This is a genomic window from Dickeya dadantii NCPPB 898, assembly GCF_000406145.1.
In the GTDB taxonomy this organism is placed as follows: Bacteria; Pseudomonadota; Gammaproteobacteria; order Enterobacterales; family Enterobacteriaceae; genus Dickeya; species Dickeya dadantii.
Genome location: NZ_CM001976.1, coordinates 4,519,545 through 4,633,517, shown reverse-complemented (window position 1 = coordinate 4,633,517; position 113,973 = coordinate 4,519,545). Strand labels below are relative to the sequence as shown.

Genomic DNA, 113,973 nt, shown 5'->3' with positions numbered 1-113,973 from the left:
GAGCGCGGAACGGGCGACGCCGAGCGCAATCGCGCCGACGCAAGGGCGCAGCGAGTCGAAGGTGACCATCGCCGAGCGGGCAAAACGCTCGGTCGGCCTCAGGTGCTGACCCAGCAGCGCGCTGTCCGGCACGAACAGATCCCGGAACGTCAGATGCGATACATTGCAGCCTGGCACGCCGTTGATCGGGATACGTTCGGCGAACACGCCATCCTGATGGCGCGGCGCAAAGGTGAAGACATTGATGCCGAGCGGGCCGGACGTGGTGCGGGCAAACAGCACGCCGGTGTCGGCAATGACGCCATTGCCGATCAGATATTTCTCGCCGTTGATCAGCCAGCCGCCGTCCACCTTGATGGCGCTGGTCTGGATTTGCTGTGCATCGCTGCCCACCTCCGGCTCGGTCATGGCAAAACAGCTCCAGGTCAGCTCGCGGCTAAACTGGGAGAAGAACGCATCCCGTTGTTCCAGACTGCCCATGTTTTCCACCACCAGCGCCGCCATGCCTGGCCCCGGCGCGGCGAACAGCAGGTTGGGGTCAATGTAGCCAAACGATTCGTAGGCTTCGCAGCGCAGGGCCAAAGGCAGCGAGCGCAGGGCGACGCCCTCCTCCTCCAGCCAACAAGTCGGCCGGTAGTCGGTCGGCACGCCCAGCGTATTGAGCATCGGCGCCAGTGAATACTGCGCGGTAAGGCGCGCTTTCTCCGGAGCGATATCTATTTGCCCGCCAAGATGGCGCCCTTCGGACAGGGTGTCTTCAATCAGGTGTTTCAGGGGCGCAAGGAAAAGGGCGTAATCATTCACGCGGTTTCTCCTTGTGCGATCAGACTGGTGCTGCCGGACATGATCTCCATGATGCCTGCCTCCGGTTTATACAGGTGGCTGGCCAGCGGCCCCTGCGGGTAGGCATGAAACGGGCGCGTCAGCGCCAGCCAGCCGTCGTCGCGCAGCTGTTGATATCTTTTATTGAAATCATCCACTTCAAAGCAGATGTGGTAGGGCAGGCAATCCTTATTCTCTTTGTCCAGCATGCCGCTCAGCAGCCGGTTTTCCGGCAGCGGCTCCACCAGTTCAATCTGCATGTCGTGGTGGGTCGTGTTCATGAAGGTGACGTAAATCTGCTGCGCGCTGACTTTTTTGCGGTGCACGGTGATCTGCGGGAAAAAGGTCGCCATGGCTGCAATAGTGGCATCGCTATTCCTGACGATGTATCCGAGATGGCTGAATTTCATGACTTTTCCCCCGTCAATACCGTTTGTACCAGACTACCGGCGACAGCGGTTTTTTTTTATGCCTGCTTGCAGGTCGTACCGCTATTTTGGGGAAGTGTTACTTCGACACGGCTCCCACGTCGGTTTCGCCTTGCCGCATCAGCGCCTGGCGGTCGGTTTTGCCGTGCAGCGTCAGCGGAAACGGGCCGGTGAAGCGGATCACGCGCGGCACCATGTAAGCGGGCAGCCGCTGCGCCAGCGAGCGCCGCAGGCCGTCGCGATGGGCAGGGGTGTCGATGTTCAAATGGACGCATAACACTAGTTCAGTTACGACGTTATTGTTTTTTTCTATGAAAACCGCTGATTGTTTTACCTGATCGCATTGGCCGGCGGCTTTCTCGATTTCGGCCAGATCGATTCGATTACCGTGCCATTTAATTTGACTATCCTTGCGCCCCTGAATGAACAGTTGCCCCTGCTCGTCCAGATAGCCGATATCGCCGGTACGGTAATAACGTTCATTGTCCTGATAACCAAAGGCCTGATTGGCGGGCAGATCATGTGGTAAATAACCCGCACCGACCTGGGGACCCAGAAGGACAATTTCGCCGTGGCAACCAGCCGGAAGTGGTTTTTTCCATTCATCCCAGACCACAATGCGGTTTGTGCCTTGCGGTCGTCCTAATGGCAAAGCGCATATTGTTTTGGCGTCAAGAATGGGGGGTAAACATAAGGAGTGGGTGACACAGGTCGTTTCGGTGGGACCATATGCGTGCCGAATCTCCGCCTGGGGAAAACGGGTTTGCAATGTTTGCACCAATGAAGGTGAAACCGGTTCTCCAGCAACGAAAATTACGCGTAGTTCAGGTAGACTTTTGGCGTTGAATTGGCGATCCATACACATAATGTCCAAAAAGCTGGGTGTAGAAAACCAACTGCTTGCTTTTACTGCGGATTCGGTGAGCAACTGCAGGTTCTTGCGGGGGAGGATATTATGAGCATGATTGAGCATCAGGACCGGTTTGCCTGCAGCCAGTGAGGGGAAAAGGTCCATAATACCCATATCGAAAGACAGACAGGCATGATTAACGTGGCCGCCGGGGAAGCGTTCCGACTGAAGACTGGGGATATACCAGTCAGAAAATGCAGCAAAGTTCCCATAACTGATCTTTACCCCTTTCGGTTCGCCAGTGCTGCCGGAGGTGGTCAGGATATAAAAGAGTTGTTCTGGTGAAGGGATAACCGCCGGGAGTAGGTGGCTACTGTCTGCCAGACTGGTAGTGATGATGGTCGGTGCCGGCAATGAGGGAAATGAGGTTCGCGGTTCACATGTCAGCAGTACCAGATCTATCTGAACTATTGCGGCGATCCGTTCAATACGGGCGGCCGGGTTGGCGATATCGGCAAAGGTGAACGGAATGGCTTCAAACGCGCAGGCCAGCATGGCGGCGGCGGCGTCCAACTGCTTGTGGCCGTAAATCATCACGCAGCGCGGCGTGTGTCGGCGCAGCGCCTGGCGTATGCCTTCTACCCGACGTCCTAGCTGCGCAAAGGTATAGCTGCCGCTGTCGTTGACGAGGGCGAGATGCTGCGGGTTTTCCCGCATTTGTGTCTGAATCGGATTAAGAACTGACGAAAACATAGCGTTTGCCTTTGTCGAGCGCCTGCTGGACGACACGCTGTCGGTCCAGCTTGCTGTTGTGGTTGAGCGCGGCATCGCCCACTGGATACCAGAATTTGGGCACCATATACAGCGGGAAGTAGCGGCGCAGATAAGCCGCCAGCGCCGGGAAAATATCCGTCTGGCCGGACAGGATAAACGCCTGCAATCCCTGCGGCGTGCCGTGCAGCAGCCATGGGGTGACGATGGCGTCCTGTACCTGCGGGTGTTCCCGCAGCGTGTTTTCGATGTCGCTGAGGACGATACGGTAGCCCTGGATTTTCAGTTCGCTGTCTTCCCGGCCATGAAAATAAAGCAGGTTGTTGCGTAGCGAACCGATGTCGCCGGTGCGGTAGCTGCGGGTACCGTCTGGCTCAATGACGAAACGCGCCTGCTGGGCGGGCGGCGCGTTCAGGTAGCCTTCGCTAACCGCCGGGCCGACGATAACGATTTCCCCGCGTTCGCTGTCTGCCGGGGCGTTGATGCGCAGTTCGACGCCGGGGCGCACATAACCCAGCGGCAGCGGCGCGTCGTCATCCAGCATGGCGGGGGTGACGTCGCAGGCGGTGACGGCGACCGTGCACTCCGTCGGGCCGTACGTATTAACGATGCGGCAGCCGGGAAAGGCTCGCCACAGGGTGCTGACGATCTCTTTCGTCAACACTTCACCGCAAGAGATGAACGTGCTCAGCCACGGCAGGTTTTGCTGACTAAATTCTCTATCTTTCAGATAGCAACGGAGCAATGATGGTGTGCTGACCCAGGTTTGTAGCCGGGCGTCGGCATGGCGGGCGATCATCTTGCGGGTATTGATGATGTCGCGGTAATCCAGTATCGAGAGTGGCTGGCAGTAATACCAGGCCAACCACAGTTCATACTGTGATGCGTCAAAGGAGTATCGATTATTACTGGTTATTGTACCTTGTATGGGGAATATTTCGGTAAGCCAGCGTACAAAGTGTGCCAGATTGGCGTAGCTCACCTGGATGCCTTTAGGCGCGCCGGTGGTGCCGGAGGAAAACAGGATGTAGGCTATGCCGCTGATTGTGTCCCGGCCGAACGCCAGCCCCATCTGGTGGCAATGGTCTGCCAGCCGGGGAGCGGGCATATCACATAATGCCGTTGAAACCGTCAGCGCGGGTATGCCGATATCCGGCGCCGCCTGCCCGGTGGCGTTGAGTAGCAGCCCGGCCTGAATACCGCCGGCGATAAAGCGCAGGCGCTCGTCGCTGTTGTCGGTTTCCACCGGCGCTACCGGATGGCCGGTCAGCAGGCAGGCCCACCAGGCGATCAGGCAGGCAGGATGTTTATGGCCGTACAGCAGCACCGGCGCGCGCTGGCGATGCCCGCTGGCTTCATGCTGCGCCTGCAACCGCTCCGCCAGCGCCAGCGCCCCCTGATAAAGCTGGTGATAGGTCAGGTCACCTTCGGTGTGATGACAGGCGGGAGTGTGTACGCCGTCAAACCGGGCGAACACGGTGATCAGATACTGCCACGACGCGATCATGCACAAGGGACGTCATGCTCCAACTGTGAGTGAATGAAACGGCCGAGCGAGTCGATGGTGCTGATCTGCTGGCTGTCCAGCGTCACCGGGTTGATGGAAAACCCTTCGATCATCTCTTCCAGATACATCATCAGCTCGATGAAAATGCCGCTCTTGAACCCTAAATCCCGCTCCAGATCGGTATGCGGGTGCAGTTCCGACAGGTCGTCGGTTTCCAGCACCATGCCGATCGCCGTGGCGATCTTCTGGTAGTAAAAATCCGGGCGATAGCCGGCGTTGGACGCGTAATCGGTATTGAATGACATCGACGTTACTCCATTAGACCGTGCTGCGGGCAAACCTGAGCCGTTGCGCCCGCCGTCAGTTGTTCTCGCAACAGCGAGCGGTTGATCTTGCCGTTATGGTTCAGCGGCAGCTGCGATATGAGCCGGAAGCGGTGCGGCACCATGTGCGACTCCATCTGGGTTTTGCTCCAGCGCGACAGCGCCTTTTCGTTGAGATCGCCGCGGGTAACCACGCAGGCGATGATTTCGTCGCCGTAAATCGGGTGCGGCACGCCGAGCACCACCGCCTGCGCGACCTGCGGATGGCGGTTGAGCACCGCTTCCACCTCTTTCGGCGCCACTTTTTCGCCGCAGTTTTTCAGCATTTCGTCCCGGCGGCCGACGAAATAGAGCAATCCTTGTTCATCCAACCGGCAGATGTCGCCGGTGTACAGCACCCGTTCGCCCGGCAGCAGACCGGGGCGCAGCTTTTCGGCGCTCTTCTCTTCATTGCGCCAGTAGCCGCACATGACGGTCGCGCCGCGGATCACCAGTTCGCCGGTGGCGTTGCGGGTATGGCGCTGGCCGTTGTCGTCCACCACCCACAGTTCGGTGTTGGGAATGGCGATGCCGACGCTCTGCGGGTGGGTGGCGAGGTATTCCGGCGGCAGGTAAGTGCAGCGGTGGCACTCGGTCAGCCCGTACATCGAGTAGATGCGCGCCTGCGGAAAGATGGTACGCAACTGATCGATATCGCCGGCATGCAGCGCGGCGGCGGTGTTGGTCACGGTACGGATGGTGCCGAAGTTATAGCGGGACGCCAGCGGCGCGATCAGGCGCAGCATGGTCGGCACGATCGGCAATACGGTGGCGCGCAGGGTGACCATGCGCTGCAACGACAGCAGCGGACGCCGGAAATCCGGCTCTACGATCAGCGTACACTGCGCCAGCGCCGACATGATCACCTGATACAGGCCGTAATCGAAGCTCATCGGGATCATCGACATGATGCGGTCGTCGCCGCGCAGTTGCAGGTAACCGGCCACCGAGCCAGCGGCGGTAATCATATTGCGTCGGCTAAGCATCACCCCTTTGGGATGGCCGGTCGAGCCGGAGGTGTAGATAATGCAGGCCAGATCGAGGTCGATGCCCGTTGCCTGCCGGTCGCGCTCGACGGAGATGCGATACGGTTCTCCCGCCAGCACGGCCGCCACATCATTGCTGAAACAGACGCGGGTATGACGATTGTATTGCTGCCAGTGCTCGCTTGCCTGAGCGATGCCGATTTCGTCTTTCAGGATGCGATTGGCAATCAGTAACCGGCAGCCGGCGTTGTCCACCAGCCAGCTCAGCTTGCTGGCTTTGGTGTCCGGGCTCAGTGGAATAAAGATCGCCCCCAGATACTGCAACGCCCAGAAATAGAGCACGAACGTCAGTGAGTTCGGCATACAGACGATCACCCGGTCGCCTTTTTCCACCCCGTTTTCTCGCAGGTAGTCCGCCAGTTGCCGGGCCTGCAGACGCAGCATAAACCAGCTGACCTCGCGGTCGGTGTCGATGATCGCGGTTTTGTTGGCGGCTTCTTTGGCTGCTCGGTCAAGCCAGGCGGTCAGGTGGGTAATGTTCGTCATGGAGCATCCTTCTCAGGTACGGGGAGGGCAAGTGAAAGGCCCGTCGTGGCAAGGCTGGTAGCGCAACACACAGGCGGTAAGGTGACGCGATTCCGGCACCGTCAGCAGATAACGCCGGCCCGGCTGCGCATGGTGTTTCAGGTATACGAACGGGGCGGCGCACAGTAACGACTCCGCCACGGCCGCAGTCTGGTGTTCGGGGAACGCGCCCTGTAGTTCCGCCGCCAGCGACGGGGTGCTCAGCAGCGTCAGCGTGTCCGCCGCGGGCAGGCGCGAGAGCAATTGCCGCATGGCTCCGATCGGGTCGCCGCTTTCGGCGTAAGGTTGGCGATAATACCCTTCAAATATCAGCCCGCTGGCCTGCTGGGGCGGGCGTTTTTCTATCCGCATCAGGCAACAGTTCTTTTGGGGACGCAACTGCGCCAGCCGTTCGCTGGGGTAAGGCGCCACGTCCTGATCGGCAATCATCAGCAACGCCTCGCGCCGGTTTTCATCGCTGGCCAGATAGTCGTCGATGGCGTGCAGCGCAAACAGCGGCGCCGCCAGCCCGCGCTCCGACACCGACAGCCCGAACGCCTGTCGGGCGTCGCAGGCATGGATCAGCGCGTTGGATACCGCGCAACCGAGGGTGCTGTCGGGCGTCCAATGAGCGAACATCACCAGATCAAGCTGCTGCAGCGTATGACGCGCCTGCAATTCGGGCAGCAGCGCCTGCATCATCGCGGTAAACGTATGGCGGCCGCTGTTGAGCCAGCGGGTCAGCAGGGCGTCGTCCGGTTCCTGGGGGTCGTCGTGAGAACGGAAAAAAGCGCGCAGGTAATCCGCCATCAAAGCCTGACTGGGATGTGGGGCCAGCAACGCGGCCTCGCTTTCGGGCGCAAAAGCGCGCCATACCAGGTCATCCGGCTGGATACACAACGTCATGGCGTATCCCCGCAGAGGTCGACCGGCTGTTGCCGGGCCAGCAGTTGTTCCGTGGTTTCCGGCTGGCGTATCAGCGTGAGGCGTCGACCGTCCACCATCACTTCCACCGGGTAACCGAAACTGAGGAACGAACCCGGCGACGCGGTTAGCCCGTAAGCGCCGGAGTGGGTGATGCCGATCAGGTCGTCGACCTCCAGCGTTGGTAGCAGCACATTGTCGCCCAGCAGATCGGTGGGCGTGCAAAGCGGTCCGCTGACCTGATAAGGCTGCAACGGCCGCCCCTGGTTGTCGCCCAGCCGCAACAACGGAAAGTTTTTGCGCAGCATGCTGTTCAGGCCGGCCGCCGCACTGTGGCAATTGGCGCCGCCGTCACAGACGGCGAACGTTTTCCCGCCGGCGGTTTTCAGGGTGTTGACCCGGGTGACGAACAGGCCGGCTTCCGCCACCAGATAACGTCCCAGTTCGATGATGATTTGCGTGTCGGCGGCCCGGCGGCGGAAATCCGCCACGATCGACGCGATGGCCGCGCCTAACGCCGGCAGATCCAACGGCGTTTCCTTCGGAAAATAGGGTACGCCGAAACCGCCGCCGACATCGACGAAATCCAGCGTTAACCGGTGCGTGTTGCGGAGATCCAGCGCCAGTTGCAGAATATTACGGGTGTTGTCGGCGATGGCCTGCGCATTGAGGATTCGGGTACCCAGATAAACATGAAAACCGCGCAGGGAAATGGAAGGCCAGCGGTGCAGGCTGACCAGCACGGTATGCAGGGTATCCCGCGTCATGCCGAACTGGGTAGGTTTGCCGCTCATCACCAGCCGGGCGTGCGCGCTGCTGAAATCCGGATTGATGCGCAGCGCCACCGTCTGCACGGTATTGGCCCGTGCGGCCAGCCGGTTGAGGTTATCCAGCTCTGTTACCGACTCCACCACAATTGCCTGGATGCCGCAGTCAATGGCGAGTTTCAGCGCCGGCAGAGATTTGCCCGGCCCGACATACAGGATGTGCTGCGGTGAGACGCCTGCCGCCAACGCGGTTTTCAGCTCGGCTGGCGAGCAGACCTCACACCCCGCCCCCTGTTCCGCCAACGCTCTAACCACCGAAAGATTAGGATTGGCTTTCAAAGAATAATAAATTGCGGTTCCGGTTGGCAGTTGCTGGCGGAGCTGCTGAAGCTGGCGGCGTAGCTGACGGGCGCTGTAAACATAGAAAGGCGTGCCGATGCGGTCGGCAATATTGGCAACAGGAATCTCTTCTACATAGCCGTTGGCGAACAGCGAACCCGCCTCAGCAGCAACGGGAGGGGTGGGGTCAGCCATGGCGAAGCCGCTCGCGCAGGAAGCGCGTCAGACTGGTCAGATTCTGGAACGCATCAAAAACGCGGTCGTCCGTCAGGTCGAACAAATCGCCGCTCAGGTTATAGGCCGCTTCGCAGTGGTCGCTGAGCATGGCGATCAGGGTGACGATATTGATGGAGTCCAGCCGCCCCTCTTCACCGAACAAGGGGGCTCCCTGAAAGATCTCGGCGATACGGCCGTTATCGACGCCAATCGCGCTGAGTTTGTCGCGCAGGAGGGTATGCAAGGTGTCATCATCATGATGAATAATTACCGAATAATCCATTCTACTCCCCTTATCTGTCTCTTTGACGGGAGTATAACCAGCGTTATTCAGGCGTTTTGTTTGAAATTGCACGCCAGCCGATGTGGGAGGAGTAATACCGTCAGATCGGCGGTAAAATCGGTGTAGTTTATTCTGATAGCGGCGTTATCACGTTTTTTATCCGAATGTTTCCATCATCAACATTCTGCGGGGAGCGCGTGCGCGATATAACAGGATGTGATCCGGGTATTCCGTCAGATACAGAACAGACAAAAGGGATATTTGAGGGAATGGCAAGGTGCCGGGCGAAAATAAGCAGAGGAAGAAAATGACCTTTCTCTCTCCTGCGAATCGTGGAGGATAACACAAGAGAGAGAAGGGCTAACAATACAGCGTTATTGCCCGCCATACTTAGGATGACAGATAGGTTGGCCGCCTGCATTCATCCCCGTCGCTGACTTATGCCAGCTTTCGGTGATTCACTGGGGGGCCGCGTTACCTGGCTCATAATGAGCCTTGTCCTGCTACCCGAATTATTTAAGGCATAGAAATAATAAACTAACGGATATTTCCCTGGTGTGCGCCAATTTGGCTTTCCGATCTTTAAAGCGGATCAGATGTTTTTATTTTTGTGTTGATGTTATTTTTTGAAAATTCTAAGGATTTTGTATCGGGAAAGATAGTTAGACTTAGGTATAGGTTGATACTATACTTTCGTGCCGTTATGGTCAGGCTGGGCTGTCGCACGCGATTTTGGGAGAGTTGGATGTCTATATCATTCTCTAACGTTGACTTCATCAATAGCACAATACAAAGCTATCTTAACAGAAAGTTAAAAAGCTATGGCGACCCCAAGTACGCCTATTTGATCATGAACAAGAAGAAACCGACGGACGTTGTGATCATCTCCAACTATCCGACGGAGTGGGTTGATATTTACAGAAATAATAACTATCAGCATATTGACCCGGTAATTCTGACCGCTATCAACAAAATTTCCCCTTTCTCCTGGGATGATGATCTGGTCATCAGTTCAAAATTGAAGTTTTCCAGAATATTCAATCTCTCCAAAGATTACGACATTGTTAATGGTTATACCTTTGTATTGCACGATCCGGGTAACAACCTGGCCGCCTTGTCTTTTATGATTGAAGAGCACCGCAGCGAAGAACTGGAAGAAATTATTCAGAATAATAAAGATAAATTGCAAATGCTGTTGATTTCAGCGCATGAAAAACTCACCTCTCTGTACCGAGAGATGAGCAGAAACAGAAACAACAGCAAGTCGCAGGAAGCCGATCTTTTCTCACAAAGAGAAAACGAAATTCTCTACTGGGCGAGTATGGGAAAAACCTATCAGGAGATTGCGCTTATTCTCGGTATCACCACCAGTACAGTAAAATTTCATATCGGCAACGTTGTGAAAAAACTGGGCGTGCTGAATGCCAAGCATGCTATCCGGCTCGGCGTTGAAATGAACCTGATCAAGCCAGTGGGACCAGCAAAGGCAAGGTCGTAAGCTGCTCGGATTCGGCGTTGGTTATCCGTGTAATGCGCTCGATCAGCGCGTATCGGCTTTCATCGTCAGTGGGCAGATGCAGCAGATAAATTTTCTCCTGTTTTTCTGATAACCCCTGCTGAATGATGGAAATGCGCCAGCCTGAACGTTTTAACAAGGTCAGCATCGGGTGGCTGACAATCGTGAATATCCCATCATAATGATATTTTCTGGCGTAATTGATCATGGCAAGAAATAATGTCAGGCAAGCTGGATTACGGGTGCCAATCAAATTTCTCACCCGATCGCGGTCGACGAAAAATCGGCTGGATTCAATATAATTCCCTTCGGGAATGTTGAGGCCGTCGAAATAAGAGAAAAATGTGCCAGTAATCATGTTGGGATATTTCATTTCTATAAATCTGACACTACAAATGATTTTTCCTTCCTTGACACCTAACAAGTAGGTGGTATGTTCATTATCGTACTCGTCAAATTCCATCCCGTTAATACAGTTGACGGTCCAGTCCAGACGGTCCTTAAATGTCCCTTTGCGTAGTGCAAACACCTCATCTAGCTTGTTATTTGACATTAAGCTAAAACTCACATCAAATATTTCTAACATATTTCCCCCTGTCATCACTTTTATGTCTTTTTACGCAAAACTCACCTGGTGGGGATATATGTTAACGTTTTTACCGCTTGCTTTTCCAGCGTGATTATTTGCATTCATTTAAGGAAAGTTTATTTTCATTAGTTGACATATTATTTCCTTTTCTATCCTCATTATGGCCGCTGCCAGCAGAGCAATCCCCTCTGTTGTCGTGATAAAACCCATCAGGAGGTCTGATGTGATTAACGGTCACGCGCCGTCTGGTCGGTGTTTTTCGGGCATAAAGCGCCGGTATGATTAATTGGCGGACAGGGTTGTTGCCATAAATACTGACGCCGATCCGACAGAGGAGCGCGATGTGTTGTAATCCCGACTTTTCTACATGCTGTTTCCACCTGACGACGTCGGCTTAGGGTATGTAGACGACGCGTGGGAAGGTGATACTAAAAAAGTATCAATAGCGTCGAGAAACTATGGTTAATTGATGGAAGTATTAGTGTGGTAATGATGTATTCGTTTTGTCATTGTCATCTGATAGGACTGCACGGATGATAAAAAACTGGAAAAAGGGACTGACCTATGCAGAAAAACACGGTGTTCAGACCGGCGTGGCTGGTTGCGCTGGCGCTGGCGGCTACAACGGCAAATCATGCGGCCATTGCCGCCGAGAGTTCGGGTTCAGGAGCCACGTCGTCATCAGCCGCGGCTACGGCGGTTGGGACGATTGATCAGGTTTCGTTTGGCGACAGCGCGTCGGAGAAAAGCCATAGTCTGATCGAAAATAATAGCCAGACGCTCTCCGGTGGGCTGGGCGAATCCGCCCGTAAATTACTGCCGCTCAGCCCGGCAGGCGTGTATGGCGGCAGCCTGACGGTTACCCTGCGGGTGGATCCGCTGCGCCGTAACTACGTTTCCGTCAAGCTGTGGGGTGAAGATGACGGTAACTACGATACTGGTCGCCTTTACTTGTATATCGTCAGGGATGGCGTTGATTATCAGGTCGGCTACCGTCACGAAGGCGACTATGCGCCGCTCAGCGTCACCCACTGGAATAAGCCGTTGCCAGGGCGCTTCTTCTACTCAACCACCTTGCTGCCTTACGCGATGACCAAAGGCAGCAGTAGCGTTACCCTGAAAATTGTGTCCACCGGCCGTCTCTATCCGTTCGGCAACGGCGGCCCGGATGCCAGCAATCCGTATCAGTACGCGATGAACGTGCCGAGCCGCGGGATTTACCGGGCTTACACCCATGTTGAGCCATTCCTTGATGTTTCGGGCGAAAGGCAGGGCAGTGCGCCGGCGGTCAGCACCCGTCCTTCCCCGGGCGATGAGATGCTGGGCGCGAACGGTTCGTTCCGCGTTGCCATCAATAACCGTATCACCAGCCTGCTTGGCAAGGAGCCGACAACCGCGAATCTTTCCGGCGGAGATTTGCGGTATCTCGCTCATGCGTACGCCATTCCGGAACTGAAAAGCTACCAAAATCCGGCGGTGGTGAGCCAGGTCGTCGCCACACTGGATGCTTACGCCGCGCAATACTATGCCGACAACAACACCGTGAAAAATTGGGGGGGAAATTTTGGCTCGCAGGGGCAGGCGATCTATTACCTGCGCGAGATGCTGACTGCCGATATCCTCAATGCCTCAGTCAGCTATGGTGCCGCCGGTACTAAAAAACGCCGTATCGCCTGGGCCGACATGCTGTTTGCCAGCCGTGAATACGGCCGGTTGCAAAATCGCCTGAGGTTGAGCAACCAGAACCTGATAGCCAATACCAACATCTACTTCGCCAACAAAGGCATGCTGGTACTGAAAGATTCGCGCGCTTTTCCGGAGGAAACCGCGCAGCGCTATATCAAGGAAGCTGTCGGGCTTTTACCGTGGAGCGGTGATGATAAGGCGGACAGTAATGGCAATGGCCTGCCGGATGATGGCGGTTGGAAACCGTTTGGCAGCAACTACTATCAGGTCACCGACAAAGGCCAGACCCGCGAGTGGGGCTATGTCGGCGCGGGGTATGGGGAAGTGCAGTCGTATCTGGCGGAATATTATCGTGTCACCGGTAATGAGGATTTCCGCACGCAGATGGTGAAAATGACCAAAGCGCGCGCGCCGTTCCGCCGTCCGGCGATTGAAATCAGTAATGGCGCCACCTACCGTTCGATGGAAGCGATTGGCCTGCTGGCCTGGCGCGGCGCGCATGAAAGCGACGGCAATTTCGCCGGTTACATCGCTTATGCCGACGCGGTGAATACCAACGAACGCGCTAAGGCGTTGCGTGTCGCCGCCGCCAGCAAAGATGCGACGCTCATGGGTTACGCCAGACAAATGCTGGACGATAATCAGTTTTTCGCCAATCTGGCCGGGTCGGAGTCCGCGTTTGAAGCGCTGGACGTATTCGCCGATTATCAGACGATCAAAGCGGCGAGCGACAGCGGTGTGCGTCTGCCGATGACGGACGGGCAGCCTGACTTTGCCTGGGTGGATGAAGAGAACGCTATCGCCGCGATCAAAAAAGGAGATGAACGCCTGTGGCTGAGCGCTTACTGGGAGGCGAAAGCGGGGACGGGCATCAACGGTCTGGCGCGCTTCCACTTTAGTACGTCCGGCTATGACCAATACGGCGTACTGGAAACCACGCCAATCTTCCGAGCGACCTCGGTGTATGCGCGCCCCAACATCATCGATATGCCGGAGAAAACCCCTTACACGCCGCCTAATCCGCCGGATAACGCCTATGCCGGCGAGCTGCTGCCGCTGGGGTCGACGCCGACCGATGCGTCCAGCGACGATCCGTTCCGCGGTAAGGCCGATTTTTACGCTTTGCGTTTCGGCCACTATCTGATGGGGATTAACGCCAACGCCAGCAATAGCTACGTGCTGAAAACACCGGTCGGTTTCAACGCGGCGGAAGATCTGGTTTCGCAGCGAACGCAATCGGGCGATGTGACCGTGGGGCCGCGTGCCAGCGTGGTGCTCTATCTGGATGGCACCCGTGATGCCAAACCGGTGCCCGGCACGCCGCTGTACCTGAAAGCGCACAGCAGCAACGGCGTCACCGGGCTATCCTGGACGGCGGCATCCGGCGCCGAGCGCTACAAAATATTACGTGCCACCGGTGAAAACGGTGATTACCGGACGATCGCCACCGTTAGCGCTAACGCCTACAGCGACAGTTCAAAAGTACCGGCTGGCGGCTACTACTACCGGGTTGTTGCCGTGAACGGCAATGGTGAAAGCTACCCATCAATGTGGAGTCATCCCTGATAAAACAGCGCCGGCGACGGTTGCCTGACAGGGCGTGATCTCCCGCCACACGTGTCTGGTCTGACGGCTGGCGCGTGTGGCGTTTTACTCTTGCTGCCTTTCCGCATGTTCATGCGTATACCCGCTGATTTCCCGCTCTTCCCGGTGCGTTCCATAAATTGCATGTTTTTCCGGGGCGTTTTCCTGAGCCGACTGGCTTTTGATAACGCCAGAATGCGTTTGCCGGCCCATCCGAAAAAATTCGCGAGAGTGGATATCGGTAATCTATTGAATACCTTATTTTTTCATATTACTGACATAAGAGTGTGATATGGATCGCACTTTTTGTGAAGTGGGGTATAGTTACTGTGGTGATAATTGACTTGTCATTTACAAACGCCCTCAACAACGAAAACGTAAAAAAGGAAGCTATCATGAACATGAAAACTGTCTTTACCGCCATCGCACTGAGCACACTGTCTGTCGGCGCTTTTGCTGCAACGGAAATCCAGTACCCGCAGGGTCAGGAAGTCGGCAGCATCTCCGCCAGCGCCAGCACGCTCGATAGTCTGCAGGCTCAACTGGCCGCTAAAGCCGATGCCGCCGGCGCCAAATCGTTCCAGATCACGTCCGTTCAGGGTGACGACACGCTGCACGGCAACGCGGTTCTGTATAAATAACGTGTTTGATGAGGTTGGGGACCGTACCCCTCGCCCACCCTCAATCATCATGAATAATCCCCCTCCTTGTGTCTGTCTTATGCTGTTGTTAACCGGGTTTCGACCCGGTTTTTTTATGTCGATAAACCGCCAGAAATATTATTCAATCCGGAATATCTGGGGATATTTATCGCTGGCTGCTTCGTGGAAGATATCATCCAGCCAGACAGGAATTTCCTCTTCCGCCACATCATCTGGTATCACCACCTCGTGCAGCGGCGAATACTTTCTTTCATTCAGGTTGACGCGAAATACCAGCCATTGCTGCTGGTGTCGCTTGACTCCAATAATCCGACCAAACACGTTATAAATCAGCATGGGTATTCCTTCTGGATATGATGGGCGTGATGTCGTCAAGATTTAGTGTTTTTATCTCGTTTTAACAAGGGAAATTACGTAGCGAAAAAACGAGCGCTGCATTGATACCGGAGAGCCGGGCGCTTTAACGTATTTGAACGACAGCGATGGTCTTGAAAACCGGTGATTGGGGTGACCGACATCAATGATGGGTTGCGACGTGGGGTGTAGGGTTATCACGGCATAATGATCGTCAAAAGGTAGTGTACAGGTTGTCATATCATCACCGCAGCGTAGTAGATCTGTATGTCAGGTTAAACAATATCAATCAAGTAAAGGAAGGAGCGTAACATGCCAGGAGCGGCTCGCTTAAATGACATCGGAAGTGGACATGATTGCTTTCCCGATACTCCGGTAACAGAAGGCAGCGCTGACGTATTGATTAACGGTCTCCCGGCCGCACGCGTTGGTGATACGGTAAAAATGCACGGATGTCCCTGCCCTCAGGGGCCTCATGGTGTGCATGGCAGAAAAATAGCATCAGGATCTTCTACGGTATCGATTAATGGGAAATCTGCCGCGCGAATAGGTGACGACATTGATTGCGGCGGCCTCATTGTTTCCGGTAGCAGCAACGTGATTATCGGCGATACACCTTATAAATCTCCGGTGCAACACTGTGTAGAGGCGGCGGTAAAAAGGCGTGATCCTTTGATCTCTTTTTCAGATATCGTGGAGAATATCGCTCCTCCCCGGTGGAGCCGGTAATCAGTAATACAACGTCTCTGGTGCCAGTGGGTTCTGGCGGTTTTAATATTGCATGTTGATTCGGACCTGTGCACAGAATTAGCACTGCCTGCGCATAAGGTCCACGTTATGTAGATGTGTTATACCTTGATATCATCCATCATTTTGGGTGATTTATTATATCCGAATTTATTTATATTTTAGTCAGCTTAAACGATATCATTACTATAGTTTCAATGTTGAACAGAGCATATTACCATCTGTATTTTTGTTCTTTTCTGAAACATACCTGACTCGACACCATTTATCATCATCCTTAATTGACAGTAAGGTAATATCATCCCCTTTTATTAGGTAAGAGTTTTTGGGGTTTTTGTTTTCATCATAGAAAAAAGATTTATCTGATTTTACCTTAAATGTTGGGTATTTTTCACAATCATTAGATTTTTTTTCATCTTCTACCACGATAGGTATCAATGATATTTGATCATCCTTATTTTTTTCTGCTTTGATATGGGCATTGTCCGCAGCTTTTGAGTTATATTCTAGCCACGTATTTTTATTGTATGACTGGCATTGCCCATGTTTATCAGTGAATAATATTTGGTATTCATCGTTTAGCATGGCACTTTTATTTTTATATATTTTATAAATTAAACTATCTTTCCCACGAAAGAGAGTTAATGGAATGTAAGTTGTTTTTCCATTTAAAAAATAGGATGTATCTACCGTGTCAATATTATTTGATACATCATTAATTTGTTTTTCAACAAGTTCAATATAATCATCTGAAACCGGTGTGTTTAACCCGCACAAGCCTTCTTTCGAAGCAACACCGTTTTGTTTGCTTTTTATATCGACATATAGACAGTCTGCATAAAAATTACCGTTTTTAAATTGCAATGTCATATAAGCGGTATAGTCATGCAAAGAACGGGCTGAAACAATAATTGATGGTTGATTATTAAAGAATCCAAACGAAACAGCAGGATTACCGGTATAACTCTCTTCAAAACTTAAAACTCCTTTTTCCTTCCCACTTACTGCATAGATTTCTCCTTTATTTTTATCGTAGCCGTAAGTAATGTTCGATTCGTCAGCTATTGTTGCATTATTGATTAGTAAGCATAATAAGCATGCTGCTTTTATTTTCATGATTGGTATCCTCAATACTTAAATGCGTTTATACTGGTGCTGACTAATTTTTATTATTTTGTTAATCTTAAATTAGGGAAGTATACTGTCAAAGTACTTTATTTCATCCAGGTAATTTTCGACGAGGCAATTGTTCATCTTAGTGGTTTCTGCATCTGTTCCTTTAGATTCAGAAATTTCAAACTGGCATTTTTTTTCTATTGTTAAATCCCAAGATTTTCTCAGCTCCAAAATTAATCTTTTCTTTTCTGGGTTATCTTCAATGGCTTTTTTGATAGCCTGATCCAAGTTTTTTATGGTGGTTATTTTATCGTTTTGGGATTCAGTGTTTATTCTTCCCAATTCATTGCTTTCCTTTTCAGAAAAGGCTGCAAAGCACTGAGTTGCGAAAATAACTGATAAGAAATATGTTAAATGTTTAACTTTCATAATATTTTACCCTCTTTTTGAATCTATCATCTGGTACGTTTAGCCAATATGCTCTATTAGATAAAATTCGACCAAAAGTATTAATGTCACCAGAGTATGCGGCATGCTGTAAGTGAACGCGGGTACTGGGAGTATAATCTCCACGGTAGCGTAGATCTACAAGTAATTCTTTTATTTTTTCTGGTATATCGTTCCATGCTTGCTCTGGTGTGGCATTAGAGTTTGGATGATATCTACGAATGGCTTCTTCCTTCTGACATATTTTCTTTACATCATTCTCCAATCGTTGATATGAGATCATAAATATTTCATATTGTTGTTTTCTTGTGATTTGAAATGTACGAATATTTCTGCTGGCTGACATTAATCTATTCTGCGCATTTGACGAAGACAATCCTTGAGATTCAATTAACCATGTCTTTAGAGGCTCACCAATTCTTGTCTGAGTTAAATCGGTATTAGCAGTAATCTGTTGACCTAAATCATATCCTCGACCAATAGTCACACCCGATGCGCTTCCTGGCCAATGAGCGATTCTGCTAAACCAAGGGCTTTTTTCGTCATCATTACCCTCAACATCAAATGTTAACTGTCCTTTCGGAACTTTTAGCCATTTCAGAGACATGTCATCATCGTTTAACATGTCAATGAACTCCACCGGATGGAAATGCCAAACAGGCTTACCCGATTTAAACTCAGGTACTTCACTCATCCATGCCATATCATCTCGCCATTTTTTCAGATACGGCATCATTTTCGGGTAGCTATCGTTATTAAGAAAAGACTGCCAGTGTTTATGCTTGCTGTCGCCAAACCATTCACTATCATGTTTGACTATCAGCCGACGTACCAGCTCAGGTGCATTATTCTCTCCCGAATGCAGCCCTTCGAAGATACGTCTCTCAAACGCAGCCAGTTCGTATTGTGATAAATTACCGTCATTGTTCTGGTCGATGACTTTCACCAGCTTTTTATACGTCTCGGATCCCTGTTGGCATTCAAACTCGGTATCTCCCCGAATGGATTGTGATACCCAGTCAAAGATGCCTTTTAGAAAGTTTTCTTTTAGCAGGGAACCGAAATCGTCCGTCGATGCTTCTTCCAGCGCAGTAAATCCCAGCTTAGATAAGTCATGTTGGCTTAACTCGTCCACATCTTCGCATTTAATCCAGTTATCAGCTGTGATTTGAAACCACGTTGTACCCTGCGCTTCTATCTGGTTGGTCTTATCGCGAGGTAGAATTCTTCCGGCATTCATGCCTTTGGTCATATCATTTGTTGGTGTGAATGTTGTTTCGGCACCTTCACCGGATCTCTGATATAACGGCTTTCCTTCTTTTATCTTCACAAAAGCCCGACCGGTTTTAATCCCCTTGGGATTAGAGAGAAAACCGGGCATATTGGTATCAACGCTGATGACTTCAATGTGCGAATAAAAGTCTACCTCCACACGATTGGAATCAGATTTGTCGGGAGCGTTATCTTCTGCTAAAAAGCCGATCGCGTCTCCGGCGTTGATCGCAAATGTCTCTTCGGGGATGATCACCGTGTCATATTTCCCCTGCTCAACGGCTTTGGTCATCCATTCCGGCATACGGTGATAGCGAGGGGCAGTTTGTTCGACAAATTTATCTTGCAGAGAAACCCAGAATTTTTCTTCGCTCACTTTCCCGTCTTTCAGGCGCTGTGCCAGCCCGAAAACATCATTACTAGTTTCACGTTCTACTTTGAATGTTTCCTGCTTTGACACCACCAGTAAATCATTTTCTTTGAGTGTGATATTTCCCGCTTTAGGCAATTTTTGCCCGCTGATTTCCCGGCCGTTGTATTCGTTTGTCGGTAAGCTATTTACATTGGGCTTGACACGATAACAATTCATCAGCACCGGGTAGGCAGAAACAGGAGCGAGGTGCATATACAGCGTGTAAAACGTCAACCACGTGCTCTGGTCGTCCGGATTAGGCTTATGTTCCGAACGCACCAGCAGAAATGTGCTGGAATAGCGCAGTTGATATTTGTCATACGGCGCGGTGCAGTAGTTTTTATTGATGCGCCATGCCACCACGTTTCCGCTGGCGATACACTGAAGTGGAACCGCCTTGTCGGCGTTGATTGAAGTCAGTACTGATTCCGGGGCACTCCGGCGGCTGATGTGGATGCCGCCATGCCACTGTCGGTTACTGCTGGCCAGCCACCAGCCATCGGGTTCGTGCCGCAAAACGTTCAGTAACGTCTCCAGGCTGTCGTAATCCTTTCCATCCGCTTTTCGTATCGGATAACACGTATCCATTTTTTCTCCCTTGCACCGCCAATGCGATCGGCCTGATCGCTAACGGTTTCTTCCTGAATGCAAGCGGCTAACATACCCCTTATCTATGGATCATGCCAGATGATTGCCGCGCGGGCTGAGGTTCCTGAATAGCTGGTGATAAGTGTGATCCTATCTCTGTCAGTGTAGAAAAAATGAGCACTGATTTACTACCCAACCGTTTTCACTAATGTCAAAATCTCTGCCCGTTTCTCTGGTGACAGCCTCAAAAACGCTAGCATCAATTCGGCCAGTTCATCATCAGCGGTGTAAAAGAATGCCAGCGGGACGTCGAGCGCGTTCGCGAGTTGTTGAGCAGTATCAATACTGGCTTCGTGCACGCCCTTTTCATATCGGTTAATGCGGGTGCTTGCCACAAATTCATCGATTCCGGCGGCGATGCCGAGTTTTTTCTGTGACAGGCCTTTCGCAAGCCGGGCTTGCTTAAGTCGTTGACAGAAAACGTCATGGTAGTTTGGTCTTGATTTCATGACTACGAGAATCGTAGTTTTTTCTTGAGTGAGATACTACGAATAACGTAGTATTTGCTGTGTCTGTTCCTTTAACAGTGACGAGTTAGGAGGCTGGATGAAAAAGGATTGGCATCAGGCGGACATTATTGCTGCTTTACACAAGCAACGTACCTCAATGGCAGCGCTTTCCCGTTCTGCCGGTTTGAGTGCATCAACATTGGCGAATGCATTGGTCAGGCCCTGGCCCAAAGGTGAATGGCTGATTGCGGAAGCATTGGGGATTCATCCGGCCGAAATATGGCCGAGTCGATATTACGATCGGAGTGGTGAATTGATTGATCGTAAAATCAGGATAAGAGCGAAGTCGCGTTAAGCGAGTTTTACTTTGTCTCGGGTTGGTTATTGTCTAACGATGCAAGCAACCTGGCTTGCTGTTCTCTGGGCAAGTCGGCGAACAGTAGGATCATTTTTGCCAGATTGTCATCGTCAGCGTAGAAATAAGCCAGAGGGACATTGAGCGCTTCTGCGAGGCGCTTCGCCGTCACGATATTCGCTTCATGCACACCCTTTTCGTAGCGATTAATGCGTGCACTGGCAACAAACTCATCTATTCCGGCAGCGATACCCAGCCCTTTCTGGGACAGCCCACGCAGTAAGCGAGCATCCTTGAGGCGTTGACTGAAAATATCATGGCGTTTCTGACGGGTGTTCATAGCTACGATATTCGTAGTCATGATGGGTTTTAGATACTACGATTATCGTAGTTATGGTCGGAGTTGCTGTTTAGTGCCGATGCGATCAGGCGGAAAACGGAGCGTAATAAGCAACAAAAACGCCCTGAAAGCAGGGCGTTGTGGCAGTCTGTGGAACAGGGTGGAAATTACTCGATTGAATCTGTTTATTGAGTAGGTGGCTCTATAACGCGTGGTTGCTGGATTCTTGTTAATGCGTTTTTTCTACGGGTACACCCATGTGTACACGATAATTTAAGGTATCGTCTGAGTGTGGTCGTTTTTTGATCTTCCCCTGTTGTTTCAGTAGGGGAGAATCTGGATCAACAAAGCCACCATGAAAAACGACTACATGTGGCGGTGCTAAGAGAGACAATACAGACCAGATTGCCTGCACGATAATAGAATTATTCAGCCAATCCCAAACAGGGACCGAGGAAATCCTTCATTGTCAGGGAATCCCATCGCTGTCAGATTACACCCAGGCAAGGGTGGTTTCGTATCTATCAAATCAGCAATGTCCCTAATCCAATTTGAGCCCGGGCCTATTTCTTTCACTAACAACCACAGTATAGCGATCATTCCGTACATCCTTTCATAAGCGTCATTACTCAAATGCAAATGTTTAAAATAAGGATGATTTGGCAATGGCATGATCTTTGGCTCATTAACTTTGTTCCAAATTCGAGAATGATGAGCGCAACGATTTCTAAGGACGTTCATGGCACTAAGCCAATTTTGGAATATAGCACCATTCCCAGAAGGGATGCCTAGCCTAGATAGTATTTTATTACGATAGCTATCTTTTAGCATTGCATAATATTTCGACATTAAGCCAAAATCCCAAACCTCAATAACCACCCAGAATGGAAATCCTTCATATCTCCCTTCGTGCCACTTGATAAAATCTTCTCTACTTTCAGAGATTTTATTTGAATGTTTAGTAAGCCACTTAGAGCGCCTATCAGAACTTGGACTCAAGTGCTTTGGATTGATTAGGGAATCATCCAAGTAACTGAGAGGTGATATCTTCCCAATTTCATGTGCGATCACCGAACGAACATAAACCTCGATCCGCTCCAAAGCATCCATTATTAGAAGACGTAATTTTTTATCGAACAAATAGAGGTCGTATACAGCCCGGAAATTTGTCCCAGGACGAACCTGATCAAGCCGGGTTCTAATATTTTCAGGAGTTATGTGAGGGATTCTGCATGGATACCAAAAACCAGAGAGCCGGTAATAACCAACCTGTGAGATTTTCTTTATTGCATGATAACGGTCAGGTATATCCATACCTCGAGAAAGTAGCAAATCGATTAGTTCGTCATATTCCTTATGAACTTTCACCGGATCAGCCATTCAAAAGTTTCCTTACCTCCTGATACAAGAAGGCCCGGCCATAACTCTCACCTACCTAGATAGGATCAAGCCAGGGGACCGGGCTCAGTTGATAGTAAATCTACACTAAGTGGGTTTTATGTCAACGTGACCCGTCACGGTTTTTTTGTATAGCCACCTATACATCGAAGAAAAACACTATATGTGGTTGTTAAGTCAGTTCGACGCTACTAAAAGTTGGCATAAATGTTTTTATCTATTGATTTTCGTTTTTTTTACGATAATGCTGATTTTTCATCCAAAAACACATTCTGACCTGCTCCCAGGATTAGATACAAACGTCAGTTAGTAATGTCGGTTTGTTTACTTCCAAATTCGCTGTTTCGCCACCTTGCTGCAAACTCTGATGGCGTCTGATAATTCAGTGCCGAATGGGGCTTGCACTCGTTATAGTCTTGCCGCCAGTCATTAATGGTTTTCCTGGCGTGAATGGTGTCGCTGAACCAGTGCTCATTCAGACATTCATCACGAAAGCGGCCGTTAAAGCTCTCTATCAACCCGTTCTGTGTTGGTTTGCCCGGCTGGATTAGCCTCAGTTTCACTCCGTGTTCAAAGGCCCACTGATCCAGTGCCCGGCAGGTAAATTCAGGTACCTGATCGGTTCTTATCGTCCCAGGATATCCACGAAACAACGCAATACTGCCCAGAATACGCGTTACCTGAAGGCCGGAAACCCCAAAGGCAACGGTCATCACCGTCAGACACTCTTTCGTAAAGTCGTCCACGCAGGTCAGACACTTGATTCTGCGACCGATGGCCAATGCGTCCATGACAAAATCCATCGACCAGGTCAGATTGGGGGCCGCCGGGCGGAGCAGCGGCAGACGTTCTGTTGCCAGCCCTTTACGACGTCGTCTGCGTTTTACGCCCAGTCCGTTGAGATGATAAAGGCGGTACACGCGCTTGTGATTAACGTGAAGTCCTTCTCGGCGCAGCCGCTGCCATATCCGGCGGTAGCCAAAACGCCTGCGCTCCAGTGCCAGCTCAGTGATACGTCCTGATAAATGCGCACCAGCGGCCGCGCGTTGCGCCTCATAGCGGCAGGTCGACAGGTACAAACCTGTAAGCCCGTATGCACGACGTTGCGACAGACCGGTCGCATCACACATCAACACCACGGCTTCCCGCTTCAGGTCTATCGTCAGTACTTTCGACCAAAGGCTACCTGAAGGGCTTCCTTATCCAGCATGGCTTCTGCAAGCAACTTCTTGAGTCGAGCGTTCTCTTCCTTAAGCGACTTCAGGCGCTTAACCTCGGGCACCTCCATACTTCTTACGCCAGTTGTAAAACGTGGCGTCGGATATGGCGTGCTTACGGCAGAGTTCACAGAAACCCCGGCTTCCGCTTCGCGGAGGGTACTGATGATCTGTGCGTCGGAAAAACGCTTCTTCATGGGGATGTCCTCATGTGGCTTATGAAGACATTACTAACATCGGGGAGCAGGTCAGACTATATAAAACAAAGAAGGCCATGATTTACAATGGCCCTTTTATCCTGTCGAGACTTAGTGAGACAACGCGAGATCGCGTGAATCGTTACTCGATGTTTTGAATCTGTTCCCGCATCTGCTCAATCAGCACTTTCAGTTCGATGGCGGAGGCGGTGACGTCGGCGTTGATGGATTTGGAACCCAGCGTGTTCGATTCGCGGTTGAATTCCTGCATCATAAAGTCCAGACGGCGGCCGACGGCTTCCTGCTTGTTGAGGATTTTGTAGGTTTCCCGCACGTGGGCTTCCAGCCGGTCAAGCTCTTCTGCTACGTCGATGCGCTGCGCCAGCAGCACCAGTTCTTGCTCCAGCCGGTTGCCGTCGAGCTGCACCTGCGCCTCGTCCAGCTTGCTTTGCAGTTTTTCACGCTGCCATTGCAGAATGTTCGGCATGTGGGCGCGAACCTTGGCGACTTCGGCGCTAACACCCACCAGACGCTGTTCAATCAGCGCCTTGAGCGCGTTTCCTTCGCTTTCGCGGGCGATAATAAAGTCGTCCAGCGCGGCTTCCAGCGCCTTCATCAGTTCGGCGCTGATGGCGTCCAGATCCTGCTCCTGCGCCGACATCACCCCCGGCCAGCGCAGGATGTCGAGCGGGTTGACCTCGCCTTCGTCGCTTTGCATTTTCACCCAGTTCGCCGCGGTTACCAGCTGTTTGGCCAGTTGCTCGTTGAGGATGAGTTGCCCCTGCGCGCGCGGGTCCAGCTCAAAACGCAGGCCGCACTCGATTTTGCCGCGGGTCAGGCGGTTGCGGATGCGTTCGCGGATTACCGGCTCTAAGCTGCGGAACTGTTCGGGTAAACGGATATAGGTTTCCAGATAACGCTGGTTTACGGAGCGAAGCTCCCAGGCGGCGCTACCCCAGTCACCCTTGATTTCTCGCCGGGCGTAAGCGGTCATGCTACGAATCATCGGTGCATACCTGTTAAGAAGTGATGGGGTAATTATAACGGGCGGTTTGCCAAAAGCGACAGCGGTAACGGACTGACAAATCACGGCTTCCGGCCGAACCGCGCGGCGGCCGGAAAACTGTGGCGACGTTTACGCCGCTTCCAGCAACGGCAGACACTGGCTGGCGAGTTCGCGGCACTTGCTTTTCAGCACCTGTTTGAGTTGCAGGATCTCGCGGGATTGCGGGATGTCGCGTCGGCTGATCAGCATCACCTCAAACGGCAGCGGCTGGCTGATGGGCACGATTTTGAGCTGATCGGCATAGCGGCGGGCGGTAAACAGGTCGACGATGCCGGTGCCGCCGCCTGCCAGCACCATATCGGCGATCACCGAATAGGTCTTGATGTACAGCGAGGCCGCCGGTTTGAGGCGACGGTCGCGCAGGGCGCGGTGGACGACCTGGCCCAGCGGGTCCTGTTGCTGCATCATTAGCAGGTTGTTGTGGCACAGCCATTCCAGCGATACCGGCCCCCGCTGCGGGCTGTCTTTCGGCAGAATCGCCACCATACGTGACTGACACAACGGTTCGGCCAGCAAATCCGGCGGCACCTGCTGGCCGAACACCAGCGCCAGGTCGAGCTGATGCTGTTGAATGTTCTGGCACAGGGTGCTGAAGTGCTCGGTGACCAGTTCCATGTTCACCAGTGGCGCCTGTTGCTGAAACTCCACCATCGCCGGGGCGACAATCATCTGACCAAACGCGTGCGCGGCACCGAGCCGCACCGTTTCGCGCTGGCCTTTGCGGATCTGTTCGGTCAGGCGGGAAATCGTCTGCAATTGGCTGTAGAGCCGTTCAATCTCCGGCATCAGTTGCTGCCCTTCCACCGTTGGCACCAACCCTTGTGAGCGGCGTTCGAACAGCGCGAAGCCCAGTTGCTGTTCGGCGTGATTCAGCACCCGGCTGACGTTGGGCTGGGAAACGTTGAGTAACCGCGCCGCGCCGCTGATGGTGCCGGCCTGAACAATCGCCTGAAAGACTTCGATGTGGCGTAAACGCATAACCTGAGTCCTGTTGTGTGATGTGTGCCCGACCGGCCCGACGGAGCACGATCCAACATATAAACAAGCAAGATTCACGCCATGTTATTGAAAAACGCTGCCGAATGGCGGCAGGCCGCGTCCGCCGGCTATTCGCCCCAGGTGGCTTCCAATACCCGCAGCCAGTTGCCGTAACAGATTTTCTCCAACAGAGTGCGAGAGTAGCCGCGATCGGCCAGCGCCTGCACCAAAATGGGGAAACCCGCCACGTCTTTCAGGTCGCCAGGGATGGTGGTGCCGTCCAGATCGGAACCGAAGCCGACGCCGTTTTCACCCAGTTTTTCCAGCAGATACTCTACATGGCGCACGATCTCCTGCACCGTGGCGGACGGGTCTTTCTGGCCGTCGGCGCGCAGGAAGGAGGTGCCGAAATTGACGCCGACAAAGCCGTCGCGCTCGCGGATCGCCGCCAGCTGGCGGTCGGTGAGGTTGCGCGACTGGGCGCACAGCGCGTGGGCGTTGGAGTGGCTGGCCACCAGCGGCGCGTCGGAAACCTCCGCTGTCTGCCAGAAGCCTTTTTCATCCATGTGGGAGAGATCCACCAGAATGCGTTTGGCGTTGCAGGCGCGCACCAGCCGCAGCCCGGCCTCGGTCAGGCCATCGCCGGTGTCAGGCGAGGACGGGAAGCGAAACGGCACCCCGTGGCCGAAGATATTCGGCCGGCTCCACAGCGGCCCCAGGCTGCGCAACCCGGCGGCGTAGAGAATATCCAGCAAGTCCAGGGAGGCATCCAGCATCTCGGCGCCTTCAATGTGCATCACCGCCGCCACCACGCCGTCCGCCATGCAGCGACGGATATCCGCCGCACTGCGGCAGACCCGCAATTGCCCGGCGGACTCCGCTTCAAGGCGCAGCAGGGTGGAGAGCATCCAGAAGCTGATGTCGCGCGCCTGCGCCATTGACGGGGTGGTTAATAAAACGTTGCCATCTGGTATGGATGTTGCATCGCTTCGGGGCGAGGGAACGTAGGTGGCGAACAGGCCGCCGGCGAATCCGCCCTGCCGAATCCGGGGCAGGTCAATGTGACCCTGCGCCGGCCCGTTCAGAAAGGCATCGGTCGGGTTATCGCGATGAAGTCGCCACAGGCGTGACAGCACGTCGTTGTGGCCATCAAAGACAGGGATAGAAACATGATGTGCAAGCGGCTTGTCGGACACGGGCGAATTTGACATGGACGAAGTACCGATCTGGATTGAAAGAAAATGATTTTCTGAAATGGAAACTGATTTGCACCTTATTGGTGCAGGTCATTCAGGCGGAGAAATTTTGTTCACCGCGCCACCATTTAAGCCAGTGCCTGTGATGTCTGTCAAGCCGCAGACAGAAAAAATATATTCTATTTTATTTTAAAATCAGACACTTGGGGGATTAATGGTCACCAGAAGACGTTTTCTTGCCGGTTGCGCTACCGTGCCTTTACTGTCCTGGCTTAACCTGAACACCGCGTTCGCCGATACGCCGCCGTCCATGCTGGTGATGGCGATGCAGCTTGATAACATGACCAGTCTCGACCCGCAGGAAGGGTTCGAGGCGGTGGGCACCGAAATCATCGGTAACCTGTACCAGCGCCTGGTGATGCCGAACCCGGCCAACCCGCAAGAGGTGATCGGCGATCTGGCCGCCAGTTGGGAAGTGGGCAACGACAGCAAAACCTTCACCTTCCACCTCAATCCGAAAGCCAAATTCTCCGATGGTTCGCCGGTGACCGCCGACGACGCCGCCTTCTCGTTACAACGCGCGGTCAAGCTGGATAAAAGCCCGGCGTTCATTATCAACCAGTTCGGTTTTACCAAAGACAACGTGGAGCAGCACATCACCGCGCCGGATGAAAAAACGCTGGTGATCAGTCTCGACAAACCGGCGGCGGAAACCTTCCTGCTGTATTGCCTGTCGGCGCCGGTGGGTAGCATCGTGCAGAAAAAGGCGGCGCTGGCTAATCAGCAAAACAACGATCTGGGTAACCAGTGGCTGAAGCAGAACAGCGCCGGTTCCGGCCCGTTCTCGCTGGTGAGCTGGAAAGCCAGCGAAAGCATCATCCTGCAGAAAAACGATCACTTCCCGGCGGATAACGCCTTTAAGCGCGTGTTGATCAAGCACATTGTCGACCCGTCGGCCCAGTTGCTGATGCTGCAAAAAGGGGACGTGGATATCGCCCGCAACCTGACCACCGAGCAGATCCGCCCGCTGGTGAACGACAGCAACTACCATCTGGTGCGCCAGAGCATCGCCAGCGTGATGCTGCTGTCCTGCAATACCGCCAACGAATTCCTGAAAAAACCGCAGGTGTGGCAGGCTATCAAGTGGGCGCTGGACTACGACAGCATCCAGAAAAACATTCTGCCGCTGACGCACAAGGTGCATCAGAGTTTCCTGCCGGGCGGCTTCCCGGCGGCGCTGGACGACACCCCGTTCCATCTGGATGTCGCCAAAGCCAAAGCATTGTTGAAAGACGCCGGTTATCCGGACGGCTTCGACATTACGCTGGATCACTACTCCGCCCAGCCGTACCCGGATATCGCGCAGGCAGTCCAGACCCAGCTCGGCGCCATCGGCATCAGAGTGAAGCTGATCGCGGCGGAAAACCGTCAGGTGCTGACCAAAATGCGCGCCCGCCAGCAGCAACTGGCGCTGACGGCGTGGGGCGCGGACTACTTCGACCCGAACTCCAACGCCGAAGCCTTCTGCATCAACACCGACAACAGCGACGGCGCCCGCAACCGCACGCTGGCCTGGCGTTGCAACTGGTCGGATGAAAAGTTCAATCAGTTGACCGAACAGGCGCTGCACGAGCAGGACTCAGCTAAACGCATCGCGCTGTACGAAACCCTGCAACGCAACCACCGCGAGCAAAGCCCGTTCACGCTGATGATGCAGGACGAGAAAACGCTGGCCTGTCGTAAGAACCTCAGCGGCGTCACCATGACGGTATTGAGCAAAGTGCCTTATCAGCAGGTGAAGAAAGCCTGATGCAGATACTGATCCGTTTTTGCAGTACGCTCGGCAGCCTGTTGTTGACCCTGTTGGGGTTATCGGTACTGACTTTCTTCATCGGCCGTATTATGCCGACCGACCCGGTACTCGCCGCCGTCGGGGACAACGCGCCCCAGGCGGTGGTGGAGCGGGTACGTCAGGAAATGGGGCTGGATCAGCCCCTGTGGATGCAGTACGGCCACTACCTGAATCAACTGCTGCACGGCGATTTGGGGCGCTCGGTGTTGACCTCCAATCCGGTGACCACCGACATCGCCCGCTACTTCCCCGCCACGCTGGAACTGGCGACCGCCGCGATCGTCGTCGCGGCGCTGGTCGGCATTCCGCTCGGGGTATGGGCGGCGGTGCGGCAAGGGCGCTGGGTGGATCAGGTGATTCGCGTCATCTGTCTGGCGGGTCATTCGCTGCCGGTGTTTGTGCTGGCGCTGCTCAGCCTGCTGATTTTTTACGCGGTGCTGGGCATCGCGCCGGGGCCGGGGCGACAGGACATCATCTTTCAGGACATGGTGCCGCACGTCACCGGGTTGTTGACGGTGGACTCGCTGCTGGCCGGCGACTATGACGCCCTGCGCGACGCGCTGGCGCACATGGTGCAGCCGGTGCTGATTCTGGCGTATTTCAGCATGGCCTACATCACCCGTATGACCCGCACCTTCATGCTCAACGCACTCAGCGGCGAGTTCGTGATCACCGCCCGCGCCAAGGGGTTATCGTCGCGCCGGGTGATCTGGCGGCACGCGTTTCCCACGGTGGCGGTGCAACTGGTCACCGTGCTGGCGCTGACCTACGCCGGGCTGCTGGAAGGAGCGGTGGTGACGGAAAACGTCTTCTCCTGGCCGGGGCTGGGTCAGTACCTCACCACCGCGCTGCTCAACGCGGACATGAACCCGGTGGTGGGCGCCACGTTGCTGGTGGGTGCGGTCTATGTGCTGCTGAACCTGCTGGCTGATATTTTCTATCGACTTTTGGATCCCCGCGTAACATGAGTTTTTATGTCTCACGAGCCTGGTTGCTCGACGAAACGCCTACCACGCGCCGTCAAGCGGTGTGGGGGCAGCGCTACCGCCTGTGGCTGGGGTTTCGCACTAATCCGCTGGCGATGCTGGGGCTGTTTATCATCGTGGCCGTGTTGCTGTTATCGCTGGCCGCGCCCTGGCTGACGTCGTACGACCCCGGTTTTCAGAATCTATCCAACCGGCTGGCGGCGCCGTCCGCCGGGCACTGGCTAGGCACGGATGAACTGGGGCGCGATGTGTTCAGCCGTATTTTGTACGGCGGCCGCACCACGTTGGGCATGGTTATCGCGGTGGTGGCGCTGACCGCGCCGCTCGGCCTGCTGGTCGGCTGCATCGCCGGTTACGCCGGCGGCATTCTCGACAAAGTCCTGATGCGGCTGACCGATATCTTTCTGGCGTTTCCGCGGCTGGTGCTGGCGCTGGCGTTTGTCGCGGCGCTGAAACCGGGGGTGGAAAGCGCCATTTTGGCGATCGCGCTGACCGCCTGGCCGCCGTATGCGCGGCTGGCGCGGGCGGAGACGTTACAGTTTCGCCACACCGATTTCATCGCCGCCTGCCGCCTGACCGGCGCCGCGCCGCTGCGCATCATTCTGCGCCACATCATGCCACTGTGCGTGCCGAGCCTGATTGTGCGGGTGACGCTGGATATGAGCTCCATCATCATCACCGCCGCCAGCCTTGGCTTTCTCGGCATGGGCGCGCAGCCGCCGTCGCCGGAATGGGGCACCATGATCGCCACCGCGCGTCGTTTCCTGTTCAACGCCTGGTGGGTGCCGCTGGTGCCCTGCATCGCCATTTTCCTCACCTCGCTGGCCTTCAACTTTCTTGGTGACGGCCTGCGCGATTTGCTGGACCCGAAGGAGCGTTAAATGTTGGTGGAAATTGAAAACCTCCGTATCGCGTTCGCCAGCCGGACGGAAACGTTTGAGGCGGTGCGCGGCGTCAGCTTCAGCGTCGGCAAAGAGAAGTTTGCCATTGTCGGCGAAAGCGGCTCCGGCAAGTCTCTGACCGCCCGCAGCCTGATGCAACTGCTGCCGGGCAGCGCCCGCGTTCAGGCCGACAAACTGAGTTTTGACGGCATCGACCTGCGCGGCGCCAGTGAAAAGACGCTGCGGCAGATTCGCGGCAAGCGGGTCGGCTTTATCCTGCAGGACCCGAAATATTCGCTGAACCCGGTGATGACCATCGGCCAGCAGGTGGCGGAAGCCTGGCGCGAGCACAAAAGCGGCAGCCGCCGTGCGGCGATGGACGCCGCCATCGATCTGCTGAATCAGGTACGCATTCGCGACCCGCAGCGGGTGGCGAAATGTTATCCGCATGAAGTGTCGGGCGGCATGGGGCAGCGGGTGATGATCGCCATGATGCTGGCGCCCGACCCGGAACTGCTGATTGCCGATGAGCCGACCTCGGCGCTGGACGCCACCGTGCAGGCGGAGATCCTGTGCCTGATCGACGATCTGGTATCGCAGCGCGGCATGGGGTTGATCCTGATCAGTCACGATCTGCCGCTGGTGTCGCATTTCTGCGATCGGGTGGCGGTGATGTACGCCGGGCGCATCGTCGAAATGCTGCAGGCTAGCGAGCTGCTACAGGCGCAACATCCGTATACGCAAGGGCTGCTGGCCTGCCTGCCGTCGCTGAGACACCCGCGCGATCGGCTGCCGGTGTTGCAGCGCGATCCATCCTGGAGAACCTGATGATTAACGTTGAAAACCTGCGCATCGCCTTTGGCGGCGTCGAGGTGGTGAAAGGGGTGTCCTTCGCGCTGGAGAGCGGCGACAGCTTCGGCATGGTGGGCGAAAGCGGCTCCGGCAAGTCCACCATTTTGCGCGCGCTGGCCGGGTTGAATACCCAGTGGCGGGGTCGAATCGAGTTTGGCGGCATGGCACAGCTGCCGCGGCGGGATCGCAGTTTTTTCCGCCAGGTGCAGATGGTGTTTCAGGACCCGTACGGATCGCTGCATCCGCGCCAGACCATCGATCGTATTTTGCATGAACCGCTGCTGGTGCACCGCTTCGATCGCGCCGAACAGCGCATTACCCGTGCGCTGGAGGAAGTCGGCTTGCCCGCCGCGGCGCGCTTTCGTTTTCCCCATCAGCTCTCCGGCGGCCAGCGCCAGCGGGTGGCGATTGCCCGCGCGCTGATCGCCGAGCCGGAAGTGCTGCTGCTGGATGAACCGACCTCGGCGCTGGATGTGTCGGTGCAGGCGGAAATCCTCAACCTGCTGACAGATCTGCGCCAGGAGCGTAGGCTCACCTATATCATGGTCAGCCACAATCTGGCGGTGGTATCCCATCTGTGCCAGCGCGTCGGCGTGATGCAGCATGGCGAAATGGTGGAGCAGCTCAGCGTGGAGCATTTGCGCGCGCGTAATCTGCATCATCCACACACCGCGGAACTGTACGATTTAAGTATGACGCTGGAGGAACCGGCATGACATTGCACTGGCAGCGCGCCATTGATGAGGCGCGCGCGATCGCGCAATCCTGGAATCAGCCCGGCGAGCCGGGTGGCGCCATTACATTGTTCGACGGCGAACAGATCCGTGCCGCCTGCTGCGGCGGGCTGGCGGATTTGGCGCAGAATACCCCATTCACCACCCAGAGCGTGGTGCGTTTCGCCTCGGTGACCAAACATCTGTTCGCTTCACAGGTAACGGGAGCCGCCAGCCATGCGCTGGCGTTGACCGACCGTCTCGATCAACACCTGCCGCAGTTGACCGGTGAAAACGGCAAGGTGACGGTCGGGCAGGCGCTGGACATGACTTCCGGCCTGCCGGACGTGCGCGAAAGTCTGTCGCTGCTGGGGTTGTCGGTGTACAACGCCACCTCGGCCGACAGCCTGCTGGCGTTTCTGGCGGACAACGGCGACCTGAACTACCCGGCGGGCAGCGAGATCTCCTACACCAATACCGGTTACCGGCTGGTGGAAGAAGCGCTGAAAGCCAAAGGTATCTATTTCGCCGACCTGCTGCGCCAGCACGTCAACCAACCGCTGGGGATCGCGCTCAGCGCGCCGGAAACCTGGTTTGATATCGTGCCCGGACTGGTGCCGGGCTATTGGCCATCGCCGCAGGGCTGGCAGTTGTCCTGCGCCGGGCTGCATCTGTCCACCTCCGGCTGCGTCACCGGCAGCGTGCGCGATCTGACGGTCTGGCTGCAATCGCTGCTGATCAATCAGGGGCCGGGCGAAGGCGTGCTGGCGCGTCTGTCCCAGCCGCGTTACCTGCGCGACGGTCGCGTCACCGGTTACGGGCTGGGCGTGGCGCACAGCCGCCTCGGCGACGCGCTGCTGGTGGGGCACGGCGGTTCGCACGCGGGTTATAAGAGCTACTTCCTGCTTGATCCGGTATTGCAGGTCGGGGTGGCGCTGGTCGCCAACCGGGAAGATGTCGCCACTTACGACAGCGCGCTGCGGGTGATGTCCGCCTTGCTGGACCAGCCGCTGCCGGCGCGCGGGCATGATCTGACGCCGGGGCTGTACGCGGCGGAGCACGGCGGCCACTGGCTGGAGGTGAAAGGTCTGGGTGCCTGCTGGCTGGGCGCGACCGAAACCCTGTACCGCAGCGATGAGCCGGGCGTGGCGGTGTCGTTATCCAGTCATCTGCCGATGAAGCTTAGGCAGAACGGTATGGCGATCGAAGGGGAAATCGGTCACGCGCCATGCCGGTTCCTACCGGTGGAGGCTGACAACAGCGTGATGCAGTTGCAAGGCCGCTGGCACTGGCCGGACACCCGCAGCGAACTGGTGATTGACGGCGATCGTATCGTGATGGGGCTTGGCCCGGCGGCGATCGCCGGCTCTCTGCAATCGCTCGGCAACGGCCGCGCGCTCGCCACGGTGCAGGACGGCCCGTGGGAGAAACGCTTCTCGCTGCGGGTGCAAGACGGCTATCTGACGCTGCTGCTGAACCGCAGCCGGGTAGTGCGCTATCAGCGCGGGTGAGGTGCGTTTTTATCGCTACTTAGCCATCGCCGGGTCTTCCTGTTGCGACCACCCCTAAATCAGCAAAGGCTATGGCTAACTTAATACCTATGTACGCGGCAGAGGAGAAGTTATCTCTCCTCTGCCATGATCATGAGTGAAAGTGTTATTACATCAATCGTTCCTGCTGGATGAAACTCCCAGCAGGCCCAGCGCGGTCGCCGGGGTGCCGGGTGACTGGAGTATGAAGGCATCCGATGGGCCGACTTCAATCTCACAGATCTCAAGGCCGAGCTGACGACCATCGCCTGGGGCGGTCATGGTAATCGTTTCGGCACAATCGATCGTCAACCGCAGAATGTCATTAGTGTGGTCTAGTTCTTGCTGCGGTATGACCGCATCAAAAACCACGACGAACGTGCTTTCTGACCACCGATGCAGGGGTGCGGTGTAATCATCAACTTTCAATATGAGCTCATCAACCTGGCGTGTAGACAGGATATTTGTGACCCTAAATCGCACCAGAATATCCCGGTCTTTCGTGAATGGAATATCGATGGTTGCCGTCGGCGTCGGGCCAATCCAGCGGCTGAACTTGCCTTCATTCTGCTCACGGCAATGCCACCCTGTGCCGTTCAATGGTTGCGACATGTCCACAACGGTCCAGCCTGCCGGGCGGATCAAAGCCTTGCGGTAGTTATCTTCAGCCGCGCTCGCAAAATCCACACCATAGGTCGCCTCGAAGCGCTCCATTTGCTCGTCGTAAAGTTCGCGGGCAATCGCAACGATTTCCTGGTCGAGATCAACCAGCTGATTGGCCGCTGCTATCGCCTCTTCGCTTAAGCTCGGCTTTTGCTGTTTACTGGCGTGGATATTCATCGGCTGCGGCTGGTCGGGAGGGAGCGACAGCCATAATTGCAGCGCGGATAACGAACGCTTAAAATCTTCCTGAAAGCCGATAAAAGACAGTGAACGTAGCGTTTCCTCAGCACGTTTTCGGATGAAGGCTCGAAAATCCTTACTATTGAGGGAGTCTGTTCGCCGGGCTTCCCGGTATTCTCTGGGTGCACAGGCCAGGTGGCAGGTAATTTGGTTCCAGTTAATGTACAGGGATTGTGGGTGGCTGAAAAATGCTACCTGATCATTGCGGGCTAAATCACGAATAAGCTCGCCATCAGGTATAACGGCAACTTCCTCGTCAGTCCAACGATGCACCATCCACCAGTTAGACACCACCCTGTCTAACGGGTCTCGTAAAAAGCATATGGTCGCGACGTTCGCTACTTTCTCAGGCCAGTACCAACTGCCGAATGGATCGTGAATAAACCGCGCCCGTGCCAGCCGATTCGGATCAAATTCAACATCGCCGGAATTCATCCCACTGTAGTGTTCTTCTAAGTAAATACACTCATCGGACGGAAAAAGGTTTTGTAGATACTTGAGCAGCGATGTGCCTGCACATTTATTAATATGATGAAAAACAATACGAGGCATGTCTGACCTTTACTTACCGTAATAACATACATTAGAAGGAATTGTATTTTAATTATTCATTTAATCATAGTAACAACATGTTACATATTGTGGACTTAATCATTTGTTGCGAGCTGGATCGCTGCTATCGTCTGCTGCCCGGTTGGTTATCGTTATTACAAAACGTGAGTGGCTGGTGCCTGGAGTAAAACTGAGGTACTGACGGATAAAAATGGCGAATCCGGTGCAAGGTCCGGGTTCGCCATTTTGACCACTATCCACCAGTAAAGATGAATCGTGTGGAATATAACCTGACTAACGTGCAGGTACAGCGGGGATCATTTTACCGATAAATCCCCACGACCGCGTCTTCGCCGACGTAACCATAGCCGCGGTACATGCCTTCGCTGTTGAACGGCAGTGCGATATTGCCCTGATGGTCAACGGCGATTAGCCCGCCGCTGCCGCCCAGCGCCAGCACTTTTTCCATGACGACGTTATCGGCGGCTTGCGACAGCGGCAGGTTACCGTATTCCATCAACGCCGAAACGTCGTACGCCGCGACGGTGCGCATGAACACCTCGCCGGTGCCGGTGCAGGAGACGGCGACGGTGCGGTTGTTGGCGTAACAGCCTGCGCCGATGATCGGCGAGTCGCCGACGCGTCCGGCGCGTTTGTTGGTCATGCCGCCGGTGGAGGTCGCCGCCGCCAGATTACCGGCTGCGTCCAGCGCTACTGCGCCAACGGTACCGAACTTGCGATCCGGATCGAGCGGATCGGCGCCTTGCGCCTGACGTTCGCCATCGTGATCCAGCAGGATCTTGCCGTCGCCCGTCTGCGCTTTCAGCAACTGCTGGTAGCGCTCGTCGGTGGAGAAAAAGTCCGGTTCGACCATCTCCAGCCCCTGCTCGCGGGCGAACGTTTCAGCGCCTTCCGCCGTAAACATCACGTGTGGGCTGCGCTCCAGTACCGCGCGGGCCGCCAGAATCGGGTTGCGGATGTGGTTAACACCGGCGATGGCGCCCGCTTCCAGCGAACGGCCGTCCATGATGCTGGCGTCCAGTTCGTGGGTGCCGCGGTGGGTAAACACCGCCCCTTTGCCCGCATTGAACAGCGGGCACTCTTCCAGCAGGCGCACCGCCTCGGTGACCGCATCCAGCGCGCTGCCGTTGGCGGCCAGGATTTCCTGCCCGCGGGCGACGATGCTCTGCAACGCGGCGCGATAGCGCTGTTCTTTCTCGCTGTCCATCGCCGTGCGACTGAGCGCGCCCGCGCCGCCATGAATCACAATGACCGGTTTCATCTTGGATGTGCTTCCTTATGTTCGAGGCGCTTAATTCTGCGTGGTCGCCAGATAGGAAAATGCGCCCAGCAGGCTGACGATCGGCGCGATGGTCGGGGATTGGTAGCCCACGGTGATGGCGTCTTGGCGAACGACGCCCGGAATCAGGCAGAACAGGTCCGCCAGTACCGGTTTGGCGACCATCAGCTCCAGTTTATACGGTGGTTGCAAACGGGTAGTCGTCTCTTTATGCGCCTGTTGCACCGCCTGAGTCGCCGCCAGCCGGATGGCGTTGCGCGCCGCTTCGGGGCTCAGCGATTCCGCCGCGGTCTGGGAAATGGCGCGTTTCACGCAGGCGTAGTGGGCGGCCGGGTAGTAGCGGTTGATCCAGCTTTGCAGCGTGTCGTCACCGCTCACCAGCCATAGCGGGGTGTTCAGCTCGGCGCCGGCGGCGGCGTAGATATCGCTTTCGCCCATCACTTCGCCGTTGATGCGTACCCGGTAAAACGCCCGGCCGTTGATGGTGTGCGCCAGCACGCCGTGTTCTCCGGCGGCGCTGTGGTAGCCGATGAACATCAGGCCATCGAACTGCTGCTGTTGCAAGCCTTCCACCATCGACAGACCGCGCGGTTTGCCCTGTACCAGCCGGGCGCGCGGGTCGATATTTTCAGCGCGCAGGTTGGTCATGGCGGCGTGGCTGTCGGCCACCACCACTTCGCTAGCGCCGCCGGCGAACGCGCCTTCAATTGCGGCGTTCACTTCCTGCTCCATCAGCCCGCGGGCTAACTGGTATTCCGGCGTGCCGGGGCTGCACTGTTCCGGGCGCATCACGCCAGCGATGCCTTCGATATCCGCAGAAATAAATACTTTCATGTCAGCGTCCTTATCGCCTGTTCATCAGGCGGTTATGCGGGAAAATCCTGTGCCAGACGGTCCAGCACCTGCGTCAGGGCCGGGCGATGGTGGCCGCGAAAACCGGTGACGGCCTCGGCCTGCAACAACGCATCCAGCACCGCGTGTTCGGTGGCGTCGGCCGCCGCGTTGAGCAGCGGTTCCAGCTGTGCGTCTTCCGGCGGCTGGGGCGTCGGCTGGGTGGAAAAGGCCACCGCGATATCGCCGGACCCGTGCCCCCAGTAGCTGCCGAGCCGCCCAAGCCCAGCGCCGGCGCGGCGAGCGATACGGGTGAGCTGGCGGGCATCCAGCGCGGCGTCGATGGCCATGATGATGATGATGGAGCCGGCGTCACGTTGGGGCGCCAGTTCCGGCAGCAGCGGCGCAATCGCCTCGCCGACCTGCACGCCGTCCAGCGTCAGGGCGGGAAGGGCGCCGAAATTGGCCAGCACCAGTACGCCGAGGGTGGCGTTCAGTTCCGGAATCAGCCGGGAAGCGGTGCCGATGCCGCCTTTGAGCGCAAAGCAGCTCATGCCGCGCCCGGCGCCGACGCTGCCGCGGGCAAAATCCGCCGTGGCGTTGTCCAGCGCCGCGCGCGCCATCGCATCGGTTACCGCCAGCGCCTGAATATCGTTGAGCCAGCCGTCGTTGCACTCCAGCGCCAGCGGGTTGACGGTCGGCAAACTGCGCCCCAGTTCCGGGTTGCGGCCAATGGCGTCGCGCACCAGCGTGGTAAACAATGTGCCGATCGACAGGGTATTACTGAGCAGGACAGGCGTCTGCAAGCGTCCCAGCTCTTCAATTTGCACCAGCCCCACCGGTTTGGCGAAGCCGTTAAGCACCGCCGCGCCGCAGGGCAACGGTTGTGTAAACAGGTTATCGCCGGGCGGCACGATGGCGGTGACGCCGGTCTGAATCTCGCCGTTGGCCAGCGTATGGTGGCCGACCCGCACGCCGGGCACGTCGCTCAGGCGATTGTGCGGGCCGCAAGGCAGGCGCGGCATGCCGAGCAGGCGTTCGGTGCGCCAGCGTTGCAGCAGCGGCGCCAGCCGCGCCTGTTGATAAGGAGTCATGGTGTCTTCGCTTAACTTTTCAGTTTCGGGTCCAGCGTGTCGCGCAGCGCGTCGCCCAGCAGGTTGAACGCCAGCACGGTGCAGAAGATAGCCAGACCGGGGAACACGCTGACGTGCCATTGCCCTGCCATCATCATGCTGCGGCTCATCGCCAGAATGTTGCCCCATTCCGGCACGTCCGGCTCCGGTCCCAGACCGATGAAACTCAGGCCGGCGGCGGTCAGGATACTGGTGCCGATACGCATGGTGAAATACACAATCACGTTCGACAGGGTGCCCGGCAGAATATGACGCAGCAGAATCACCCGGTCCGGCGCGCCGGCGCAGCGCACCGCTTCGACGTAGGCGGCCTGTTTGAGCGACAGCGTGGAGGCGCGCACGATGCGGGCGAACACCGGCACGCTGAATACCGCCACCGCGATAATCACGTTATTGAGGCCGGGGCCGAGGATCGCCACCACCGCGATCGCCAGCAGCATGCCGGGAAACGCGAACAATACGTCGCAGCCGCGCATGATCAGCATGTCGATGCTGCGGCCATAATAGCCTGCCAGCAAACCGAGGGCGATGCCCGCCAGCATACCGAGCGAGACTGAGACGATGCCGATGTAGAGCGAAATGCGTGCGCCGTAAATAATGCGGCTCATCACGTCGCGGCCCAGATCGTCGGTGCCCATCCAGTGGTCGGCGGAAGGCGCTGCGCCGAGCGCCATCCAGTCAGGCTCCATCGGGCTCCAGGGGGCCAGCCAGGGAGCGAACACTGCTATCAGCACCAGCAGCAGCACGAAACCGCCGGAGGCCAGCGCCATCGGGTTGCGGATGAACGCATGCAGAAAATCGCGCCACGGTGAACGAATTGCGCTGTCGTTCAGGGCGGATGGGGTCGCCGCGGTCGGCTCTTGAGAAGTGTTCATCGCAGCTCCTAACGCAGACGAATGGCCGGGTTCACCACCGCGTACAGCAGGTCGACCAGCAGGTTAATCAGGATAAATTCAAACACGAACAGCATCACCAGCGCCTGAATCACCGGTTGATCCTGCGTTTTAATGGATTCGATCAACAACCAGCCAAGCCCCGGCCAGTTGAACACGCTTTCCACCACAATCGAGCCGCCCAGCAGAAAACCGAACTGCAACCCGAGCATGGTGATCACCGGAATCAGCGCGTTGCGCATCACGTGTTTCCAGACGATTAGCCGCTGGCGCAGCCCTTTGGCGCGGGCGGTGCGCACATAATCTTCCTGCATCACTTCCAGAAAGGCGGAGCGGGTAAAGCGCGCCATCACGGCGGCCACCGAGGCGCCCAGCGTCAGCGCGGGCAGAATAATGTCGGCCGGTTTGTTGTAACCGCTGACCGAAAAAATGCCGAACGGCATGGCGACGAACTGGATCAGCAGCAGGCCGAGCCAGAACGGCGGCATCGAGATGCCGCCAACCGCCAGACTCATCAGCGACCAGTCCTGCCATTTACCGCGTTTGAGCGCGGCAAACACGCCGATCAGCAGGCCGAGCAGCACCGACCAGGCGAAGCCGGCCAGCGCCAGCCACAACGTCGGCATAAAACTTTTCTGGATGACGGTCAGCACCGGCTGCTGGGTGCGGTAGGTGATGCCGAGATCACCGTGCACCAACCCGTCCAGCCAGTTGAGGTATTGCTGCGGCAGCGGATCGTTCAACCCCAGACGCTCACGGGCGGCTTCCACCGCCTCGATGGGGGCGTCGGGGCCGGCGTAGATCCGCGCCGGGTCACCCGGTAACAGCTTGATAAAACCGAACACCAACAGGGAGATCACCAGCAAAACCGGGATCATTTCCAGCAAACGTCGGACGATATAAGCAAACATGGCGATCCCCTGTGTGATTACTTGAACTCAGCCTGATCGAAGATCAGCGAACCGTCAGCCAGCATGTAAACGCCGGACAGATTTTTCACTTTGCCCACCAGGTTGTCCGGTACGCCCAGGAATACCACCGGCGCGTCTTTCCAGATCAGCTTCTGGGCATCGGCGTAAGCGGCGGCGCGTTTGTCGTTATCCGGGGTCGCCAGACCGGCCATGATGGCTTTGTCCACATCCGGGTTGCTGTAGTAAGAGACGTTGTAGGCTTTCGGCACCCAGGACTCGGTGGCGAACAGCGGACGCAGCGCCCAGTCGGCGTCGCCGGTGGACGGCGACCAGCCGCCGTAGTACAGGTCAAACTCGGCCTGTTTCGGGTCTTTCACGCCCCACAGTTTTTCGTTGCGCGCGCCGGAATCCATCGGGGTTACGGTCGCCTTGATGCCGACCTGCTCCAGTTGCTGTTTGAAGAACTGCGCACTGCGCACCGCGGCGGTGGTGTTGGTGGTCCACAGTTTCAGCTCCAGCCCGTTCTCATAACCGGCTTCTTTCAACAGTTCTTTGGCCTTGGCCGGGCTGTAGGTGTAGTTCGGTTCGCTCTGGCTGGCGAAGAACTGCACGCGCGGCGCCATAGCGGACGCGGCAGGCAGGCCCATGCCGGCAAAACCGACTTTCAGCCAGATGGTGCGGTTGATGGCGTAGTTCAGCGCCTGGCGCACACGCACGTCGTTCAGCGGCGCGTGCTGGGTGTTGATCGCCATGTAGTACAGATAGATGCTGGGGTCGCGCTGGATCGCCAGCTTGGCGTCTTCTTCAATGGTTTTTACCAGATCGGACGGCAGCGGGTAGATAGCGTCGGACTGGCCGGATTTCAGCGCCGCGACGCGGGTGGCGTCTTCCGGCGACGGGTAGAAGGTCACGCTGTCGACTTTCGGCCAGCCTTTCTGCCAGTAGTTGTCGTATTTCACCAGCTTGACGTCTTTACCCTGCTGCCATTCGGAAAACTTGAACGGGCCGGTGCCGACCGGGTGCACGCGCAGCTGGGTTTCGTCCGGGTACTGTTTCAGCGCCGCCGGGCTGTGCATCACCGCCGACGGGTGCGCCAGCGTGTTGATGAAGGCGCCGAAGGATTTGTTCAGTTCGATCTTCACCTGCGTCGGCGACAGTACCGTCACGCTTTTGATCATGTTGAACAGGCTGTTGCGTTTAAGCCCTTTGGTCTGGTCGGCCAGACGGTCAAGGTTGGCTTTCACCGCATCGGCGTTGAACGGCGTGCCGTCCTGGAAGGTGACGCCTTCGCGCAGGGTGATGGTGAATTCGGTGGCGTCGGCGTTACCGGTGTAGCCGGTAGCCAGCCGCGGCACCAGTTTCATCTGGTTGTCGAACTGGAACAGGCGCTCGAAGATCCCGCTCTGGATGGAGTAGCTCAGGGTGTCCGAGGTGTCGTGCGGGTCCAGCCCGGTGATATCGGCATACATGGAAATACGCAGATCCTGCGCCTGAGCCGCAGCGGCCAGACACAATGACAGCCCAAGAGCGACGGCGGAACGACGTGAAGTTACTGTGGATAGTAACGATTTCATGGTGTCTCCTGTAAATGGTATGTGTTGCTGGTTGTGTTGCTGCTTTCGATTATTGTTTGTTTTTATTACTGTTTAATTTTCCAGCTATCAGTACATTGCTGATGCGGTGATAACCCACAGACAGTGGGGTGTCCCTGGTGTTGGACGATACTATTGTTCACTACTGACTGCTGTTCACTACTGACTACTGTTCACTACTGACTACGGTTTACTGCTACTGGCAGACGGCTCAAGTCCGGCTTCGCTCACCCAGTGGTGCGGGGCGACTTCGCGGTAACGGGCTTTTTCCACCACCTCGTTCGCCTTGCGCAGCGGCGAGGGGATTTCGCTGTCGTCCAGCTCGCGCGCATAGCGGCGGCTGGGGTCGGCAATCGGCACCGAGGCCAGCAGGCGTTGGGTATACGGATGCTGCGGATTGTTGAACACCGACTGACGCGGGCCGATTTCCACGATCTGACCGAGGTACATCACCGCCACGCGGTTGGCGATGCGTTCCACCACCGCCATGTCGTGGGAGATGAAAATCCACGACACGCCGGTTTTCTGCTGTAAATCCATCATCAGGTTGACCACCTGCGCCTGAATCGACACGTCCAGCGCCGACACCGCTTCGTCGGCGATGATCACCTGCGGTTGCAGCGCCATGGCGCGGGCGATGGCGATACGCTGGCGCTGGCCGCCGGAAAATTCGTGCGGATAGCGTTGAGCGTGCTCCGGTTGCAGGCCGACGCTTTTCAGCAGCGCCTGCACCTGCGGCGTGGCGTCTTCCAGCGATTTCACCAACCCGTGCAGCAGCAGTGGCTCGGCGATGGTGAAACCGACGGTCAGGCGCGGGTTGAGCGAGGCGTACGGGTCCTGAAACACCATCTGCATTTTGCGGCGCAGCGGCTGGAAGTCGCGGTCGCGCAGACCGGCGATTTCCTGCCCGTCGAACAGCAGGCTGTCGGTCTGGCTTTCCACCAGCCGCAGCAGAGCCCGCCCGGTGGTGGATTTGCCGCAGCCGGATTCGCCGACAATCGCCAGCGTTTCGCCCGGCCACACGGCGAAATCGATCTGCTCCACCGCATGGACCCGGTGGGTGACGGAGGAGAGAATGCCGCTGCGAATCGGGTAATAGACTTTCAGGCCGCGGATGTCGAGCAGCGGCGGCGCGTCATAGCGCGCGGTGGTATGGTCCTGTTCGGGCGCGGCGTTTTGCTGCCCCAGCAGCGGGAAGCGCTTAGGCCAGGCGCTGTCGCGCATATCGCCCAATCGCGGCACCGCCGCCAGCAGCGCTTTGGTATAGTCGTGCTGCGGGCGGTTGAAAATGGCGTCCACCGTCCCGTGTTCCACCACCTCGCCACGGTACATCACCACCACGCGGTCGGCGATTTCCGCCACCACGCCCATGTCGTGGGTGATGAACAGCACCGACATGTTGCTCTGGCGCTGCAGGTCGCGCAGGATTTGCAGGATGCGCGCCTGTACCGTCACATCCAGCGCGGTGGTGGGTTCGTCGGCGATCAGCAACTGTGGGTCGCACGCCAGCGCCTGAGCGATCATCACCCGCTGGCGCATGCCGCCGGACAGCGAGTGCGGGTAGCTGTTCATCACCCGGTCGATGTCGGCGATGCGCACCTTACGCAGCAGCTCGCGCGCCTTGCGGTCGGCGCTGGCGGCGTCGCACATCTGGTGGTCCAGCAACGCTTCGGTGAGCTGGTCGCCTACTTTCAGCACCGGGTTGAGCGAGGTCATCGGCTCCTGAAAGATCATCGCCATATCGCGGCCGCGCAGCCGACGGCGGGCGTCGTCCTTCATGGTCAGCAAGTCGTGGCGGCGGCCGGCGTTATCGGTAAAGCGGATGCCGCCGCGTTCAATGCGGGCGGACGCGGCCAGCAGCCCCATCACCGTCAGGGAGGTGACCGACTTGCCGGAACCGCTCTCGCCGACCACGGCTACCACTTCCCCTTTGTTGAGGCTGAAAGAGACGCCCTTGAGCGCCAGATGGGTGCCGGAGCGGCCGCTGAAGCTAACGCTCAGGTCATCGATCTCCAGCACCGGTTGCGGCGCCGGGTCGGACGCGATCGCAGCAGGGATTGCGGTTGAGGTGGTATCCGTCATCGTCACTCCGGTAGGTTCTGTCACAGCCAGATGCGGCCGAGGTTATAGGTCAGGTACGGCGAGCTGTCCGCCGCCAGCCAGATCGGGCCGTCCAGATCCACGTGTTCGGCGGCCAGCGCCGCCGGCATGGCGGCCTCCATCGCCAGCGAGGAGCCGAGCATGCAGCCCACCATGATGCGCATGTCGTACTGGCGCGCTTCGGCCACCATCGCCAGCGCTTCGGTCAGCCCGCCGCACTTGTCCAGTTTGATATTGATCATCTCGTAACGGTCGCGCAGGGCGGCAATGTCGCCACGGTAATGACAGCTTTCGTCGGCGCACACCGGAATGGCGTGTTCAAACGTCGCCAGCGCGCTGTCCTGCCCGGCGGGCAACGGTTGTTCCACCATCGCGATGCGATGCGCGGCCAACTGGCGCAGCAGCGGCTCCAGTTCCAGCCCGCTCCAGGCTTCGTTGGCGTCGACAATCAGCGTCACGTTGGGCGCGGACTGGCGAATCGCCGCTACCTTTTCCAGAATCTGTTCCCGGTCGAGCTTGATTTTCAGCAGCAGTGCGCCGCGGGAAACCGCGTCTTTGGCGGCATTGGCCATGTTTTCCACGCTGTCGAGACTCAGGGTTTCGGCGGTGATGATCGACTGCGGCGGCGCGATGGCGAGGTGCTGCCACAGCGTCTGTCTGGCAAGCGCGGCGTTCAGCCGCCACAGGGCGCAGTCCAGCGCGTTGCGGGCCGATCCCGGCGGCAACAGCTGCTGCAACGCATCCAGACCGACGCCGTTCTCTACCACCCGACGCACGGTTTCCAACTGGCGGGTCACGCTGTCGGCGGTTTCCTGATAGTGGGCGGTGGGGGTGCATTCTCCCCGGCCGATAAAGCCGCGCTCTTCCAGCGTCACCCGTACCACGGTGACGGCGGTACGGGTACCGCGGGAAATGGCGAAAGGACGGGCCAGCGGCAGTTCCACGGTTTCGATTTGCATTTGTCGCATGGGTTTACCCCCGGGTTTTCAGCAGCGTTGCAATGTCATCGATACCGAAGCGGATCGGGTCGGTGGCGGGCACGCCAAAACGTTCGCTCAGTTCGCGGCAGTAATCGCGCGCTGCCTGTTCACCATAGTTGGAGGTATTGATGGCGAAACCGGCCAACTGTACATCCGGGTTGGTGACGCGGGCGGCGCGCAGGTTGGCGTCCACGCAGTCGCCCAGTTCCACCATCGGCTGATGGGGCAGGTGACGCATGTGCGGACGACCCATTTCGTGGCACATCACCAGCCAGTGCGGCTGTGCGCCGTGGATAAGACCGGTGGTCACCCCGGCGTAGGACGGATGAAACAGCGAACCCTGACCTTCGACGATATCCCAATGGTCATCGTCGTTGGCGGGTGACAGCGCTTCCGCCGCGCCGGCGATGAAGTCGGCGATCACCGCGTCAATGGCGATGCCATCGCCGGCGACCAGCACCCCGGTCTGTCCGGTGGCGCGGAAATCGGCTTTCAGACCCTGTGCGCGCATGGCGGATTCCAGCGCCAGCGAGGTGTACATTTTGCCGACCGAGCAGTCGGTGCCGACGGTCAGCACGCGTTTGCCGCTGCGTTTCTTACCGCTGCCGACGGTCAGCTCCGGGCGCATATGACGAATATCGAACAACTGTACCTGATGTTGCTCCGCCAGTGCCTGTAAGCCGGGGACGTCGATCAGGCGCTGATGCAGGCCGTTGGCGACGTTCATACCGGCTTCGATGGCGGCACGCACGGTATCCAGCCAGTGCGGCGGCAGTAAACCGCCGGCGTTGGCGGTGCCCAGCACCAGCGTTTTGGCGCCGCGCGCCACGGCGGACGGAATATCCAGATCATCGAGCCCCAGCGACACCGTGCTGCCCGGCAGGCGCAGCTGTCCTACGCACTGTTCGGGGCGCCAGGTGTGAATGCCGCGCGCCGTTTTTACCGCCAGCGGGTCGGTCACGTCGCCAAGAAAAAGCAGGTAAGGTTGTGGGATCAGCATGATGTCTTATCCGTAGTTGCGTAGTGATGACATAAAAGAAGATGTTTAAGACTATTCCACGATGCTTTTTTTCTGACGAATGCTTGTTTATAGGTAGGGTATAACCTGATGTTATAGGGTGAGGTTGGTTTAATTTATTGTTATTTAAGAATTACTGTTTCCAAATGCCCGCAGGGTATAGCGGCGGGTTATGTCGGGGCAGGCAGATCAAAATCTTCTGTATTGACGAAAAATACGCGCGGCGATCGTGTTTAACCGTTGATGAAACCCACCAGCAAGCTTAATGCGGTCACCATGACCGTCAGCATCAGCAGCCGCATCATCCACATCGATTGCCGGGTACAGGGATAGCCGCTGCGCAGCAGGGCGCGCAACCGCAGGCGCGACCAGATATAGGTGACTAGCGTCATCAGCAGCAGAAACAGCCCGATGACCAGCATCAGTGGCTGGCTTTTCATCGAGCCGGCTTTCAACAGCAGTACGCTGTTGACCAGCAGCACAAATGCGGTCCGCGACCAGGCAAGCCGAGTGCGTTCCGGCTGTAGGCCCGGATCGCGCGGCGGGGTATCGTCAGGGGGTATCATAGCGGCCTACAACAACAGGATAACCAACGCCAGCGCAACGGAAATGGCGCTCACGCAACTGGCGATGATAATCAGCAGGCGGGTATAAGGCAGCGCTTGCCCGGTGCGCATCGCCCGCTCGTTATCGGCCCAGCGTCGGTAAGCCATCCATGCCAGCAGCGCCGCCGCCAGCGACAGAAACACCGCAATGCCGCCCCGAACGGCGGGCGGCGCCAGCGTGGGCGCAAACTGGTCAATGGCGACGGCGCCCGCCAGAAACGCCAGCGCAGTGCGGATCCAGGCCAGAAACGTGCGCTCGTTGGCCAGCGAAAAGCGGTAATCCGGCGTCGAACCCTGCTGCTGCCACGGGGTTTTCTTGTCGGGTGACGTCGGTGGCGTCGGTGAAGAGGCTGGGTCACTCATGAGCATCAAAGGCCTGCGGGTAGACAATACCCGCATTCTACATGGCCGGGCGGCGGCTCTCCAGCCAGTGAATCGGGCGGCAACGGAAAAAAATTGATGAAATTTTAATCCCGACTGGCGGTAGGCAGGGCAGGGGGAAGACCGTATAATGCGCGCCAGTTTAATGAACCTGCCCGGAGATGAGCCATGCGCCCAACAGGCCGAAGTGCCCAGCAAATTCGCCCTCTCACATTAACCCGTCACTACACCAAACATGCCGAAGGATCGGTGCTGGTGGAGTTCGGCGATACCAAAGTGTTGTGCAACGCCACGGTAGAAGACGGGGTGCCGCGTTTCCTGAAAGGTCAGGGACAAGGCTGGATTACCGCCGAATACGGTATGTTGCCGCGCTCTACCCACAGCCGTAACGCCCGCGAAGCGGCGAAAGGCAAGCAGGGCGGCCGTACGCTGGAAATTCAGCGTCTGATCGCTCGTTCGCTGCGCGCCGCGGTCGATCTGAACAAACTGGGTGAATACACTATTACGTTGGATTGCGATGTGTTGCAGGCCGACGGCGGCACCCGTACCGCGTCCATCACCGGCGCCTGTGTGGCGTTGGCCGACGCGCTCAACGGCATGGTTGCCAGCGGCAAGCTGAAAACCAGCCCGCTGAAAGGCATGGTGGCGGCAGTATCAGTCGGGATTGTCAACGGCGAAGCGGTGTGCGACCTGGAATACGTGGAAGACTCCGCGGCGGAAACCGACATGAACGTGGTGATGACCGAAGACGGTCGGATGATCGAGGTGCAGGGCACCGCAGAGGGCGAACCGTTCAGTCATGACGAGTTGCTGTCGTTGCTGGCGCTGGCGCGCCAGGGCATCGAAGACATTGTCCGAGCGCAGAAGGCCGCACTGGCCGATTAAATTTTTTAAAGCGACCCCAGTGGTCGCTTTTTTATGCCATCGTTTTTTATGCTATGTCGTCAGAACGGCGGGACGTCCCGCCATCCGCCATCGTTACAGGAGAGGGAGTCATGAAAGCCTATCAGCGCCAGTTTATCGAATTCGCACTCAGCAAGCAGGTACTGAAGTTCGGCGAATTTACCCTGAAATCCGGGCGCATTAGCCCCTATTTCTTCAATGCCGGGCTGTTCAACACCGGGCGCGATCTAGCGTTGCTGGGGCGCTTTTATGCTGAAGCGCTGGTGGATGCCGGCGTTGAATTCGACGTATTGTTCGGGCCGGCCTACAAGGGCATTCCGATCGCCACCACCACCGCGGTGGCGCTGGCGGAGCACCACGACCGCGACGTGCCGTACTGCTTCAATCGTAAGGAAGCCAAGGATCACGGCGAGGGCGGCAATCTGGTCGGCAGTCCGCTCAAGGGGCGTATCATGCTGGTGGACGATGTGATTACCGCCGGCACCGCCATTCGCGAGTCGATGGAGATCATCGCCGCACAGGGCGCCTCGCTGGCGGGCGTGCTGATCGCGCTGGACAGGCAGGAGCGTGGCCGTGGCGAGCTGTCTGCCATTCAGGAAGTAGAACGCGATTTCCAGTGCAAGGTCACCTCAATTATCACCCTGCAGGAGCTGATTACCTATCTGGCGGAAAAACCGGAGATGGCTGCGCACCTGGAGGCGGTGAAAGCCTATCGCGCACAGTTCGGCGTGTAAAACAGTTCGGTGTGTAAAATAGCGGGCGTGAAGTAAGCGGCGTGGCGATGTGCCACGCGGTGCGTTTACTGAAGCTGGGCGGCCAGCAGCGGCCAGCGGGTATCGAAATCCTGCGTGGGCAGAGTGCGAAACTCGGAGCGGGTAAAGCGGGACAGCATGCCTTCGCAGAACGCCAGCAACTGGCTTGCCAGCAATGTTTCATCATGACGAAACGCTTCGCCGCTACGCAACTTATGTTCGCGCAGCACCTGACGTAGCTGAGATTCAATGCGGTCAAACAGCTGGTTGATGCGGCCCTGCAAGCGGTCCTGCTCGAACATCAGCGCGTGGCCGGTGAGAATGCGCGTCAGGCCGGGGTTTTTCTCCGCAAAGCCGAGAATCAGCAACAAAATCAGCCGTAGCCGGTTAAAGGTGTCTTTTTCATCCTGCAGAATCAGGTTGATGCGGGTGGTCAGGCTGTCTTCAATAAATTCGATCAGGCTGTCAAACATCCGCGTTTTGCTGGGAAAGTGCCGGTAAAGCGCGGCTTCCGAAACGCCGACGGTGGCGGCCAGCTTGGCGGTGGTAATGCGTTGACTACCGTCGCTGGATTCCAGCATTTGCGCCAGCGCCTGCAGAATTTCTTCGCGACGGTTCCTTTTCGTATTTTCTTTCTCTGCCATGTCAGAAAAGACCCTTGATAAAAATGTGACGGACAAACACCAGATAGCGCCACAGTCGCATTAACGCTGTGGCTTTATAGTTTTCCTGGGAGGCAGGGATGTGGCGTATCAGTGACGGCCGGAATGGCCGAAACCACCTTCTCCCCGTTCGCTGCCGACGAAATCGTTAACCAGATTGAATTCGGCCTGCACCACCGGCACGAATACCATCTGGGCAATGCGTTCACCGGGTTCGATGATAAAAGACTGGCTGCCGCGGTTCCAGACCGACACCATCAGCTGACCCTGGTAGTCGGAATCGATCAAACCCACCAGATTGCCCAGCACCACACCATGTTTGTGACCAAGACCCGAGCGCGGCAGGATCACCGCAGCCAGCGACGGGTCGGCGATGTGGATAGCCAGACCGGTCGGCACCAGCGTGGTTGCGCCAGCCGCCAGTTCCACCGCGGTGTCCAGACAGGCGCGCAGGTCCAGCCCGGCGGAACCCGGCGTTGCATAGGTCGGCAACGGGAACTGTTGCCCGATACGCGCATCAAGAATTTTTACGTCGATTTTTTTCATCATAACGGCTGACAATCTCGTCGATTAACTGTTGACCCAGCAGGTGCTTGCTGCCGTGCGGCAGGCGCTTATCCCCGCCCGGCCAGAAAAGATGCAATGCATTGTTTTCCGAATCAAACCCTTGATCGGAAAGGGATACATCATTCGCGCAAATCAGGTCCAGCTGTTTGCGGGCCAGTTTCTGGCGCGCGTATTCTTCCACATTACTGGTTTCGGCGGCAAACCCGACAACATAAGGCCGGTTTTCGCTCATGGCGGCCACATCGGCGATGATATCCGGATTCTTGACCAGAGTGACACTGATTTCATCGCCCTGCTTTTTGATCTTTTCGTCGGCGATCACCTGCGCCCGGTAGTCCGCCACGGCGGCGCAGCCCACCACGATATGCTGTTGCGGCGCTTCACGCATCACCGCCTGGTGCATTTCCTGCGCGCTAATGACATCAATGCGGGTGACATTATCCGGCGTCGGCAAATTAACCGGGCCGGTCACCAGCGTCACGCGAGCTCCGCGTGCGGCGGCGGCGGCGGCGATGGCAAATCCCATTTTCCCGGAACTGTGGTTACTGATGAAACGTACCGGGTCCAGCGCTTCACGTGTCGGCCCTGCCGTGACCATAACACTGAGGTGTTGCAGATCGTTGACACGGGAGAAGTGCGCGTCAGCGTTCGCCACAATCTCCAGCGGATCAATCATTCGGCCGGGGCCGACATCGCCGCAGGCCTGACTGCCGCTGTCCGGGCCCCAGATCAACGCACCGCGGGCGGCCAGTACGCCCAGATTGTGCTGTGTGGCGGCGGCGCGGTACATCTGCTGGTTCATGGCCGGCGCGATGGCGACAGGCGCCGCCGTCGCCAGACAGACGGTAGTCAGCAGATCGTTGGCCATGCCGGCCGCCAGCCGGGCTATCAGGTCTGCCGAAGCGGGGGCCAGAATCACCAGGTCCGCCCATTTCCCCAGCTCAATATGGCCCATGGCGGCCTCGGCGGCGGGATCCAGCAGATCGGTCGAAACCGGATAACCGGACACCGCCTGCAGCGTCAACGGCGTGATAAATGCGCTGGCGGCGGGCGTCATCACCACGCGAACCTCGGCGCCCCTGTCGCGCAGGCGTCGAACCAGTTCCGGGCATTTGTAGGCGGCGATGCCGCCGCTAATGCCCAGAACAATATGTTTCCCTGCGATACGTTTCCCCGCGAGATGTTTTCCCGCAGGCGATGTGTCGGAAAGCCCGCGCAGACTGGAAGAATCTGTCATCGTTATATCCGTTTGTCAGCCGAAAAGAGGCTGCATTTTATCATAAGCTGCCACAGGTCGAGGAATCTTAGGTATCGCATTTCCTGATACAGGAAAAATTGCGGAACGCCTCGCAGCCCGAGAACCGGCCCGTCGTCCCTCCGACAGACGCATGAGATGATAAGCCACCGTTCGGGGAGGAGAGTGGCAATGGCATGGAATGACGGATGTGCGCCGCGTGAAAAATTGATGGCGCTGGGCGCCGGGGCGTTGAGCGATACGGAGCTGCTGGCGATTTTCCTGCGTACCGGCATCGCAGGTACGCATGTGATGCAACTGGCGGAAAGCCTGCTGATGCAATTTGGGTCGTTGTATCAGCTCATGATGGCGGACAAGGACACCTTTTGTAACGCACGGGGCGTGGGGGTGTCCAAATACACGCAGTTGCAGGCGGTGGCGGAACTGGCCCGGCGGCTGTTTTCTTCCCACCTGGCGCGGGAGGATGCGATGCTCAACCCGGAAGTGACGCAGCAGTACTTGCAATTGCTGCTGGCGCATCATGAACGGGAGGTCTTTCTGGTGATGTTTCTGGATAACCAGCATCGGGTGATTCGTCATCAGGAAATGTTCGCCGGCACGATCAGTAGCGTGGAGGTGCATCCGCGTGAGATTGTGCGCGAGGCGCTCAAAGCCAACGCCGCCGCGCTGATCCTGGCGCATAACCATCCGTCCGGCCGGGCGGAGCCCAGTCAGGCCGACCGCTCCATCACCGGAAAAATTGCTCAAGCCTGCCAATTGCTGGATATTCGGGTGCTCGACCATCTGGTGATCGGGCGCGGCGAGTACGTTTCTTTTGCCGAGCGAGGGTGGATTTGAAAGATATTTCCGCGATCCTGGGGGATCTTTAGCTGTTCGGGACTTGAGCGCATACGCTTCAAAGCGTATACTACGCCACCTTTGAGAATCTTGGGTGTGGCGTTAAGAGCCTATCTCAGCAGGTTTACCCTGATGACAGAGTCTTTTCAGTGAAGTTGCTGAGATGGGCTCTAAAGCCTGACGAGGCGGCCGACACCCTCTACGAAGCTCGAGCTGATTTGATTTTTGGAGAATAGACATGTCCCGAGTCTGCCAAGTTACTGGCAAGCGTCCGGTGACCGGTAATAACCGTTCACACGCAATGAATGCGACTAAACGCCGTTTTCTGCCAAACCTGCACTCCCATCGTTTTTGGGTTGAAGGTGAGAAGCGTTTTGTAACGCTGCGCGTATCTGCTAAAGGTATGCGTGTTATCGATAAAAAGGGTATCGAAGCGGTTCTGGCCGATCTGCGTGCCCGTGGTGAAAAGTATTAAGGAACTGAATCATGGCTAAAGGTGTTCGCGAGAAGATCAAGCTGGTTTCTTCTGCTGGTACTGGTCACTACTATACCACTACGAAGAACAAGCGTACGATGCCGGAAAAACTGGAACTGAAAAAATTCGATCCAGTGGTTCGTCAGCACGTCGTCTACAAAGAAGCTAAAATTAAGTAATTTTAGTGGATCTGAAAAACCCGGCTTCGGCCGGGTTTTTTTATCGCTTCAGCAGGACATTTCACCGGAGGACGCATGCCAGAATTACCCGAAGTGGAAACCAGTCGCCGGGGCATTTCACCCTGGCTGGTCGGCCATACCATTCTGTATGCCGAGGTGCGTAACGCGCGCCTGCGCTGGCCTGTCTCTCCTGAAATTCTATCGCTGAGCGATACGCCGGTGCTGAGTGTGCAGCGGCGGGCCAAATATCTGCTGATTGAACTGCCGACCGGCTGGATAATCGTACATCTGGGTATGTCGGGCAGTTTGCGGGTGCTGCCGGAATACAGCGAGCCGGATAAGCATGACCACGTCGATCTGGTGATGGACAGCGGTAAGGTGCTGCGTTATACCGACCCGCGTCGTTTCGGCGCCTGGCTGTGGTGCGACGATCCGGCGACCAGTTCGGTGCTGGCACATCTGGGGCCGGAACCGCTGAGCGACGATTTTTCCGGTCGCTACCTGTTTGCCCAATCCCGCGGCCGCAAAACGCCGATCAAGCTGTGGATTATGGACAACAAACTGGTGGTGGGCGTGGGCAACATTTACGCCAGCGAATCGCTGTTTAATGCCGGTGTTCTGCCGAACCGACCGGCGGGTTCGTTGTCTGAGGTTGAAGCGGACCAACTGGTACGTTCCATCAAACAGGTATTGCAACGCTCGATTGAGCAAGGCGGCACCACGCTGCGGGATTTCCTGCAGTCCGATGGCAAACCGGGTTATTTCGCGCAGGAGTTACAGGTCTATGGCCGCAGCGGCGAGCCCTGTCACCATTGCGGCACGCCGATTGAGAGTATCAAACAGGGTCAGCGCAGTACTTTTTTCTGTAAATGTTGTCAGCGTTAAATCTGTATGCCACAGCCAATCGCTTCTCCAACCATTATCAAGGAACATCCCATGGGTCAGGTGGACCTGAGTATCATTATTCCTGTTTATAACTGTGAAGACTATATTCCGGGGCTGTTTGCATCGCTGTTGAGTCAGAATACGCTGGCGATAGAAGTGATTGTGGTGAATGACGGCTCGACGGACAACAGCCTGGCGTTATTGCAGACGATCGCCAGCGCCGATCCGAGGGTGATTCTGCTCGAACAACCTAATCAGGGATCCTCTGCTGCGCGCAATACCGGTATGGATCGCGCCCGTGGCGAGTGGATCGGATTTGTGGATGCGGATGACTGGATCCCTGACGATCTGCTGTCAGTCTGGCTGGCGCAGGCCCGAGAGCAACAGGTTGATGTGCTGATCGGTAATGCCTTCGGTTTCAAGCAGGATCCACACCAGGAGGCTGACAACCGGTTGCTGCGTAAGCAACCTTGGGGGCAGGTTATTAGCGGCGAGGAGTGGATTATTCATTGTGTCAATAATCATGAATGGCCGCATTTTTCCTGGTTGCAGCTGATTAGAAAATCGGTGATTGATGCCAATAGGCTGCGTTTTGTAAAAGGCATAACCCATGAAGACATTGTGTGGACAACCGAGGTTGCTCTCTCTGCGAAACGGATGGGATTTTGTGACTCCCGTTGCTATGGCTATCGCCGGAATTTGAACTCTGTCACTCAGTCCCAGTCAATGGACAAACTGGTGTTCAGGGCGCAGAGCTATGTCTATGTGGTTAGCTGGCTGGTGGGTATGGCTGACAGGCAATGTGTGAATCCCTCGCTGAGCGAAGCGTTACTGCGTCACGCGAAATCCGAGAGCCGCAATCTGTTCGGATTACTCAGAAAGAAAATTTCCCACCCTCCGATGAGACGTGAACTGGCGCGTCGTGTGTTCGACGACCGCCTTCATCGGGCGCTGTTTCGACGCTGTGGCAATTTTAGGTCATGGTGGTACGCAATGCGTTTCACCGCCTTGATGTTCCTGTATGCCAGATGATGGTTATCGCGGGAAGATAAGAACATGATCCCTGTGGGGGGTCATACCAGCTTCTGCTGCAACGCCAGCGCGATGGGGGCGGGTAAAAAGTGTGAAACGTCGCCGCCGTGACGGGCAACTTCTTTAACCAGTGACGATGAGATGAAAGACCACTGCTCCGATGGCATCAGAAAGATGCTTTCCAGCGTCGGCATCAGATGGTGGTTCATTTTGGCCAGTTGCAGTTCATATTCGAAGTCGGACACGGCGCGTAACCCCCGCACCAGAATCGTCGCCTGCTGCTGCCGGGCGAAATTAGCCATTAGATCGGTAAAACCAATCACCTCGACGTTCGACAGATGCTGCGTGGCTTCTTTCGCCAGCGACACCCGTTCTTCCAGCGTAAACAACGTCTTTTTGCCGGGGCTGGCGGCAATAGCCAGAATCAGGTGATCGAACATGCGCGCTGCGCGTGTCAGCAGGTCCAGATGGCCGTTGGTCAGCGGGTCAAAGGTGCCGGGATAGATGGCTCTAGTCTTCATGGTGCTGATGTTCCTGGTGAGTGTCGCGCCGGTTATTCAGGGCCCATAGACCAGTATATTTGTTAAACGTGTACTGTGCATTCACGATGGCCAGCAGCAGCCCTTGTTTGCCGTCCAGAAAGCCGGCCCGCAACAGCCAGGTTTTGATAAACGCTCCCAGCGTGTGCAGTACGATAGCGGCGAAACCGCAGCGTTTGCCCTGACGAAAACGCTCAGTGGCCCAGCTTTCCGCGTAGGCGAACTGCTTTTGCTGGAAGCTGAAAAAATCGCGGCAGGTCAGGTGTTTCAGGTCGCCATCCAGCGAAATCACCCGGGCGGCGCCGTAGTCGAGAGATTCGTGTACCGCGTTGTCGTTGTAACGGTAGTGGTTGGGATACAGGCGGATCACCTCGTCCGGATACCAGCCGCTGTGGCGCATGAAACGCCCCAGAAACAGATTGCGGCGGGCGCAGCGATAAACCGCATCGCTCTCAGGGGATTCGAGCGTCGCCTCAATGGATTGCCGCAGCGCCGGCGTGACCCGTTCGTCGGTATCAATCATGAAGATGTAATCGCCGCTGGCGTACTGCTGCGCCAGTTGACGCTGTTTGCCGAAACCGGGCCAGTCGGTGTTTTGATAGACCTGTGCGCCGTGGCGGCGAGCGACATCCAGTGTGCCGTCGCTGCTGCCTGAATCCAGCACGATAATCTCGTCGGCCCAGTCGACCGACGACAGACAGTCGGGCAGCAGCTCCGCCGCGTTACGGCTGATAAGAACGACGGACAGGCGTTTGCGGCTCATTACTGACTCCGTGGCGGCAGATAGGGCTCCAGCAGAGCCAGCAAACTTTGCAGCGCGCCCTGATTTTTGTGCAGTACGTCTACGGCATGGTGGCCGTGATAACGGCGATAATCATCGTCAGACAGCAGAGTGGTGGCCTGTTCCACCAGCGACGCGGTATCCCGCACGGTGATCAGCCCATCGGACTCTTGCAGGCGGGCGCAGATATCCTTGAAGTTGAAGGTATGCGGCCCCATCAGCACCGGTATGGCGTGCGCGGCCGGTTCCAGCGGATTATGTCCGCCTCGTTCAATCAGGCTACCGCCGACAAACGCCAGGTCGGCAATGCCGTACAGCAGCATCAGTTCACCCATGGTATCGCCAATCACCACATGAGACGAGGCGGGAGGAACGGTGCCCGCGCTGCGCAGGGTGTATTCCAGCCCGGCCTTGCGGACGATCGCTTTGGCGTCGTCAAAACGGTCGGGATGACGTGGCACCAGAATCAGCAACAGCGTAGGAAAGGTTTTCAGCAATTCGGTGTGGGCGTCGACAACGATCTTTTCTTCGCCCTCATGGGTACTGGCGGCGATCCACACCGGGCGCTGCGGCGCCCACTGACGACGCAGCGTTACGGCGCGCGCGGCCAGCTCCGGCGTGACGGAAATATCAAATTTCAGGCTGCCGGTCACGTTCAACTGGCTGCGTTTTAGCCCCAGATTGATAAAGCGTTCGCCGTCTTCCGCATTTTGCACCGCGATGAGGGTGATGCGACGCAGCAGCGTACGCATAAAGCGGCCGAGTTTGCGGTAGCCGTTGGCGGAACGTTCGGACAGACGGGCGTTGGCGATGATCAGCGGGATTTTGCGCTGGTGCAGCGCGGTGATCAGGTTAGGCCACAGCTCGGTTTCCATAATGATCACCAATCGCGGCTGCACATGATCAAGAAAGCGCGCCATGGCGCCGGGCAGATCGTAGGGCAGGTAGACATGATAGACGTCTTTACCGAAGGCAGATAACGCGCGCTCGGAGCCGGTCGGCGTCATGGTGGTGACGGTAATCGGCAGGGACGGATAGCGATGGCGCAAGGCGCGGACCAGCGGCACCGCGGCCAGCGTCTCTCCGACGGAGACGGAATGCAGCAGTATGCCTTCGGGTTTTACCTGATTCTTGTAGAAGCCGTAGCGTTCCCCCCAGCGTTTGCGGTAAGCGGGGATTTTGCGGCCCCGGAGCCAGAGGCGCAGCCAGATAAGCGGCTGAATCATGTAAAACAGAAAGGTGTACAGCGTTTGTAACATAATCATCGGTATTATAGTCGGCGATAGCGAATTCTATATATTTATAGCGGCTAAATCTATCATTTTAACCGGATACGGCTGGTGTTCTCTTTTCTACCGGAGAAACAGGGAATTAGCGCTGGAAATTGCATCGTTGCACGTTGGATTAATGATTGATGGCAAACAGGATTATTCGTCGCAGGAAACACCGTCCAGATAAAAAAGAGGCGTAATAATTAAAATAAAAGGACAAGATAAATAAATATTTACCCTGTTTTTAACCCGTGCGGGAAATATATTTATCAGTTCATGAAGTGAATTATCAAATAGTATTTAACGATGTGGTGGTTTATTTCAAAATGTGTATTATGCCGTGAGGATAAGGCGGTGGCGCTGCCGGAAAATGGCAGAAAGTTGAACAGCCTGGCGACATTCCGTTTTACGATACCGAAGGTAAATCAATCCTCTCTTGAACGTATGACGAACGCATTTTAGACAGGATTCTTCGCTGGCCTTCATGTATTATAGGCGGTTTATGATTTAAGGCTTATCTGATATAGGTATAAAAAGATGTTAGACACATCTTTAAATATATTACATACCGAGTCCTCTTGTGGTTGGGGCGGGCAGGAAATTCGTATTCTTACGGAGTCTCAGGGAATGATGAAGCGTGGCCATAAGGTCACCATTCTGTGTTGTCCGCACTCCAATATTTATCGTGAAGCGCAGGCGCGGGGCATTGCCGTGGTCGGGCTGCCGATCGAGAAAAAACGGTTGTCGTCTCTGCTGGCGCTGGTCGGTTGGCTGCGTCAGCATGGCTGCGCGTTCGATATCATCAATACGCACAGCTCCACCGATGCCTGGCTGGTCGCCGTCGCCGGGCTGATGCTGGGAAAACGTGTGCCGCCGATGGTGCGCACCCGCCATGTTTCCACCGACATCAACCGCTCGCTGACTACCCGCTGGCTGTACATGACTGCCACCCGCCACATCGCCACCACCGGCGAGCGGCTGCGTCAGCAGTTGCATCGCGACAACCGCTATCCGCTGTCGCATATGACCTCGGTGCCGACCGGTATCGACCTCAATTTTTATCGTCAGGCTGCCCGGCAGGGTGCCCGTCAGACCATCGGCGTTCCGGATCGGCCGACGCTGGGTATTCTGGCTACCATGCGTTCCTGGAAAGGGCACACCTATTTGCTGGAGGCCTGGCAGACGCTGGCGAAGGATTTTCCGGACTGGCAGTTGCTGATGGTGGGTGACGGGCCGCAGCGTCAGGCGCTGGAACAGCAGGTAGCGTCGATGGGTCTGGCCGATCGGGTGATTTTTCTGGGCAACCGTGACGATGTGCCGGACTGCCTGAACAGCATGGATCTGTTTGTGCTGCCCTCCTACGGCAACGAAGGCGTACCGCAAAGCATCATGCAGGCGATGGCCTGTGGCTTGCCGGTGGTGTCAACTACCGTGGGCGCAATTGACGAAGCTGTGGTCAATGAACAGACCGGCTATCTGATCACGCCTAAAAACACCGCGTTGCTGGAACAGAAATTGCGCCAACTGATGGGTGATGATGCGTTGCGCGCCCGGTTTGGCGAAGCGGCGCTCAAGCGTGCATCCGAGCAGTTTGGCGCGGATATCATGCTCGACAGAATGACCACCATTTTCCGGAACAGCCTGCGGTCGACTCGTTCATGAGTAAATTTTCCGCCCGGTTGCGGATTTTTCCGCGCGGTCTGCTGCAATTGCTGAAAAAGCCCTGGCGCCGTGCGCCGACGGCGGTGAAACGCATTCTGGTCGCCCACAATCTGTTGCTGGGCGATACCGTGATGCTGACGCCGTTGCTAGCCAAGCTGCGGCGTAATTACCCGCGGGCGGAAATCGTACTGCTGTGCAAGCCGCCGTTTGTCGAGGTTTATCGCCTGAATCCCTATGGCGTAGTACCGATGTCTTATCAGCCCGCTTCGGTGGCGTCGGTATCGGCGATTGTCAACAGCGGGCCCTATGATCTGGCGTTGATTCCGGGCGATAACCGCTATAGCTGGCTGGCGCTGGCGGCGGGCAGCCGTTGGATCGTGGCGCACCGACCTGCGCTGCGCAATGCCAAGAGCTGGCCGGTCAATGAATACCGGGACTATCCGGTCGAACCGATGGCGTGGGGCGACGCGATGGCCGCCCTGACGGACGGTGAGTTGCCCGCGCCTCAGCGCTGGTCTGCGCCGGCGTGCGATTTTCCCCCGCCGCAATCGCCCTTTGTCGTACTGCATGTCGGCGCCAGCAATCCAGTGCGTTTCTGGCCGCCTGAGCGCTGGCTGGCGCTGGCGGACTGGTTGACGACGCAAGGGTACACTCCGGTATGGAGCGCTGGCGGCAATGAACGGCATATCGTTGACGCGATTGACCCGGAGCGGCGTTATCGCAGTTTTGCCGGCGAATTGTCTTTGTCGCAATTGCTGACGCTGCTGGCGGATTCGAAAGCGCTGATCTGCGCCGATACCGGCGTGGCGCATCTGGCGAAATGGGTCAATACCCCGACCATGACGCTATATGGTCCGGGTAATCCGGTCGCGTTTGGCCCCGGCCGCTTCTGGCAGAATAACCCGATTATCAACCTCGGTTTCCACCCGATCCCTTGTCGCGACCAGCACACGCTGTTCGGCCGTGAACTGTCCTGGCTTGAACGGTGCAATCGGAATGAAACGCGCTGCCTGCAGTTCTGCGACGGGCAGTCGGCGTGTATGCAACAGATTTCCCTTCCTGAGATTCAAACCGCTTTTACCCATTTGTTGAGAAAGATTTAATGACTACTCAGTTATCGTTTAACACCCGACGTACCGATAATCGCGGCCTGTATTTTCTCAGTGCGCTGGCTATTTTTGTTAACCCGCTGGCCGAAGCGCCCAAAAACATCGTCATGGCACTGTTGCTACTATGGGTGATCGTTCAGGCGGTCATGAATAAAAAAGAGCGCCAGTGGTCAGGATGGGATCTGTTTTTTGCCCTTTACATACTCTCGTATCTGGTCGGTATGCCGTTTTCCGCTTATCACACCGAGGTGCGCTCACTGACCGATGTAGCCCGCTATATGCTGTTCGGCTGGGTTATTTATCGCGCCAGTTTCAGCGAAAAGCAGAAAATCGGTCTGGTGTTCTGGGCCTCGCTGGGGACGTTCATCGGCCTGATTTATGGCGCGTGGGAACACTTTTATCTCGGTAGCGAAACGTACTGGACGCTTAACTCAGTCGGTCATGTGAATCACGCCGCCATCTATAACGCCATTATTTGCGGGATGGCGTTGACTGTTCTGTTCAGTTACTGGTCGACCTTGAGCGTTGGCAAACGTCTGATGTGGATCGCTATGCTGACATTGTCCCTGGTGTATGTGGCGTTTGGCGAAAGCCGGGCGACCTTTGGGGCGATGATGGCGGTTGTGGCGATACTCTGTCTGGGGTTCTCCAAAAGAAACAAACGCCTTATTTATCTGCCGGTGCTGTTTGTCGTTGGTCTGATCGGTATCGCTTTGCTTAGCAATGCTCGCGTGGTGGTTAAGCAGGAGCAAAATGAGGCGGCCAATAACGTACTGAGCTATCGCGATATCATCTGGCGCTCGGCGCTAACCGAAATCAAACAGCATCCGCTGTTTGGCGTCGGCAAGGAAAACTTCCAGAAAGTGGATATTGTGAATCCGGGCGATGTGATCGGCCACATTTCCCATTCACACAATGTCTATCTCAATGTGCTGACGGAAAACGGCATCTGGGGCGCCTTTTGGGTCTTTAGCCTGTTTGGCGCGATGGGCGTGACGCTGGTGCGTTATATACCGAAGAGAAATGCGTTACCGGTTTCCTGGCTGTCGTGGGGAGCGGCCTGCTCGGCGTTGGTAATCACGCTGGTGGTCGGGTTGGTTAACACCACTTTCCATCATGAACACGCCAATCTTAGCATGCTCTGTTTTGCGCTGTGGCTCAGCCAGTATCGCTACGATCGCCAGCGCTTTATCTGATTTGAGGGCCGGGTCATGGACGTCATGTTGGTCGTGACCCGGCTTATTTACCGAAACGCGTAGTGCCCCCGGTATTGCATCAAATCAACTGTTCATAAAGTTTGAGCATGTTATCGCTCAGGAAGCGCAGATCGTAGCGCTCCACTTTGGCTCTCGCCTGCTCGCCAAACCCGTCGAACCCGGTTTCGCAAGCCTGTCGCACCGACTGGCGCAGACCGTCATAGTCCAGCGAGTCGCAGACAAACCCGTTCACACCAGACTGGATAAACTCTTTGCCGCCGCACTGTTGTGAGGTAATCACCCCCAGTCCGCTGGCCATCGCTTCCAGTACCACATTCGGGAACGGGTCGTACAGCGTCGGCAGCAACAGCATATCCGCCGCACCGTAGTAAGGCCGGGTATCCGGCTGCATACCGACGAAATGTACCCGATCGGCAACACCGAGCCGCCGGGCCAGGCGCTGGTAACGACGGCTGTGTTTATCTTTCCCCACCACCATCAGGTGCGGATGCTGAGGAACGCCGCTGATGGCGTGGATCGCGCCCGCCAGCCCTTTGCGCTCAAAGCCGGAGCCGACAAACAGCATCACCGGCGCGTTGTGCGGCACACCCAGTTGCTGACGTAAAGTGTGACGGTGGATTGCGCGCAGGTCGGGGGTAAAGGTGTCGGTGTTCACCCCGTTGTAAATCAGATGAATTTTGTCGGCAGGCACGCCAAAGTAGTGGCGAATCTCATCCGCCACCATCTGCGAGTTGCAGATCACGGCTTTCAGCGATGGATGCTGATACATCGCTTGCTCCTGCGCCATCACATAGCGGTGAAAGCCGGACCACCACAGCAGACGTCGCTGCAACGGGTTGAGAATCCGCGAGCGTTGGGTCAGCCAGGAGTGATGAACGCCGTCGCCGGCGCGGTAAATATGGCAGCCCGGGATCCGTTCGTGACTCTGCACCAGATCGAACGCGGCGAAGTGTTGCTGAGCGGCCTGCGCGAATGCGCTTTCCCGCTGAACCCGTCCGGTAATGCGCGGGTTACAGATGATAACGTTGCGGTTGGCCTGCTCCGCACCTTCCCAACTGCGGGTGATGACGCTGACATCCAGCGAACGGTGGTTGCTGAGCGCGTCGAGCGCTCTGGAAACGAAGCGTTCCGCCCCGCCGTCCGGACGGTATTTCTGCCGCACGATCGCCAGTTTCATCCCTGCGCCTCCAGCAGTGCTGAATCAACCGCCAGCAATACCTGCTGAACGCTGATTTGCTGCAGACAGTCGCTGACCTTGCTGCCGCCGCAGCCGTCTTTACCGCAAGGGCGGCAGGGATGGCGGTCGGAGACTATTACCCGATTGACGGTCATCCACGGCGCCCACTCTGTCTCTCCGCTGGGGCCGAACAGCGCCACCACCGGCGTCTGCATCGCAGACGCGATATGCATCGGCACCGAGTCCACGCCCAGCAGCAGTTGCGCGTTGCCGATCAGGCTCGCCAGCTGTTTGAGCGTCAGTTGGCCGGCCAGATCCAGTACCGGATGGGTCAGCCGCGACTTGATGTCGGCAATCATCGCCATCTCGTTTTCCGCCGGCGAAGCGCTGAGCACAATGGTGTGGCCGCGTTCGCACAGCGTGTTGATGGCTTCCGCCATAGCGCTGCTCTTCCAGCATTTGAACAGCCAGCGCGACGTTGGATGCACCACGATGAAGGGTTGCCCCTGCCATTGTTGGGCGCGTAGTTTCTGGTCTACCGCTCGATCGGCGTCCTCACCGGCAATGAGTTGTAACCGACGTTCTTCCGGTTCCGGCTGGATCCCCAGTATCCGCAGGGTATCCAGATGGGATTCCACCGTGTGACGGCGCGAGACGCGCGGTACACGATACTGAAAGGTCTTTTTCCAGAACGACAGTTTATCGCGCGCGTTGTTGCGAAAGGTGACGCCGAGTGGGATGCCCGCCAGACGCGCGATCCATAAACCGCGCATACTCTCGGTCAGGTGAATGATGGCGTCATAACGTTGCGCCCGCAGCGTTTTCAGCAGCGCCCACTCTTTCGCCAGATGACCGAACGTCCCGAGTTTTTTCCATTTTTTGTCGACGGTATAAAGCTGGTCAATCGCCGGATGCAGCGACAGCATTTCCGCCGTGTCGGCAAACACCAGCGCGTCGATTTGGGCGTCCGGATAACGCTGGCGCAGAATGGAAAACAGCGGCGATGTCAGCAGCACATCGCCATGATGGCGGAATTTGGTAATAAGGATTCGCCGGAGTTCAACCTTGCGCGGTGAGGTCACAGTAAAACCGCCTTATTCAGTCAATAGAGAAGCACAGTGTTGCCACACATCGGCGGCGTGGAGATCCGCCAGATTGCGACTGCCTGCCGGACGGCAGACATGCTGATTTTGGCCGTAGCCGCCGATCAACCCTGGGTCGGTCGGGCCGTACAGCGTGATGTTGGGACGGTCGAGCGCGGCGGCGAGGTGGCTGAGCCCGGTATCCACCGAAACCACGGCTTGCGCGCCCGCCAGCACGCCCGCGACCTGTGCCAGCGTCAGCCGGGGCAGCACGTCCACGTGGGAAAAACCGGCTGCCAGCCGCTGCGCCCGCTGGTGTTCGTGCTCCGCGCCCCAGGGTAATTTGATGCGCAGCCCGCGAGGTTCGGCCAGCGCGATCAGCTCGCGCCAGTGTGCCTCAGGCCAGTGTTTTTCATCCCTTGTGGTGGCATGCAGAAACACCAGGTACGGCTGGCTGTCGGCGGGTTGCGCCGCCAGAAAACGCGCCGCAATCGCGTAATCGCCCTGTTCCGTCGGTTTACGGTAGTTCAGGCTGACGGAAAACAGTTCCCGGATGCGTTCTACCGCGTGCTGCTGGCGGCCGATCGGATGCCGATACTGATAAAACCAGCTGGCCAGCGGCTCGCGGGCGCTTTTCCAGTCCAGTCCGTGCTTGTTGCCGAGGGCCAGACGGGTCACCAGTACCGCGCTTTTCAGCAGCCCCTGCGCATCAATGACCGCATCGTAGCGCTTTTCACGCAGCTGTTTTTTGAACGCGGCCCGCTCTGCGCGGGTTTCACGGCTGAACCAGCTTTTGCGCCAGCGGCGAATCGCCACCGGAATGACGCGGTCAACCGCCGGATGCCATCCGGGGATCTGGGCAAAACCTTCTTCCACCACCCAGTCGAACTGGATGCCGTGAATCACCTGCATCGCATCGGTGAGTGCGGGCAGGGTGTGCAGCACATCGCCCATAGAAGACGTTTTGACGATCAATACCCTCATGCAGGCTCCCCTTTGGCGGGCAGATAGCGTGACAGGGCATCCAGCACCTGTTGTGGTTGAATATCGATCAGGCTCTGATGATACCCTTGTTCGGCATCGCCCTTGCGTACCCGGTGATAACCGGTAATCAGACGGATGACCTCGGCCTGATGGGAGAGCGGCGGAGTGAAGTCCGGGCTGCTGGGACCGTACAGCGCCACCAGCGGGCGGTTGAGCGCCGCCGCCACGTGCATCAGACCGGAGTCGTTGCTGACGATCGCCTGACAGGCGGCGATCAACACCACCGCCTGATCCAGCGCCGTCTGCCCAGCCAGATTGAGGCAATGCTCGCGGGCGTCGGCACTCAGGGTTTGGCGGATGTCCTCACCCGCCTGATGGTCGTTTTTCGAACCGAACAAGACCACCTGATAACCTTGCTCAATCAGCGTTTGCGCCAGCGAGCCGTAGTGGTAATGCGGCCAGCGCTTGGCCGGGCCGAATTCGGCGCCGGGGCAGAAGCCGATCAGCGGCCGGTTGTCGGTCAGATTAAAGGCGGCGGTGACATCCGCAATTTCGGCGTCGTTTACCGCCAACTGCGGCCACAGTAAAGGCTGGGGCAAATCAGCGGCGGTATGAATGCGAGCGCGGTCATAAGCCAGCGCGACATAGCGCTGCACCATCAGCGGGAAAGCAGCTTTGTCCAGAATCCGTAGGTCATTGAGCAGACCGTAGCGCATTTCACCACGCCAGCCGGTGCGATGCGGAATGCCGGCAAAAAAAGGCACCAGCGCCGACTTGAAGGAATTGGGCAGCACATAGGCGCGATCGTATCGCTGCTCACGCAGCGATACGCCCAGTCGCCGACGTTCGCCGAGCGCCAGCATGCCGTGCCCCAGCGGCATGGGTAATGCCTGATGTACTTCGGGCATGCGCGCCAGCAGCGGGCGACACCAGGCCGGCGCCATCACATCGATGATGGCGTCCGGGTGTTCGGCCTTCAGGGTGCGGTAAAGACTGTGCGACATCATCATGTCGCCCACCCAGGAAGGACCGATAACCAGAATTTTCATACCGTTCGTGTTTCCTTACGGCAAAGCGAATCAGGCGTTGCGGTTCAGCCAGGCCAGATAGTCGGCGACCCCTTCCGCTACGGTTTTGAACGGTTTGTCATAACCCGCGGCGCGCAGGTTGGTGAGGTCTGCCTGCGTGTAAGCCTGATAGCGGCCTTTCAGTTTTTCCGGGAAGGGGATGGACTCTACGCCGTCTTTCTGGTGGTAGTCCAGTACGGCATCCGCCACGGCCTGAAAGGACTCGGCGCGGCCGGTACCGCAGTTGAAGATACCGGAAACTTCGTGTTGCCAGAACCACAGGTTCACCGCCGCTACGTCGCCGACATAGATGAAATCGCGTTTGAAGTTTTCGCTGCCGGCGAACAGTTTGGGTTTTTCACCCTGATTGATCTGGTTATTCAGGTGGAACGCTACGCTCGCCATGCTGCCTTTGTGGCCTTCGCGCGGCCCGTAGACGTTGAAGTAGCGAAAGCCGCAAATCTGTGAGTTGGTCTGCGGCAGAATTTCACGCACATACTGGTCGAACAGGAACTTGGAATAGCCGTAGACGTTCAGCGGCTGCTCATACTGGCGGTCTTCCACGAAGTTGTCGGTGCGGCCGCCGTAGGTCGCGGCGGAAGAGGCATACAGGAATGGAATCCCGCGCTCCAGACAGTAGTGCAGCACGTCCTTGGAGTACTGATAGTTATTGTCCATCATGTACTTACCGTCCCACTCGGTGGTGGAGGAACAGGCGCCTTCGTGGAAAATAACGTCGATATCGCCCAAATCGTCACCGGCGACGATGCTGGCGAGGAAGTCTTCCTTATCCATGTAGTCGGCGATGTCCAGATCGACCAGATTGGCGAACTTGGTGCCATCCTTAAGGTTGTCGACCACCAGAATATCCCGGTACCCGTCGTCATTCAGCGCCTTGACGATATTGCTGCCGATGAAACCAGCGCCGCCAGTTACGATAATCATGGGAGTTACCTGCTAATCTTGCTGGTGGAGCACCGTGCTCCACACCTCTTGACCGCTATAATAGCATTTCGACGCATCACAGACATCCTGTGCGGATTTTCCCGCCGTTTCTTGCCAACCGCTTCGCATTTCCGGCGTGACCGCGGTGGCATTTTGTGGCTGACCCGTCAGCCCGGCTCGCATTTCTCCACTACCTTTACCTCCATGAGATCCGCTTTAGCGCTATGAAACCTACCGCCGCCCGGCGGGAATTACGATGCGGACGAAAAGACGAAAAGGAGAGCTGTGCCATGCCTGATGCGTTTTATCACCAACTGACCACCCAGCTTGCCTCGCTACGCGACGAGGGGCTGTTTAAGGATGAGCGGCCGATCGCTACGGCGCAGCAGGCGCAAATTACGGTGGCGGACGATGGCGAGTTGATCAATTTCTGCGCGAACAACTATCTGGGGCTGGCCAATCACCCGGCGGTGATTGACGCGGCCAAAGCCGGGCTGGATAGCCGCGGTTTTGGCATGGCGTCGGTGCGTTTTATCTGCGGTACGCAGGATATTCACCAGACGCTGGAGCGCCGGCTGGCGGAATTTCTCGGCATGGAGGACGCGATGCTCTACTCCTCCTGCTTCGACGCCAACGGCGGGCTGTTCGAAACCCTGATGGGGGAAGACGACGCGATCGTGTCCGATGCGCTCAATCATGCGTCGATCATCGATGGCATTCGCCTGTCAAAAGCGCGCCGCTATCGTTACGACAATAACGATATGCATCAGCTGGATGCACAGTTGAAGCAGGCCCGGGCGGAAGGGGCGCGTAACCTGATGATCGCCACCGATGGCGTGTTTTCGATGGATGGCGTGATCGCCAATCTGCGCGGCATTTGCGATCTGGCGGAGCGCTACGACGCACTGGTGATGGTGGACGACTCCCACGCGGTGGGCTTTGTCGGCGAACAAGGGCGCGGCACCCATGAATACTGTCAGGTGATGGGGCGGGTGGACATTATTACCGGCACGCTGGGCAAGGCACTGGGCGGCGCGTCCGGCGGCTATACCGCTGCCCGGCGGGAGGTGGTGGCGTGGCTGCGTCAGCGTTCCCGGCCATATTTGTTTTCCAATTCGCTGGCGCCGTCGATTGTGACGGCGTCGATCAAGGTATTGGAACTGTTACAGGGCGGGCAGGCGCTGCGTCGGCGTCTGTGGCATAACGCCAGTCTGTTTCGTCAGCGGATGACCGAGGCGGGGTTTACGCTTGCGGGCGCGGATCACGCCATTATTCCGGTGATGCTGGGTGACGCCCGGCTGGCGCAGGCATTCGCGGCGGCGCTGCGACAGCAAGGTATCTATGTCACCGGTTTCTTTTACCCGGTGGTGCCGCACGGGCAGGCGCGCATCCGTACCCAGATGTCGGCGGCGCATACGCCGGAACAGATTGAACGAGCGGTGGCGGCGTTTATCCACGTCGGCCGTCGGTTGGGCGTGGTGAGGTGAAGTGAGGTGAGGAGAACAGGATGAAAGCGCTGGCGAAACTGCGCCCGGAACCGGGCATCTGGCTGACTGATGTTCCCGTGCCGGAGCCGGGCCACAACGACGTGATGATCAAAATTTGCAAAACCGCCATTTGCGGCACCGACGTGCATATCTACAACTGGGATGCGTGGTCGCAGAAAACCATCCCGGTGCCGATGGTGGTCGGGCATGAGTATGTCGGCGACATCGTGGCGATCGGGCAGGAAGTGGAAGGGTTCAGGATTGGCGATCGGGTTTCGGGCGAAGGGCATATCACCTGCGGCTATTGCCGTAACTGTCGCGCCGGCCGTCGCCACCTGTGCCGCAATACCTCTGGCGTCGGCGTTAACCGACCTGGTGCCTTCGCCGAATATCTGGTGATTCCGGCGTATAACGCGTTCCGTCTGCCGGCGGCGATTCCCGATGACATCGCCGCTATTTTCGATCCGTTCGGCAACGCGGTGCACACGGCGCTGGCGTTTGATCTGGTAGGGGAAGACGTGCTGGTGAGCGGCGCCGGGCCGATTGGCGTCATGGCGGCGGCGGTGTGTCGTCATGTCGGCGCCCGACACGTAGTAATTACCGATGTTAACGATTACCGGCTGGCGCTGGCGAAACGGATGGGGGTAACTCGTGCGGTGAATGTATCGCGGGAATCGCTGGCCGATGTGATGCGTGAACTGGGCATGGCCGAAGGGTTTGACGTCGGGCTGGAGATGTCCGGCGCGCCGGCGGCCTTACGCACGCTGTTGTCGGTGATGAACCACGGCGGTCGCATCGCCATGCTGGGTATTCCGCCGGAAGCCATACCGGTGGACTGGAGTGAAATCATTTTCAAGGGGCTGGTGATTAAAGGCATCTATGGCCGCGAAATGTTTGAAACCTGGTACAAGATGGCGGCGTTGATCCAGTCCGGACTGGATCTGTCGCCGATCATCACCCATCGCTACGCCGTTGGCGATTTCCAGCATGGGTTTGATGTGATGCGCTCCGGCCAGTCCGGCAAAGTCGTGCTGAGCTGGGAGTAATGCGCCGCACGGCCGGGAGCGTCATGTTACCCCAGCCAGGTCTGCCAGTGTTGTTTTAGGTAGCTGACGGCGGGGCTGGTCGCCAGATTACGTCCAAGTTGTCGCCACAGCTCCGGTTGCGATATTGCCGGCAACGGTTGTTTGATCGCGCAGACTTGAATCGGGCGCAGCCGTTTTTGCGCCGGGGCGACCGGTTGCGAGGCGAGGTACGTCGGCACCGGCTCATAGCGCGGTTCCGGTTCGTTCAGCAACTGACTGGGGCGCACCAGCACGATATCGGCCGGCAGCGTCGGCAACATCTGCTGCAACACCTGAATGGTGGTGGGATGAGGGTGACCGATGGCGATGGCGTACCCGCTGCGTTGTGCTATCTCCACCGCCCGGCTGAACTGGCGCCGGATATCGGCGACGTTCTGGGTATCGTCCAGAAACACCTTGCGTTTGAGTACTTTGATGCCGGTGCCTGCCGCCGCCCGGCTGGCCTGACTGCTGCCGATGGTCATGCTGTCGAGAAAATAGAGGCGATAGGCGGTCATCGCCTGCATCACCTTTTGCATGCCCGGCAGGCTGGCGGTCATGGCGCTGCCCATGTGGTTGTTCAACCCGACGGCGTAAGGCACCTTATTGACCGCGTCGCGCAGGATGCGGGCGATTTCCTCGCTGCTCATGTCGGGGCGCAGCGTGTCCCGTTCCAGCGGTTGCTTGCTCATGGGCGCCATCGGCAGATGGATCAACACTTCTCTGCCTTGCGCGTGGGCCTTGGTCGCCATGTCGCGGGCGTAGGGCGCATTGGGCAACACGGCCACGGAAATGGCGGTGGGCATCGCCAGCACCTGATTTTCGTTATGCGGGCGGTAGCCGAAATCATCGATCACCAGCGCCAGTTTGCCCGCCCAGACGGGGAGGACCAGCAGCGTGCTGGTGAGGGTCATACCGGCGATAGCCAGCACGCGGGAAATTAATGGATGCAAACCTACCTTCCTAGCCAGGGTAAGGGGTTGACCGCCTGTCCCTGACGCCGAATTTCAAAATAGAGGGCGGGCTGATTCTGCCCGCCGCTGTTGCCGACCAGCGCCACCGGCTGACCGGCCTTCACCTGCGCGCCTACCGACACCAGCGCGCTCTGGTTATAGCCATACAGACTCATGTCGCCCTTGCCGTGTTCCAGCACCACCACCTGACCATAGCCCTGCAGCCAGTCGGCCATCAGCACGGTGCCGTCGGCGATGGCACGCACCTCGGTGCCTTCGGAGGCGCCGATTACCAGCCCTTTCCAGCGCAATTCGCCCTGCAACGGTTCGCCGAAACGGTGCAGCGTGCGGCCGCGCACCGGCCACACGTACTGGCCGGCCGGCTGACCCAGACCGCCGGTACGCGCCATCAGCGAGCGCTCCTGTTCGGAGGGCTTATAGCTGGCGCCCTTGCGTTTGGCCTGCTCTTCTTTTTCGCGCACGCGGGCGGCTTCGCGGGCTTCACGCTCCGCTCGCGCCTTGGCTTCCCGTTCCGCCCGCGCGATCTGGTCGCGCAGGCGGGTTTCGTTCTGGCGCAGCTCCGTCAACTGTTGCTGGTCTTTTTCCAGCGCGTTTTCCAGCGCGCCCAATGTCTTCTGACGTTCGCCCTGCGCCTGTTCCAGCGTTTTCTGCTGTTGCTGTTGGTCGCCGAGCAGGCGTTTTTGCTGCGCCTGTTTCTGCTCCAGTTGCTGCTTCTGGCCGGCAAGCTGTGTACGGGTTTGCTGTAACGCGGCGATGGATTGCTCGCGCGCCTGATTCAGGTAATTGAAGTAGGCGAGGATGCGCTCGCGCCGCTGGCTTTCTTCACCGCTGAGGATCAGTTGCAGGGCGCCATGCTGGCCCTGGCGGAACGCGGCATCCAGCTGTTTCGCCAACAGGTTTTCCTGCGTTTTCTGCTGGGTTTGCAGTTTGGCGATGGAGGCGTTCAGACTGCCGATATCCTGATTCAGGCGTTCAAGGGTGGAGCGGGTGTCGCGTAGCTGACGGGTGGATTGAGCGATCGACTGTTCCTGCTTTTTCAGTTGTTCAAGCAGGGCGCTGCGACGCTGTTGCTGTTCCCGGACGCTTTTTTCCTTCTCTGCGATGTCTTGCTGCAGGGATTTCAACTGCTGCTGGCCGTCGTCGCTCCAGCCGGGGCATGGCAACAGCAGCACGCCGACACAAAGCACACTGGCGCACCGGATTAGCAGTTTGTCACGACCCGTCGGCAACGGTACAGAGAACGCTTTTTTGCTCATGGCGAAAGATTATTCCACGATGAACAGCGCCTTACCAGTTGTCTCGTCAGGGATTTCTATTTCCATCCATGACAGTGGTCGGCCTCGAATCCTGCGGATAAATGCAATCCGCCGCGCATAATCATGACGCGATGTTGGCTTACAGGCTGTAATTGCGGTATCGCATAGGTATACTCAGACTCCCTGTATTTGAATTGCTTAACTGATTTCGGAGTCGTTACACCCCATGCAAGAGATTATGCCATTCATCAGCCGACACCCGATTCTGAGCGTGGCCTGGATTGCCCTGCTGGTCGCGGTCATTGTGCTTACGGTGAAGAGTAAACTGTCCAAGGTAAAAGAAGTGGCTCGTGGTGAAGCGATCCAACTGATTAATAAAGAAGATGCGGTGGTGGTAGACACCCGTAATCGTGATGATTACCGTCGTGGACATATCGCCGGCGCCATCAACCTGTTGCCGAACGACATCAAAAACGGCAGCCTGAGCGAACTGGAAAAACACAAAGCGCAGCCGGTGATTGTGGTTTGCGCCAACGGCATGGCATCCCGTGAGCCGGCAGAGAACCTGTTCAAAGCCGGGTTTGAGCGCGTCGTGATTCTGAAAGATGGGCTGGCTGGCTGGAGCGGCGAGAACCTCCCGCTGGTACGCGGTAAGTAATGCGACGCCCCGTCAGAGGGGAGTCTGTTTATGTTATGGCGTGTCCTTCCTGGCGAAGGGAAGCGCGCAAGGAAATCTAACGAAAGGGTATTATTCAACATGTCTGAACAAAACAACGGCGAACTGACTTTCCAGATCCAGCGTATCTACACCAAGGATATTTCTTTCGAAGCGCCGAACGCGCCGCAGGTGTTCCAGCAGGAATGGAACCCGGAAGTCAAACTGGACCTGGATACCGCATCCACCCAGTTGGCTGACGATGTGTACGAAGTGGTGCTGCGCGTGACTGTGACTTCCACCCTCGGCGAAGAAACCGCATTCCTGTGCGAAGTGCAGCAGGCGGGTATTTTCACCGTTGCCGGCATCGAAGGCACCCAACTGGCCCACTGCCTGGGCGCTTACTGCCCGAACGTGTTGTTCCCGTACGCGCGCGAATGCATCACCAGCCTGGTATCCCGCGGCACCTTCCCGCAGTTGAACCTGGCTCCGGTTAACTTTGACGCGCTGTTCATGAACTATCTCGAACAGCAGGCCGGTCAGGACGGCGCCGCTCAGACGCTGAATGCCTGATGAACCCGTCTGACGCAGCAATGACGGTGATCGGTGCCGGATCTTACGGCACCGCACTGGCGATCACGGTGGCCCGCAATGGCCACCGTGTGGTGCTTTGGGGCCATGATCCCGTTCATATTCAGGCGCTACAGGCCGCGCGGTGCAATCAGGCGTTCCTGCCGGATGTGCCATTCCCGGACACGCTGCAACTGGAAGCGGACCTGTCGCAGGCGCTGGCCGCCAGCCGCAACATTCTGGTGGTGGTGCCGAGCCATGTGTTCGGCGATGTGCTGCGCCAGCTCAAGCCCCATTTGCGGGCGGACGCGCGACTGGTGTGGGCCACCAAAGGGCTGGAAGCGGAAACCGGCCGTCTGTTGCAGGACGTCGCCCGCGAAGCGCTGGGTAATACGATCCCGCTGGCGGTGCTTTCCGGGCCGACGTTCGCCAAAGAGCTGGCGGCCGGGTTGCCTACCGCGATTGCGCTGGCATCGACCGATCAGCCGTTTTCCGACGATTTGCAACATCTGCTGCATTGCGGCAAAAGTTTTCGCGTCTACAGCAACCCCGACTTTGTCGGCGTGCAGCTGGGGGGCGCAGTGAAGAACGTGATTGCCATCGGCGCCGGCATGTCTGACGGTATGGGGTTCGGCGCCAATGCGCGTACCGCGCTTATCACCCGCGGTCTGGCGGAAATGACGCGGCTGGGCGTGGCGCTGGGGGCTGATCCGACCACGTTTATGGGCATGGCGGGTCTGGGCGATCTGGTATTGACCTGCACCGACAACCAGTCACGCAACCGTCGTTTCGGCATGATGCTGGGACAAGGGATGGACGTGGTTAGCGCTCAGAACCAGATTGGTCAGGTGGTGGAAGGTTACCGTAATACCAAGGAAGTGATGGCGCTGGCGCAGCGCTACGGTGTGGAAATGCCGATCACCGAGCAGCTCTGGCAGGTGCTGTATTGCGGTAAAGACGCGCGTGAAGCGGCGTTGAGCCTGCTGGGCCGGGCGCGCAAAGACGAAAGCGCCAGCCTGTGACGGCAGGGCATTGATCGGGCTTCCCACGGGAAGCCCGTTGTTGTTTTATGCTGATAGAGCGTCGTGCAGTAGCAAGCGGTGAAGCGGTGGGTTGACGGTTTTTCAAAGAGGTGTCGCGATGTCGAATGATGAGCTGGAACTGGTTTGGAAAAACATTAAGGAAGAGGCGCGCAGTCTGGCGGAATGCGAACCGATGCTGGCCAGTTTCTTTCACGCGACGCTGCTGAAACATGAGAATCTGGGCAGCGCATTGAGCTACATGCTGGCGAATAAGCTGGCTAACGCCATCATGCCGGCGATTGCCATCCGTGAAGTGGTGGAAGAGGCCTACCGCGCCGAACCGCAGATGATTGCGTCCGCTGCCCGCGACATTCTGGCGGTGCGTTTGCGCGATCCGGCGGTGGATAAATACTCGACGCCGCTGCTCTACCTGAAAGGATTTCATGCTCTGCAGGCTTACCGTATCGGCCACTGGCTGTGGCGGCAGGAGCGGCAGGCGCTGGCGATTTACCTGCAAAACCAGATTTCCGTGTCATTTGGGGTGGATATCCACCCGGCGGCGCGCATCGGTTGCGGCATCATGCTGGACCATGCCACCGGTATCGTAATCGGTGAAACCGCCGTGGTGGAAAACGACGTTTCCATTCTGCAATCGGTCACCCTGGGGGGGACCGGCAAGACCAACGGCGACCGCCATCCCAAGATTCGGGAAGGGGTGATGATCGGCGCTGGCGCCAAGATTCTCGGCAATATCGAAGTGGGCTGCGGCGCCAAGATTGGCGCGGGTTCGGTGGTGTTGCAGCCGGTGCCGCCGCATACCACTGCCGCTGGCGTGCCGGCGCGAATTGTTGGCCGCCCGGAAAGCGATAAACCCTCGCTGGATATGGATCAGTACTTCAACGGTTCGTTGCGCGGTTTCGAAGACGGCGACGGCATCTGATATTTTTCCGGCCTGCCTGCACGGCAAGCCGGATAATACGCTTCTTTCATCCGCACCCTGCGGTTTTTGGTTTTGCCTGCCTGACTCGACGCCGGCGCTATTATTTCAGGGATTGCCGGAGCATCCCTTTGCTTGCATTTTGACCTCTCCATTACGGCAGATCCGGCTGTTTATCCTATGCTTTAGCTAAGAAGTCTCTCAAAAATACCGGTTAGCCCGGTAATTCAGCGTTAGCTGTATTTAATCCTGCGAGAATCGTTGTATATCAGTGGTCGGACCATAAAACATCATGGAAATAAGTATCAGGTAACCCGACTCGCCGGTTGTTGGCGATTTTGCTTTTTGGGAATGCTGTTTATGCGATTAATGCCGTTTATGCGATTAAAATTGACCTCACACACCTGCCTCTTTGCTCTGTCTTCCTTGCTGGTTACTCCTGCATTTGCCGCACCGTCCGGCGACAATACGGCATCTGATGCCGTTGAACGCGGCTCGGAACCGGGAATCTGGCAGCGCGCCGGCAACAATCTGTCGGATACCTGGCATCACTGGCAGTCTCAGGAGCTGTATGTGCCGGCCATGACCTGGCATAACCGCTGGGCTTACGACAAAGCGAAGACCGACAGATACAACGAGCGCCCCTGGGGCGCGGGCTATGGCGTGTCCCGACTGGACCGCGATGGCGACTGGCACAGCCTGTACCTGATGGCGTTCAAGGACTCTTTCAACAAGTGGGAGCCTATCGGCGGCTATGGCTATGAAAAACGCTGGCGGCCGCTGGAGAATCAGGATGTTCAGTTGGGGCTGGGTTTTACCGCTGGCGTGACCATGCGGGACAACTGGAAATACATTCCGATCCCGGTGCTGCTGCCGATGGCGTCGGTCAGTTATCAGCGCCTGTCTTTTCAGGCGACTTATATTCCCGGCACGCATAATAATGGCAACGTGTTCTTTGCCTGGCTGCGCTGGCAGTTCTGATCAATCGATTGGTGATATTTTGTTCTGATGTAAACCAAGTTGAAAGAAATGCGACCACGTAACTCGACTACAATGCTTATCCTGTTACACGTTATAGAGCGAGTCATGCCGTGCCGTTATTGATCATCACCACGATTTTGTGGTCGTTTTCCTTCAGCCTGATTGGCGAATACCTGGCCGGCCAGGTCGATAGCTGGTTCTCAGCCATGTTCCGGCTGGTGCTGGCGGCGCTGGTGTTTCTGCCTTTCCTGCGCTGGCGCGGCTATTCCCCCAAAGTGCTGGGGTTGTATTTGCTGGTAGGCGTTTTCCAGCTCGGCGTCATGTACCTGTTCCTGTTCCGTAGTTACCTTTACCTCAATGTACCGACGATCCTGCTGTTTTCGGTGATGACGCCGCTGTACGTCACGCTGATTTACGACCTGCTCAGCGGGCATCGCCTGCGCTGGGGTTATGCATTCAGCGCCTTGCTGGCTGTTCTGGGCGCCGCGGTGATCCACTATCACGGCGTGAGCGATCATTTCTGGTGGGGGCTGCTGCTGGTGCAGGCGGCCAATGTCTGTTTTGCCGTGGGGCAAGTGGGATATAAACGGCTGATGGAAGTGTATCCGATGCCGCAGCACAGCGCCTTTTCCTGGTTCTACCTCGGCGCCGCGCTGGTGACGCTGGTGGCTTGGGCGCTGGTCGGCAATCTGACCAAACTGCCCACCGCACCGGTGCAGTGGGGGGTTCTGGTGTTTCTTGGCGTGGTGGTGTCGGGCCTGGGCTATTTCATGTGGAACTATGGCGCCACCCAGGTGGATTCCGGCACGTTGAGTATCATGAACAACTTTCACGTCCCGGCCGGGTTGCTGGTCAACTTCGCGTTCTGGCAGAAAACGCCGAACTGGACCAGCTTTCTCATCGGTTCGGCGATTATTGCGGCGGCCTTGTGGGTACACCAACGTTGGGTCGTGAAGCATCCCGCACAAACGGCAGATGCTCACAGGCATGCTGGCGCGCGGAACGAATAAACGCTTCGATAACCGGCTGGCGCTGCTCGCCATCGCGTACGGCGGCGTACAGCCGGCTCCACAAGCCGTCTCCCAGGGTTTTCGTCACCACCAGACCCTGACGTTCAAAACTCTCCACCACCCAGTGCGGCAGCGCGGCGATGCCCATGCGCGCCGCCACCATCTGGATCAACAGCAGGGTATTGTCTACGCTTTTTAGCGACGGGCTGACGCCAGCCGGTTGCAGAAAGTGGCGCCACACATCCAGCCGTTGACGTTGCACCGGGTAGATCATCAATGTTTCCTGCGCCAGATCGTCAGGCGTAATTACGGCTTTGGCGGCCAGCGGATGATCCGGCGACAACACCAAACGTACCTCAAAGTCGAACATCGGCGAGTAGTGCAGGCCGCTGCGCGGCAGAATGTCGGAGGTCATCACCAGGTCCAGCTCGCCTTGTTGCAGCGCAGGTTGCGGGTCGAAAGTGACGCCGGATTTGAAATCCATCACCACCTGCGGCCAGCTTTGGTGGAAGTTCTCCAGCGCCGGCGTCAGCCACTGAATACAACTGTGACACTCGATCGCCAGCCGTAGCGTTGTTTGATGCGGCTCGTTGCACGCCTGCAGCGCCTGCTGAATCTGCGGCAGGATCTGCTCGGCCAGTTGCAGCAGAATTTCCCCCTGCGGCGTAAAGCGTAGCGGCTGGCTCTTACGGACGAACAAGCGGAATCCCAGCCGTTGTTCCAGATCGCTGAACTGATGCGACAGGGCGGATTGCGTCTGATGGAGCTGTGCGGCGGCGGCGGCTAACGATCCTGTGTTGCGCAGCGCCTGCAGCGTCCGTAAGTGTTTAAGTTCGATCATGAGAGTCCTTCACAGTGACAGTGAATAAATTGCGCTTGTACTTACTACACTACCTGCGGATTATGGATGTGTAAACATCTGGACGGCTAAATGGGAATTCAAGCATGGCAATTTTAAATCACACTCTCGGTTTTCCGCGCGTCGGTCTGCGTCGTGAACTGAAAAAAGCACAGGAAAGCTATTGGGCAGGGAACAGCACGCAGGAAGCGCTGCTGACCGTGGGTCGTGAGCTGCGCGCCCGCCACTGGCAACAGCAGAAAGACGCCGGCGTGGAACTGCTGCCGGTGGGCGATTTTGCCTGGTACGACCATGTGCTGACCACCAGCCTGCTGCTGGGGAACGTACCTGCCCGTCACCAGAACGCGGATGGTTCCGTCGATCTGGATACCCTGTTCCGTATCGGCCGTGGCCGCGCACCGACCGGTGAGCCGGCTGCCGCCGCTGAAATGACCAAATGGTTCAACACCAACTATCACTACATGGTGCCGGAATTCACCAAAGGCCAGCAGTTCAAGCTGACCTGGACCCAACTGCTGGATGAAGTGGACGAAGCGCTGGCGCTGGGCCACAAGGTGAAACCGGTGCTGTTGGGCCCGGTGACCTACCTGTGGCTGGGCAAAGTCAAAGGCGAAGCCTTCAACCGTCTGGATCTGCTGAACGCGGTGCTGCCGGTGTACCAGCAGGTGCTGGCCGAACTGGCTAAGCGCGGCATCGCGTGGGTGCAGATTGACGAGCCGCTGCTGGCGCTGGAGCTGGACGCCGAATGGAAAGCCGCCTTCAAACCGGCTTACGACGCGCTGCAAGGGCAGGTGAAACTGCTGCTGACCACCTATTTCGACAGCATCGGCCAGAATCTGGACGTTATCAAAGCGCTGCCGGTACAGGGTCTGCATGTCGATCTGGTGCACGGCAAAGACGACGCCGCGGCGCTGAACGTGCAGCTGCCGGCTGACTGGGTGCTGTCGTTGGGCGTGATCAACGGCCGTAACGTATGGCGCGCCGATCTGGCGAGCTGGTTCGAGCGCCTGCAACCGTTGCTGGGCAAACGTGCTCTGTGGCTGGGCAGCTCCTGCTCCCTGTTGCACAGTCCAATCGATCTCAGCGTCGAAACCCGTCTGGATGAGGAAGTGAAAAGCTGGTTCGCGTTTGCGATTCAGAAGTGTCAGGAACTGGCGCTGCTGACCCGCGCGCTCAACAGCGGCAACGGCGATGAGCTGGTGGCGTACAGCGCGCCGATCCGCGCCCGCCGGACTTCCACCCGCGTTAACAACCCGAATGTGGCGAAGCGTCTGGCGGCGATCACCGCGCAAGACAGCCTGCGTCAGAACCCGTACCCGGTACGCGCCGACGCACAGCGTGCGCGTTTCAACCTGCCGGCCTGGCCGACCACTACCATCGGTTCATTTCCGCAGACCACCGAAATCCGCAGCCTGCGTCTGGACTTCAAACAGGGTCGTCTGGATGGTCAGAACTACCGTATCGGCATCGCCGAGCACATCAAACAGGCGATTGTGGAACAGGAACGTCTGGAACTGGACGTACTGGTGCACGGTGAAGCCGAACGTAACGACATGGTGGAGTATTTCGGCGAGCATCTGGACGGCTTTGTGTTCACCCAGAACGGCTGGGTGCAGAGCTACGGTTCCCGCTGCGTGAAACCGCCGGTGGTGATTGGCGACATCAGCCGTCCGGAGCCGATCACGGTCGAGTGGGCGAAGTATGCCCAGTCGCTGACCGACAAGCCGGTAAAAGGCATGCTGACCGGTCCGGTCACCATTCTGTGCTGGTCCTTCCCGCGTGAAGACGTCAGCCGTGAAACCATCGCCAAACAGATTGCGCTGGCGCTGCGCGACGAAGTGGCGGATCTGGAACAGGCCGGCATCGGCATCATCCAGATTGACGAACCGGCGCTGCGTGAAGGTCTGCCGCTGCATCGCTCCGACTGGGCGGCGTATCTGGAGTGGGCTGTTGACGCGTTCCGCCTGAATGCGGCGGTAGCGAAAGACGACACCCAGATCCACACCCACATGTGCTACTGCGAATTCAACGACATCATGGATTCCATCGCGGCGCTGGATGCGGACGTGATCACCATCGAAACCTCGCGTTCCGACATGGAACTGCTGGAATCGTTCGAAGAGTTCGAGTACCCGAATGAAATCGGCCCAGGCGTGTACGACATTCACTCGCCGAACGTGCCGAGCGTAGAGTGGATTGAAGCGCTGCTGCGCAAAGCGGCTCAGCGTATTCCGTCCGAGCGCCTGTGGGTGAACCCGGACTGCGGCCTGAAAACCCGCGGCTGGCCGGAAACCCGTCAGTCGCTGGCGAATATGGTGGAAGCGGCGAAGCGTCTGCGCGAAACCGCCGCGTAAGTTAACTGAAAACGGTGATGGGGAATGGCGCGAAGGATGGCAGGACGCGCATGAACCACAGGATGTGACAACAGGACAGGGGCATTCCGTATCACCGCCAGAAATGACTAAGGGAGACGATAGCGTCTCCCTTTTTACTGCCAGCCCTAAACCACTTCCCAAGGCGGTGGTGATGGTTAGTGCATTTCGGCATCGGCGGAAAACTACCGAAGGATATGCCGCATCAGCGCGAAAGAGGCTTGGCCTAACCGGCAAAGTGGATCAGCACGCCGGAAAACGTATGGTTTACCGCGCCGGTGATGCCGTCACCTGTGACCGTCGCCGCACCGCTGTTGCCGCTGGCCGGGTCATAGGCATACAGGCCGGTGGTATCACGCACGATGGCGATCCAGTGGTTGCCGCTGTCGACCAGAACAAGGTAATAGCCGTTGCTTCCCAGCAGATCCTGCAATTTATCCGTTTTCTTCTCCTGTACGCTGGCTGTCGTACCGATACGCGTGATTTCTGACGGGATCAGCGGCGCCAGCGCTGCCGGAATAGCCGACGTATGTGTAACCTGGGCGTTGGCAAATCCTCTGGCAATCCCCAGCGCTACAAGGGTTGACGGCAGAGAACGCGGGTCGGTTCCCTTGAACAATGCGGGATAGGCCGTTGGGAGATGGGCCTGTGCCTGAATGACTTCGTTGTAAATATCGCTTCCTGCCGGGCTATTGAGCGGGCCGGTATTCTTCGCATTAATTAATGCCGCCAATGAAAAGGCGCCGCAGGATTCACTGCCTGTCGGCTGTTTCTCTGTGTACTGGGCAAATACATTGGGCATAGGGATTCCTCATGTGTTTGTGAGTCATGGTGCGTCGGTGTGACGCGACATGCTGGGGATGATGCGAACGGAAGCAGCGAATCGTCGCTGTCTCAATGTCGCTGCCCCAATGAGGAGCATAAAAATGCGCTGGTTGCGGCGCGCGGGTGGAAAAACGATATCGCCCGTTAAAATGCGCCTTTGCGTGGGTTAAAAAATGCGAGGAAGTTAACCGTGGTATGCGTAGTGCGTAGTGCGCGTTGCGTATGTTTCGTACTCATTGCGTATTGATAACGCACATCGCGCATTAGGGCGGATGAAAGCGGAATGCCGGATTCCGCTTTCATCCGAAAACCGATTACACCACGCCGTAACGGGCGAACCACTCCAGCATCCGTTGCCAGCCGTCTTTGGCGGAGGCTTCGTGGTAAGTCGCGCGGTAATCGGCATGGAAGGCGTGATCCGCTTCCGGATAGACCACGATCTCCGCATCGGCATTGACCGCCCGTAACGCCTGACGCATGGTTTCCACCTGCTCCAGCGGAATGCTCTTATCCTGCCCGCCGTACAGGCCCAGCACCGGCGCGCTCAGGTCTTTCGCCACATCCACCGGATGCTGCGGCGAGGTCAGCGTTTTTTCGGCGACCAGCTTGCCGTACCAGGCGACCGCGGCTTTTAACTGCGGATTGTGCGCGGCGTACAACCAACTAATGCGGCCGCCCCAGCAGAAACCGGTGATCGCCAGCCGGCTGGCGTCGCCGCCCTGACGCACCGCCCAGTGCGCGGTGTGGTCGAGGTCGGATAGTATCTGGTTGTCCGGCACCGTGTTGACCAGTTCGCGCATCAGCGTCGGAATGTCGCCGTACTGTTGTGGATCTCCCTGTCGGAAATAGAGCTCCGGCGCGATCGCCAGATAGCCTTGTTTAGCCAGTCGCCGACAGACATCGCGGATGTGTTCGTGCACGCCAAAGATTTCCTGCACCACCAACACAATCGGCAGCAGGCCGGCGGCTTTTTCCGGTTTGGCGATATAAGCGGGCAGGTTGTCGCCCTGCGAAGGGATGGTGGTTTCGCCGGCAACCAGCCCGGTGGCGTCAGTACTAATCGCGGAAGAAGCCAGCGGCATGACGGCTGGCGAAAATGCCCGTGTGGTCTCTCTGAGAGTCAGTAGCTCATCGGTTTTCATTGCCTTTCCTTTATCAAGACTGGAGTCTGTCAGCGGGATGATACCGCCCCCCGCGTTAAGCAAGTGTAGGAACTTTGTAGTGTATTGCGAATACCGGCGACCAGATAGGGCAATCGGTGCCACGCCTGTGCTACGCAATGTCGGGTGATTACAACCTGAATTGTGATTAATATCACAATATTAATGTAAATAGACGTTTGTTACTTTCCAATCAGCGACGCACTTCACTTAACAGCCGCAGTGCGTGCGCTAAGATCGTTCTGTACCTGACCGTTGCCTGGAGGCGCTTATGTCCGATGTATTTCATCTCGGTTTAACAAAGCAGGATTTACAAGGGGCCACGCTGGCGATTGTGCCCGGCGACCCGGCCCGGGTGGAGAAAATCGCCCGGTTGATGGAGAACCCGGTATTTCTGGCATCGCATCGGGAATTCACCTCCTGGCGCGCGGAACTGGCGGGCAAGCCGGTGATTGTCTGTTCCACCGGTATCGGTGGCCCGTCGACGTCGATCGCGGTAGAGGAACTGGCGCAGCTGGGTGTGCGCACTTTCCTGCGCGTCGGCACCACCGGCGCCATTCAACCGCATATCGCGGTCGGCGATGTGCTGGTGACTACGGCGGCGGTGCGTCTGGACGGCGCCAGCCTGCACTTTGCGCCGCTGGAATTCCCGGCGGTGGCGGATTTCGCCTGTACTTCCGCCCTGGCGGAAGCGGCGCGTGAAGCGGGAACGACGCTGCATGTCGGCGTGACGGCTTCTTCGGATACCTTCTATCCGGGTCAGGAGCGTTACGACACCTATACCGGCCGCGTGGTGCGCCGTTTTCAGGGGTCAATGGCGGAATGGCAGAGCATGGGCGTGCTGAACTATGAAATGGAGTCCGCCACGCTGCTGACCATGTGCGCCAGCCAGGGGCTGCGTGCCGGCATGGTGGCGGGCGTGATTGTGAACCGCACCCAGCAGGAAATTCCCGATACCGCCACGATGCAGAAAGCGGAACACGCGTCCGTCAACGTGGTGCTGTCGGCGGCCCGCAAACTGCTGAGCGCCTGAGTGTGATTCAACCGCCAGGCGATATGTCCGGCGCGTGCGGTACGAGACAGCCGCGTCCTCGTACCGCTTTTTCAGTTTCCGTGGGAATTTCCCCACGCGCGGTTCATCTGTATGCCCGCCTTCATGCTAATTTAATTGTCAGGTCTGATAATACGAGCTGGTTTCCATCATCCGACGGTGAGTTAACCGTAACCACTCAGCAGCGATAGCCCAGTCTTGATAGCTTGGCATTCATAACTCAGTGCATTCATGACTCAGCGTTGATTACTCGACATTATAACTACAGGGAAAAATATGACTTTAACCTCATTACTGCATCCCTCGTTGCTGCCGCTTGAAGGTGGCGTCAATTTCCGTGATCTGGGGGGAATCCGCGTGGCGGACGGGCGCCAGGTCCGCCGTGGCAGGCTGTTTCGCTCCGGCGCGCTGGACATGCTGAGCGAACGCGACATCGACCATCTCGCCAGTGTGCCGGTGGCGCATGTGGTGGACTATCGCGATCAGGATGAAGCCTCGCAGCGACCCGACCGATTGTGGTCCGGCGCCCGTTATCATCAGGTTTCCGCCAATCCGCTGCGGCATGAAGTTACCGCCAGCCTGGAAACGCTGGGCTCGGAAAAGCTCGAAGCGTTCGATTCCCGCGCCTTTATGCTGGAGCTGTACCGCCGCCTGCCGTTCGGCAATCCGGCCTACCAGCATCTGGTGGCGTTGCTGCGCCAGCCTGACGATGGCGCGCTGGTGCAGCATTGCGCGGTGGGCAAGGATCGTACCGGCATTGGTTCCGCGCTGGTGTTGTTCGCGCTGGGCGCGGATGAGCAAACGGTGATGGAGGATTATCTGGTCACCGAATCCACCCTGATTTCATTCCGTCGCCAGTTGCTGGAAGACCTGGCGTCGAGCCTGAGCGAAAAGGCGCTGAAACGCTTTGATTTCGTGCTTTCCGCCCGCGAAGAGTTTCTGGTGACCGCGCTGCATACCATCCGCGAGCGACACGGCTCGGTGGATAACTGGCTGGAGCAGGATTACGGGCTGGACGCCTCGGCGCGGGAAGGGTTGCGGGCGAAGTATCTGGCGTGATGGGGTGAACGATTGCAGTAAAAACCGGGAGCGATGGCTCCCGGTTTCCGTGTTGTGCCGGCGATTAGCCGGTATTGCGCATCCCGGCGGCGACGCCGGCGATGGTGACCATCAGCGCCTGTTCCACCTGCGGGTCCAGTGTTTCCTGCTGGCGTGAACGGTGCAGCAGCTCCGCCTGCAGCACGTTGAGCGGGTCGGTGTAGACGTTGCGCAGCGCGATGGATTCGGCGATCCACGGCAAATCAGCCATCAGATGGTCGTCGTTGGAGATGGTCAGCACCGCTTTGATGTCTTTCTCCAGTTGCTCACGCAGCTGTTTGCCGAGCGACCACAGTTTCTCTTCCACCAGCCGCTGATCGTAGTATTCCGCCAGCCACAGGTCGGCCTTGGCGAATACCATTTCCAGCATACCGATACGGGTGGAGAAGAACGGCCAGTCGCGGCACATCGCTTCCAGCTGGTTCTGGTGACCGTCGTCGATCACTTTTTGCAGCGCGGCGCCGGCGCCCAACCAGGCGGGCAGCATCAGGCGGTTCTGGGTCCAGGCGAAAATCCACGGGATGGCGCGCAGGCTTTCCACCCCGCCGTTCGGCCGACGCTTGGCCGGACGTGACCCCAACGGCAGTTTGCCCAGTTCCAGTTCCGGCGTGGCGGCGCGGAAGTAGGGCACGAAATCCGGGTTTTCCCGTACGTAGCCGCGGTACATGTCGCAGGAAATGCGCGACAGCTCGTTCATGATGTGATGCCACTCCTGCTTCGGCTCCGGCGGCGGCAACAGGTTGGCTTCCAGAATGGCGGACGTGTAGAGCGACAGGCTGCTGATGGTGACTTCCGGCAGGCCGAACTTAAAGCGGATCATCTCGCCCTGTTCGGTGACGCGCAGGCCGCCTTTCAGGCTGCCCGGCGGTTGGGAAAGCAGCGCGGCGTGAGCCGGCGCGCCGCCGCGGCCAATCGAACCGCCGCGACCGTGGAACAGCGTCAGCGCGATGCCGTATTTCTCGCAGGTCTTGATCAGTGCGTCTTGCGCGCGGTACTGCGCCCAGGAGGCCGCCATTACCCCGGCGTCTTTGGCGGAGTCGGAATAGCCGATCATCACCATCTGCTTGCCCTGAATGAAGCCGCGATACCAGTCGATGTTGAGCAACTGGATCATGACGCTGTCGGCGTTATTCAGGTCGTCCAGCGTTTCGAACAGCGGCGCCACCGGCAGCGCGTACGGACAGCCGGCTTCTTTCAGCAGCAAATGCACCGCCAGCACGTCGGACGGGGTGCGCGCCATCGAAATCACGTAGGCGGCGATGGAGTCGCGCGGGGTTTCGGCGATCACCCGGCAGGTTTCCAGCACTTCCTGGGTGTCGGCGCTCGGTTCCCACTGACGCGGCAACAGCGGACGCTTGGAGTTGAGTTCACGGATCAGGAACGCCTGCTTGTCGGATTCCGACCAGCTTTCGTAGTCTCCCAGCCCCAGATAGCGGGTGATTTCCGCCAGCGCGTCGGTGTGACGGGTGCTTTCCTGACGCACATCGATACGCACCAGCGGCACGCCAAAGCAACGTACCCGGCGCAGGGTATCGAGTAACTGGCCGTCGGCGATGATGCCCATGCCGCAGGCATGCAGCGACTGGTAACAGGCGTACAGCGGTTCCCATAACTGCTCGTTGGTGACCAGCAGATCTTTGGGCGGCACTTGTTGCCCGCCTTTCAGACGCGCGTCCAGATAATCCAGGGTAGCGGTCAACTGTGCGCGCAGCGCTTTCATCAGTTCGCGGTAGGGTTCCTGCACCTCGTCGCCGCCTGCCAGCTGTTGCAGCTCCGGCGTACAGGTGGTCATCGACAGTTCGGAAACCAGCACCTGTACGTCGCGCAGGAACAGGTCCGCGGCTTTCCAGCGGCTTAGCAGCAGCACGCGGCGAGTGACTTCAGAGGTCACGTTCGGGTTGCCGTCGCGGTCGCCGCCCATCCAGGAGGTGAAGCGTACCGGCACCGAATCTACCGGCAGACGGTAGCCCAACTCTTTACCCATCTGCTCGTCGAGTTCGCGCAGAAACGCCGGCACCCCTTCCCACAGGCTATTTTCCACCACCGCGAAGCCCCACTTGGCTTCGTCCACCGGCGTCGGGCGGATTTTGCGGATTTCATCGGTATGCCAGTATTGGGCGATCAGCTGGCGCAGGCGGCGCATGATCTGGTGGCGTTCATAATCGGCCAGATCGTCGTGATCGAGCTGCTTGAGGCAGGTATTCACTTCAACCAGTTTGTGGATCAGCGTACGGCGGGTGATTTCGGTCGGGTGCGCGGTCAACACCAGCTCGATGGAGAGCGACTCCACCGCGTCGCGGATGTCTTTATCGCTCAGGTTGTCGCGGCTTTTCAGGCTGCGAAACACCGTCGCCAGCGCTTCCGGGTTACTGGCCGCTTCGCCGTGCGGAGAGATACTGTGGTATTGCTCGGCGGTGTTGGTCAGGTTAAGGAACTGGCTGAATGCGCGGGCGACCGGCAGCAGTTCATCGTTGGACAGGTTCTGCAGTGTGGTCAGCAGTTCCTGACGGTGTGTTTCGCTGCCGGCCCGCGAGGCTTTGGACAGCTTGCGGATTGTTTCAACACGCTCAAGGATATTGGCGCCCAGCGCATCCTTGATGGTGTCGCCGAGTAGTTTACCCAGCATGCTGACATTGCTCCGCATGGCGGAATATTGTTCATTCATAGTTACCCTGACCCATCTCTTGATTTTGTAAATTTATTACACACAAAAATTGTGTGGTTACTGTCTGTTATCTAGCCACGTTCGCCATTGTTCGTCAATGAACGTCCCTTAATCCCTACAGTTGTACCCGTTTAACCGGTGCAAAGGCAATTTGTGAAATTTAATTACAAAAGCTTGCAGATAAGTGACTCTTATCTTAGAGCGACGGAGAAGGCAAGGGCGGCGAAAGAAGGAAGGCAATAAAAAACGCGTTGCCTGACGGTGACTGCCGGGCAACGCGCTGAGATCAATGCTGACAGAAGTGATGCACCAACTGAGTAATCAAGGTGCGCGTCGGTTTGATGAACGACATGTCGATAAATTCATCCGGCTGATGCGCCTGATTGATCGAGCCGGGGCCGAGCACCAGCGTCGGGCACAGTTCCTGAATGAACGGCGCTTCGGTGCAGTAATTCACCACATCGGTCGGCTGCCCCACCAGTTTTTCCACCACCTGCGCCAGATGATGATCCGCCGGGCATTCGTAGCCCGGAATCGGCGGGTGCAGTTCGCTGATGGTCAGGCGTCCCGGCCAGCGCTCGCTGACCGGCGCCAGCGCTTCGCTCAACAGGCCGTTGAGATCGCTCAGCGTCATGCCCGGCAGCGGGCGGATATCCATGTGCAGGTCGCAGCAGGCGCAGATGCGGTTAGCGGCGTCGCCGCCATGAATGTGGCCGAAATTCATGGTGGGGTAAGGAATGTGGAACGCCGGGTTGTGATAGCGCTGTTGCAGCGTATTGCGCAGCACCATCAGCTCGGAAATGGCTTCGTGCATCAGTTCGATGGCGTTGACGCCGCGCGACGGATCGCTGGAATGGCCGGACTGGCCCTGAATACGAACGACATTCGACATATGGCCTTTGTGGGCGCGCACCGGCTGCAGTGACGTCGGCTCGCCGATAATGGCGCAGTCCGGGCGAATTCCGGTCGATTCGGAGAAATACTTGGCGCCCGCCATTGTCGTTTCTTCATCGGCGGTAGCCAGAATGTACAGCGGTTTGGTCAGCTTACTGGCATCCACATCGCGCAGCGCATCGAGAATAAAGGCAAAAAAGCCTTTCATGTCGGCGGTGCCGAGCCCGTAGAGCTTATTGTCGTGTTCGGTCAGGGTGAACGGGTCGCGGGTCCAGCGGCCGTCGTCGAACGGCACCGTGTCGGTATGGCCGGCCAGCAGCAGCCCGCCGCTGCCTTCTCCCAGACGGGCCAGCAGGTTGAATTTGTTAAACGTGCCGGGCACCGGCTGCACGTCGACATGAAAACCCAGATCGCCAAACCATCCCGCCAACAGATTGATTAAGGTCTCATTGCTTTGATCCAGGGCGCGCTCGGTGGCGCTGATGGACGGGGTGGCGATCAATGCCCGGTACAGCTCCATAAAAGGGGGTAAATTCATCTTCACTGTTGACAGCCTCTGGGTTAGGATAGTATCAATATTCATGCATTAATTGTGAATAAAAATACAATAATGCCGGACGAAATGAAATCATAAGCTGTGCGGCGATGCGAGATTGTCGCATAATCGTTTCTTCTGGCTTTGGTGGGTGAACGGCGTGGCCGCGCTGATGAGCCTGCTCCCTGTTCCACCTATCTGGCAATAAAGGTATACCGAACTCATGCTGAATACGTTGATCGTTGGTGCAAGTGGCTATACCGGCGCTGAGCTGGCCCTGTACCTGAACCGTCACCCGCAGATGAACATAACCGCTTTGGCGGTTTCCGCGCAAAGCGTTGATGCGGGAAAACGCATTTCCGACCTGCATCGCCAGCTTAAAGGCATTATTGACTTACCGGTACAACCGCTGACCGACGCGGCCGACGCCGCCAAAGGCGTGGACGTGGTGTTTCTGGCCACCGACCATAAGGTGAGTCACGACCTGGCGCCGCAGTTCCTGAGCGCCGGCTGCACCGTGTTCGATCTTTCCGGCGCGTTCCGCGTGCAGGACCCTGAATTCTACACCCGTTACTACGGCTTCGAGCACCAGCATACCGACTGGCTGGCGCAGGCGGTGTACGGCCTGGCGGAATGGCAGGCGGACGGCATCAAGCAGGCGCAGCTGATCGCGGTGCCGGGGTGTTATCCGACCGCGTCCCAGCTGGCATTGAAACCGCTGGTGGAAGGCGGCCTGCTGAACCCGAACCAGTGGCCGGTGATCGACGCCACCAGCGGCGTCAGCGGCGCTGGTCGTAAAGCGAGCATGACCAACAGCTTCTGTGAAGTCAGCCTGCAGCCGTACGGCATCTTCAACCATCGCCATCATCCGGAAATCGCTACTCATCTCGGCATTCCGGTGATTTTCACCCCGCATCTGGGCAACTTCCCGCGCGGCATTCTGGCTACCATCACCTGCCGTCTGCAGCCGGGCGTTACCGCGCAGGACGTGGCGGAAGCCTACCACAACGCCTACCATGATAAACCGCTGGTGCGGTTGTATGAAAAAGGCGTGCCGGCGCTGAAATCGGTGGTCGGTCTGCCGTTCTGCGATATCGGCTTTGTGGTGCAGGACGAACACCTGATCGTGGTCGCCACCGAAGATAACCTGCTCAAGGGCGCGGCGGCGCAGGCTGTGCAGTGCATGAACATTCGCTTCGGTTTCCCTGAAACCCAATCTTTACTCTGATGACACCCTGAGGCGCAAAGACCGATGAATCCGTTAATTATCAAATTAGGCGGCGTATTACTGGATAGCGAAGAGGCGCTGGAGCGCCTGTTCACCGCGCTGGTGACTTATCGCCAGCAGCATCAGCGTCCGCTGGTGATCGTGCATGGCGGCGGCTGTCTGGTAGACGACCTGATGAAGAAGCTGTCGTTGCCGGTGGTCAAGAAGAACGGGCTGCGCGTGACGCCTGCCGACCAGATCGACATCATTACCGGCGCGCTGGCCGGTTCCGCCAACAAAACCCTGCTGGCCTGGGCGATTCGTCACGGCATCAACGCCGTGGGCCTGAGTCTGGCGGATGGCGGCAGTACGGTGGTCACGCAACTGAACGACGAACTGGGGCACGTGGGTAAAGCCGAAGTCGGCTCTCCGGCGCTGCTCAACACCCTGCTGAATGCCGGTTATCTGCCGGTCATCAGTTCCATCGGCATCACCGCCGGCGGCGAACTGATGAACGTCAACGCCGACCAGGCCGCCACCGCGCTGGCGCAGACGCTGGGCGCCGACCTGATCCTGCTGTCCGATGTCAGCGGTATTCTGGACGGCAAAGGCCAGCGCATCGCGGAAATGACCGCCGGTAAAGCAGAAGATCTGATCGCGCAGGGCATTATTACCGACGGCATGATCGTCAAGGTCAATGCGGCGCTGGACGCGGCGCGCGCGCTGGGGCGTCCGGTGGATATCGCCAGCTGGCGCCACGCCGAGCAGTTGCCGGCGTTGTTCAACGGCGTGTCCATCGGCACCCGTATTCTGGCGTAAACCGCGAACATCAAACACGTTTTCTCCCGGCGAAAACCGCAGGAGAGACACGGGCAGTTCAATGGCGGGTCGGACAGGAGTCGGCCTGCCTTTATCAAAGAGACCGGGAGTGTAGTTATGGCTTTGTGGGGCGGACGGTTCACGCAGGCGGCAGATCAACGTTTTAAACAGTTCAACGATTCACTGCGGTTTGATTACCGTCTGGCGGAGCAGGACATCATCGGATCCATCGGTTGGTCCAAGGCGCTGGTGACGGTGAACGTACTGAGCGCTCAGGAACAGCTGCAACTGGAGCAGGCGCTCAATACGCTGCTAAAAGAGGTGCAGGCGGATCCCGAGGCTATCCTGCAAAGCGATGCGGAAGACATCCACAGCTGGGTGGAGCAGAAGCTGATCGAGAAAGTCGGCGATCTGGGCAAGAAACTGCACACCGGGCGCAGCCGTAACGATCAGGTCGCTACCGATCTGAAACTGTGGTGCAAGGCGCAGGTGAGCGAGCTGGCGCAGGCGATTCGTCATCTGCGCGCCGCGCTGGTCGCTACCGCTGAAGCCAATCAGGACGCGGTGATGCCGGGGTATACCCACCTGCAGCGCGCACAGCCGGTAACCTTCGCCCACTGGTGTCTGGCCTATCACGAAATGCTCTCGCGTGACGAAAGCCGTCTGGAAGACACGCTCACGCGTCTGGACGTCAGCCCGCTGGGATGCGGCGCGCTGGCAGGTACCGCGTACCCTATCGACCGCGAGCAACTGGCCGGCTGGCTGGGCTTTGCCTCGGCGACGCGCAACAGTCTGGACACGGTATCCGATCGCGATCACGTGCTGGAACTGCTGTCCGATGCGTCCATCGGTATGGTGCACCTGTCGCGCTTCGCCGAAGATTTGATTTTCTTCAACAGCGGCGAAGCGGCGTTTGTCGAGCTGTCCGACCGCGTTACCTCCGGCTCTTCGCTGATGCCGCAGAAAAAGAACCCGGACGCGCTGGAGCTGATCCGCGGCAAGTGCGGCCGGGTGCAGGGCGCGCTGGCCGGCATGCTGGTGACGCTGAAAGGCTTGCCGCTGGCGTACAACAAAGACATGCAGGAAGATAAGGAAGGGCTGTTCGACGCGCTGGACACCTGGCACGACTGCTTGCTGATGGCGGCGCTGGTGCTGGAAGGCATCCAGGTGAAACGTCCGCGCTGTCAGGAAGCGGCGCAGCAAGGCTACGCCAACGCCACCGAACTGGCCGACTATCTGGTCGCTAAAGGCGTGCCGTTCCGCGAAGCGCACCACATCGTCGGCGAGGCGGTAGTGGGGGCCATTCGTCAGGGTAAAGCGCTGGAAGCGTTGTCGCTGGCGGATCTCAAACAGTTCAGCGCCGTAATTGAAGACGATGTGTATCCGGTGCTGTCGTTGCAGTCCTGTCTGGAAAAACGCGCCGCGCAGGGCGGGGTATCGCCGGAGCAGGTCGCACGCGCCATCGCCGACGCAAAACGGCGTCTGGCGTAGTCTCTGCGATAAGTTACAGAACCGGCCCCTGGGCCGGTTTTGTTTTTTCTGTCGCCTGCTTTCTGAAGTCGGCTCGCATTTTCTCGTTTGACAGCGGCTTTTTCGGCCGATTTCTCGCGTAACCTCTGGACATATATACAGCCTCATTTTACCTTGGCGGGCAGTGGTACACATAACCCGGAGGCGGTGTGGAGATCTCCTTGTTTTATGGCGTCGGCGGTGGCGTGGTTGGTCTGTTGCTGGGCTGGCTGGCCGCCAGCCTGTGGCAGCAGCAGCGTCAGGCGCGGCATGACACCGAATTGCAGTTGCAACAGCAGGCGCTGGAGCAGACGCGCCAACAGCTGATTGAAAGCCAGCAGATACGGCTGCAGGACCAGCAGCGGCTGGATCAGCAGACGCAGGAATTGCGCACGCTGCACGGCCAACTGGCGGCCGGCGAGGAAAAATTGCGGCAACTGGCGGAGCTGCGGGAAGAGTGCCTTCAGCTTAATCAGGAATTGCGTGCGCTGCGCGAAGCCAACGGCGCGCAGGAAGCGGAACTGCGCGAAGTGACGATCCGTCTTGAAGAAACCCGGCTGGCGGCGGAAGAAAAGCAGCGGTTGTTGATGAACAGCGAACAGCGGTTGTCCACCCAGTTTGAAAACCTTGCCAATCGCATCTTTGAACAGAACGGGCACAAAGTGGATCAACAAAATCAGCAGAGCATGGAAAAGCTGCTGACGCCGTTGCGCGAACAGCTGGACGGTTTTCGCCGTCAGGTGCAGGAGAGCTTTGGCGCGGAATCGAAGGAGCGGCATACGCTGGCCCATGAGATCCGTAACCTGCAACAGCTTAACGCCCGTATGGCGCAGGAAGCCATCAACCTCACCAACGCGCTGAAAGGGGACAACAAAACCCAGGGCAACTGGGGAGAAGTGGTGTTAAGCCGGGTGCTGGAAAGCTCCGGGTTGCGCGAAGGGCATGAATATGACACCCAGGTCAGCGTGCAAACCGGCAACAACAGTCGCCTGCAACCGGATGTGATCGTCCGGCTGCCGCACGGCAAAGATGTGGTTATTGACGCCAAAATGTCGCTGGTGGCCTATGAGCGCTATTTCAACAGCGACAACGAGGCCGAACGGGCTGCGGCGCTAAACGAGCATCTGCTGTCCATCCGCAATCATATCCGGCTGCTGGGCAGCAAAGACTATCAGCAACTGCCGGGGTTGCGTTCGCTCGACTATGTCCTGATGTTCATCCCGGTCGAGCCGGCGTTCCTGGTGGCGATCGACCGCCAGCCTGATCTGATTACCGAGGCATTGCGTCACAATATTATGCTGGTCAGCCCCACGACTTTGCTGGTAGCGTTACGGACGATTAACAATCTCTGGCGTTACGAGCAGCAAAGCCGCAATGCGCAACTGATCGCCGAACGGGCGTCCCGGCTGTATGACAAACTGCGTTTGTTCGTTGATGACATGGCCGCGCTGGGGCAGGGGCTGGATAAGGCGCAGGCCGGTTACCGTCAGGCGATGAAAAAGCTGGCGTCCGGGCGCGGCAACCTGATCGGTCAGGCCGAAGGGTTTCGTGCGCTAGGGGTGGAGATTAAGCGGCCGGTCAACGTGCCCGTAATGCAAGACGAACCGTTGGCGTATGATGAGCTGCCCGCGCTGTCGCAGGATCTGGATGACGATGCGGCTGAACGCGGTATGGATGATGTGCCAAACGGCACGGCGGTATGATGTTGATCAGGTTCGATGTTCAGGGTGAAAAGAAGGGCGGTCGCTTTTAGGCGGGGTCTGTTACACTCTCTGTCCATTAATGCTACCCATTAATGGGTAACAAGATCCTGAAGTTGAAAAAGCAGGCGGATAACATGGTAGACGATTCGGAAAAAACGACACATTTTGGTTTTCGCACGGTGGCTAAAGACGATAAGGAAGCCATGGTAGCGGGTGTTTTTCATTCTGTGGCGGCCAAGTATGACCTGATGAACGATCTGATGTCGTTTGGTATTCACCGCATCTGGAAACGGTTTACCATCGAATGCAGTGGTGTGCGCCGCGGTCAGCGCGTGCTGGACCTGGCTGGCGGCACCGGTGACCTGACCGCTAAATTCTCCCGTCTGGTGGGGGATGAAGGCGAAGTGGTGCTGGCGGATATCAACGCGTCGATGCTGAAAGTAGGGCGCGAGAAACTGCGTAACCTCGGCGTGGTGGGTAATATCAGCTATGTTCAGGCTAACGCCGAAGCCCTGCCGTTCCCGGAAAATTTTTTCGACTGCATCACTATTTCGTTCGGTTTGCGTAACGTAACCGAAAAAGAGAAGGCGTTGCGTTCCATGTATCGGGTGTTGAAGCCCGGCGGTCGCCTGCTGGTGCTGGAGTTTTCGAAACCAACCGTGAAAGCGTTGAGCAAGGTATACGATGCTTACTCTTTCCATGTGCTGCCCCGCATTGGCGAAATGGTAGCCAGCGACGCCGGCAGCTACCGCTATCTGGCGGAGTCTATCCGTATGCACCCGGATCAGGAAACCCTGAAAGGGATGATGGCCGAGGCCGGTTTTGACAGTGTGGACTACTTCAATCTGACCAGCGGTATCGTGGCGCTGCATCGCGGATTTAAATTCTGAGTTGGATACTCCCATGTTGATAATGCCTGTGTTGACGGCGGCCCTGGAAACAGCGCTCAACCAGCTGTTGTTCCGTGACCGGAGCATGAAAGCCGCCCGTCAGCGTTTGCACGGAAAAACGTTGCGAGTTGAAGTGGCGGAGCTGGATACGCCGTTGGTATTGGTTTTCTCTGAGCACCGTCTCGATGTCATGAGTCAGTGGTCGGCGCAGCCGGATTGTTTATTGCAGACCCGTCTGTCGGCGCTGGTGAAACTGCGCGACCGGCAGCAATTGTCGGCGTTGATGCGCAGTGGCGAACTGGTGCTGGAAGGCGACATTCAGGTTGCGCAGCAGTTTGTTACCCTGCTGGATCTGGCGGAGTTTGACCCGGCGGAGTGGCTGTCGCCCTGGCTGGGCGATGTAGTGGCGGAAGGGTTGAGTCAGGCCGCTGGCAACGTGGCTGGGATGCTGATGCGTTCAGCGTGCCGCCGGCAGCAGGCGTTGTCGGAAACGGTGACCGAGGAGTGGCGTCTGGCGCCGGGCAAACTGGAAGGGCTGTGGTTTGCCGATGAAGTGGACGCGCTGGCGCAGTCGGCGGAAATCCTGTCCAACCGGCTGGCAAAACTGGAGGGAGCGCCATGACGCCGGGAGAATTATTTCGGTTGTACCGGATCATCGGGGTACTGCTGAGCTATGGTCTGGATGAACTGATTCCGCGTATTCCTATGACGACGCCGCTGCGTCTTTGGCGTTGCCTGTGGTTCTGGCTGCCGAATCGCCACAAGGACAAACCATTGGGCGAGCGTTTGCGTCTGGCGCTGCAGGAGCTGGGTCCGGTGTGGATCAAGTTCGGTCAGATGATGTCGACTCGTCGTGACTTGTTCCCCCCCGCTATCGCCGACCAACTGGCGATGCTGCAGGATCAGGTGGAGCCGTTTGACGGCGAACTGGCCCGCCGGCAGATTGAGACGTCGATGGGTGGAAAACTGGAAACCTGGTTCGATGATTTTGACGTTAAGCCGCTGGCGTCGGCGTCGATTGCCCAGGTGCATACCGCCAGGCTGAAAACCACCGGCAAAGACATTGTCATCAAAGTCATTCGCCCGGATATTCTACCGATCATCAAGGCAGACATGCGGCTGATGAATCGTCTGGCCGGCTGGCTGCCGATTCTGCTGCCGGATGGGCGTCGTCTGCGGCCGCGCGAAGTGGTGCGCGAGTATGAAAAAACGCTGCTGGATGAGCTGAACCTGCTGCGTGAAGCCGCCAACGCCATCCAACTGCGGCGAAACTTTGAAAACAGCCCGATGCTGTATGTGCCGGAAATCTATTCCGATTACTGCACCGAGCAGGTGCTGGTGATGGAGCGCATTTACGGCATTCCAGTGTCGGATGTGGAAGCGCTCAAACGGCATGGTATCAATATGCCGCTGCTGGCCGAGCGCGGCGTGCAAGTCTTTTTCACCCAGGTGTTCCGCGATAGCTTTTTCCATGCCGACATGCATCCCGGCAATATCTTCATCAGCTACGAGCATCCGGAAGACCCGCAATATATCGGCATTGACTGCGGTATTGTCGGTTCGTTGAATAAAAACGATAAGCGCTATCTGGCGGAAAACTTTATTGCCTTTTTCAACCGCGATTACCGCCGCGTCGCCGAGCTGCATGTCGACTCCGGCTGGGTTCCGCAAGACACCAATGTAGAAGAGTTCGAGTTCGCTATCCGCACCGTCTGCGAGCCAATATTTGAAAAGCCGTTAGCAGAAATTTCTTTCGGTCATGTATTATTGAACCTCTTTAATACGGCGCGTCGCTTCAATATGGAAGTGCAACCCCAACTGGTGCTGCTCCAGAAGACGTTACTGTACATTGAGGGAGTGGGGCGCCAGCTCTACCCGCAGTTGGATTTGTGGAAGACGGCCAAGCCTTTTCTGGAAACCTGGCTGAAGGATCAGGTTGGATTGCCCGCCATGTTGCGCGCATTTAAAGAGAAAGCGCCGTTTTGGGTGGAAAAACTGCCTGAGATTCCCGAATTGTTCTATGACGGTTTACGCCAGCATAAGATGCTGAAGCAGAACATGGAGCTGTTGACCAGCGAGCTGCGGACACAACGCACCCGCCATGGTCGGGCCCGTTATCTGCTGGGTGTCGGGGCGACGCTGCTGTTGAGCGGGACGATACTGTTGGTCAGTCAGGTGGAGGCCGATGTCGTACCGGCCGGTCTGATCGCCGCCGGTTTTTTGGCCTGGATTGTCGGCTGGCGTTGCACCCGTTGAACAAGTGCCTCATCAGGCACCTGACGGTTCCTGATGAACGTGTCACATGAATTCCTTTTGAGTAAAGAGGTAAGCACAGTATGGGCGGTATTAGTATCTGGAATCTGTTGGTTATCGCGGTGATCGTGGTACTGCTGTTCGGAACCAACAAACTAAGAACCCTGGGCTCCGACCTGGGCGCGTCAATTAAGGGCTTCAAGAAAGCGATGAGCGACGATCAGCCCGCTGCCAACGACGACAAGCAGCAGGACGCTGACTTTGCGACCAAATCCATTTCGGAGCAGAAGCCGCAGGCCAGTCAGGAAGAGAAAAGCCAGCATAAAGAGCAGGTGTAACCGGTGTTTGATATCGGGTTTAGTGAACTGCTGCTGGTGATGGTGATCGGTCTGGTGGTGTTGGGGCCTGAACGCCTGCCGGTAGCGGTAAAAACCGTGGCGGGATGGATTCGCGCGCTGCGCTCGCTGGCAACGACAGTACAGAATGAGCTGGCGCAGGAGATGAAACTGCAGGAATTGCAGGACAGCCTGAAGAAAGTCGAGCAGGCCAGCCAACTGCAGAATTTGTCGCCGGAGCTCAAAGCGTCGATGGATGAACTGAAAGAGGCTGCCGAAGCGATGAAGCGCCCTCACAGCATCAAGCTGGATGGCGGCGACGCGCCGGAACATGTCCCGCTTGCCGATCCTGAAGCGGCGCACGATGGCGTTCTGGAAGCCGAGCGCAATGTCGGGCCAACGCCTGCGGTCACCGCGACTTCCGCTGTGGAGCCGGCGATGCGCGGCGATACAATGACGGCGGCACCGCCGACAGCGCCGGTGTCTGCAGATGCGGCACCCGCCAGCAATGCCGAAAGCAAGGGCAAATCTGAACCGACGGCGTCAGTGTCTTCTTCCCAACCTTCTGGTGATCGTTAACCTATGGCTGTTGATCAAACCCAACCGCTGATCAGCCATCTGATCGAACTGCGCAAGCGGTTGTTGAATAGCATTATCAGCGTGCTGGTGGTGTTTCTGGCGCTGGTCTATTTCGCTAATGACATCTATCAGTTCGTCTCCGCGCCGCTCATCAAACAGTTGCCGGCCGGTGCCAGTATGATTGCGACCGACGTGGCATCGCCGTTTTTCACCCCGATCAAGCTTACGCTAATCGTGTCGGTGTTTTTGTCCGCGCCGTTGGTGCTGTATCAAGTGTGGGCGTTTGTGGCCCCGGCGTTGTACAAGCATGAGCGGCGGCTGATGATGCCGTTGCTGGTGTCCAGCAGCCTGTTGTTCTACATGGGGATGGCGTTCGCCTATTTCGTCGTCTTCCCGCTGGCGTTCAGCTTCTTTGCCCAGACCGCGCCGAAAGGGGTGCTGATTGCCACCGATATCAACAACTACCTCGACTTTGTGATGGCGCTATTCATGGCGTTCGGCGTGTCGTTCGAAGTACCGGTGGCGATTGTGCTGCTGTGCTGGAGCGGGGTGGTGACGCCGGAGAGCCTGAAACAGAAGCGGCCCTACGTGCTGGTGGGCGCGTTCGTGGTTGGCATGCTGCTGACGCCGCCGGATGTGTTCTCCCAGACTCTGCTGGCGATCCCGATGTATTTGCTGTTTGAGATCGGGGTGTTTTTCGCCCGGTTCTACGTCGGTAAGCGACGCCGGACGGACGAGGAAGAAGACGTGGACGAGTCTGCGCCGTCTTCCTGAGTGGCGTCTCGCCGTAAAACGGCGGCCTTCTTACTGTAACACCTCTTTCGGGAGGTGTTGTTTTTTGGGGTTATCCATCGGGATAACCGCGATGGATTTTTGGATATCTGCGCATGTTCGACATTGGCGTTAACCTGACCAGCTCACAATTTCGCTCAGATCGGGAACAGGTAGTGGCGCGCGCCCGTCAGGCAGGTGTGACCGGTCTGTTGCTGACGGGGACCAGCGCCGAAGAGAGTGAGCAGGCATACCTGCTCGCCGCGCAATATCCCGATTACTGTTGGTCGACCGCTGGGGTTCACCCGCATGACGCCAGCGGCTGGAGCGACGATACCGCCGGGCTGATTCACCAATTGGCGGGGCGTGAACAGGTGCTGGCGATTGGCGAGTGCGGGCTGGATTTCAATCGTAACTTTTCCACCCCGCAGGAACAGGAGCAGGCGTTCAGCGCGCAGCTGGCGATTGCCGCTGAGCGCGCGATGCCGGTTTTTCTGCATTGTCGCGACGCGCATGCGCGTTTTATGGCGTTGCTGACGCCGTGGCTCGATAAGCTGCCGGCCGCGGTACTGCATTGTTTCACTGGGTCCGGCGACGAGCTGGACGACAGTTTGCGCGCCGGGTTGATGATCGGCATTACCGGCTGGGTGTGCGATGAGCGGCGCGGCCTGGCGCTGCGCTCGCTGTTGCCGCGTATTCCGGACGATCGGTTGCTGCTGGAAACCGATGCGCCCTACCTGTTACCTCGGGATTTACATCCTAAACCTGCATCCCGCCGTAACGAACCCTGTTTTCTGCCGCATATTGTCCGTCAGGTTGCGGCCTGGCGCGGGCAGGATGCCGAATGGCTTGGCAGAAATGTGGATGAAAACGCCCGCCGGATTTTCCGGCCGGGTCAGAAAGGAGAATAATTATGAGTCATGCTTTTCCCGGTACGTTTCCCGGACGGCGCATGCGTCGCCTGCGCCGTCATGATTTCAGCCGCCGTCTGGTGGCGGAGCATCAGGTCACGGTTAACGATCTCATCTACCCGGTATTTGTCATGGAAGGCAAGCAGGGACGTCAGGAAGTGCCCTCTATGCCGGGCGTGTATCGTCTGACGATCGATGAGCTGGTCAGGGAAGCGGAAATCATCGCTAAATTGGGCATCCCGGTGCTGTCGCTGTTTCCGGTGATTGAAGCGGACAAAAAGTCGCTGCTGGCCGAGGAAGCCTACAACCCGGACGGGCTGGTGCAACGCACCGTGCGCGCGTTGAAAGATGCGGTGCCGGAACTGGGGTTGCTGACCGATGTAGCGCTGGACCCTTACACCACGCACGGTCAGGACGGTGTGATCGATGAAGACGGTTATGTGGTCAATGACATCACCAAAGAGATTCTGGTGCGTCAGGCGTTGTCCCACGCCGAAGCCGGCGCTGAGATCGTCGCGCCCAGCGACATGATGGACGGCCGCATCGGTGCTATCCGCGACCGGCTGGAAGAACAGGGGCTGGTGAACACCCAGATCATGGCGTATTCAGCCAAGTATGCGTCCTGTTACTACGGGCCGTTCCGTGATGCGCTCGGCTCGTCGGGTAACCTGAAAGGCGGCAACAAGAAAACCTACCAGATGGATCCGGCCAACACTAATGAGGCGTTGCAGGAGATCGCGCAGGATCTGCAGGAAGGGGCAGATATGGTGATGGTGAAACCGGGGATGCCGTATCTGGATGTAGTACGCCGCGTGAAGGACACCTTTGGCGTACCGACCTTCGCCTATCAGGTGTCCGGCGAATACGCGATGCAGATGGCGGCGATCCAGAATGGCTGGCTGCAGGAACAGCCGCTGGTGATGGAGTCGCTGCTGTGCTTCAAACGCGCCGGGGCGGATGGGGTACTGACCTATTTCGCCAAACGCGTGGCCGAATGGCTGCGGGATGAGGCGTTACGACGCTAATGATAAACCGTCAGGGCTGTGCCCTGACGGTTTACGCTTTTCGGAACTGGCGGTTGTCGATGCTTTGCCGCACCTGCTTGTTCAGCAGATTGAGCAGCAGCATGGAGCGCGCTTCGCCATCCGGTTCGGTATAGATGGCCTGTAGGCCGCTGAACACCCCTTCGGTAATGGTTACCTGGTCGCCGGGTTGCGGCGTTTCCGGGTCGATATGCATGGCACACGGATGTTGCAGCAAATCGTCAATCACCTGCTGAGGCACCAGTGCCGGCAGGTTGCCAAAACGGACAAAATGGCTCACGCCGCGCGTTGAGCTGATGGTGGTGGTGTGTATGTGCTCAGGGTCGAACTCGACGAACAGGTAGTTGGGGAACAGTGGCTCGCTGACCTCGGTTCGTTTCCCTCGTACGATTTTCTCCAGCGCGATCATCGGGCTCAGGCAGACCACTTCCTGACGTTCCAGGTGTTCTTTTGCCCGTAACAGTTGGCCGCGCTTGCAATAAAGTAGGTACCAGGCTCGCATAATTTCACTTTTCTGTGGCTCTCACAGCGGAAAAGGATAACAAAAGCGTTACGCCTTGCGGGATAAAAATTTCCGGGAGAAATACCTAATCGCGTGTCGCGTTAGCCATAAGGGCGAGCAGGCCGCCGCCAGAAATAGCGCGGGTGGGAAGCGACAGCATGACCAAGAGCCTCTATAATAGCCCCACCACTGACCTTTCTGATGATTTAGCATGAAATACCGTGACTTACGTGAATTTCTCGCTCAACTCGAAGCGAGAGGCGAGCTCAAACGTATCCACCAGCCGATTGACCCCTATCTGGAAATGACCGAAATCGCCGATCGCACCTTGCGTGCCGAAGGCCCAGCCCTGCTGTTTGAAAATCCCAAAGGTTATGGTATGCCGGTGCTGTGCAACCTGTTCGGCACGCCCAAGCGCGTGGCGCTGGGTATGGGGCAGGAGGAGGTCAGCGCGCTACGCGATGTCGGTCGCTTGCTGGCGTTTTTGAAAGAACCGGAGCCGCCGCGCGGTTTCCGCGATCTGGTGGACAAGCTGCCTAAATTCCGTCAGGTGCTTAATATGCCGACCAAACGGTTGTCGAACGCGCCCTGCCAGGAGCAGGTGTGGGAAGGCGACGAGGTGGATCTGGGACGGATTCCGATTATGCACTGTTGGCCGGGCGATGCGGCGCCGCTGGTCACCTGGGGGCTGACGGTGACGCGCGGGCCGTTCAAAGAGCGCCAGAATCTGGGTATTTACCGCCAGCAATTAATCGGCCGCAACAAGCTGATTATGCGCTGGCTGTCGCACCGGGGCGGGGCACTGGATTTTCAGGAGTGGCGCCAGCAACATCCCGGCGAACGTTTCCCGGTGGCGGTGGCGCTGGGCGCCGATCCGGCCACGATTCTGGGCGCGGTGACGCCGGTGCCGGATACTTTGTCCGAGTACGCTTTCGCCGGATTGCTGCGTGGCCACAAGACCGAAGTGGTGAAATGCCTGTCCAGCGATCTGGAGGTGCCGGCCAGCGCAGAAATCGTGCTGGAAGGCTATATCGACCCGGATGAGATGGCGCTGGAAGGCCCTTATGGCGATCACACCGGTTATTACAATGAAGTCGATCATTTTCCGGTTTTTACCGTCACCCATGTCACCCAGCGACGCGACGCCATTTACCATTCCACCTATACCGGGCGTCCGCCCGATGAGCCGGCGGTGCTGGGCGTCGCGCTGAACGAGGTGTTCGTGCCGCTGCTGCAAAAGCAGTTTCCGGAAATCGTTGATTTTTATCTGCCGCCGGAGGGCTGTTCTTACCGTCTGGCTGTGGTTACTATGAAAAAACAGTATGCCGGGCATGCCAAACGGGTAATGATGGGCGTCTGGTCCTTTCTGCGCCAGTTTATGTATACCAAATTCGTTATCGTCTGCGATGATGATATTGATGCCCGCGACTGGAAAGACGTGATCTGGGCGATCACCACGCGTATGGACCCCGCGCGCGATACCGTGTTGGTGGAAAATACGCCGATCGACTATTTGGATTTTGCCTCGCCGGTGTCCGGGCTCGGCTCTAAAATGGGGCTGGATGCTACCAATAAATGGCCGGGCGAGACGCAGCGAGAATGGGGTCACCCGATTACTAAAGACCCATCGGTTGTCGCCCGTGTGGATGCCATATGGGACGAGTTAGCCATATTGAATGACAGCGGTAAGCCGCGCTGACGGCGCTTATCCTGTTCTCCGTTTTGCCTTGACCCTACAGAGGGATCGCATGACAACGTTGAGCTGTACAGTAACGTCGGTGGAAGCTATCACCGATACGGTTTACCGGGTGCGCTTATTGCCATCGGCGCCTTTTTCCTTCCGTGCCGGGCAATATTTGATGGTGGTGATGGACGAGCGCGACAAACGTCCGTTCTCCGTGGCTTCCACGCCTATTGAGCAAGGGTCTATCGAACTGCATATCGGGGCCTCCGAGATGAATCTGTATGCGATGGCGGTGATGGATCGCATTCTGAAAGAAAAGTCGCTGGTGGTGGATATTCCCCACGGCGAAGCCTGGCTGCGTGAAGACAGCGATCGTCCGCTGATTCTGATTGCCGGCGGCACCGGATTCTCCTACGTACGTTCCATTCTGCTGACGGTGCTGGCAAACCAGCCGACGCGCCAGATATCCGTGTACTGGGGCGGGCGCGAACTGCGCCACCTGTACGATCTGGGGGAACTGCAATCGCTGGCGCAGGCGCATCCCAACCTGAACGTGATCCCAGTGGTCGAGCAGCCGGACGAGCAGTGGCATGGTCGCTCCGGTACGGTGCTGAGCGCGGTGCTGCAGGATTTCGGTTCGCTGGCGCAACACGATATTTATATCGCGGGCCGTTTCGAGATGGCGAAAATCGCCCGCGAGCGTTTCTGCAACGAACGTGGCGCCCAGCTTGCGCACATGTACAGCGACGCTTTTTCTTTCATCTGATCCTTTCTGCGTTGTCCTGTCGCGGCCGGGGGTTATGCCCGGCCGCGCTGTTTTTCGACCGATATCATTCTCCGGCTTGTCTACTTGTCTACTTGTCTACTTGCCTACTGCGCGACGAATGCCCGATAGGTTATGAATCCGCCGGACAGATTGCGGGCGTGAAAGCCCCGTTGAATCAGCAGACGGTAGGCCACATGGCCGCGCAGGCCGGACTGGCAGCCAATCAGAATTTCTTTGTCGGCGGGCAGTTCCTGCAAGCGCCGGCGCAGCGTATCCAGCGGAATGTGCAGCGCATTCGGGTATTCGCCGTGAAGGTGCAGCTCTTGTGCGCCGCGGATGTCCAGCAAGCACTGGGTCGCCGGGTCGAGATTGATGATGTCTTCAGGGTGGCAAATAGCCGTATCGCCCTGAAGCACGTTGCTGGCCAGCATTCCCGCCTGATTCACCACATCCCGGGCGCTGTTGAACGGTGGTGCGTAGGTGAGTTCAAGGTCTTCCAGATCCCGTACCGTCAATCCCGCCCGTTGGGCGACGGCAATCACGTCGATACGCTTGTCGACACCGGCTTTTCCCACCGCTTGTGCGCCGAGAATCGCGCCGGTGTCAGGCGCGAACAGCAGCTTGAGTGAGATTGTGCTGGCACCGGGATAATAACCGGCGTGGTCCGCCGCGTGGACATACACCTTCTGGTAAGGGGTTCCCGTACGTTGCAGCGTTTTTTCGTTTATGCCGACGCTCCCGACGGTGTGGTCGAATACCTTACAGATGGCGGTGCCCTGAGTACGGGTGTAATGGTGTTCCCGACCCAGCATGTTGTCGGCGGCGATACGCCCCTGACGGTTGGCCGGACCGGCCAACGGGAACGGCGTCGGCGCGGCATTCACCCAGTCCGGGGTTTCCACCGCATCGCCGACCGCGTAGATATGCTCATTCGAGGTTTGCATCCGTTGATTGACCTGAATACCGCCGCGGGCGCCCAGACGCAGCCCGGCCGCCTGCGCCAACTGCGTTTCGGGTTTGACGCCGATCGCCATCAGCAGCATGCCGGTAACCCGTTGCCGGCCGTCAGCCAGCGTCAGCATCAGTTTGTGGTCGCCGCCTGAGACGTGATTACCGCCTGAGACGTGGTCACTGCATGGAGCGATGGCACTTAGCCCCGCGTTCAGCAGTAATTCGACGCCATGTCGCCGTATCACCTGATGCAACGGCGCCGCCATTTCCGGATCGACCGGCGCCATCACCTGCGAATCGCGCTCCAGCAGCGTCACCGACACACCGCGATTCACCAGCGCTTCGGCGACTTCCAGCCCGATGAAACCGCCGCCGGCGACCGTGACCTGTCGGATATCAGACTGTTGCAGATGGGCCAGAATCCGGTCCATGTCCGTGATGGTGCGCAGGGTAAACACACCGGGCAGGTCGATGCCAGGCAACGGCGGCACGATCGGGTTAGCGCCTGGGCTCAGCAGCAGCTTGTCGTAGTGCTCGGTGTAGACCCGGTTATCCGCCAGATCGGCGATTTGCAGGGTACGAGCGGCAGGATCGATGCTCAACACCTCGTGCCGTACCCGCACGTCAATATTAAAGCGGTCGGCGAAGTCCGTCGGGGTTTTCAGCAGCAGTGCGGAGCGGTCTGGAATATCGCCGCCGATATGATATGGCAACCCACAATTGGCGAATGACACGTAAGGGCCGCGTTCCAGCATGATGATCTCTGCCGATTCCGACAGCCGACGGGCTCTGACGGCGGCCGACGCACCGCCTGCCACGCCGCCGATGATAATAATTCTGGTCATAACAACTCCTCGAAACGTAAGGGTGGATGAGGTCCGGCTGTGATAGTCGGGGTCGGCTTGACTACGATATACAATAATATATTATATAAAAAAATATATTATATTTTGCAAGCAAGAAAAGGTGACTTTATGGAAGCGGCAGATTCGGAAATCACACAGCAGATGATGCGCGAGGCTGCACACGGCGCGGCGGATGTGCTGCGGGCGCTGGCGAATGACGACCGGCTGATGCTGATGTGCTTTTTGAGCCAGGGCGAGGCGTCTGTCGGGCAGTTGGAACAAGCGCTGGGGATTCACCAGCCGACGTTGTCGCAGCAGCTTGCCGTCATGCGGCGGTTAAAGCTGGTGGCGACGCGGCGTGAAGGCAAGCAGATTTTCTACCGTATTGAGGACCCGCGCATCCTGACGCTGCTCAATACGCTTTATGCGTTGTATTGTCCCAAACCGGCCGAAGGAGTCGATCATGACGATTAATATGCAGGCATTTACACCGCTGATGAGCCTGACGGGCGGCGTTGTGATTGGCGTCGCGGTGGTGATGCTGGCGCTGTTCTGCGGGCGTATCGCCGGCATCAGCGGCATTCTCGGCGGCCTGTTGGGCCGAACATGGCAGGATAAAGGATGGCGGCTGGCGTTTGTGTTGGGGATGTTCGCTGCGCCCTGGCTCTACCGGCTGGCGGCGCCGCTGCCGGAAATCGCGATAGCCACGCCGATGCCCTGGTTGGTGGTATCGGGCCTGTTGGTGGGGTTCGGCACCCGATACGGGTCGGGCTGCACCAGCGGACATGGCGTGTGTGGTTTGTCCCGTTTGTCGCTGCGATCGCTGGTGGCGACGTTGACCTTCATGGGGGCGGCGTTTGTCACCGTCTGGGTGCTGGGCATGTTTCGTTGAGCATGAGGCACGTTAAGGAGCGAAAATGAACAACCTGTTTTCTTTTCTGGCCGGGCTGGTTTTTGGCCTTGGGCTGTTGATCAGTGGGATGGCGAACCCGCAGAAAGTGCTGGGTTTTCTGGATATAACCCGGCAGTGGGACCCATCGCTGGCGCTGGTGATGGGCGGCGCACTGGCGGTCGGATCGCTCGGTTTTCGCGTGGTCGGCCGGATGTCAAAGCCGCTGTGCGCGGCGTCGTTTTCCCTGCCGCTAAAAAAAGCGGTCGATAAACCGTTGGTGGCGGGCAGTTTGCTGTTCGGAATCGGTTGGGGAATGGCCGGTATTTGCCCCGGCCCGGCCCTGGTGTTGCTGTCGTATGGCACCGCGAAAGGCGGGGTGTTCTTTGTCTCCATGCTTGCAGGCATGGGGCTGTATGAGTGGTTTTCCACTCGCCAGCGTGCGCGTGCTCCCTGAGGTTGGCGTTTGGATTAACCGGGGCTGCCGACGCGGCCCCGGCAGGTGGCTGTTATACCCGCTCCAGCACGGTGGCGATGCCCTGACCCAAACCGATACACATGGTGGCGACGCCGAATTCCACATTCCGCTGTTCCATCAGATTGATAAGCGTGGCGGTGATACGCGCGCCTGAGCATCCCAGTGGATGACCGAGCGCGATGGCGCCGCCGTTCAGGTTGACCTTATCGTCCAGACTGTCCATCAACCCCAACGCCTTGATGCAGGGCAGCGTCTGGGCGGCGAAAGCCTCATTCAGTTCGAACAGACCGATATCGCTCAGGGAGAGCCCGGCACGCTGTAACGCTTTGTGGGTGGCGGGCACCGGACCGTATCCCATCACTGACGGATCGCACCCGACTACCGCCATGGCACGGATGCGTACCCGAGGCGTCAGCCCCAGCGCCAGCGCGCGGGATTCGCTCATCACCAGCAGCGCCGCCGCGCCGTCCGACAGCGCCGATGAACTGCCGGCGGTGACCGTGCCGTTGACCGGATCGAACGCCGGGCGCAGCGCGGCCAGCGCATCGATACTGGCCTCCGCCCTTATCACCTCATCGTAGTCAAACGGTTGCAGCGCGCCGTCGGCGTTATGGCCGGTGGTGGGGATAATTTCGCGGCGAAAGGCGCCGGATTGGGTGGCAGCCCAGGCGCGCTGGTGCGAACGGGCGGCGAACGCGTCCTGCATCTCTCGGCTGATGTGGTGCTGACGCGCCAGCAGTTCCGCCGTCAGCCCCATCATCGCCGCCGCTTTGGCGATGCTCTTGCCGAGTCCGGGATGAAAATCGACGCCGTGGGTCATCGGCACATGCCCCATGTGTTCGACGCCGCCGACCAGACAAACCCCGGCGTCGCCCACCATGATGGCGCGCGCCGCGTCGTGCAGCGCCTGCATGGACGAGCCGCACAGACGGTTAACGGTCACGGCGGGCACCGAATGGGGGATTTCAGCCAGCAGCGCCGCGTTGCGCGCCACGTTGAAGCCTTGCTCCAGCGTCTGTTGCACGCAACCCCAGTAGATATCGTCAATCTTGTCCGCTTCCAGCGCCGGATTACGGCTCAGCAGGCTGCGCATCAGGTGAGCGGACAGGGTTTCCGCCCGTACCTGACGAAACGCGCCGCCTTTGGAGCGCCCCATCGGGGTGCGCACCGCATCAACAATCACTGCGTTTTCCATCGTCGTGCGTCCTTATGCCGGTTGGTGAAGAGAAAGATTGGCGTGAGGTTCAACCGCCGGGTAATAGCGCTGCCGGCGCTGCGCCATCTGCAACAGGCTGTCCGGCACGGCGTAGAGCGGCCCCAGCGGCGCCAGCGACTGGGCGATGTCCACATACCGTTGGCTGCCCAGCGTATCCAGATAGCGGCAGGCGCCGCCGTGGAACGGCGGGAAGCCCAGACCGTACAGCAGCGCCATGTCGGCTTCCGCCGGGGTAGCGACGATGCCTTCTTCCAGACAGCGCGCCACTTCGTTGAGCATCGGCACCATCAGGCGATGGATAATCTCTTGCGCGCTGAAGGTTCGCTTCGGTTCGCAGACCGCATCCAGCAAGATATCGGTTTGCTCATCTTGTTCCCGGCGCGGTTTGCCTTTGGCATCCGGATAGTAGCGGTAGAAGCCCGCGCCGCTCTTCTGGCCGAAACGCTGATGCTCCACCAGCACATCGACGGCGTCGCGGTAGGTTTTCGCCATGCGCTGCGGAAAGCCTGCCGACATCACCGCCTGAGCGTGGTGAGCGGTATCCAGTCCGACTACGTCCAGCAGGTAAGCCGGCCCCATCGGCCAGCCGAACTGTTTTTCCATCACCGCGTCCACATCGCGGAAATCCGCGCCGTCGCGCATCAGCAGGTTGAAGGCGGCAATGTAGGGGAACAGTACGCGGTTGACGAAGAATCCTGGGCAGTCGTTCACCACGATAGGGGTTTTGCCGATCTTACTGGCGTAGGCCACCACGCGGGCCAGCGTTTTCTCATCGGTCTGGGGACCGCGAATCACTTCAACCAGCGGCATACGATGCACCGGATTGAAAAAGTGCATACCGCAGAAGTTTTGCGGCCGCTGCAATGAGGCCGCTAATTGCCCGATGGGAATCGTCGAGGTATTGGAGACGATCAGCGTCTGCTCGCTGACGCAGGCTTCCGCCTCTGCTAGCACCCTGGCTTTTACCTGCGGGTTTTCCACCACCGCTTCGATAATCAGGTCGGCCTGTTCAAGCCCGTTATTGTTCAGTGTCGGGTGGATGCGGGCCAGCACCCCCGCCATAGTCATGGCGTCCAGTTTGCCGCGTTCCAACTGTGCGTTAAGCAGCTTAGCCGCTTCTTCCATCCCCAGTGTCAGCGCTTTTTCACTGATGTCTTTCATCCACACCGGCACCCCTTTGCGCGCCGACTGGCAGGCGATGCCGCCGCCCATGATCCCGGCGCCCAGCACCGCGACACGTGCTGGCGGCGAGGCGTCGGCGGCCCATTGTTTGGCGGCGCTTTTTACGGCCTGCTCGTTAAGGAAGACGCCGACCAGCGCATGCGCCGCCGTCGTTTGAGTCAGCGCGACGAAATTGTCGGTTTCGATTTTTAGTGCGGCGTCGCGGTGCAGCCCGGCGGCGGCTTCGATGGTTTTGAGCGCCATCACCAGCGCAGGGTAGTGGCGGCCCGCCGCCTGTTGCACCAGCGCGTTGGCGGTGGCGAAACTCATGGCGGCTTCGATACGGTTAAGCCGTAGCGGCGACTGTTTCTGGCGGCGACGGTCACGCCAGTCGAGTTGGTCGGTCATTGCCAGACGCAGCATATGCAGGGCGGCGGGCAGCAGTTTGTCGCTGTCCAGGACGGCGTCAACCAGCCCGACTTTCAGGGCCTCGCCGGCGGGCAAGTCTTTACCGGCGGTGATGATTTCCAGCGCGCCGTCCGCGCCCAGCAACCGCGGCAGCCGGACTGTGCCGCCGAATCCCGGCATGATCCCCAGTTTGACTTCCGGCAGACCGATGCGAACGTCAGGCGTCGCAATGCGGAAGTCGGTCGCCAGCGCGCATTCACATCCCCCGCCCAGCGCATAGCCGTTGATGGCGGAGAGCGTCGGGACCGGCAAATCCTCCAGTTGGCTGAAAATGGCGTTGGCTTCGGTCAGCCATTGATGCAACGTTTCCGGCGGGGCGGCAAACAGCGACAGGAATTCGGTGATATCCGCACCGGCGATGAAAGCCGGTTTATCCGAGCGCAACAGCAGGGCGCGTAGTGACGGTTGGTTCTTCAGATGGTTTAGCGCCTCGCCAAGGCTGGCTACAGTGCGGGTATCCAATTTATTAACGCTGCCGGGCGCGGCAAAAACCAGTTCGGCAATGCCGTCTTCCAGCCAGTTGAGGTACAGCGTGTCGCCTTGATAGATCATGGTGTTCTCCACTGTTATCCGTGATCTGGTATGACCAGATGTAAGAAATTGTGGTTTTGATGTTAATGAAATGCAAACAACACGTGAGGGATTTGCCGGGAGGATCACAGGGCGAGCAACGCTGCCGTCGCCGGGGCGCTGTGTTACACTGGGAAACAGGCTGTTATCAATGGGGATTGTGATGGAAACGCTGGCTTCTTTGTATCATCAACATGTGGCGACCCTGCAGCAACGCACGCAGGCGGTTCTGGCGCGGCATAATCTGGATGCCTTATTGATCCACTCCGGTGAGTTGATGATGGCGTTTCTGGACGATCATGCCTATCCGTTCAAGGTTAATCCGCAGTTCAAAGCCTGGCTGCCGGTAACGCAGGTGCCGAACTGCTGGCTGTGGGTGGATGGGGTCAATACGCCGAAACTGTGGTTCTACTCCCCCGTTGATTACTGGCATAACGTGGCGCCGGTGCCGGACAGTTTCTGGACCAAATCGCTGGATATCCAGGTGCTGCGCAAGGCCGATGACATCGGCCAGCAACTGCCGGTTCAGCGTCAGCGAGTCGCCTATATCGGTTCCGCGCCGCAGCGTGCGTTGAATCTGGGTGTCGCGCCGGAACACATCAACCCGAAAGGCGTGCTGGATTATCTGCATTACCACCGCGCCTACAAAACGGATTATGAACTGGCCTGCATGCGCGCAGCGCAGAAAACGGCGGTGGTCGGCCACCGCGCTGCGTACGAAGCGTTCCAGTCCGGTATGAGCGAATTTGATATCAACCTGGCGTACCTGACCGCTACCGGCCACCGTGATACCGATGTACCTTACGGCAATATCGTCGCCCTCAACGAACACGCGGCGGTGCTGCATTACACCCAGCTTGAACACCGGGTGCCGGCGGAAATGCGCAGCTTCCTGCTGGATGCCGGCGCGGAATACAACGGCTATGCGGCGGATATTACCCGCACCTATGCCGCGCAGGATGACAACGAATATGCTGCGCTGGTGAAAGATCTCAACCGCGAGCAACTGGCGTTGATCGATACTCTGAAAGCCGGGGTGCGTTACACCGACTACCATTTGCAGATGCATCACCGAGTGGCGGTGCTACTCAAACGTCACCAACTGGTAACCGGGCTGAGCGAAGAAGCGATGGTGGAACAGGGCGTTACCTCGCCTTTCCTGCCGCACGGTCTGGGTCATCCGCTTGGTTTGCAAGTGCATGACGTCGGCGGATTCATGCAGGACGACACCGGCACGACACAGCCTGCGCCGTCGGCCCATCCTTACCTACGCTGTACCCGAATTCTGGAACCGCGCATGGTGCTGACTATTGAGCCGGGTATCTACTTTATCGATTCGTTGCTTGAGCCCTGGCGTCAGGGCGAACTGCGCCAGCACTTCAACTGGCAGAAGCTGGATGTGTTGCGCCCGTTCGGCGGTATTCGTATTGAAGACAATATCGTGGTGCACGACAAACGCATTGAAAACCTGACCCGTGCGCTTGATTTGGCCTGATGCAGTCATACCCGGTTCCTGCTGCGTCTGTCAGCGTTCATGAAGAGATTAAAAAGAGCCGTTTTATCACGCTGCTTGGCCCGGCTAGCGGCGTGGACGCGGCCCGAGGCGTGATTCAGCAGATCCGCGAACAACATCCTTCGGCAGCCCACCATTGTTGGGCGTATGTTGCGGGCGCGCCGGATGATTCGCAACAGCTCGGGTTTTCCGATGACGGCGAACCTTCGGGCACCGCTGGCAAACCGATGCTGGCTCAATTGATGGGCAGCGGCGTCGGCGAAGTGGTGGCGGTGGTGGTGCGTTATTATGGCGGCGTCAGGCTCGGCACCGGCGGGCTGGTCAAAGCCTATGGCGGAGGTGTGCAGCAGGCGCTGAAACAACTGCCTCTGCAGCAGAAAGTCATGCAACGGATGTATCGGTTGCGGTGCGACTATGCTCTGTTGCCCCAGGTCGAAACCGTGGTGCTGGCGCTGCAGGGGCAAGTCGTCTCGACGGAGTACGCCGGCGAGGTCTCGCTCCAACTGGCGTTTCCGGTAACGGCAGTGGAAGACGCGTCGCGTCGGCTGCGCGATATTAGCCGCGGCGCGTTGCATTTGCAGCCAATTTCACAATAATCCCAGCGCGTAATCTTGAACCATTTAAGGAAGGCTCCCTGATGCACTTGCGTGCCATAACCCGCATTGTCGGACTGCTGGTCATCCTGTTTTCCGGCACCATGTTCATTCCCGGCATGGTGGCGTTGATCTACCGCGACGGCGCCGGTCGGGCATTTATCCAGACGTTCATTGTGGCGTTGGTGATGGGGCTGTTGCTGTGGCTGCCCAACCGTAAACACCGGCATGAACTGAAGGCCCGCGAAGGGTTTTTGATCGTGGTGCTGTTCTGGACGGTGCTGGGCAGCGTCGGGGCTTTGCCGTTTCTGTTTGTCGAGCGCCCCAATCTGTCGGTGACGGATGCGTTTTTTGAGTCCTTTTCCGGCCTGACCACAACCGGCGCGACCACGCTGGTCGGGCTGGATTCGTTGCCGAAAGCCATCCTGTTCTACCGGCAGATGCTGCAATGGATGGGCGGCATGGGAATCATCGTGCTGGCGGTGGCCATTCTGCCGATTCTGGGCGTCGGGGGGATGCAGCTTTATCGCGCCGAAATGCCGGGACCGCTGAAGGACCATAAAATGCGGCCCCGTATCGCGGAAACCGCCAAAACCCTGTGGTTGATTTACGTGTTGCTGACCGTGCTCTGCGCGCTCTCGCTATGGCTGGCGGGTATGTCGGTGTTCGATGCCATCAGCCATAGTTTTTCCACTATCGCCATCGGCGGGTTCTCAACTCATGATGCCAGCATCGGTTATTTCAACAGTCCTACCATCAACACCATTATCGCGGTATTTCTACTGATTTCCGGCTGTAATTTTGGTTTGCACTTTGCGGTACTGAGCGGGCGCAGCCTGCGGGTGTATTGGCGCGACCCCGAATTCCGGATGTTTATCGTCGTTCAGATGTCGCTGGTTGTGATTTGTACCCTCGTTTTGTGGGGGCACGGTGTGTACAAGAATGGTATGGAAACCCTGAATCAGGCGTTCTTTCAGGTGGTTTCCATGGCGACTACCGCGGGCTTCACCACCGATAGCATTGCCTCCTGGCCGCTGTTTTTACCGGTGTTGCTGCTATGTTCCGCGTTTATTGGCGGGTGCGCCGGTTCGACCGGCGGTGGCCTGAAAGTGATTCGCATCCTGTTACTGTTCTTGCAGGGCTCTCGCGAACTGAAACGATTGGTTCATCCGAATGCGGTCTATACCATTAAGCTCGGCCAGCGCGCGTTGCCGGAGCGGATACTGGAAGCGGTGTGGGGATTTTTCTCAGCTTATGCGCTGGTGTTTATCGTCAGCATGCTGGCCGTGATTGCGACAGGGGTGGACAATTTCTCCGCCTTTGCGGCGGTGGCTGCCACGCTGAACAATCTCGGGCCGGGGCTGGGGACGGTGGCTGACAATTTCACCTCCATGAATGACGCAGCTAAATGGATCCTGATTGTTACCATGCTGTTTGGCCGTCTGGAAGTGTTCACCATGCTGGTGCTATTTACGCCCACCTTTTGGCGGGAATAACGGATAAGGGAACGTGCTATGAAAGCATTAATATTGTTTTCCAGTCGGGATGGTCAAACGCGTGCGATAGCGTCTTACATCGCCAATAACCTCAAAGGGACGTTGGAGTGTGATGTCGTTAATATCTTGAGCGTCCATGAGGTCGATCTCGACAAGTACGACAAAATAATGATCGGCGCGTCAGTGCGCTACGGGCATTTTCATCCGGCGGTGGAAAAGTTCATCCGTCAGCACCTTGCCTTGCTGCAACAAAAGCCCAGCGCCTTCTTTTCTGTCAACCTGACCGCTCGCAAGCCGGAAAAGCGTTCGCTGCAAACCAACGCGTATACCCGTAAATTTCTGTTGCGGTCGCCCTGGCAGCCGGATTTAGGGGCGGTCTTCGCCGGCGCGTTGCGTTACCCGCGCTACCGCTGGTTCGACCGTGTCATGATTCAGTTCATTATGCGTATGACCGGCGGCGAAACCGATAGCACCAAAGAAATTGAGTATACCGACTGGGAACAGGTGGCGCGTTTCGCCCAGTCTTTTGGTCAGCTCGTCCAGAAAAAGGCGGTGTAATGCGGCTTACAACGGAGTGATGGCGAAAAAAGAGACATTCGGAAACTTTTTTGAAATTAGTGCTTGTCAGCGACGGAGAACTCCCTATAATGCGCCTCCACTGACACGGCAACGGCGAAACGCCAGCGCAGTTTCAGTAAGAAATCAGGCGCATATCGCTTGACTTCTTTTCGGGAAAGCATAATATATGCGACCCGCGACCACGGTAAATGGTCATGCTCTTTAACAATCAATCAGACAATCTGTGTGGGCACTCGCAGGACACTTCACTAAAAAATTATGTGAAAGTCTTGAAGAGTGACAACAGTTAATTCATACGAACTAACAGTAAATTCTTTGAGCACCGCTTCTTCGGAAGCAGCATCAAACTTTAAATTGAAGAGTTTGATCATGGCTCAGATTGAACG

At 57.6% G+C, this 113,973-nt stretch carries 106 protein-coding genes and 2 pseudogenes (1 of these 108 cut by a window edge); 53 read left to right on the top strand and 55 right to left on the bottom strand.

Annotated features, from left to right (window positions below):
* The 9 genes from DDA898_RS20835 to DDA898_RS20795 form a co-directional block, all read right to left on the bottom strand.
* Positions 1–804, bottom strand: partial view of an acyl-CoA dehydrogenase family protein gene (locus tag DDA898_RS20835; protein ID WP_038912256.1) — the 5' portion only. 330 nt of this gene lie to the left of the window's left edge; 804 of the gene's 1,134 nt are visible here — the first part of the coding sequence; the start codon lies at positions 802–804; the stop codon falls past the left edge of the window.
* Positions 801–1,232, bottom strand: a complete 432-nt coding sequence (locus DDA898_RS20830; RefSeq protein WP_038912255.1) for a VOC family protein — start codon at positions 1,230–1,232, stop codon at positions 801–803. Before DDA898_RS20830 ends, DDA898_RS20835 begins: the two co-directional genes overlap by 4 nt.
* Before the next feature lie 97 nt (positions 1,233–1,329).
* Positions 1,330–2,853 carry an AMP-binding protein gene (locus DDA898_RS20825; RefSeq protein WP_038912254.1) on the bottom strand — a complete coding sequence of 508 codons (1,524 nt, stop codon included), beginning with the start codon at positions 2,851–2,853 and terminating at the stop codon, positions 1,330–1,332.
* Complete coding sequence (locus tag DDA898_RS20820) at positions 2,834–4,378, bottom strand: AMP-binding protein (protein WP_038912253.1); 1,545 nt, start codon at positions 4,376–4,378, stop codon at positions 2,834–2,836. Before DDA898_RS20820 ends, DDA898_RS20825 begins: the two co-directional genes overlap by 20 nt.
* Positions 4,375–4,683, bottom strand: a complete 309-nt coding sequence (locus DDA898_RS20815; protein ID WP_033112149.1) for an acyl carrier protein — start codon at positions 4,681–4,683, stop codon at positions 4,375–4,377. The genes DDA898_RS20820 and DDA898_RS20815 overlap by 4 nt, the downstream gene beginning before the upstream one ends.
* Before the next feature lie 5 nt (positions 4,684–4,688).
* A complete protein-coding gene (locus DDA898_RS20810; protein WP_038912251.1) occupies positions 4,689–6,272 on the bottom strand; it encodes a class I adenylate-forming enzyme family protein in 1,584 nt (527 codons plus the stop codon).
* Between the two features lie 12 nt (positions 6,273–6,284).
* On the bottom strand, positions 6,285–7,196 hold the full coding sequence (locus DDA898_RS20805; RefSeq protein WP_038912250.1) for a hypothetical protein: 912 nt from the start codon (positions 7,194–7,196) through the stop codon (positions 6,285–6,287).
* Entirely contained in the window at positions 7,193–8,515 is a 1,323-nt protein-coding gene (locus DDA898_RS20800; protein WP_038912249.1) for a type III PLP-dependent enzyme, read from the bottom strand. Before DDA898_RS20800 ends, DDA898_RS20805 begins: the two co-directional genes overlap by 4 nt.
* Positions 8,508–8,819, bottom strand: coding sequence for a hypothetical protein (locus tag DDA898_RS20795; protein ID WP_033112148.1), 312 nt, complete (start codon positions 8,817–8,819; stop codon positions 8,508–8,510). Before DDA898_RS20795 ends, DDA898_RS20800 begins: the two co-directional genes overlap by 8 nt.
* Before the next feature lie 745 nt (positions 8,820–9,564).
* Between DDA898_RS20795 and DDA898_RS20790 the strand changes: the two genes are divergently transcribed.
* Entirely contained in the window at positions 9,565–10,317 is a 753-nt protein-coding gene (locus tag DDA898_RS20790) for a helix-turn-helix transcriptional regulator (protein ID WP_038902354.1), read from the top strand.
* Here DDA898_RS20790 and DDA898_RS20785 read toward each other — a convergent pair.
* On the bottom strand, positions 10,283–10,921 hold the full coding sequence (locus DDA898_RS20785) for an acyl-homoserine-lactone synthase (RefSeq protein ID WP_038912247.1): 639 nt from the start codon (positions 10,919–10,921) through the stop codon (positions 10,283–10,285). The genes DDA898_RS20790 and DDA898_RS20785 overlap by 35 nt on opposite strands.
* 567 nt (positions 10,922–11,488) lie before the next feature.
* Between DDA898_RS20785 and DDA898_RS20780 the strand changes: the two genes are divergently transcribed.
* Both DDA898_RS20780 and bhsA read left to right on the top strand, forming a co-directional pair.
* Positions 11,489–14,176 carry a fibronectin type III domain-containing protein gene (locus DDA898_RS20780; protein WP_236616689.1) on the top strand — a complete coding sequence of 896 codons (2,688 nt, stop codon included), beginning with the start codon at positions 11,489–11,491 and terminating at the stop codon, positions 14,174–14,176.
* Positions 14,177–14,589: 413 nt separating this feature from the next.
* Positions 14,590–14,835 carry a multiple stress resistance protein BhsA gene (gene bhsA, locus DDA898_RS20775; protein ID WP_081639271.1) on the top strand — a complete coding sequence of 82 codons (246 nt, stop codon included), beginning with the start codon at positions 14,590–14,592 and terminating at the stop codon, positions 14,833–14,835.
* A gap of 138 nt (positions 14,836–14,973) precedes the next feature.
* Here bhsA and DDA898_RS20770 read toward each other — a convergent pair whose 3' ends face one another.
* Positions 14,974–15,192, bottom strand: coding sequence for a DUF7661 family protein (locus tag DDA898_RS20770; protein ID WP_033112147.1), 219 nt, complete (start codon positions 15,190–15,192; stop codon positions 14,974–14,976).
* A 330-nt stretch (positions 15,193–15,522) separates the two neighbouring features.
* Between DDA898_RS20770 and DDA898_RS22625 the strand changes: the two are divergent.
* Positions 15,523–15,906 (top strand): annotated as a pseudogene (locus DDA898_RS22625) (type VI secretion system PAAR protein); the annotation flags it as partial.
* A 237-nt stretch (positions 15,907–16,143) separates the two neighbouring features.
* Here the strand turns inward: DDA898_RS22625 and DDA898_RS20760 are convergent.
* The 4 genes from DDA898_RS20760 to DDA898_RS20745 form a co-directional block, all read right to left on the bottom strand.
* Positions 16,144–17,073, bottom strand: a complete 930-nt coding sequence (locus DDA898_RS20760) for a hypothetical protein (RefSeq protein WP_038912246.1) — start codon at positions 17,071–17,073, stop codon at positions 16,144–16,146.
* A 72-nt stretch (positions 17,074–17,145) separates the two neighbouring features.
* On the bottom strand, positions 17,146–17,502 hold the full coding sequence (locus tag DDA898_RS20755; protein WP_038912245.1) for a hypothetical protein: 357 nt from the start codon (positions 17,500–17,502) through the stop codon (positions 17,146–17,148).
* Entirely contained in the window at positions 17,492–19,792 is a 2,301-nt protein-coding gene (locus tag DDA898_RS20750) for a DUF8812 domain-containing protein (RefSeq protein ID WP_050570297.1), read from the bottom strand. Before DDA898_RS20750 ends, DDA898_RS20755 begins: the two co-directional genes overlap by 11 nt.
* A 188-nt stretch (positions 19,793–19,980) precedes the next feature.
* Positions 19,981–20,301 carry a helix-turn-helix domain-containing protein gene (locus DDA898_RS20745; protein ID WP_038912244.1) on the bottom strand — a complete coding sequence of 107 codons (321 nt, stop codon included), beginning with the start codon at positions 20,299–20,301 and terminating at the stop codon, positions 19,981–19,983.
* 97 nt (positions 20,302–20,398) lie between these two features.
* Here DDA898_RS20745 and DDA898_RS22620 point away from each other — a divergent pair, with 97 nt between their 5' ends.
* Entirely contained in the window at positions 20,399–20,656 is a 258-nt protein-coding gene (locus tag DDA898_RS22620) for a helix-turn-helix domain-containing protein (RefSeq protein ID WP_071604581.1), read from the top strand.
* Between the two features lie 7 nt (positions 20,657–20,663).
* On the opposite strand, the gene DDA898_RS20740 is transcribed toward DDA898_RS22620, so the two are convergent.
* The 6 genes and pseudogenes from DDA898_RS20740 to DDA898_RS20705 all read right to left on the bottom strand — a co-directional run bounded on the left by DDA898_RS20740 (position 20,664) and on the right by DDA898_RS20705 (position 27,063).
* A complete protein-coding gene (locus DDA898_RS20740) occupies positions 20,664–20,996 on the bottom strand; it encodes a helix-turn-helix domain-containing protein (protein ID WP_038912243.1) in 333 nt (110 codons plus the stop codon).
* A gap of 429 nt (positions 20,997–21,425) precedes the next feature.
* Entirely contained in the window at positions 21,426–22,376 is a 951-nt protein-coding gene (locus DDA898_RS20735) for an Abi family protein (RefSeq protein ID WP_038912241.1), read from the bottom strand.
* Positions 22,377–22,696: 320 nt separating this feature from the next.
* A pseudogene (locus tag DDA898_RS22615) lies at positions 22,697–23,808 on the bottom strand (IS3 family transposase).
* A gap of 142 nt (positions 23,809–23,950) precedes the next feature.
* On the bottom strand, positions 23,951–24,814 hold the full coding sequence (locus DDA898_RS20715) for a YicC/YloC family endoribonuclease (RefSeq protein WP_038912238.1): 864 nt from the start codon (positions 24,812–24,814) through the stop codon (positions 23,951–23,953).
* 129 nt (positions 24,815–24,943) lie between these two features.
* Positions 24,944–25,852, bottom strand: a complete 909-nt coding sequence (locus DDA898_RS20710; protein ID WP_033112141.1) for a LysR family transcriptional regulator — start codon at positions 25,850–25,852, stop codon at positions 24,944–24,946.
* 128 nt (positions 25,853–25,980) lie between these two features.
* Positions 25,981–27,063 (bottom strand): dipeptidase, encoded by a 1,083-nt coding sequence (locus DDA898_RS20705; RefSeq protein ID WP_038912237.1) that lies wholly within the window; start codon positions 27,061–27,063, stop codon positions 25,981–25,983.
* A 199-nt stretch (positions 27,064–27,262) separates the two neighbouring features.
* Between DDA898_RS20705 and DDA898_RS20700 the strand changes: the two genes are divergently transcribed.
* The 6 genes from DDA898_RS20700 to DDA898_RS20675 are packed head-to-tail and all read left to right on the top strand — an operon-like array spanning position 27,263 to position 33,843.
* On the top strand, positions 27,263–28,858 hold the full coding sequence (locus tag DDA898_RS20700) for an ABC transporter substrate-binding protein (protein ID WP_038912236.1): 1,596 nt from the start codon (positions 27,263–27,265) through the stop codon (positions 28,856–28,858).
* Positions 28,858–29,868, top strand: coding sequence for an ABC transporter permease (locus DDA898_RS20695; RefSeq protein ID WP_013319958.1), 1,011 nt, complete (start codon positions 28,858–28,860; stop codon positions 29,866–29,868). The genes DDA898_RS20700 and DDA898_RS20695 overlap by 1 nt, the downstream gene beginning before the upstream one ends.
* The gene (locus DDA898_RS20690) at positions 29,865–30,767 is read left to right on the top strand and encodes an ABC transporter permease (protein ID WP_038912235.1); all 903 of its coding nucleotides are present in this window, start codon (positions 29,865–29,867) and stop codon (positions 30,765–30,767) included. Before DDA898_RS20695 ends, DDA898_RS20690 begins: the two co-directional genes overlap by 4 nt.
* Positions 30,768–31,595: an ABC transporter ATP-binding protein gene (locus DDA898_RS20685; protein WP_038912233.1), complete on the top strand. Its 828-nt coding sequence runs from the start codon at positions 30,768–30,770 to the stop codon at positions 31,593–31,595.
* A complete protein-coding gene (locus DDA898_RS20680; RefSeq protein ID WP_013319955.1) occupies positions 31,595–32,335 on the top strand; it encodes an ABC transporter ATP-binding protein in 741 nt (246 codons plus the stop codon). The genes DDA898_RS20685 and DDA898_RS20680 overlap by 1 nt, the downstream gene beginning before the upstream one ends.
* Positions 32,332–33,843: a serine hydrolase domain-containing protein gene (locus DDA898_RS20675; RefSeq protein WP_038912232.1), complete on the top strand. Its 1,512-nt coding sequence runs from the start codon at positions 32,332–32,334 to the stop codon at positions 33,841–33,843. Before DDA898_RS20680 ends, DDA898_RS20675 begins: the two co-directional genes overlap by 4 nt.
* Positions 33,844–33,996: 153 nt before the next feature.
* On the opposite strand, the gene DDA898_RS20670 is transcribed toward DDA898_RS20675, so the two are convergent.
* The 12 genes from DDA898_RS20670 to DDA898_RS20615 form a co-directional block, all read right to left on the bottom strand.
* Positions 33,997–35,316 (bottom strand): sulfotransferase family 2 domain-containing protein, encoded by a 1,320-nt coding sequence (locus tag DDA898_RS20670; protein WP_071604580.1) that lies wholly within the window; start codon positions 35,314–35,316, stop codon positions 33,997–33,999.
* 322 nt (positions 35,317–35,638) lie between these two features.
* Complete coding sequence (locus tag DDA898_RS20665) at positions 35,639–36,598, bottom strand: isoaspartyl peptidase/L-asparaginase family protein (RefSeq protein ID WP_013319952.1); 960 nt, start codon at positions 36,596–36,598, stop codon at positions 35,639–35,641.
* A gap of 30 nt (positions 36,599–36,628) precedes the next feature.
* The gene (locus tag DDA898_RS20660) at positions 36,629–37,450 is read right to left on the bottom strand and encodes a M55 family metallopeptidase (protein ID WP_038912230.1); all 822 of its coding nucleotides are present in this window, start codon (positions 37,448–37,450) and stop codon (positions 36,629–36,631) included.
* Positions 37,451–37,482: 32 nt separating this feature from the next.
* Positions 37,483–38,541 (bottom strand): DmpA family aminopeptidase, encoded by a 1,059-nt coding sequence (locus DDA898_RS20655; RefSeq protein WP_038912229.1) that lies wholly within the window; start codon positions 38,539–38,541, stop codon positions 37,483–37,485.
* A gap of 11 nt (positions 38,542–38,552) precedes the next feature.
* A complete protein-coding gene (locus DDA898_RS20650) occupies positions 38,553–39,455 on the bottom strand; it encodes an ABC transporter permease subunit (protein ID WP_013319949.1) in 903 nt (300 codons plus the stop codon).
* An 8-nt stretch (positions 39,456–39,463) separates the two neighbouring features.
* Positions 39,464–40,384, bottom strand: coding sequence for an ABC transporter permease (locus tag DDA898_RS20645; RefSeq protein WP_013319948.1), 921 nt, complete (start codon positions 40,382–40,384; stop codon positions 39,464–39,466).
* 17 nt (positions 40,385–40,401) lie between these two features.
* Positions 40,402–41,958: a glutathione ABC transporter substrate-binding protein gene (locus tag DDA898_RS20640; RefSeq protein WP_038912228.1), complete on the bottom strand. Its 1,557-nt coding sequence runs from the start codon at positions 41,956–41,958 to the stop codon at positions 40,402–40,404.
* A gap of 201 nt (positions 41,959–42,159) precedes the next feature.
* Positions 42,160–44,058 carry an ABC transporter ATP-binding protein gene (locus tag DDA898_RS20635; protein ID WP_038912227.1) on the bottom strand — a complete coding sequence of 633 codons (1,899 nt, stop codon included), beginning with the start codon at positions 44,056–44,058 and terminating at the stop codon, positions 42,160–42,162.
* A gap of 20 nt (positions 44,059–44,078) precedes the next feature.
* Positions 44,079–45,044, bottom strand: coding sequence for an N-acetyl-D-Glu racemase DgcA (gene dgcA, locus DDA898_RS20630; protein ID WP_013319945.1), 966 nt, complete (start codon positions 45,042–45,044; stop codon positions 44,079–44,081).
* Positions 45,045–45,048: 4 nt separating this feature from the next.
* Positions 45,049–46,056, bottom strand: a complete 1,008-nt coding sequence (gene dgcN, locus DDA898_RS20625) for an N-acetyltransferase DgcN (protein WP_038912226.1) — start codon at positions 46,054–46,056, stop codon at positions 45,049–45,051.
* A 251-nt stretch (positions 46,057–46,307) separates the two neighbouring features.
* Positions 46,308–46,640, bottom strand: coding sequence for a DUF202 domain-containing protein (locus tag DDA898_RS20620; protein ID WP_038912224.1), 333 nt, complete (start codon positions 46,638–46,640; stop codon positions 46,308–46,310).
* Between the two features lie 6 nt (positions 46,641–46,646).
* Complete coding sequence (locus DDA898_RS20615; protein WP_042318664.1) at positions 46,647–47,048, bottom strand: YidH family protein; 402 nt, start codon at positions 47,046–47,048, stop codon at positions 46,647–46,649.
* 180 nt (positions 47,049–47,228) lie between these two features.
* Between DDA898_RS20615 and rph the strand changes: the two genes are divergently transcribed.
* Positions 47,229–47,945: a ribonuclease PH gene (gene rph, locus DDA898_RS20610; protein WP_013319941.1), complete on the top strand. Its 717-nt coding sequence runs from the start codon at positions 47,229–47,231 to the stop codon at positions 47,943–47,945.
* A gap of 110 nt (positions 47,946–48,055) precedes the next feature.
* Positions 48,056–48,697 (top strand): orotate phosphoribosyltransferase, encoded by a 642-nt coding sequence (pyrE, locus tag DDA898_RS20605; RefSeq protein ID WP_013319940.1) that lies wholly within the window; start codon positions 48,056–48,058, stop codon positions 48,695–48,697.
* 65 nt (positions 48,698–48,762) lie between these two features.
* Here the strand turns inward: pyrE and slmA are convergent, their stop codons facing one another.
* From slmA to coaBC, 3 genes are all read right to left on the bottom strand, one after another.
* Entirely contained in the window at positions 48,763–49,359 is a 597-nt protein-coding gene (gene slmA / locus DDA898_RS20600; protein WP_013319939.1) for a nucleoid occlusion factor SlmA, read from the bottom strand.
* A 108-nt stretch (positions 49,360–49,467) separates the two neighbouring features.
* On the bottom strand, positions 49,468–49,926 hold the full coding sequence (gene dut / locus DDA898_RS20595) for a dUTP diphosphatase (protein ID WP_033112137.1): 459 nt from the start codon (positions 49,924–49,926) through the stop codon (positions 49,468–49,470).
* On the bottom strand, positions 49,895–51,181 hold the full coding sequence (coaBC, locus tag DDA898_RS20590; protein WP_050570296.1) for a bifunctional phosphopantothenoylcysteine decarboxylase/phosphopantothenate--cysteine ligase CoaBC: 1,287 nt from the start codon (positions 51,179–51,181) through the stop codon (positions 49,895–49,897). The genes dut and coaBC overlap by 32 nt, the downstream gene beginning before the upstream one ends.
* 189 nt (positions 51,182–51,370) lie before the next feature.
* On the opposite strand from coaBC, the gene radC reads away from it, so the two are divergent.
* The 5 genes from radC to DDA898_RS20565 all read left to right on the top strand — a co-directional run bounded on the left by radC (position 51,371) and on the right by DDA898_RS20565 (position 54,607).
* A complete protein-coding gene (radC, locus tag DDA898_RS20585) occupies positions 51,371–52,036 on the top strand; it encodes a RadC family protein (protein WP_033112136.1) in 666 nt (221 codons plus the stop codon).
* Positions 52,037–52,274: 238 nt separating this feature from the next.
* Positions 52,275–52,511, top strand: a complete 237-nt coding sequence (gene rpmB, locus DDA898_RS20580) for a 50S ribosomal protein L28 (protein WP_012763801.1) — start codon at positions 52,275–52,277, stop codon at positions 52,509–52,511.
* A gap of 11 nt (positions 52,512–52,522) precedes the next feature.
* Complete coding sequence (gene rpmG, locus DDA898_RS20575) at positions 52,523–52,690, top strand: 50S ribosomal protein L33 (RefSeq protein ID WP_012763802.1); 168 nt, start codon at positions 52,523–52,525, stop codon at positions 52,688–52,690.
* Between the two features lie 75 nt (positions 52,691–52,765).
* Positions 52,766–53,575 (top strand): bifunctional DNA-formamidopyrimidine glycosylase/DNA-(apurinic or apyrimidinic site) lyase, encoded by an 810-nt coding sequence (gene mutM / locus DDA898_RS20570; RefSeq protein WP_013319935.1) that lies wholly within the window; start codon positions 52,766–52,768, stop codon positions 53,573–53,575.
* A gap of 51 nt (positions 53,576–53,626) precedes the next feature.
* A complete protein-coding gene (locus tag DDA898_RS20565; RefSeq protein ID WP_013319934.1) occupies positions 53,627–54,607 on the top strand; it encodes a glycosyltransferase in 981 nt (326 codons plus the stop codon).
* 41 nt (positions 54,608–54,648) lie between these two features.
* Here DDA898_RS20565 and coaD read toward each other — a convergent pair whose 3' ends face one another.
* From coaD to waaA, 3 genes are read right to left on the bottom strand one after another with little or no spacing between them, the layout of a single operon-like run.
* Positions 54,649–55,128 (bottom strand): pantetheine-phosphate adenylyltransferase, encoded by a 480-nt coding sequence (gene coaD / locus DDA898_RS20560; RefSeq protein ID WP_038902330.1) that lies wholly within the window; start codon positions 55,126–55,128, stop codon positions 54,649–54,651.
* Complete coding sequence (locus DDA898_RS20555; protein ID WP_038912222.1) at positions 55,118–55,909, bottom strand: glycosyltransferase family 2 protein; 792 nt, start codon at positions 55,907–55,909, stop codon at positions 55,118–55,120. Before DDA898_RS20555 ends, coaD begins: the two co-directional genes overlap by 11 nt.
* The gene (gene waaA / locus DDA898_RS20550; protein WP_038902807.1) at positions 55,909–57,186 is read right to left on the bottom strand and encodes a lipid IV(A) 3-deoxy-D-manno-octulosonic acid transferase; all 1,278 of its coding nucleotides are present in this window, start codon (positions 57,184–57,186) and stop codon (positions 55,909–55,911) included. Before waaA ends, DDA898_RS20555 begins: the two co-directional genes overlap by 1 nt.
* Positions 57,187–57,735: 549 nt before the next feature.
* Between waaA and DDA898_RS20545 the strand changes: the two genes are divergently transcribed.
* The 3 genes from DDA898_RS20545 to DDA898_RS20535 are packed head-to-tail and all read left to right on the top strand — an operon-like array spanning position 57,736 to position 61,165.
* Positions 57,736–58,860, top strand: coding sequence for a glycosyltransferase family 4 protein (locus DDA898_RS20545; protein ID WP_013319930.1), 1,125 nt, complete (start codon positions 57,736–57,738; stop codon positions 58,858–58,860).
* A complete protein-coding gene (locus DDA898_RS20540) occupies positions 58,857–59,963 on the top strand; it encodes a glycosyltransferase family 9 protein (protein ID WP_038912221.1) in 1,107 nt (368 codons plus the stop codon). The genes DDA898_RS20545 and DDA898_RS20540 overlap by 4 nt, the downstream gene beginning before the upstream one ends.
* Positions 59,963–61,165, top strand: a complete 1,203-nt coding sequence (locus tag DDA898_RS20535) for an O-antigen ligase family protein (protein ID WP_038912220.1) — start codon at positions 59,963–59,965, stop codon at positions 61,163–61,165. Before DDA898_RS20540 ends, DDA898_RS20535 begins: the two co-directional genes overlap by 1 nt.
* 79 nt (positions 61,166–61,244) lie before the next feature.
* Here the strand turns inward: DDA898_RS20535 and DDA898_RS20530 are convergent, their stop codons facing one another.
* From DDA898_RS20530 to rfaD, 5 genes are read right to left on the bottom strand one after another with little or no spacing between them, the layout of a single operon-like run.
* The gene (locus tag DDA898_RS20530) at positions 61,245–62,363 is read right to left on the bottom strand and encodes a glycosyltransferase family 4 protein (protein WP_038912219.1); all 1,119 of its coding nucleotides are present in this window, start codon (positions 62,361–62,363) and stop codon (positions 61,245–61,247) included.
* The gene (gene rfaQ, locus DDA898_RS20525; protein ID WP_038912218.1) at positions 62,360–63,445 is read right to left on the bottom strand and encodes a putative lipopolysaccharide heptosyltransferase III; all 1,086 of its coding nucleotides are present in this window, start codon (positions 63,443–63,445) and stop codon (positions 62,360–62,362) included. The genes DDA898_RS20530 and rfaQ overlap by 4 nt, the downstream gene beginning before the upstream one ends.
* Before the next feature lie 12 nt (positions 63,446–63,457).
* Positions 63,458–64,429, bottom strand: a complete 972-nt coding sequence (gene rfaC, locus DDA898_RS20520) for a lipopolysaccharide heptosyltransferase RfaC (RefSeq protein WP_038912217.1) — start codon at positions 64,427–64,429, stop codon at positions 63,458–63,460.
* A complete protein-coding gene (rfaF, locus tag DDA898_RS20515; protein ID WP_038912216.1) occupies positions 64,426–65,478 on the bottom strand; it encodes an ADP-heptose--LPS heptosyltransferase RfaF in 1,053 nt (350 codons plus the stop codon). The genes rfaC and rfaF overlap by 4 nt, the downstream gene beginning before the upstream one ends.
* Positions 65,479–65,508: 30 nt before the next feature.
* Positions 65,509–66,441, bottom strand: coding sequence for an ADP-glyceromanno-heptose 6-epimerase (gene rfaD, locus DDA898_RS20510; protein WP_013319923.1), 933 nt, complete (start codon positions 66,439–66,441; stop codon positions 65,509–65,511).
* A 290-nt stretch (positions 66,442–66,731) separates the two neighbouring features.
* Here rfaD and DDA898_RS20505 point away from each other — a divergent pair, with 290 nt between their 5' ends.
* Positions 66,732–67,928, top strand: coding sequence for a glycine C-acetyltransferase (locus DDA898_RS20505; RefSeq protein ID WP_038912214.1), 1,197 nt, complete (start codon positions 66,732–66,734; stop codon positions 67,926–67,928).
* Between the two features lie 20 nt (positions 67,929–67,948).
* Complete coding sequence (tdh, locus tag DDA898_RS20500) at positions 67,949–68,974, top strand: L-threonine 3-dehydrogenase (RefSeq protein ID WP_038912213.1); 1,026 nt, start codon at positions 67,949–67,951, stop codon at positions 68,972–68,974.
* 26 nt (positions 68,975–69,000) lie between these two features.
* Here tdh and DDA898_RS20495 read toward each other — a convergent pair whose 3' ends face one another.
* Together DDA898_RS20495 and envC are read right to left on the bottom strand one after the other, a co-directional pair.
* The gene (locus DDA898_RS20495) at positions 69,001–69,906 is read right to left on the bottom strand and encodes a divergent polysaccharide deacetylase family protein (RefSeq protein ID WP_038912677.1); all 906 of its coding nucleotides are present in this window, start codon (positions 69,904–69,906) and stop codon (positions 69,001–69,003) included.
* 41 nt (positions 69,907–69,947) lie between these two features.
* On the bottom strand, positions 69,948–71,222 hold the full coding sequence (gene envC / locus DDA898_RS20490) for a murein hydrolase activator EnvC (protein WP_050570295.1): 1,275 nt from the start codon (positions 71,220–71,222) through the stop codon (positions 69,948–69,950).
* Positions 71,223–71,448: 226 nt separating this feature from the next.
* Here envC and DDA898_RS20485 point away from each other — a divergent pair, with 226 nt between their 5' ends.
* The 6 genes from DDA898_RS20485 to DDA898_RS20460 all read left to right on the top strand — a co-directional run bounded on the left by DDA898_RS20485 (position 71,449) and on the right by DDA898_RS20460 (position 76,397).
* Entirely contained in the window at positions 71,449–71,880 is a 432-nt protein-coding gene (locus DDA898_RS20485) for a rhodanese-like domain-containing protein (RefSeq protein WP_013319918.1), read from the top strand.
* Between the two features lie 99 nt (positions 71,881–71,979).
* Positions 71,980–72,450, top strand: a complete 471-nt coding sequence (gene secB, locus DDA898_RS20480; RefSeq protein ID WP_013319917.1) for a protein-export chaperone SecB — start codon at positions 71,980–71,982, stop codon at positions 72,448–72,450.
* Entirely contained in the window at positions 72,450–73,469 is a 1,020-nt protein-coding gene (gpsA, locus tag DDA898_RS20475; protein ID WP_038912212.1) for an NAD(P)H-dependent glycerol-3-phosphate dehydrogenase, read from the top strand. The genes secB and gpsA overlap by 1 nt, the downstream gene beginning before the upstream one ends.
* Positions 73,470–73,587: 118 nt before the next feature.
* Complete coding sequence (gene cysE / locus DDA898_RS20470; protein ID WP_013319915.1) at positions 73,588–74,409, top strand: serine O-acetyltransferase; 822 nt, start codon at positions 73,588–73,590, stop codon at positions 74,407–74,409.
* A gap of 375 nt (positions 74,410–74,784) precedes the next feature.
* Positions 74,785–75,387: a lipid IV(A) palmitoyltransferase PagP gene (gene pagP / locus DDA898_RS20465; RefSeq protein ID WP_107768425.1), complete on the top strand. Its 603-nt coding sequence runs from the start codon at positions 74,785–74,787 to the stop codon at positions 75,385–75,387.
* A 110-nt stretch (positions 75,388–75,497) separates the two neighbouring features.
* On the top strand, positions 75,498–76,397 hold the full coding sequence (locus DDA898_RS20460) for a carboxylate/amino acid/amine transporter (RefSeq protein ID WP_038912211.1): 900 nt from the start codon (positions 75,498–75,500) through the stop codon (positions 76,395–76,397).
* Here the strand turns inward: DDA898_RS20460 and metR are convergent.
* A complete protein-coding gene (gene metR / locus DDA898_RS22610; RefSeq protein ID WP_071604579.1) occupies positions 76,300–77,238 on the bottom strand; it encodes an HTH-type transcriptional regulator MetR in 939 nt (312 codons plus the stop codon). The two genes, DDA898_RS20460 and metR, sit on opposite strands and share 98 nt — an antisense overlap.
* A 104-nt stretch (positions 77,239–77,342) precedes the next feature.
* Between metR and metE the strand changes: the two genes are divergently transcribed.
* The gene (gene metE / locus DDA898_RS20445; RefSeq protein ID WP_038912209.1) at positions 77,343–79,610 is read left to right on the top strand and encodes a 5-methyltetrahydropteroyltriglutamate--homocysteine S-methyltransferase; all 2,268 of its coding nucleotides are present in this window, start codon (positions 77,343–77,345) and stop codon (positions 79,608–79,610) included.
* 244 nt (positions 79,611–79,854) lie between these two features.
* Here metE and DDA898_RS20440 read toward each other — a convergent pair whose 3' ends face one another.
* Positions 79,855–80,430, bottom strand: a complete 576-nt coding sequence (locus tag DDA898_RS20440; protein ID WP_038912208.1) for a hypothetical protein — start codon at positions 80,428–80,430, stop codon at positions 79,855–79,857.
* A 337-nt stretch (positions 80,431–80,767) separates the two neighbouring features.
* Positions 80,768–81,595 (bottom strand): dienelactone hydrolase family protein, encoded by an 828-nt coding sequence (locus DDA898_RS20435; RefSeq protein ID WP_038912207.1) that lies wholly within the window; start codon positions 81,593–81,595, stop codon positions 80,768–80,770.
* A gap of 289 nt (positions 81,596–81,884) precedes the next feature.
* Between DDA898_RS20435 and udp the strand changes: the two genes are divergently transcribed.
* Together udp and DDA898_RS20425 are read left to right on the top strand one after the other, a co-directional pair.
* Positions 81,885–82,646: a uridine phosphorylase gene (gene udp, locus DDA898_RS20430; RefSeq protein ID WP_038912205.1), complete on the top strand. Its 762-nt coding sequence runs from the start codon at positions 81,885–81,887 to the stop codon at positions 82,644–82,646.
* Between the two features lie 294 nt (positions 82,647–82,940).
* The gene (locus DDA898_RS20425) at positions 82,941–83,723 is read left to right on the top strand and encodes a tyrosine-protein phosphatase (RefSeq protein WP_038912204.1); all 783 of its coding nucleotides are present in this window, start codon (positions 82,941–82,943) and stop codon (positions 83,721–83,723) included.
* A 64-nt stretch (positions 83,724–83,787) separates the two neighbouring features.
* Here the strand turns inward: DDA898_RS20425 and ppc are convergent, their stop codons facing one another.
* A complete protein-coding gene (ppc, locus tag DDA898_RS20420; RefSeq protein WP_038912203.1) occupies positions 83,788–86,427 on the bottom strand; it encodes a phosphoenolpyruvate carboxylase in 2,640 nt (879 codons plus the stop codon).
* 286 nt (positions 86,428–86,713) lie between these two features.
* Positions 86,714–87,865 carry an acetylornithine deacetylase gene (argE, locus tag DDA898_RS20415; protein WP_038912202.1) on the bottom strand — a complete coding sequence of 384 codons (1,152 nt, stop codon included), beginning with the start codon at positions 87,863–87,865 and terminating at the stop codon, positions 86,714–86,716.
* 214 nt (positions 87,866–88,079) lie between these two features.
* Here argE and argC point away from each other — a divergent pair, with 214 nt between their 5' ends.
* From argC to hemB, 12 genes are all read left to right on the top strand, one after another.
* Positions 88,080–89,084 carry an N-acetyl-gamma-glutamyl-phosphate reductase gene (gene argC / locus DDA898_RS20410; protein WP_038912201.1) on the top strand — a complete coding sequence of 335 codons (1,005 nt, stop codon included), beginning with the start codon at positions 88,080–88,082 and terminating at the stop codon, positions 89,082–89,084.
* Between the two features lie 24 nt (positions 89,085–89,108).
* Positions 89,109–89,882 carry an acetylglutamate kinase gene (gene argB / locus DDA898_RS20405; RefSeq protein WP_038912200.1) on the top strand — a complete coding sequence of 258 codons (774 nt, stop codon included), beginning with the start codon at positions 89,109–89,111 and terminating at the stop codon, positions 89,880–89,882.
* Between the two features lie 117 nt (positions 89,883–89,999).
* Positions 90,000–91,373, top strand: coding sequence for an argininosuccinate lyase (argH, locus tag DDA898_RS20400; RefSeq protein ID WP_038912198.1), 1,374 nt, complete (start codon positions 90,000–90,002; stop codon positions 91,371–91,373).
* Positions 91,374–91,561: 188 nt separating this feature from the next.
* The gene (gene rmuC, locus DDA898_RS20395; RefSeq protein WP_038912196.1) at positions 91,562–93,094 is read left to right on the top strand and encodes a DNA recombination protein RmuC; all 1,533 of its coding nucleotides are present in this window, start codon (positions 91,562–91,564) and stop codon (positions 93,092–93,094) included.
* Positions 93,095–93,228: 134 nt separating this feature from the next.
* Entirely contained in the window at positions 93,229–93,984 is a 756-nt protein-coding gene (gene ubiE, locus DDA898_RS20390; RefSeq protein WP_038902804.1) for a bifunctional demethylmenaquinone methyltransferase/2-methoxy-6-polyprenyl-1,4-benzoquinol methylase UbiE, read from the top strand.
* Positions 93,985–93,997: 13 nt separating this feature from the next.
* Complete coding sequence (gene ubiJ, locus DDA898_RS20385; RefSeq protein WP_038912195.1) at positions 93,998–94,606, top strand: ubiquinone biosynthesis protein UbiJ; 609 nt, start codon at positions 93,998–94,000, stop codon at positions 94,604–94,606.
* On the top strand, positions 94,603–96,240 hold the full coding sequence (gene ubiB, locus DDA898_RS20380; RefSeq protein WP_038902306.1) for a ubiquinone biosynthesis regulatory protein kinase UbiB: 1,638 nt from the start codon (positions 94,603–94,605) through the stop codon (positions 96,238–96,240). Before ubiJ ends, ubiB begins: the two co-directional genes overlap by 4 nt.
* Positions 96,241–96,320: 80 nt before the next feature.
* Positions 96,321–96,575 (top strand): Sec-independent protein translocase subunit TatA, encoded by a 255-nt coding sequence (tatA, locus tag DDA898_RS20375; protein WP_013319898.1) that lies wholly within the window; start codon positions 96,321–96,323, stop codon positions 96,573–96,575.
* A 3-nt stretch (positions 96,576–96,578) separates the two neighbouring features.
* Positions 96,579–97,151 carry a Sec-independent protein translocase protein TatB gene (gene tatB, locus DDA898_RS20370; RefSeq protein ID WP_038912194.1) on the top strand — a complete coding sequence of 191 codons (573 nt, stop codon included), beginning with the start codon at positions 96,579–96,581 and terminating at the stop codon, positions 97,149–97,151.
* A gap of 3 nt (positions 97,152–97,154) precedes the next feature.
* Positions 97,155–97,925: a Sec-independent protein translocase subunit TatC gene (gene tatC, locus DDA898_RS20365; protein ID WP_038912193.1), complete on the top strand. Its 771-nt coding sequence runs from the start codon at positions 97,155–97,157 to the stop codon at positions 97,923–97,925.
* Positions 97,926–98,038: 113 nt separating this feature from the next.
* A complete protein-coding gene (tatD, locus tag DDA898_RS20360; RefSeq protein WP_038912192.1) occupies positions 98,039–98,833 on the top strand; it encodes a 3'-5' ssDNA/RNA exonuclease TatD in 795 nt (264 codons plus the stop codon).
* Positions 98,834–98,835: 2 nt separating this feature from the next.
* Entirely contained in the window at positions 98,836–99,858 is a 1,023-nt protein-coding gene (hemB, locus tag DDA898_RS20355) for a porphobilinogen synthase (RefSeq protein WP_022631729.1), read from the top strand.
* A gap of 31 nt (positions 99,859–99,889) precedes the next feature.
* Here hemB and rfaH read toward each other — a convergent pair whose 3' ends face one another.
* Entirely contained in the window at positions 99,890–100,378 is a 489-nt protein-coding gene (gene rfaH / locus DDA898_RS20350; RefSeq protein WP_038902302.1) for a transcription/translation regulatory transformer protein RfaH, read from the bottom strand.
* A gap of 211 nt (positions 100,379–100,589) precedes the next feature.
* On the opposite strand from rfaH, the gene ubiD reads away from it, so the two are divergent.
* On the top strand, positions 100,590–102,077 hold the full coding sequence (gene ubiD / locus DDA898_RS20345; RefSeq protein WP_038912191.1) for a 4-hydroxy-3-polyprenylbenzoate decarboxylase: 1,488 nt from the start codon (positions 100,590–100,592) through the stop codon (positions 102,075–102,077).
* Positions 102,078–102,126: 49 nt separating this feature from the next.
* Entirely contained in the window at positions 102,127–102,828 is a 702-nt protein-coding gene (gene fre / locus DDA898_RS20340) for an NAD(P)H-flavin reductase (protein ID WP_013319892.1), read from the top strand.
* 104 nt (positions 102,829–102,932) lie between these two features.
* On the opposite strand, the gene DDA898_RS20335 is transcribed toward fre, so the two are convergent.
* On the bottom strand, positions 102,933–104,624 hold the full coding sequence (locus DDA898_RS20335; RefSeq protein WP_013319891.1) for an FAD-dependent oxidoreductase: 1,692 nt from the start codon (positions 104,622–104,624) through the stop codon (positions 102,933–102,935).
* A gap of 129 nt (positions 104,625–104,753) precedes the next feature.
* Between DDA898_RS20335 and DDA898_RS20330 the strand changes: the two genes are divergently transcribed.
* From DDA898_RS20330 to DDA898_RS20320, 3 genes are read left to right on the top strand one after another with little or no spacing between them, the layout of a single operon-like run.
* Positions 104,754–105,098 (top strand): ArsR/SmtB family transcription factor, encoded by a 345-nt coding sequence (locus tag DDA898_RS20330; RefSeq protein ID WP_071604578.1) that lies wholly within the window; start codon positions 104,754–104,756, stop codon positions 105,096–105,098.
* Positions 105,088–105,516, top strand: a complete 429-nt coding sequence (locus DDA898_RS20325; protein WP_038912190.1) for a YeeE/YedE family protein — start codon at positions 105,088–105,090, stop codon at positions 105,514–105,516. The genes DDA898_RS20330 and DDA898_RS20325 overlap by 11 nt, the downstream gene beginning before the upstream one ends.
* Before the next feature lie 25 nt (positions 105,517–105,541).
* Positions 105,542–105,970, top strand: a complete 429-nt coding sequence (locus tag DDA898_RS20320) for a DUF6691 family protein (RefSeq protein ID WP_038912189.1) — start codon at positions 105,542–105,544, stop codon at positions 105,968–105,970.
* A 52-nt stretch (positions 105,971–106,022) separates the two neighbouring features.
* Here DDA898_RS20320 and fadA read toward each other — a convergent pair whose 3' ends face one another.
* Both fadA and fadB read right to left on the bottom strand, forming a co-directional pair.
* Positions 106,023–107,186: an acetyl-CoA C-acyltransferase FadA gene (gene fadA, locus DDA898_RS20315; protein WP_013319887.1), complete on the bottom strand. Its 1,164-nt coding sequence runs from the start codon at positions 107,184–107,186 to the stop codon at positions 106,023–106,025.
* 12 nt (positions 107,187–107,198) lie between these two features.
* Complete coding sequence (fadB, locus tag DDA898_RS20310; RefSeq protein ID WP_038912188.1) at positions 107,199–109,388, bottom strand: fatty acid oxidation complex subunit alpha FadB; 2,190 nt, start codon at positions 109,386–109,388, stop codon at positions 107,199–107,201.
* Positions 109,389–109,569: 181 nt separating this feature from the next.
* Between fadB and pepQ the strand changes: the two genes are divergently transcribed.
* Genes pepQ through hemG form a run of 4 tightly spaced genes read left to right on the top strand, consistent with a single transcriptional unit; the run spans position 109,570 to position 113,566 of the window.
* A complete protein-coding gene (gene pepQ / locus DDA898_RS20305) occupies positions 109,570–110,901 on the top strand; it encodes a Xaa-Pro dipeptidase (protein ID WP_038912673.1) in 1,332 nt (443 codons plus the stop codon).
* On the top strand, positions 110,901–111,515 hold the full coding sequence (locus DDA898_RS20300) for an IMPACT family protein (protein ID WP_038902294.1): 615 nt from the start codon (positions 110,901–110,903) through the stop codon (positions 111,513–111,515). Before pepQ ends, DDA898_RS20300 begins: the two co-directional genes overlap by 1 nt.
* 41 nt (positions 111,516–111,556) lie before the next feature.
* Positions 111,557–113,008, top strand: a complete 1,452-nt coding sequence (trkH, locus tag DDA898_RS20295) for a Trk system potassium transporter TrkH (RefSeq protein ID WP_013319883.1) — start codon at positions 111,557–111,559, stop codon at positions 113,006–113,008.
* A gap of 18 nt (positions 113,009–113,026) precedes the next feature.
* Positions 113,027–113,566 carry a menaquinone-dependent protoporphyrinogen IX dehydrogenase gene (gene hemG, locus DDA898_RS20290; RefSeq protein ID WP_013319882.1) on the top strand — a complete coding sequence of 180 codons (540 nt, stop codon included), beginning with the start codon at positions 113,027–113,029 and terminating at the stop codon, positions 113,564–113,566.
* Positions 113,567–113,973 lie beyond the last annotated feature (407 nt).

Excerpts from the sequence above, each read along its gene's own strand:
- rfaF (WP_038912216.1), bottom strand. The coding sequence starts at position 65,478 with ATGAAAATTCTGGTTATCGGTCCTTCCTGGGTGGGCGACATGATGATG.
- fre (WP_013319892.1), top strand. The coding sequence starts at position 102,127 with ATGACAACGTTGAGCTGTACAGTAACGTCGGTGGAAGCTATCACCGAT.
- tdh (WP_038912213.1), top strand. The coding sequence starts at position 67,949 with ATGAAAGCGCTGGCGAAACTGCGCCCGGAACCGGGCATCTGGCTGACT.
- DDA898_RS20715 (WP_038912238.1), bottom strand. The coding sequence starts at position 24,814 with ATGATTCGTAGCATGACCGCTTACGCCCGGCGAGAAATCAAGGGTGAC.
- DDA898_RS20645 (WP_013319948.1), bottom strand. The coding sequence starts at position 40,384 with ATGTTTGCTTATATCGTCCGACGTTTGCTGGAAATGATCCCGGTTTTG.
- DDA898_RS20815 (WP_033112149.1), bottom strand. The coding sequence starts at position 4,683 with ATGTCATTCAATACCGATTACGCGTCCAACGCCGGCTATCGCCCGGAT.
- DDA898_RS20535 (WP_038912220.1), top strand. The coding sequence starts at position 59,963 with ATGACTACTCAGTTATCGTTTAACACCCGACGTACCGATAATCGCGGC.
- trkH (WP_013319883.1), top strand. The coding sequence starts at position 111,557 with ATGCACTTGCGTGCCATAACCCGCATTGTCGGACTGCTGGTCATCCTG.
- fadA (WP_013319887.1), bottom strand. The coding sequence starts at position 107,186 with ATGGAAAACGCAGTGATTGTTGATGCGGTGCGCACCCCGATGGGGCGC.
- ubiD (WP_038912191.1), top strand. The coding sequence starts at position 100,590 with ATGAAATACCGTGACTTACGTGAATTTCTCGCTCAACTCGAAGCGAGA.
- DDA898_RS20555 (WP_038912222.1), bottom strand. The coding sequence starts at position 55,909 with ATGAGCCGCAAACGCCTGTCCGTCGTTCTTATCAGCCGTAACGCGGCG.
- DDA898_RS20565 (WP_013319934.1), top strand. The coding sequence starts at position 53,627 with ATGGGTCAGGTGGACCTGAGTATCATTATTCCTGTTTATAACTGTGAA.
- dut (WP_033112137.1), bottom strand. The coding sequence starts at position 49,926 with ATGATGAAAAAAATCGACGTAAAAATTCTTGATGCGCGTATCGGGCAA.
- waaA (WP_038902807.1), bottom strand. The coding sequence starts at position 57,186 with ATGTTACAAACGCTGTACACCTTTCTGTTTTACATGATTCAGCCGCTT.
- rfaH (WP_038902302.1), bottom strand. The coding sequence starts at position 100,378 with ATGCGAGCCTGGTACCTACTTTATTGCAAGCGCGGCCAACTGTTACGG.
- DDA898_RS20665 (WP_013319952.1), bottom strand. The coding sequence starts at position 36,598 with ATGAAACCGGTCATTGTGATTCATGGCGGCGCGGGCGCGCTCAGTCGC.
- ubiJ (WP_038912195.1), top strand. The coding sequence starts at position 93,998 with ATGTTGATAATGCCTGTGTTGACGGCGGCCCTGGAAACAGCGCTCAAC.
- DDA898_RS20695 (WP_013319958.1), top strand. The coding sequence starts at position 28,858 with ATGCAGATACTGATCCGTTTTTGCAGTACGCTCGGCAGCCTGTTGTTG.
- rph (WP_013319941.1), top strand. The coding sequence starts at position 47,229 with ATGCGCCCAACAGGCCGAAGTGCCCAGCAAATTCGCCCTCTCACATTA.
- DDA898_RS20750 (WP_050570297.1), bottom strand. The coding sequence starts at position 19,792 with ATGGATACGTGTTATCCGATACGAAAAGCGGATGGAAAGGATTACGAC.
- DDA898_RS20680 (WP_013319955.1), top strand. The coding sequence starts at position 31,595 with ATGATTAACGTTGAAAACCTGCGCATCGCCTTTGGCGGCGTCGAGGTG.
- rpmG (WP_012763802.1), top strand. The coding sequence starts at position 52,523 with ATGGCTAAAGGTGTTCGCGAGAAGATCAAGCTGGTTTCTTCTGCTGGT.
- argH (WP_038912198.1), top strand. The coding sequence starts at position 90,000 with ATGGCTTTGTGGGGCGGACGGTTCACGCAGGCGGCAGATCAACGTTTT.
- DDA898_RS20670 (WP_071604580.1), bottom strand. The coding sequence starts at position 35,316 with ATGCCTCGTATTGTTTTTCATCATATTAATAAATGTGCAGGCACATCG.
- ubiB (WP_038902306.1), top strand. The coding sequence starts at position 94,603 with ATGACGCCGGGAGAATTATTTCGGTTGTACCGGATCATCGGGGTACTG.
- dgcN (WP_038912226.1), bottom strand. The coding sequence starts at position 46,056 with ATGCTGATCCCACAACCTTACCTGCTTTTTCTTGGCGACGTGACCGAC.
- DDA898_RS20545 (WP_013319930.1), top strand. The coding sequence starts at position 57,736 with ATGTTAGACACATCTTTAAATATATTACATACCGAGTCCTCTTGTGGT.
- dgcA (WP_013319945.1), bottom strand. The coding sequence starts at position 45,044 with ATGCGACAAATGCAAATCGAAACCGTGGAACTGCCGCTGGCCCGTCCT.
- DDA898_RS20760 (WP_038912246.1), bottom strand. The coding sequence starts at position 17,073 with ATGAAAATAAAAGCAGCATGCTTATTATGCTTACTAATCAATAATGCA.
- DDA898_RS20660 (WP_038912230.1), bottom strand. The coding sequence starts at position 37,450 with ATGAAAGTATTTATTTCTGCGGATATCGAAGGCATCGCTGGCGTGATG.
- mutM (WP_013319935.1), top strand. The coding sequence starts at position 52,766 with ATGCCAGAATTACCCGAAGTGGAAACCAGTCGCCGGGGCATTTCACCC.
- DDA898_RS20335 (WP_013319891.1), bottom strand. The coding sequence starts at position 104,624 with ATGACCAGAATTATTATCATCGGCGGCGTGGCAGGCGGTGCGTCGGCC.
- DDA898_RS20740 (WP_038912243.1), bottom strand. The coding sequence starts at position 20,996 with ATGAACACCCGTCAGAAACGCCATGATATTTTCAGTCAACGCCTCAAG.
- DDA898_RS20755 (WP_038912245.1), bottom strand. The coding sequence starts at position 17,502 with ATGAAAGTTAAACATTTAACATATTTCTTATCAGTTATTTTCGCAACT.
- DDA898_RS20685 (WP_038912233.1), top strand. The coding sequence starts at position 30,768 with ATGTTGGTGGAAATTGAAAACCTCCGTATCGCGTTCGCCAGCCGGACG.
- coaD (WP_038902330.1), bottom strand. The coding sequence starts at position 55,128 with ATGAAGACTAGAGCCATCTATCCCGGCACCTTTGACCCGCTGACCAAC.
- DDA898_RS20820 (WP_038912253.1), bottom strand. The coding sequence starts at position 4,378 with ATGATCGCGTCGTGGCAGTATCTGATCACCGTGTTCGCCCGGTTTGAC.
- rpmB (WP_012763801.1), top strand. The coding sequence starts at position 52,275 with ATGTCCCGAGTCTGCCAAGTTACTGGCAAGCGTCCGGTGACCGGTAAT.
- DDA898_RS20830 (WP_038912255.1), bottom strand. The coding sequence starts at position 1,232 with ATGAAATTCAGCCATCTCGGATACATCGTCAGGAATAGCGATGCCACT.
- DDA898_RS20700 (WP_038912236.1), top strand. The coding sequence starts at position 27,263 with ATGGTCACCAGAAGACGTTTTCTTGCCGGTTGCGCTACCGTGCCTTTA.
- DDA898_RS20485 (WP_013319918.1), top strand. The coding sequence starts at position 71,449 with ATGCAAGAGATTATGCCATTCATCAGCCGACACCCGATTCTGAGCGTG.
- metE (WP_038912209.1), top strand. The coding sequence starts at position 77,343 with ATGGCAATTTTAAATCACACTCTCGGTTTTCCGCGCGTCGGTCTGCGT.
- envC (WP_050570295.1), bottom strand. The coding sequence starts at position 71,222 with ATGAGCAAAAAAGCGTTCTCTGTACCGTTGCCGACGGGTCGTGACAAA.
- DDA898_RS20425 (WP_038912204.1), top strand. The coding sequence starts at position 82,941 with ATGACTTTAACCTCATTACTGCATCCCTCGTTGCTGCCGCTTGAAGGT.
- DDA898_RS20810 (WP_038912251.1), bottom strand. The coding sequence starts at position 6,272 with ATGACGAACATTACCCACCTGACCGCCTGGCTTGACCGAGCAGCCAAA.
- DDA898_RS20435 (WP_038912207.1), bottom strand. The coding sequence starts at position 81,595 with ATGAAAACCGATGAGCTACTGACTCTCAGAGAGACCACACGGGCATTT.
- DDA898_RS20330 (WP_071604578.1), top strand. The coding sequence starts at position 104,754 with ATGGAAGCGGCAGATTCGGAAATCACACAGCAGATGATGCGCGAGGCT.
- DDA898_RS20325 (WP_038912190.1), top strand. The coding sequence starts at position 105,088 with ATGACGATTAATATGCAGGCATTTACACCGCTGATGAGCCTGACGGGC.
- fadB (WP_038912188.1), bottom strand. The coding sequence starts at position 109,388 with ATGATCTATCAAGGCGACACGCTGTACCTCAACTGGCTGGAAGACGGC.
- bhsA (WP_081639271.1), top strand. The coding sequence starts at position 14,590 with ATGAACATGAAAACTGTCTTTACCGCCATCGCACTGAGCACACTGTCT.
- hemG (WP_013319882.1), top strand. The coding sequence starts at position 113,027 with ATGAAAGCATTAATATTGTTTTCCAGTCGGGATGGTCAAACGCGTGCG.
- tatD (WP_038912192.1), top strand. The coding sequence starts at position 98,039 with ATGTTCGACATTGGCGTTAACCTGACCAGCTCACAATTTCGCTCAGAT.
- tatA (WP_013319898.1), top strand. The coding sequence starts at position 96,321 with ATGGGCGGTATTAGTATCTGGAATCTGTTGGTTATCGCGGTGATCGTG.
- radC (WP_033112136.1), top strand. The coding sequence starts at position 51,371 with ATGGCATGGAATGACGGATGTGCGCCGCGTGAAAAATTGATGGCGCTG.
- pagP (WP_107768425.1), top strand. The coding sequence starts at position 74,785 with ATGCGATTAAAATTGACCTCACACACCTGCCTCTTTGCTCTGTCTTCC.
- DDA898_RS20770 (WP_033112147.1), bottom strand. The coding sequence starts at position 15,192 with ATGCTGATTTATAACGTGTTTGGTCGGATTATTGGAGTCAAGCGACAC.
- DDA898_RS20540 (WP_038912221.1), top strand. The coding sequence starts at position 58,857 with ATGAGTAAATTTTCCGCCCGGTTGCGGATTTTTCCGCGCGGTCTGCTG.
- metR (WP_071604579.1), bottom strand. The coding sequence starts at position 77,238 with ATGATCGAACTTAAACACTTACGGACGCTGCAGGCGCTGCGCAACACA.
- ppc (WP_038912203.1), bottom strand. The coding sequence starts at position 86,427 with ATGAATGAACAATATTCCGCCATGCGGAGCAATGTCAGCATGCTGGGT.
- tatC (WP_038912193.1), top strand. The coding sequence starts at position 97,155 with ATGGCTGTTGATCAAACCCAACCGCTGATCAGCCATCTGATCGAACTG.
- DDA898_RS20615 (WP_042318664.1), bottom strand. The coding sequence starts at position 47,048 with ATGCTCATGAGTGACCCAGCCTCTTCACCGACGCCACCGACGTCACCC.
- DDA898_RS20735 (WP_038912241.1), bottom strand. The coding sequence starts at position 22,376 with ATGGCTGATCCGGTGAAAGTTCATAAGGAATATGACGAACTAATCGAT.
- pyrE (WP_013319940.1), top strand. The coding sequence starts at position 48,056 with ATGAAAGCCTATCAGCGCCAGTTTATCGAATTCGCACTCAGCAAGCAG.
- DDA898_RS20635 (WP_038912227.1), bottom strand. The coding sequence starts at position 44,058 with ATGACGGATACCACCTCAACCGCAATCCCTGCTGCGATCGCGTCCGAC.
- DDA898_RS20790 (WP_038902354.1), top strand. The coding sequence starts at position 9,565 with ATGTCTATATCATTCTCTAACGTTGACTTCATCAATAGCACAATACAA.
- DDA898_RS20780 (WP_236616689.1), top strand. The coding sequence starts at position 11,489 with ATGCAGAAAAACACGGTGTTCAGACCGGCGTGGCTGGTTGCGCTGGCG.
- argC (WP_038912201.1), top strand. The coding sequence starts at position 88,080 with ATGCTGAATACGTTGATCGTTGGTGCAAGTGGCTATACCGGCGCTGAG.
- rfaC (WP_038912217.1), bottom strand. The coding sequence starts at position 64,429 with ATGAGGGTATTGATCGTCAAAACGTCTTCTATGGGCGATGTGCTGCAC.
- DDA898_RS20620 (WP_038912224.1), bottom strand. The coding sequence starts at position 46,640 with ATGATACCCCCTGACGATACCCCGCCGCGCGATCCGGGCCTACAGCCG.
- DDA898_RS20505 (WP_038912214.1), top strand. The coding sequence starts at position 66,732 with ATGCCTGATGCGTTTTATCACCAACTGACCACCCAGCTTGCCTCGCTA.
- DDA898_RS22620 (WP_071604581.1), top strand. The coding sequence starts at position 20,399 with ATGAAAAAGGATTGGCATCAGGCGGACATTATTGCTGCTTTACACAAG.
- DDA898_RS20650 (WP_013319949.1), bottom strand. The coding sequence starts at position 39,455 with ATGAACACTTCTCAAGAGCCGACCGCGGCGACCCCATCCGCCCTGAAC.
- DDA898_RS20440 (WP_038912208.1), bottom strand. The coding sequence starts at position 80,430 with ATGCCCAATGTATTTGCCCAGTACACAGAGAAACAGCCGACAGGCAGT.
- pepQ (WP_038912673.1), top strand. The coding sequence starts at position 109,570 with ATGGAAACGCTGGCTTCTTTGTATCATCAACATGTGGCGACCCTGCAG.
- DDA898_RS20745 (WP_038912244.1), bottom strand. The coding sequence starts at position 20,301 with ATGAAATCAAGACCAAACTACCATGACGTTTTCTGTCAACGACTTAAG.
- DDA898_RS20800 (WP_038912249.1), bottom strand. The coding sequence starts at position 8,515 with ATGGCTGACCCCACCCCTCCCGTTGCTGCTGAGGCGGGTTCGCTGTTC.
- DDA898_RS20690 (WP_038912235.1), top strand. The coding sequence starts at position 29,865 with ATGAGTTTTTATGTCTCACGAGCCTGGTTGCTCGACGAAACGCCTACC.
- DDA898_RS20825 (WP_038912254.1), bottom strand. The coding sequence starts at position 2,853 with ATGTTTTCGTCAGTTCTTAATCCGATTCAGACACAAATGCGGGAAAAC.
- DDA898_RS20795 (WP_033112148.1), bottom strand. The coding sequence starts at position 8,819 with ATGGATTATTCGGTAATTATTCATCATGATGATGACACCTTGCATACC.
- hemB (WP_022631729.1), top strand. The coding sequence starts at position 98,836 with ATGAGTCATGCTTTTCCCGGTACGTTTCCCGGACGGCGCATGCGTCGC.
- DDA898_RS20530 (WP_038912219.1), bottom strand. The coding sequence starts at position 62,363 with ATGAAACTGGCGATCGTGCGGCAGAAATACCGTCCGGACGGCGGGGCG.
- cysE (WP_013319915.1), top strand. The coding sequence starts at position 73,588 with ATGTCGAATGATGAGCTGGAACTGGTTTGGAAAAACATTAAGGAAGAG.
- slmA (WP_013319939.1), bottom strand. The coding sequence starts at position 49,359 with ATGGCAGAGAAAGAAAATACGAAAAGGAACCGTCGCGAAGAAATTCTG.
- DDA898_RS20785 (WP_038912247.1), bottom strand. The coding sequence starts at position 10,921 with ATGTTAGAAATATTTGATGTGAGTTTTAGCTTAATGTCAAATAACAAG.
- DDA898_RS20805 (WP_038912250.1), bottom strand. The coding sequence starts at position 7,196 with ATGACGTTGTGTATCCAGCCGGATGACCTGGTATGGCGCGCTTTTGCG.
- secB (WP_013319917.1), top strand. The coding sequence starts at position 71,980 with ATGTCTGAACAAAACAACGGCGAACTGACTTTCCAGATCCAGCGTATC.
- coaBC (WP_050570296.1), bottom strand. The coding sequence starts at position 51,181 with ATGACAGATTCTTCCAGTCTGCGCGGGCTTTCCGACACATCGCCTGCG.
- argB (WP_038912200.1), top strand. The coding sequence starts at position 89,109 with ATGAATCCGTTAATTATCAAATTAGGCGGCGTATTACTGGATAGCGAA.
- DDA898_RS20710 (WP_033112141.1), bottom strand. The coding sequence starts at position 25,852 with ATGCGTTTACGCCACATCGAAGTCTTTCAGGCGATTGTTCAGGCCGGC.
- DDA898_RS20640 (WP_038912228.1), bottom strand. The coding sequence starts at position 41,958 with ATGAAATCGTTACTATCCACAGTAACTTCACGTCGTTCCGCCGTCGCT.
- DDA898_RS20300 (WP_038902294.1), top strand. The coding sequence starts at position 110,901 with ATGCAGTCATACCCGGTTCCTGCTGCGTCTGTCAGCGTTCATGAAGAG.
- udp (WP_038912205.1), top strand. The coding sequence starts at position 81,885 with ATGTCCGATGTATTTCATCTCGGTTTAACAAAGCAGGATTTACAAGGG.
- DDA898_RS20320 (WP_038912189.1), top strand. The coding sequence starts at position 105,542 with ATGAACAACCTGTTTTCTTTTCTGGCCGGGCTGGTTTTTGGCCTTGGG.
- DDA898_RS20655 (WP_038912229.1), bottom strand. The coding sequence starts at position 38,541 with ATGACTCCTTATCAACAGGCGCGGCTGGCGCCGCTGCTGCAACGCTGG.
- gpsA (WP_038912212.1), top strand. The coding sequence starts at position 72,450 with ATGAACCCGTCTGACGCAGCAATGACGGTGATCGGTGCCGGATCTTAC.
- rfaD (WP_013319923.1), bottom strand. The coding sequence starts at position 66,441 with ATGATTATCGTAACTGGCGGCGCTGGTTTCATCGGCAGCAATATCGTC.
- ubiE (WP_038902804.1), top strand. The coding sequence starts at position 93,229 with ATGGTAGACGATTCGGAAAAAACGACACATTTTGGTTTTCGCACGGTG.
- DDA898_RS20705 (WP_038912237.1), bottom strand. The coding sequence starts at position 27,063 with ATGTCAAATTCGCCCGTGTCCGACAAGCCGCTTGCACATCATGTTTCT.
- DDA898_RS20495 (WP_038912677.1), bottom strand. The coding sequence starts at position 69,906 with ATGACCCTCACCAGCACGCTGCTGGTCCTCCCCGTCTGGGCGGGCAAA.
- DDA898_RS20675 (WP_038912232.1), top strand. The coding sequence starts at position 32,332 with ATGACATTGCACTGGCAGCGCGCCATTGATGAGGCGCGCGCGATCGCG.